103 protein-coding genes and 2 pseudogenes (1 of these 105 running past the window's edge) are annotated in these 115,343 nt (G+C 60.2%); 46 read left to right on the top strand and 59 right to left on the bottom strand.

The genetic code is table 11. From position 1 onward, the window contains the following. Positions 1–918, top strand: partial view of a malate dehydrogenase (quinone) gene (mqo, locus tag QRN10_RS04480; protein WP_285427910.1) — the 3' portion only. 591 nt of this gene lie to the left of the window's left edge; 918 of the gene's 1,509 nt are visible here — the last part of the coding sequence; the start codon falls outside the window, past its left edge; the stop codon is at positions 916–918. Between the two features lie 68 nt (positions 919–986). On the opposite strand, the gene QRN10_RS04475 is transcribed toward mqo, so the two are convergent. From QRN10_RS04475 to QRN10_RS04465, 3 genes are all read right to left on the bottom strand, one after another. Continuing rightward, positions 987–1,274 carry a PA4642 family protein gene (locus QRN10_RS04475; protein ID WP_181080647.1) on the bottom strand — a complete coding sequence of 96 codons (288 nt, stop codon included), beginning with the start codon at positions 1,272–1,274 and terminating at the stop codon, positions 987–989. Between the two features lie 109 nt (positions 1,275–1,383). After that, on the bottom strand, positions 1,384–1,851 hold the full coding sequence (locus tag QRN10_RS04470; RefSeq protein WP_253510491.1) for a WbuC family cupin fold metalloprotein: 468 nt from the start codon (positions 1,849–1,851) through the stop codon (positions 1,384–1,386). A gap of 3 nt (positions 1,852–1,854) precedes the next feature. Continuing rightward, positions 1,855–2,412, bottom strand: coding sequence for a hypoxanthine-guanine phosphoribosyltransferase (locus QRN10_RS04465; RefSeq protein WP_181080645.1), 558 nt, complete (start codon positions 2,410–2,412; stop codon positions 1,855–1,857). Positions 2,413–2,575: 163 nt separating this feature from the next. On the opposite strand from QRN10_RS04465, the gene upp reads away from it, so the two are divergent. After that, positions 2,576–3,214 carry a uracil phosphoribosyltransferase gene (gene upp, locus QRN10_RS04460; protein WP_181080644.1) on the top strand — a complete coding sequence of 213 codons (639 nt, stop codon included), beginning with the start codon at positions 2,576–2,578 and terminating at the stop codon, positions 3,212–3,214. Positions 3,215–3,216: 2 nt separating this feature from the next. After that, on the top strand, positions 3,217–4,491 hold the full coding sequence (locus QRN10_RS04455) for a uracil-xanthine permease family protein (RefSeq protein ID WP_034095928.1): 1,275 nt from the start codon (positions 3,217–3,219) through the stop codon (positions 4,489–4,491). Between the two features lie 63 nt (positions 4,492–4,554). Here the strand turns inward: QRN10_RS04455 and hisC are convergent, their stop codons facing one another. The 10 genes from hisC to QRN10_RS04405 all read right to left on the bottom strand — a co-directional run bounded on the left by hisC (position 4,555) and on the right by QRN10_RS04405 (position 12,661). After that, positions 4,555–5,607 (bottom strand): histidinol-phosphate transaminase, encoded by a 1,053-nt coding sequence (gene hisC / locus QRN10_RS04450; protein ID WP_253510489.1) that lies wholly within the window; start codon positions 5,605–5,607, stop codon positions 4,555–4,557. Positions 5,608–5,610: 3 nt separating this feature from the next. After that, on the bottom strand, positions 5,611–6,930 hold the full coding sequence (hisD, locus tag QRN10_RS04445; protein WP_285427909.1) for a histidinol dehydrogenase: 1,320 nt from the start codon (positions 6,928–6,930) through the stop codon (positions 5,611–5,613). A gap of 125 nt (positions 6,931–7,055) precedes the next feature. Further along, entirely contained in the window at positions 7,056–7,691 is a 636-nt protein-coding gene (gene hisG / locus QRN10_RS04440; protein WP_003188599.1) for an ATP phosphoribosyltransferase, read from the bottom strand. Positions 7,692–7,983: 292 nt separating this feature from the next. Further along, entirely contained in the window at positions 7,984–9,249 is a 1,266-nt protein-coding gene (murA, locus tag QRN10_RS04435; protein WP_181080641.1) for a UDP-N-acetylglucosamine 1-carboxyvinyltransferase, read from the bottom strand. Between the two features lie 23 nt (positions 9,250–9,272). Continuing rightward, complete coding sequence (locus QRN10_RS04430) at positions 9,273–9,512, bottom strand: BolA family protein (RefSeq protein WP_010567702.1); 240 nt, start codon at positions 9,510–9,512, stop codon at positions 9,273–9,275. Between the two features lie 114 nt (positions 9,513–9,626). After that, positions 9,627–9,932: an STAS domain-containing protein gene (locus tag QRN10_RS04425; protein ID WP_181080640.1), complete on the bottom strand. Its 306-nt coding sequence runs from the start codon at positions 9,930–9,932 to the stop codon at positions 9,627–9,629. Then, positions 9,929–10,576, bottom strand: a complete 648-nt coding sequence (locus QRN10_RS04420; protein WP_181080639.1) for an MlaC/ttg2D family ABC transporter substrate-binding protein — start codon at positions 10,574–10,576, stop codon at positions 9,929–9,931. Before QRN10_RS04420 ends, QRN10_RS04425 begins: the two co-directional genes overlap by 4 nt. A gap of 11 nt (positions 10,577–10,587) precedes the next feature. Beyond that, positions 10,588–11,055 carry an outer membrane lipid asymmetry maintenance protein MlaD gene (gene mlaD / locus QRN10_RS04415; protein ID WP_181080638.1) on the bottom strand — a complete coding sequence of 156 codons (468 nt, stop codon included), beginning with the start codon at positions 11,053–11,055 and terminating at the stop codon, positions 10,588–10,590. Next, entirely contained in the window at positions 11,055–11,852 is a 798-nt protein-coding gene (gene mlaE, locus QRN10_RS04410; protein ID WP_167417298.1) for a lipid asymmetry maintenance ABC transporter permease subunit MlaE, read from the bottom strand. Before mlaE ends, mlaD begins: the two co-directional genes overlap by 1 nt. Continuing rightward, positions 11,852–12,661 carry an ATP-binding cassette domain-containing protein gene (locus QRN10_RS04405; RefSeq protein ID WP_105520876.1) on the bottom strand — a complete coding sequence of 270 codons (810 nt, stop codon included), beginning with the start codon at positions 12,659–12,661 and terminating at the stop codon, positions 11,852–11,854. Before QRN10_RS04405 ends, mlaE begins: the two co-directional genes overlap by 1 nt. A gap of 300 nt (positions 12,662–12,961) precedes the next feature. Here QRN10_RS04405 and QRN10_RS04400 point away from each other — a divergent pair, with 300 nt between their 5' ends. From QRN10_RS04400 to QRN10_RS04355, 10 genes are all read left to right on the top strand, one after another. Further along, entirely contained in the window at positions 12,962–13,936 is a 975-nt protein-coding gene (locus QRN10_RS04400) for a KpsF/GutQ family sugar-phosphate isomerase (protein WP_285427907.1), read from the top strand. After that, positions 13,937–14,461 (top strand): KdsC family phosphatase, encoded by a 525-nt coding sequence (locus QRN10_RS04395; protein WP_181080635.1) that lies wholly within the window; start codon positions 13,937–13,939, stop codon positions 14,459–14,461. An 8-nt stretch (positions 14,462–14,469) separates the two neighbouring features. Continuing rightward, a complete protein-coding gene (gene lptC / locus QRN10_RS04390) occupies positions 14,470–15,042 on the top strand; it encodes an LPS export ABC transporter periplasmic protein LptC (RefSeq protein ID WP_181080634.1) in 573 nt (190 codons plus the stop codon). Next, complete coding sequence (gene lptA, locus QRN10_RS04385) at positions 15,029–15,562, top strand: lipopolysaccharide transport periplasmic protein LptA (protein ID WP_034095915.1); 534 nt, start codon at positions 15,029–15,031, stop codon at positions 15,560–15,562. Before lptC ends, lptA begins: the two co-directional genes overlap by 14 nt. After that, entirely contained in the window at positions 15,562–16,287 is a 726-nt protein-coding gene (lptB, locus tag QRN10_RS04380; protein WP_048723959.1) for an LPS export ABC transporter ATP-binding protein, read from the top strand. Before lptA ends, lptB begins: the two co-directional genes overlap by 1 nt. 184 nt (positions 16,288–16,471) lie before the next feature. Further along, complete coding sequence (locus tag QRN10_RS04375; RefSeq protein WP_285427906.1) at positions 16,472–17,965, top strand: RNA polymerase factor sigma-54; 1,494 nt, start codon at positions 16,472–16,474, stop codon at positions 17,963–17,965. A 75-nt stretch (positions 17,966–18,040) separates the two neighbouring features. Continuing rightward, positions 18,041–18,346, top strand: coding sequence for a ribosome hibernation-promoting factor, HPF/YfiA family (gene hpf, locus QRN10_RS04370; RefSeq protein ID WP_027604812.1), 306 nt, complete (start codon positions 18,041–18,043; stop codon positions 18,344–18,346). A gap of 10 nt (positions 18,347–18,356) precedes the next feature. Continuing rightward, on the top strand, positions 18,357–18,821 hold the full coding sequence (ptsN, locus tag QRN10_RS04365) for a PTS IIA-like nitrogen regulatory protein PtsN (protein ID WP_181080632.1): 465 nt from the start codon (positions 18,357–18,359) through the stop codon (positions 18,819–18,821). A 2-nt stretch (positions 18,822–18,823) separates the two neighbouring features. Next, positions 18,824–19,681 (top strand): RNase adapter RapZ, encoded by an 858-nt coding sequence (rapZ, locus tag QRN10_RS04360; protein ID WP_181080631.1) that lies wholly within the window; start codon positions 18,824–18,826, stop codon positions 19,679–19,681. Positions 19,682–19,697: 16 nt separating this feature from the next. Next, the gene (locus tag QRN10_RS04355) at positions 19,698–19,970 is read left to right on the top strand and encodes an HPr family phosphocarrier protein (protein ID WP_181080630.1); all 273 of its coding nucleotides are present in this window, start codon (positions 19,698–19,700) and stop codon (positions 19,968–19,970) included. Positions 19,971–19,982: 12 nt separating this feature from the next. Here QRN10_RS04355 and QRN10_RS04350 read toward each other — a convergent pair whose 3' ends face one another. From QRN10_RS04350 to pmbA, 6 genes are all read right to left on the bottom strand, one after another. Then, entirely contained in the window at positions 19,983–20,876 is an 894-nt protein-coding gene (locus tag QRN10_RS04350; RefSeq protein WP_181080629.1) for a ZIP family metal transporter, read from the bottom strand. A gap of 33 nt (positions 20,877–20,909) precedes the next feature. Next, complete coding sequence (locus tag QRN10_RS04345) at positions 20,910–21,521, bottom strand: superoxide dismutase (RefSeq protein WP_253510480.1); 612 nt, start codon at positions 21,519–21,521, stop codon at positions 20,910–20,912. A 1-nt stretch (position 21,522) separates the two neighbouring features. Further along, on the bottom strand, positions 21,523–21,951 hold the full coding sequence (locus QRN10_RS04340) for a DUF2753 family protein (protein WP_181080627.1): 429 nt from the start codon (positions 21,949–21,951) through the stop codon (positions 21,523–21,525). 26 nt (positions 21,952–21,977) lie between these two features. Beyond that, positions 21,978–23,354, bottom strand: a complete 1,377-nt coding sequence (locus QRN10_RS04335; RefSeq protein ID WP_181080626.1) for a class II fumarate hydratase — start codon at positions 23,352–23,354, stop codon at positions 21,978–21,980. Next, a complete protein-coding gene (locus QRN10_RS04330; protein ID WP_181080625.1) occupies positions 23,347–23,742 on the bottom strand; it encodes a FagA protein in 396 nt (131 codons plus the stop codon). The genes QRN10_RS04335 and QRN10_RS04330 overlap by 8 nt, the downstream gene beginning before the upstream one ends. Before the next feature lie 144 nt (positions 23,743–23,886). Beyond that, positions 23,887–25,233, bottom strand: a complete 1,347-nt coding sequence (gene pmbA, locus QRN10_RS04325; RefSeq protein ID WP_285427905.1) for a metalloprotease PmbA — start codon at positions 25,231–25,233, stop codon at positions 23,887–23,889. A gap of 108 nt (positions 25,234–25,341) precedes the next feature. Between pmbA and yjgA the strand changes: the two genes are divergently transcribed. Beyond that, positions 25,342–25,863, top strand: coding sequence for a ribosome biogenesis factor YjgA (gene yjgA / locus QRN10_RS04320; protein WP_181080623.1), 522 nt, complete (start codon positions 25,342–25,344; stop codon positions 25,861–25,863). Positions 25,864–25,907: 44 nt separating this feature from the next. On the opposite strand, the gene tldD is transcribed toward yjgA, so the two are convergent. The 8 genes from tldD to mreB all read right to left on the bottom strand — a co-directional run bounded on the left by tldD (position 25,908) and on the right by mreB (position 37,122). Then, positions 25,908–27,350, bottom strand: coding sequence for a metalloprotease TldD (tldD, locus tag QRN10_RS04315; RefSeq protein ID WP_253510477.1), 1,443 nt, complete (start codon positions 27,348–27,350; stop codon positions 25,908–25,910). A gap of 16 nt (positions 27,351–27,366) precedes the next feature. Beyond that, on the bottom strand, positions 27,367–28,215 hold the full coding sequence (locus tag QRN10_RS04310) for a carbon-nitrogen hydrolase family protein (RefSeq protein ID WP_285427904.1): 849 nt from the start codon (positions 28,213–28,215) through the stop codon (positions 27,367–27,369). Between the two features lie 63 nt (positions 28,216–28,278). After that, positions 28,279–32,094, bottom strand: a complete 3,816-nt coding sequence (locus tag QRN10_RS04305) for a YhdP family protein (RefSeq protein WP_285427903.1) — start codon at positions 32,092–32,094, stop codon at positions 28,279–28,281. Between the two features lie 76 nt (positions 32,095–32,170). After that, positions 32,171–33,628: a ribonuclease G gene (rng, locus tag QRN10_RS04300; RefSeq protein ID WP_285427902.1), complete on the bottom strand. Its 1,458-nt coding sequence runs from the start codon at positions 33,626–33,628 to the stop codon at positions 32,171–32,173. 70 nt (positions 33,629–33,698) lie between these two features. Next, positions 33,699–34,295, bottom strand: a complete 597-nt coding sequence (locus QRN10_RS04295; RefSeq protein WP_266245990.1) for a Maf family protein — start codon at positions 34,293–34,295, stop codon at positions 33,699–33,701. Positions 34,296–34,346: 51 nt separating this feature from the next. Next, entirely contained in the window at positions 34,347–34,835 is a 489-nt protein-coding gene (mreD, locus tag QRN10_RS04290; RefSeq protein ID WP_181080617.1) for a rod shape-determining protein MreD, read from the bottom strand. Next, on the bottom strand, positions 34,835–35,944 hold the full coding sequence (gene mreC, locus QRN10_RS04285; RefSeq protein ID WP_285427912.1) for a rod shape-determining protein MreC: 1,110 nt from the start codon (positions 35,942–35,944) through the stop codon (positions 34,835–34,837). The genes mreD and mreC overlap by 1 nt, the downstream gene beginning before the upstream one ends. Before the next feature lie 140 nt (positions 35,945–36,084). Further along, positions 36,085–37,122: a rod shape-determining protein MreB gene (gene mreB / locus QRN10_RS04280; RefSeq protein ID WP_002555108.1), complete on the bottom strand. Its 1,038-nt coding sequence runs from the start codon at positions 37,120–37,122 to the stop codon at positions 36,085–36,087. A 210-nt stretch (positions 37,123–37,332) separates the two neighbouring features. Here mreB and gatC point away from each other — a divergent pair, with 210 nt between their 5' ends. The 6 genes from gatC to QRN10_RS04250 all read left to right on the top strand — a co-directional run bounded on the left by gatC (position 37,333) and on the right by QRN10_RS04250 (position 42,562). Further along, positions 37,333–37,620 (top strand): Asp-tRNA(Asn)/Glu-tRNA(Gln) amidotransferase subunit GatC, encoded by a 288-nt coding sequence (gene gatC / locus QRN10_RS04275; RefSeq protein WP_005784804.1) that lies wholly within the window; start codon positions 37,333–37,335, stop codon positions 37,618–37,620. A gap of 16 nt (positions 37,621–37,636) precedes the next feature. Next, entirely contained in the window at positions 37,637–39,088 is a 1,452-nt protein-coding gene (gatA, locus tag QRN10_RS04270; RefSeq protein ID WP_285427901.1) for an Asp-tRNA(Asn)/Glu-tRNA(Gln) amidotransferase subunit GatA, read from the top strand. A gap of 10 nt (positions 39,089–39,098) precedes the next feature. Then, a complete protein-coding gene (gene gatB / locus QRN10_RS04265) occupies positions 39,099–40,544 on the top strand; it encodes an Asp-tRNA(Asn)/Glu-tRNA(Gln) amidotransferase subunit GatB (RefSeq protein ID WP_285427900.1) in 1,446 nt (481 codons plus the stop codon). Between the two features lie 155 nt (positions 40,545–40,699). Further along, positions 40,700–41,071 carry a septal ring lytic transglycosylase RlpA family protein gene (locus QRN10_RS04260; RefSeq protein WP_181080614.1) on the top strand — a complete coding sequence of 124 codons (372 nt, stop codon included), beginning with the start codon at positions 40,700–40,702 and terminating at the stop codon, positions 41,069–41,071. Positions 41,072–41,138: 67 nt separating this feature from the next. Further along, positions 41,139–42,185 (top strand): calcium/sodium antiporter, encoded by a 1,047-nt coding sequence (locus tag QRN10_RS04255; protein WP_285427911.1) that lies wholly within the window; start codon positions 41,139–41,141, stop codon positions 42,183–42,185. Continuing rightward, on the top strand, positions 42,182–42,562 hold the full coding sequence (locus QRN10_RS04250) for a carboxymuconolactone decarboxylase family protein (protein WP_285427899.1): 381 nt from the start codon (positions 42,182–42,184) through the stop codon (positions 42,560–42,562). Before QRN10_RS04255 ends, QRN10_RS04250 begins: the two co-directional genes overlap by 4 nt. Here QRN10_RS04250 and QRN10_RS04245 read toward each other — a convergent pair. From QRN10_RS04245 to kdgD, 5 genes are all read right to left on the bottom strand, one after another. After that, positions 42,559–43,500 carry an AEC family transporter gene (locus QRN10_RS04245; protein ID WP_181080612.1) on the bottom strand — a complete coding sequence of 314 codons (942 nt, stop codon included), beginning with the start codon at positions 43,498–43,500 and terminating at the stop codon, positions 42,559–42,561. The two genes, QRN10_RS04250 and QRN10_RS04245, sit on opposite strands and share 4 nt — an antisense overlap. A gap of 163 nt (positions 43,501–43,663) precedes the next feature. Continuing rightward, positions 43,664–45,217 (bottom strand): galactarate dehydratase, encoded by a 1,554-nt coding sequence (gene garD / locus QRN10_RS04240; protein ID WP_285427898.1) that lies wholly within the window; start codon positions 45,215–45,217, stop codon positions 43,664–43,666. A gap of 11 nt (positions 45,218–45,228) precedes the next feature. Further along, positions 45,229–46,593 carry an MFS transporter gene (locus QRN10_RS04235; RefSeq protein ID WP_285427897.1) on the bottom strand — a complete coding sequence of 455 codons (1,365 nt, stop codon included), beginning with the start codon at positions 46,591–46,593 and terminating at the stop codon, positions 45,229–45,231. Between the two features lie 98 nt (positions 46,594–46,691). Beyond that, positions 46,692–48,137, bottom strand: a complete 1,446-nt coding sequence (locus tag QRN10_RS04230) for an aldehyde dehydrogenase family protein (protein ID WP_285427896.1) — start codon at positions 48,135–48,137, stop codon at positions 46,692–46,694. A 54-nt stretch (positions 48,138–48,191) separates the two neighbouring features. Continuing rightward, the gene (gene kdgD, locus QRN10_RS04225; RefSeq protein WP_253510464.1) at positions 48,192–49,103 is read right to left on the bottom strand and encodes a 5-dehydro-4-deoxyglucarate dehydratase; all 912 of its coding nucleotides are present in this window, start codon (positions 49,101–49,103) and stop codon (positions 48,192–48,194) included. Positions 49,104–49,337: 234 nt separating this feature from the next. Here kdgD and QRN10_RS04220 point away from each other — a divergent pair, with 234 nt between their 5' ends. Together QRN10_RS04220 and QRN10_RS04215 are read left to right on the top strand one after the other, a co-directional pair. After that, on the top strand, positions 49,338–50,492 hold the full coding sequence (locus tag QRN10_RS04220) for a phospholipase (protein ID WP_181080608.1): 1,155 nt from the start codon (positions 49,338–49,340) through the stop codon (positions 50,490–50,492). A gap of 137 nt (positions 50,493–50,629) precedes the next feature. After that, on the top strand, positions 50,630–51,268 hold the full coding sequence (locus QRN10_RS04215; protein WP_181080607.1) for a hypothetical protein: 639 nt from the start codon (positions 50,630–50,632) through the stop codon (positions 51,266–51,268). On the opposite strand, the gene QRN10_RS04210 is transcribed toward QRN10_RS04215, so the two are convergent. The 8 genes from QRN10_RS04210 to rplM form a co-directional block, all read right to left on the bottom strand. Further along, positions 51,269–52,015, bottom strand: coding sequence for a FadR/GntR family transcriptional regulator (locus QRN10_RS04210; protein ID WP_181080606.1), 747 nt, complete (start codon positions 52,013–52,015; stop codon positions 51,269–51,271). A gap of 159 nt (positions 52,016–52,174) precedes the next feature. Then, positions 52,175–52,594 carry a ClpXP protease specificity-enhancing factor gene (locus tag QRN10_RS04205; RefSeq protein ID WP_181080605.1) on the bottom strand — a complete coding sequence of 140 codons (420 nt, stop codon included), beginning with the start codon at positions 52,592–52,594 and terminating at the stop codon, positions 52,175–52,177. 17 nt (positions 52,595–52,611) lie between these two features. Continuing rightward, the gene (locus QRN10_RS04200; RefSeq protein ID WP_032886246.1) at positions 52,612–53,229 is read right to left on the bottom strand and encodes a glutathione S-transferase N-terminal domain-containing protein; all 618 of its coding nucleotides are present in this window, start codon (positions 53,227–53,229) and stop codon (positions 52,612–52,614) included. 145 nt (positions 53,230–53,374) lie between these two features. Next, the gene (locus QRN10_RS04195; protein ID WP_181080604.1) at positions 53,375–54,157 is read right to left on the bottom strand and encodes a cytochrome c1; all 783 of its coding nucleotides are present in this window, start codon (positions 54,155–54,157) and stop codon (positions 53,375–53,377) included. Continuing rightward, the gene (locus QRN10_RS04190) at positions 54,157–55,368 is read right to left on the bottom strand and encodes a cytochrome b (RefSeq protein WP_034095878.1); all 1,212 of its coding nucleotides are present in this window, start codon (positions 55,366–55,368) and stop codon (positions 54,157–54,159) included. Before QRN10_RS04190 ends, QRN10_RS04195 begins: the two co-directional genes overlap by 1 nt. After that, positions 55,368–55,961 (bottom strand): ubiquinol-cytochrome c reductase iron-sulfur subunit, encoded by a 594-nt coding sequence (gene petA / locus QRN10_RS04185; protein WP_034095877.1) that lies wholly within the window; start codon positions 55,959–55,961, stop codon positions 55,368–55,370. The genes QRN10_RS04190 and petA overlap by 1 nt, the downstream gene beginning before the upstream one ends. A 266-nt stretch (positions 55,962–56,227) precedes the next feature. Continuing rightward, a complete protein-coding gene (gene rpsI, locus QRN10_RS04180) occupies positions 56,228–56,620 on the bottom strand; it encodes a 30S ribosomal protein S9 (protein ID WP_002555064.1) in 393 nt (130 codons plus the stop codon). A 14-nt stretch (positions 56,621–56,634) separates the two neighbouring features. Continuing rightward, positions 56,635–57,063 carry a 50S ribosomal protein L13 gene (rplM, locus tag QRN10_RS04175; protein WP_003171742.1) on the bottom strand — a complete coding sequence of 143 codons (429 nt, stop codon included), beginning with the start codon at positions 57,061–57,063 and terminating at the stop codon, positions 56,635–56,637. Between the two features lie 249 nt (positions 57,064–57,312). On the opposite strand from rplM, the gene QRN10_RS04170 reads away from it, so the two are divergent. Then, complete coding sequence (locus tag QRN10_RS04170) at positions 57,313–58,353, top strand: NADP(H)-dependent aldo-keto reductase (protein ID WP_181080603.1); 1,041 nt, start codon at positions 57,313–57,315, stop codon at positions 58,351–58,353. A gap of 120 nt (positions 58,354–58,473) precedes the next feature. Here the strand turns inward: QRN10_RS04170 and QRN10_RS04165 are convergent, their stop codons facing one another. After that, complete coding sequence (locus QRN10_RS04165) at positions 58,474–59,610, bottom strand: acyl-CoA dehydrogenase family protein (protein WP_285427895.1); 1,137 nt, start codon at positions 59,608–59,610, stop codon at positions 58,474–58,476. Between the two features lie 244 nt (positions 59,611–59,854). Here QRN10_RS04165 and QRN10_RS04160 point away from each other — a divergent pair, with 244 nt between their 5' ends. Then, the gene (locus QRN10_RS04160; protein ID WP_181080651.1) at positions 59,855–60,751 is read left to right on the top strand and encodes a GlxA family transcriptional regulator; all 897 of its coding nucleotides are present in this window, start codon (positions 59,855–59,857) and stop codon (positions 60,749–60,751) included. 33 nt (positions 60,752–60,784) lie between these two features. Here the strand turns inward: QRN10_RS04160 and zapE are convergent, their stop codons facing one another. The 3 genes from zapE to QRN10_RS04145 form a co-directional block, all read right to left on the bottom strand. Beyond that, positions 60,785–61,879 carry a cell division protein ZapE gene (zapE, locus tag QRN10_RS04155; RefSeq protein WP_181080601.1) on the bottom strand — a complete coding sequence of 365 codons (1,095 nt, stop codon included), beginning with the start codon at positions 61,877–61,879 and terminating at the stop codon, positions 60,785–60,787. Between the two features lie 79 nt (positions 61,880–61,958). Then, positions 61,959–63,314 (bottom strand): tryptophan--tRNA ligase, encoded by a 1,356-nt coding sequence (locus tag QRN10_RS04150; RefSeq protein WP_253510460.1) that lies wholly within the window; start codon positions 63,312–63,314, stop codon positions 61,959–61,961. A gap of 24 nt (positions 63,315–63,338) precedes the next feature. After that, positions 63,339–63,968, bottom strand: a complete 630-nt coding sequence (locus QRN10_RS04145) for an alpha/beta hydrolase (RefSeq protein ID WP_181080599.1) — start codon at positions 63,966–63,968, stop codon at positions 63,339–63,341. A 147-nt stretch (positions 63,969–64,115) separates the two neighbouring features. Between QRN10_RS04145 and QRN10_RS04140 the strand changes: the two genes are divergently transcribed. Beyond that, a complete protein-coding gene (locus QRN10_RS04140; RefSeq protein WP_034095870.1) occupies positions 64,116–64,553 on the top strand; it encodes a Z-ring associated ZapG family protein in 438 nt (145 codons plus the stop codon). A 75-nt stretch (positions 64,554–64,628) separates the two neighbouring features. Here the strand turns inward: QRN10_RS04140 and QRN10_RS04135 are convergent, their stop codons facing one another. The 3 genes from QRN10_RS04135 to QRN10_RS04125 all read right to left on the bottom strand — a co-directional run bounded on the left by QRN10_RS04135 (position 64,629) and on the right by QRN10_RS04125 (position 68,269). After that, positions 64,629–66,353, bottom strand: a complete 1,725-nt coding sequence (locus QRN10_RS04135; protein WP_181080598.1) for an ABC transporter ATP-binding protein/permease — start codon at positions 66,351–66,353, stop codon at positions 64,629–64,631. Between the two features lie 100 nt (positions 66,354–66,453). Continuing rightward, a complete protein-coding gene (locus QRN10_RS04130; RefSeq protein ID WP_003171731.1) occupies positions 66,454–67,014 on the bottom strand; it encodes a response regulator transcription factor in 561 nt (186 codons plus the stop codon). Beyond that, positions 67,007–68,269, bottom strand: a complete 1,263-nt coding sequence (locus QRN10_RS04125) for an ATP-binding protein (protein WP_181080597.1) — start codon at positions 68,267–68,269, stop codon at positions 67,007–67,009. Before QRN10_RS04125 ends, QRN10_RS04130 begins: the two co-directional genes overlap by 8 nt. Positions 68,270–68,513: 244 nt before the next feature. Here QRN10_RS04125 and QRN10_RS04120 point away from each other — a divergent pair, with 244 nt between their 5' ends. From QRN10_RS04120 to QRN10_RS04070, 11 genes are all read left to right on the top strand, one after another. Then, complete coding sequence (locus tag QRN10_RS04120; RefSeq protein ID WP_285427894.1) at positions 68,514–69,224, top strand: SIMPL domain-containing protein; 711 nt, start codon at positions 68,514–68,516, stop codon at positions 69,222–69,224. A gap of 350 nt (positions 69,225–69,574) precedes the next feature. Beyond that, positions 69,575–72,382: a dermonecrotic toxin domain-containing protein gene (locus QRN10_RS04115; protein WP_285427893.1), complete on the top strand. Its 2,808-nt coding sequence runs from the start codon at positions 69,575–69,577 to the stop codon at positions 72,380–72,382. A 105-nt stretch (positions 72,383–72,487) separates the two neighbouring features. Next, entirely contained in the window at positions 72,488–74,089 is a 1,602-nt protein-coding gene (locus QRN10_RS04110; RefSeq protein WP_285427891.1) for an ABC transporter substrate-binding protein, read from the top strand. A 258-nt stretch (positions 74,090–74,347) separates the two neighbouring features. Continuing rightward, on the top strand, positions 74,348–75,976 hold the full coding sequence (locus QRN10_RS04105; protein WP_181080593.1) for an ABC transporter substrate-binding protein: 1,629 nt from the start codon (positions 74,348–74,350) through the stop codon (positions 75,974–75,976). A 364-nt stretch (positions 75,977–76,340) separates the two neighbouring features. Next, positions 76,341–77,885, top strand: a complete 1,545-nt coding sequence (locus tag QRN10_RS04100; protein ID WP_409567531.1) for an ABC transporter substrate-binding protein — start codon at positions 76,341–76,343, stop codon at positions 77,883–77,885. 170 nt (positions 77,886–78,055) lie between these two features. After that, positions 78,056–79,450: an OprD family outer membrane porin gene (locus QRN10_RS04095; protein WP_181080591.1), complete on the top strand. Its 1,395-nt coding sequence runs from the start codon at positions 78,056–78,058 to the stop codon at positions 79,448–79,450. Between the two features lie 79 nt (positions 79,451–79,529). Next, positions 79,530–81,125 carry an ABC transporter substrate-binding protein gene (locus QRN10_RS04090; protein ID WP_285427890.1) on the top strand — a complete coding sequence of 532 codons (1,596 nt, stop codon included), beginning with the start codon at positions 79,530–79,532 and terminating at the stop codon, positions 81,123–81,125. A gap of 76 nt (positions 81,126–81,201) precedes the next feature. After that, positions 81,202–82,212 (top strand): ABC transporter permease subunit, encoded by a 1,011-nt coding sequence (locus QRN10_RS04085; protein ID WP_025856266.1) that lies wholly within the window; start codon positions 81,202–81,204, stop codon positions 82,210–82,212. 10 nt (positions 82,213–82,222) lie between these two features. Beyond that, positions 82,223–83,134 (top strand): ABC transporter permease subunit, encoded by a 912-nt coding sequence (locus tag QRN10_RS04080; protein WP_003188486.1) that lies wholly within the window; start codon positions 82,223–82,225, stop codon positions 83,132–83,134. Between the two features lie 10 nt (positions 83,135–83,144). Then, positions 83,145–84,113, top strand: coding sequence for an ABC transporter ATP-binding protein (locus tag QRN10_RS04075; RefSeq protein WP_181080589.1), 969 nt, complete (start codon positions 83,145–83,147; stop codon positions 84,111–84,113). Further along, a complete protein-coding gene (locus tag QRN10_RS04070) occupies positions 84,113–85,084 on the top strand; it encodes a peptide ABC transporter ATP-binding protein (RefSeq protein ID WP_285427889.1) in 972 nt (323 codons plus the stop codon). Before QRN10_RS04075 ends, QRN10_RS04070 begins: the two co-directional genes overlap by 1 nt. A gap of 90 nt (positions 85,085–85,174) precedes the next feature. Here the strand turns inward: QRN10_RS04070 and QRN10_RS04065 are convergent, their stop codons facing one another. Next, positions 85,175–85,420, bottom strand: coding sequence for a hypothetical protein (locus QRN10_RS04065; RefSeq protein WP_253510449.1), 246 nt, complete (start codon positions 85,418–85,420; stop codon positions 85,175–85,177). A 176-nt stretch (positions 85,421–85,596) separates the two neighbouring features. Further along, a pseudogene (prfC, locus tag QRN10_RS04060) lies at positions 85,597–85,911 on the bottom strand (peptide chain release factor 3); the annotation flags it as partial. 724 nt (positions 85,912–86,635) lie between these two features. Here prfC and QRN10_RS04055 point away from each other — a divergent pair. After that, positions 86,636–89,203 carry a tyrosine-protein kinase family protein gene (locus QRN10_RS04055; RefSeq protein ID WP_285427888.1) on the top strand — a complete coding sequence of 856 codons (2,568 nt, stop codon included), beginning with the start codon at positions 86,636–86,638 and terminating at the stop codon, positions 89,201–89,203. 51 nt (positions 89,204–89,254) lie between these two features. On the opposite strand, the gene QRN10_RS04050 is transcribed toward QRN10_RS04055, so the two are convergent. Continuing rightward, on the bottom strand, positions 89,255–90,838 hold the full coding sequence (locus QRN10_RS04050; protein WP_034111736.1) for a peptide chain release factor 3: 1,584 nt from the start codon (positions 90,836–90,838) through the stop codon (positions 89,255–89,257). A 296-nt stretch (positions 90,839–91,134) separates the two neighbouring features. Between QRN10_RS04050 and QRN10_RS04045 the strand changes: the two genes are divergently transcribed. The 5 genes from QRN10_RS04045 (at position 91,135) to QRN10_RS04025 (ending at position 96,181) form a co-directional block, all read left to right on the top strand. Further along, positions 91,135–91,887 carry an ABC transporter permease gene (locus QRN10_RS04045; protein WP_232925194.1) on the top strand — a complete coding sequence of 251 codons (753 nt, stop codon included), beginning with the start codon at positions 91,135–91,137 and terminating at the stop codon, positions 91,885–91,887. Between the two features lie 20 nt (positions 91,888–91,907). Then, positions 91,908–92,801 carry a glycine betaine ABC transporter substrate-binding protein gene (locus QRN10_RS04040; protein WP_266245965.1) on the top strand — a complete coding sequence of 298 codons (894 nt, stop codon included), beginning with the start codon at positions 91,908–91,910 and terminating at the stop codon, positions 92,799–92,801. Between the two features lie 12 nt (positions 92,802–92,813). Then, complete coding sequence (locus QRN10_RS04035; protein ID WP_115129013.1) at positions 92,814–93,467, top strand: ABC transporter permease; 654 nt, start codon at positions 92,814–92,816, stop codon at positions 93,465–93,467. Next, on the top strand, positions 93,464–94,621 hold the full coding sequence (locus QRN10_RS04030) for an osmoprotectant ABC transporter ATP-binding protein OsmV (RefSeq protein ID WP_181080583.1): 1,158 nt from the start codon (positions 93,464–93,466) through the stop codon (positions 94,619–94,621). Before QRN10_RS04035 ends, QRN10_RS04030 begins: the two co-directional genes overlap by 4 nt. 396 nt (positions 94,622–95,017) lie before the next feature. After that, on the top strand, positions 95,018–96,181 hold the full coding sequence (locus QRN10_RS04025; protein ID WP_014716890.1) for a type III PLP-dependent enzyme: 1,164 nt from the start codon (positions 95,018–95,020) through the stop codon (positions 96,179–96,181). A 35-nt stretch (positions 96,182–96,216) separates the two neighbouring features. On the opposite strand, the gene QRN10_RS04020 is transcribed toward QRN10_RS04025, so the two are convergent. Both QRN10_RS04020 and QRN10_RS04015 read right to left on the bottom strand, forming a co-directional pair. Continuing rightward, the gene (locus QRN10_RS04020) at positions 96,217–96,963 is read right to left on the bottom strand and encodes a tetratricopeptide repeat protein (protein ID WP_285427887.1); all 747 of its coding nucleotides are present in this window, start codon (positions 96,961–96,963) and stop codon (positions 96,217–96,219) included. Between the two features lies 1 nt (position 96,964). Further along, a complete protein-coding gene (locus tag QRN10_RS04015) occupies positions 96,965–97,645 on the bottom strand; it encodes a Fe2+-dependent dioxygenase (RefSeq protein WP_285427886.1) in 681 nt (226 codons plus the stop codon). A gap of 205 nt (positions 97,646–97,850) precedes the next feature. Here QRN10_RS04015 and QRN10_RS04010 point away from each other — a divergent pair, with 205 nt between their 5' ends. Together QRN10_RS04010 and QRN10_RS04005 are read left to right on the top strand one after the other, a co-directional pair. Further along, positions 97,851–100,151 (top strand): TonB-dependent receptor, encoded by a 2,301-nt coding sequence (locus QRN10_RS04010; RefSeq protein WP_181080580.1) that lies wholly within the window; start codon positions 97,851–97,853, stop codon positions 100,149–100,151. A gap of 128 nt (positions 100,152–100,279) precedes the next feature. Beyond that, positions 100,280–102,805, top strand: coding sequence for a PepSY domain-containing protein (locus QRN10_RS04005; protein ID WP_285427885.1), 2,526 nt, complete (start codon positions 100,280–100,282; stop codon positions 102,803–102,805). Between the two features lie 644 nt (positions 102,806–103,449). Here QRN10_RS04005 and QRN10_RS04000 read toward each other — a convergent pair. The 4 genes from QRN10_RS04000 to ptsP all read right to left on the bottom strand — a co-directional run bounded on the left by QRN10_RS04000 (position 103,450) and on the right by ptsP (position 110,662). Beyond that, complete coding sequence (locus QRN10_RS04000) at positions 103,450–104,991, bottom strand: alkaline phosphatase D family protein (protein WP_285427884.1); 1,542 nt, start codon at positions 104,989–104,991, stop codon at positions 103,450–103,452. Between the two features lie 140 nt (positions 104,992–105,131). Continuing rightward, entirely contained in the window at positions 105,132–106,850 is a 1,719-nt protein-coding gene (locus tag QRN10_RS03995) for a PTS fructose-like transporter subunit IIB (protein WP_266245963.1), read from the bottom strand. Between the two features lie 11 nt (positions 106,851–106,861). Next, complete coding sequence (gene pfkB, locus QRN10_RS03990; protein WP_285427883.1) at positions 106,862–107,803, bottom strand: 1-phosphofructokinase; 942 nt, start codon at positions 107,801–107,803, stop codon at positions 106,862–106,864. Next, positions 107,804–110,662 (bottom strand): phosphoenolpyruvate--protein phosphotransferase, encoded by a 2,859-nt coding sequence (ptsP, locus tag QRN10_RS03985; protein WP_285427882.1) that lies wholly within the window; start codon positions 110,660–110,662, stop codon positions 107,804–107,806. Between the two features lie 294 nt (positions 110,663–110,956). Between ptsP and cra the strand changes: the two genes are divergently transcribed. Then, positions 110,957–111,952 (top strand): catabolite repressor/activator, encoded by a 996-nt coding sequence (cra, locus tag QRN10_RS03980; protein ID WP_285427881.1) that lies wholly within the window; start codon positions 110,957–110,959, stop codon positions 111,950–111,952. Between the two features lie 2 nt (positions 111,953–111,954). Further along, positions 111,955–112,731, top strand: coding sequence for a TatD family hydrolase (locus QRN10_RS03975; protein WP_181079650.1), 777 nt, complete (start codon positions 111,955–111,957; stop codon positions 112,729–112,731). Here the strand turns inward: QRN10_RS03975 and QRN10_RS03970 are convergent. The 3 genes and pseudogenes from QRN10_RS03970 to QRN10_RS25235 all read right to left on the bottom strand — a co-directional run. Next, a complete protein-coding gene (locus tag QRN10_RS03970; RefSeq protein ID WP_181079649.1) occupies positions 112,678–113,109 on the bottom strand; it encodes a hypothetical protein in 432 nt (143 codons plus the stop codon). The two genes, QRN10_RS03975 and QRN10_RS03970, sit on opposite strands and share 54 nt — an antisense overlap. A 126-nt stretch (positions 113,110–113,235) precedes the next feature. Further along, positions 113,236–113,940, bottom strand: a complete 705-nt coding sequence (locus QRN10_RS25240; RefSeq protein ID WP_502941367.1) for a methyl-accepting chemotaxis protein — start codon at positions 113,938–113,940, stop codon at positions 113,236–113,238. A 153-nt stretch (positions 113,941–114,093) separates the two neighbouring features. Further along, positions 114,094–114,297, bottom strand: a pseudogene (locus tag QRN10_RS25235) (HAMP domain-containing protein); the annotation flags it as partial. Between the last annotated feature and the right edge of the window lie 1,046 nt (positions 114,298–115,343).

The raw sequence follows: 115,343 nt of genomic DNA, 5'->3' as shown, positions 1-115,343 counted from the left end.
GCCGATGCCCAGGTCAAGTACTGCAAGCGCGTCACCGGCCTCAAGCGCAACGGTGCCGGCTGGACCGTGAGCATCAAGGACGTCAACAGCGGCAACAGTCGTGAAGTGGGCGCCAAGTTCGTGTTCCTCGGCGCCGGCGGTGCGGCCCTGCCGCTGCTGCAGGCCTCGGGTATCGAAGAAAGCAAAGGTTTTGGCGGTTTCCCGGTCAGTGGCCAGTGGCTGCGTTGCGACAACCCCGAAGTGGTCAAGCATCACCAGGCCAAGGTCTACAGCCAGGCCGCCGTGGGTTCGCCGCCGATGTCGGTGCCGCACCTGGACACCCGCGTGGTGGATGGCAAGAAGTCGCTGCTGTTCGGGCCTTACGCCGGGTTTACCACCAAGTTCCTCAAGCACGGTTCATTCCTCGATCTGCCGCTGTCGGTGCGCGCCGGCAACATCGGCCCGATGCTGGCCGTAGCCCGCGACAATATGGACCTGACCAAGTACCTGGTCAGCGAAGTGATGCAGTCCATGGAGCAGCGCCTGGAATCCTTGCGCCGTTTCTACCCGGAGGCGAAAGCCGAGGACTGGCGCCTGGAAGTGGCCGGCCAGCGTGTGCAAATCATCAAGAAAGACCCGAAAAAAGGCGGCGTGCTGCAATTCGGCACCGAGCTGGTCGCGGCCAAGGACGGTACGCTGGCAGCGCTGCTGGGCGCCTCCCCAGGCGCGTCGGTGACTGTGTCGATCATGCTGGAACTGATCGAGCGCTGCTTCCCGGCCAAGGCCAGCGGCGAATGGGCAGCCAAGCTGCACGAGATCTTCCCGGCGCGCGAAAAAGTGCTGGAGACCGACGCCGAGCTGTATCGCAGGATCAACGCGCAGAACAACATCAGCCTGGAACTGGTTGAGCAGAGCAACGAGGCCGAGAGCTTCGCCTAAGGCATTGCTGCAATAAAAAACGCCCCGCTCTCACGATGAGAACGGGGCGTTTTTTTTGCGCGACGCAATCAGCCGCGGGCGTTATCGATCAATTCGATGTACTCGGCGGCATTGCGCTGGTCCTTGATCAGGTCGACGAAGGTCTGGCCGTGCTCGTCTTTGCCATCCAGATCCAGGCCGGCTTCCTTGAAGAACCCCAGGAACCGCTCGAAGTCGTCGATACGCAGGCCACGGTAAGCCTTGATCAGTTTGTGCAGGGACGGTGAAGTGGCGTCGACCGGTTCGAAGTTCAGGAACAACTTGATCTGATCGTCGCCGATCTCATCACCAATCACCTGTTTCTTATCTTTACGCATTACCGACTCCAGCCTGCAAACATTTACACGGGGTTTGAAGTCTACCTGCGCAACGCAGGCTTCGAAAGCGCTGCTGGCCCCATGTGACAGGGCGGCCCGGCACTGCCGTTCAATCGAACTGGGCAAGCATCCAGCGTTGATACTCGGCGACGCCGGCATCGCCCTCCCGGGGCGCCCAGTGCGCGAGCTCACCCTCGCCGACCGGTCGATAGGGCCCGGCCTTGCATTCGAACATCACGGTGTCGGGCTGCAGCACCACCAGACCATGGAACACCCCCGGCTGCAGATCGACGCCGGCGCATTCGCTGCCGGCCTGCATCACGCGCCTGGCGATCACTTCGCCGTTGTCGTTGAACACCAGCAGGCCCAGACGGCCCTGGAGCACAAGCAGGGTTTCCGCCTTGTCCGCGCTGAGATGGCGGTGAGGAGGCACGTAGGTGCAGGGTTGCAGGCCCACCGCCATGCGATGGCAAGGCTCATCCATGTCATGGAAGTTATGATGATGCCGCCCACGGGGGCTGGCGGCCGCTTTCTCGGCCAGTTCGGTGAACAGTGTCTGATCCAGAAAGCGGGCCATGCGTTACATCCCTTTGACGGCGTAAATACCATTGGCGTTGCGCCAGTAGCCTTTGTAATCCATACCGTAACCGAAAATATAGCGGTCGATGCACGGCAGGCCGACGAAATCGGCTTTCAACTCGGGACGGGCCTTGCGGTCGTGGTCCTTGTCGATCAGTACGGCGGTGTGCACTTTACGTGCGCCGGCGTGTTTGCAGAAGTCGATAATCGCACCCAGGGTGTGACCTTCATCGAGGATATCGTCGATGATCAGCACGTCACGATCGATGAACGAGACTTCCGGCTTGGCCTTCCAGAACAGGTCGCCGCCGCTGGTTTCATTGCGATAGCGGGTAGCGTGCAGGTAGGACGCTTCCAGTGGGAAGTGCAGGTGAGTCAGCAGCTTGCCGGCGAAGATCAGGCCGCCGTTCATCACACAGAACACCACCGGGTTGGTGTCGGCCATTTCGCGAGTGATGTGTGCGCCGACCTTGGCGATCGCTTCTTCGACTTGCGCTTCGGTGTACAGGCAGTCAGCCTCGCGCATGATTTGACGGATATGCTCGAGATCAGCGGACATGGCGCTCTCCAAGGGGTGCTGTGGCAAGAAAAGCGGGCGAAGGTACGCTTCTCATGCGCTGCGGGCAAGCCTTAATGGACTAACGTACTAGATGTCTATAGGACAACACCCTCGGATAGATTAATCTAGGCCGGTTTTTTTGCCCGCCGCCGGAGCCTTTCCCATGCCCACTCGCGAGATCCGCCACCCGCTGATCCGACACAAACTCGGCCTTATGCGCCGCGCCGACATCAGCACGAAGAATTTCCGTGAGCTTGCTCAGGAAGTCGGAGCGCTGCTCACTTACGAAGCCACCAAGGATTTGCCACTGGAGAGCTACGAGATCCCAGGTTGGGCCGGTCCCGTCCAGGTCGAGAAGATCGCCGGTAAGAAAATCACCGTGGTCCCGATCCTGCGCGCCGGTATCGGCATGCTTGAAGGCGTGCTCAGCCTGATTCCGGGCGCCAAGGTCAGCGCCGTGGGCGTGGCCCGCAATGAAGAGACGCTGCAGGCTCACACCTACCTGGAAAAACTCGTTCCGGAAATCAATGAGCGCCTGGCGATGATCATCGACCCGATGCTCGCCACCGGCAGTTCCATGGTCGCCACCATCGACCTGCTGAAAAAGGCCGGTTGCAAGGACATCCGCGCCATGGTGCTGGTGGCCGCGCCCGAAGGCATCGCCGCCGTCGAGAGTGCGCACCCGGACGTGCAGATCTATACCGCCTCCATCGATGAACGCTTGAACGAACACGGCTACATCATCCCCGGCCTGGGCGATGCGGGTGACAAGATCTTCGGCACCAAGCAGAAGGACGCGTGAGCATGCAGGATGAATTCAACGACCCGCTTTGGCGCCAGATCCTGTCTGGCGCACAAATGCTCTTCGTGGCATTTGGCGCGCTGGTGTTGATGCCACTGATCACAGGTCTTGATCCAAACGTCGCGCTGTTCACCGCCGGCCTGGGCACGTTGTTGTTCCAGGTGGTGACCGGGCGACAGGTGCCAGTGTTCCTGGCATCGAGTTTTGCCTTCATCACCCCGATCATCCTCGCCAAGGGCCAGTTCGGCCTCGCGGCGACCATGGGCGGCGTGATGGCGGCCGGCTTCGTGTATACGTTCCTGGGCCTGGCGGTGAAGATCAAAGGCACCGGCTTTATCGACCGGCTGCTGCCGCCGGTGGTAATCGGGCCGGTGATCATCTCCATCGGGCTGGCCATGGCACCGATCGCCGCAAACATGGCCATGGGCAAGTCCGGCGACGGTGCCGAGCTGATCCATTACCAGACGGCGATGATGATCTCGATGCCGGCGCTGCTGACCACGCTGATCGTGGCGGTATTCGGCAAGGGCATTTTTCGCCTGGTGCCGATTATCTCCGGCGTGCTGGTGGGGTTTGCCATGTCGTTCTACTTTGGCGTCGTCGATACCGCGAAGATCGCCGCCGCACCCTGGTTCGCTCTACCCCACTTCACCGCGCCGGAATTCAACTGGCAGGCGATCCTGTTTATCGTCCCGGTGGCCCTGGCCCCGGCGATCGAACATATCGGCGGTGTGATTGCAGTAGGCAGCGTGACCGGACGCGACTACCTGAAAAAACCTGGCCTGCATCGCACCTTGCTGGGTGACGGCATCGCCACCACGGCCGCCGGCCTGTTTGGCGGCCCGCCGAACACCACCTACGCCGAAGTGACCGGCGCGGTGATGCTGACCAAGAACTACAACCCGAAAATCATGACCTGGGCGGCTATCTTTGCCATCAGCCTGGCATTTATCGGCAAATTCGGCGCACTGCTGCAAAGCATCCCGGTGCCGGTGATGGGCGGGATTCTGTGCCTGTTGTTCGGTTCGATTGCCGCCGTGGGCATGAACACCCTGATCCGCCACAAGATCGACCTGGGTGAGGCGCGCAATCTGGTGATTGTGTCGGTAACCCTGGTGTTCGGGATTGGCGGCGTGTTGGTCGGTACCGGCACCGGCCCGGATGACTTCGGCTTGAAGGGCATTGCCCTGTGTGCCGTGGTAGCGATTGGCTTGAACCTGTTGCTGCCGGGCAATGATGGCTGGAAGAACAAGAAACCGGATGAGCCGTTGATCTAACTGCCGACGCACCCACCAATGTGGGAGGGGCTTGCCCCCTCCCACATTTGATTTCAGTGGATGTCAGAGCTCACCCAACCCATCGATCAACGCCTGGTTCTGCTCCGGTGTACCGATGCTGATCCGCAGGAACTGGGCAATCCGCGCCTGCTTGAAGTGGCGCACGATCACCCCTTGCTCGCGCAACTTGGCTGCCAGTCCGGCTGCATCGTGGCGTGGGTGGCGGGCAAAGATGAAATTGGCCGCTGACGGCAGCACCTCAAACCCCTTAGCTTCCAGCTGCACGACCAATTGGTGGCGGCTGTCGATCACCTGCTGACAGGTTTTCTCGAAGTATTCACGATCGTCGAACGCCGCCGCCGCGCCGACAATTGCCAGGCGATCCAGCGGATAGGAATTGAAGCTGTTCTTGACCCGCTCCAGCGCTTCGATCAGGTCCGGGTGGCCCACCGCCAGGCCTACGCGCAAACCGGCGAGTGAGCGCGATTTGGACAGGGTCTGGGTCACCAACAGGTTCGGGTAGCGGTCCACCAGGCTGATGGCGGTTTCGCCGCCAAAGTCGATATAGGCTTCATCCACCACTACCACCGAATCCGGGCTGGCCTTGAGGATCTGCTCCACCGCGTCCAGAGCCATTACACAACCGGTTGGCGCATTCGGGTTGGGGAAGATGATCCCGCCATTGGGTCTGGCGTAGTCCGCCGTGCGGATCTGAAACTGCTCGTCCAATGGCACCGGCGCCGACTGGATGCCGTAGAGGCCGCAGTACACCGGATAAAAGCTGTAGCTGATGTCCGGGAACAGCAGCGGCAGCTCGTGCTGGAACAGGCCGTGGAAGATGTGCGCCAGCACTTCGTCGGAGCCGTTGCCGAGGAACACTTTGCCAGCATCGATCGCGTAATACCTGGCCACGGCCTGTTTGAGCAGGTCGCTGTTGGGGTCCGGGTACAAACGCAGGTCATCGTTCAACTCGGCCTGCATGGCGGCCAACGCCTTGGGCGATGGGCCGTACGGGTTCTCGTTGGTGTTGAGCTTGACCAACTTGGTCAGCTTCGGTTGCTCGCCGGGTACGTAAGGCACCAGATCCTTGACGAAGGGACTCCAGAATTTGCTCATGTGTTATTTCCCCTCATCCAGGATTCGATACTCGGCGCTACGGGCGTGAGCGCTCAGGGACTCACCACGGGCCAGCACCGACGCGGTCTTGCCCAGCTCGGATGCGCCTTGTGGCGAGCAGAAGATGATTGACGAGCGCTTCTGGAAGTCATAAACCCCCAGCGGCGACGAAAATCGCGCGGTGCCGGAAGTCGGCAGCACGTGATTGGGGCCGGCACAGTAGTCACCCAAGGCTTCGCTGGTATGACGCCCCATGAAGATCGCACCGGCATGACGAATCGACGGCAGCCAGGCCTGGGGGTCGGCCACCGACAATTCCAGATGCTCCGGCGCGATGCGGTTGGCCACTTCAATGGCCTGTTCCATGTCCTGCACCAGAATCAGCACGCCACGACCATTGATTGATTTCTCGATGATTTCGGCACGTTCCATGGTCGGCAGCAACTTATCGATGCTGGCGGCGACCTTGTCGAGGAACTCGGCATCCGGGCTGACCAGGATCGCCTGGGCGTCTTCGTCATGCTCGGCCTGGGAGAACAGGTCCATGGCGATCCAATCCGGGTCGGTCTGGCCATCGCACACCACCAGGATCTCCGAAGGACCGGCAATCATATCGATACCGACCTGGCCAAATACATGGCGCTTGGCAGTGGCGACGTAGATGTTGCCGGGACCAACGACCTTGTCGACCTTCGGCACACTTTCGGTGCCATAAGCCAGCGCCGCAACCGCTTGGGCACCGCCGATGGTGAATACACGGTCGACACCGGCAATACAGGCAGCGGCCAGCACCAGCTCGTTGATTTCACCGCGCGGGGTGGGCACCACCATGACGACTTCAGTCACGCCCGCCACCTTGGCAGGAATCGCATTCATCAAAACGGACGACGGGTACGACGCCTTGCCACCCGGCACGTACAGGCCGGCACGATCCAGTGGCGTGACCTTCTGGCCCAGCACCGTGCCGTCGGCTTCGGTGTAGCTCCAGGAGTCCTGTTTTTGTTGCTCGTGGTAGCTGCGCACTCGCGCCGCCGCCACTTCGAGGGCTTCGCGCTGCGGCACGGTAATGCGGGTCAGCGCCAGCTCCAGGCGTTCACGCGGCAGGATCAGGTCGGCCATGGACTGCACGTCGAGACCGTCGAACTGACGGGTGAAATCCACCAGCGCCGCGTCACCGCGCTCGCGCACCGCCTTGATGATGTCGAGCACCCGCTGGTTGACCGAGTCGTCGGACACGCTTTCCCAACTCAGCAAATGATCCAGATGATGGGCGAAATCCGGGTCGGCAGCGTTGAGTCGGGCAATTGCAGTGGACGTGGTCATAGCGAGGGCCTCATAGGATTGGCAAAAACTCAGGCGCCCTAAACTACCGTTCGCTCCGCTTGGGCACCTGAGAATTCTGGCTATGAGGCGGATAGACGGGCGCAGCCTATGGCCGCGCGGGTGAGTCAACCGCGGTGTCGAGACTCCACTGCCTTGCGCAGGGTGTCGATCAACGCCTGGATTCGGGCGTGCTGCATCTTCATTGATGCCTTGTTGACGATCAGGCGGGAGCTGATGTCAGCGATGAAATCCTGTGGTTCGAGACCGTTGGCACGCAGGGTGTTGCCGGTATCGACCACGTCGATGATCTTGTCGGCCAGGCCGATCAGTGGCGCCAGCTCCATGGAGCCGTAGAGTTTGATGATGTCGACCTGACGGCCTTGCTCGGCGTAGTAGCGCTTGGCGACGTTGACGAACTTGGTGGCCACACGCAGGCGGCCCTTGGGTTCAACGTCACCGACGCGGCCGGCGGTCATCAACTTGCACAGGGCAATACGCAGGTCCAGCGGTTCGTACAAGCCCTGGCCACCATATTCCATCAGCACGTCCTTGCCGGCGACGCCAAGGTCGGCCGCGCCATGTTCAACATAGGTCGGCACGTCGGTGGCCCGCACGATCAACAGACGAACGTCGTCCTGGGTGGTGGGAATGATCAGCTTGCGGCTCTTGTCCGGATTCTCGGTCGGCACGATGCCCGCTTCAGCCAGAAGCGGCAAAGTGTCGTCAAGGATGCGGCCCTTGGACAGTGCGATGGTCAACATGGGAAACGTCAATCCTTCATCAGGCTATTGCTGCCTGGTCGCAAACGGCGCCAGACACAGATCGAGGCCATGACAGCCTCGATTTGGAACACATTCAGCATACCGCGAACTGACACCGTCTGTGGTGAGCGGGCTTGCGCGGTGCGGGGTTGAGTAGCGACCCCAAAGCGGGGACTGCTGCGCAGTCCAGCGCGGGGCAAGCCCGCTCACCACAACAAGCCCGCTCACCACAACAAGCTCGCTCACCACAGCAAGCCCGCTCACCACAGTGACGGTGTTTTCAGTTCCGGGACTAGCCCGGTACTCGGCGGATTTTCGCGCCGAGCATCTGCAGTTTTTCCTCGATGCACTCGTAACCACGGTCTATGTGGTAGATGCGATCGATCAAGGTGTCACCGTCCGCACACAACGCGGAGATCACCAGGCTGGCCGATGCGCGCAGGTCGGTGGCCATGACTGGCGCGCCCTTGAGCTTGTCGATACCGGTGACGATGGCAGTGTTACCTTCAACCTGGATCTTCGCGCCCATGCGGTGCAGCTCATAAACATGCATGAAACGGTTTTCGAAGATGGTCTCGATCACGGCACCGGTGCCTTCGGCAATCGCGTTCAAGGAAATGAACTGCGCCTGCATGTCGGTCGGGAACGCCGGGTACGGAGCGGTACGCACATTGACGGCTTTTGGCCGCTTGCCGTGCATGTCCAGCTCGATCCAGTCTTCGCCGCAGGTGATTTCGGCACCGGCTTCGCGGAGTTTTTCCAGGACCGCTTCCAGGATGGTCGGATCGGTATCCTTGACCTTGACGCGACCACCGGTGACGGCGGCGGCAACCAGGTAGGTGCCGGTCTCGATCCGGTCAGGCATGACCTTGTAGGTTGCGGTGTGCAGACGCTCTACGCCATCAATGGTGATGGTGTCGGTGCCGGCGCCGGAAACCTTCGCACCCATGGCGTTCAGGAAGTTGGCCAGGTCGACCACTTCCGGCTCGCGCGCGGCGTTTTGCAGGACGCTGCGACCGTTGGCCAGGGCAGCGGCCATCATGATGTTCTCGGTACCGGTCACGCTGACGGTATCGAAGAAGAAGCTCGCGCCACGCAGGCCGCCTTCCGGCGCCTTGGCCTTAATGTAGCCGCCTTCGACGTCGATGATCGCGCCCATGGCTTCCAGGCCACGAATGTGCAGGTCTACCGGACGCGAACCGATGGCGCAACCGCCAGGCAGTGCCACTTCGGCTTCGCCGAAACGGGCAACCATCGGGCCCAGTACCAGGATCGACGCACGCATGGTTTTCACCAGCTCGTACGGTGCGATCAGGGTCTTGATGGTACGCGGGTCGATTTCGACAGCGAGTTTCTCGTCGATCACCGGCTCGATGCCCATGCGACCGAACAGCTCGATCATGGTGGTGATGTCATGCAGGTGCGGCAGGTTGGCCACGGTGACCGGGCCATCGCACAGCAGGGTCGCTGCCAGGATCGGCAAGGCGGAGTTTTTCGCACCGGAAATGCGGATCTCGCCATCAAGGCGGGCACCGCCGGTAATAATCAATTTATCCATAAGAATCTCGACGCCTTGGGGGCTCAGGTGCGCTCGGCCCAGGCCGCGCGGCTGAAAAATTTCATAGTGACCGCATGGATGCTGCCATCGGTGATCCACGGGTTCAAATGGGCATAGATCTGCTGCTGACGCTTGACCGGGCTCAATGCCGCCAGTTCATCGCTAATCACGTTCAGCTGGAAATTGCAGCCTTCGCCTTCAACTGCAACCTCAGTATTCGGCAGCTTTCCTTCAAGGAAGCTCTTAACTTCTAGGGCCTGCATGCTCAACCTCTATCGGCGCCCAGTGCGCGCGGGTCGCACATCATACAAAAAAGCCCCGCGCCTGCGAACCCCGCATAGCAGGACTCTGACGGGGGGCTTGCTTGAAGACGTGTATTAAGGATGCGCCAACAGCTCGGTCAGACCGGAAACTTCGGCAATTTCGCGCATGTCTTCAGGTAACGCACGGATGCTGACGGTTTTTTGGGCCGCCTCGGCATCGCGCATGAAGCACAGCAGCAACGACAGGCCGACACTGCTGGATTTGGTCACCGCCGAACAGTCCAGTACCAGCGCGGGCGCGGTACTGGTCTTGATCAACGCCTGCCCCTGCTTGCGCAGGTCAGGCCCGGTGCGGTAATCCAGCACGCCGCTGAGGAATAACTCACCGGCGTCGCCAAGACGCACAGCCGACTCGGTCATTGCGCAGCCTTCCCGGCTTCTTTGTCGGACGTTTCCTTGGCCTTGGCGACTTCACCGGCCCAACCATTGATGGTCTTGTCCAGGTCGTTGCCATTGCGCTGCATGGCGTCGGCGAACTGATCACGGAACAGCTTGCCGATGTTGATGCCGTTGATGATCACGTTACGCAACTTCCATTCGCCCTTGACCTTCTCCAGGGTGTACTGGACAGGGTAGACGGCACCGTTGTTGCCCTTGACGCTCATGTTCACGCTGGTGCGATCACCCGACTCATCGCCGGCGGGTGCAACGGTAATGCCCTGGTTGTTGTACTCGAGCAACGCATTGCCATAGAACTGGAACAGGCCGCGCTTGAAGTTTTCCTGGAAGCGCTGCATCTGCTCAGGGGTCGCCTTGCGCGAATACTTGACCGTCATGATGCTGCGGGAAATGCCTTCGGCATCCACCACCGGTCCGACAATGCTGTTGAGCGCATCATAGAACTTACTCGGGTCTTGCTTGTACTGTTCTTTGTTGGCGGTCAGATCAGCCAACATTTTGTTGGTCGTGTCCTGCACCAGATCGTGCGCAGAACCCGCCGCGTTGGCCATCAATGGCAGCGCTGCAAGCAGTACCAGAAGGCCACGTCGCAAGGTAGAGATCATGTACAGAGTCCTCATTTGGCGTCTTTATTGACCGTATTGAGCAAAAATTTTCCGATCAGGTCTTCAAGCACCAGCGACGACTGCGTGTCGTGGATGGTCGAACCATCCTTGAGCAGGGCTGTTTCCCCGCCCACGCTGACACCGATGTATTTCTCGCCCAGCAGACCCGCAGTGAGGATAGACGCAGTGGAGTCGATCGGCAGGTTGTCGACCTTCTTGTCCAGTTGCATCGTCACTCGACCGGTGAAACTGTCGCGATCCAGATCGATTGCCGTGACCTTGCCGATCGTCACGCCGGCCATGGTCACTTTAGCTCTGACAGTCAAACCGGCGATATTGTCGAAGTAGGCGTAAAGTTTATAAGTGTCGGCGGTGGGGCTGGCCGACAGGCCACTGACCCGCAGGGCCAGCAACAGTAAAGCCAGGATGCCAGCCAGCAAGAAAAGGCCGACACCGATTTCCACAGTGCGGTTTTGCATCAGAAATCTCCAAACATCAAGGCGGTCAAAATGAAGTCAAGGCCCAGTACCGCCAGCGAGGCGTACACAACGGTCTTGGTGGTGGCGCGACTGATCCCTTCTGAAGTGGGCTCACAGTCGTAGCCTTGGAATACGGCAATCCACGTCACGACAAAGGCAAAGACGATGCTCTTTATAATGCCGTTGAGTACATCACCGTTGAAGGTGACGCTGTTCTGCATGTTGGCCCAGTAGGAACCGTCGTAGACGCCCAGCCAGTCCACCGCCACCCAGGAACCGCCCCAGATACCGACCACGCTGAAGATCATCGCCAGCAGTGGCAGGGATATGAAGCCGGCCCACAGGCGCGGGGCAACAATGTATTTGAGCGGGTCGACGCCGATCATTTCCAGGCTGGACAACTGCTCGGTGGACTTCATATTGCCGATTTCGGCGGTCAGCGCGGAACCCGCGCGCCCGGCGAACAGCAACGCGGTGACCACCGGCCCCAGCTCGCGCAGCAGCGTCAGGGCAACCATCTGCCCCACCGCCTGCTCCGAGCCGTAGCTGGACAGGATATTGAAGCCCTGCAATGCCAGCACCATGCCGATGAACACCCCGGAGACCACAATGATCACCAGGGACATCACGCCGACGGCATGCAGTTGCTTGATCAACAGGCCAAAACCGCCGCCAATGCCGCCGCGGCCGAGCAAGGCGTGAAACAGAAAAATCGTCGAGCGGCCCAGCACTTCGACGATGTCGATGCCCGAGCGACCGAAAAGGCGAACCTTTTCGATAAGAGATGTTTTGCGCATCAGCGCTTCCCCAGAAGATCTGCGCGGTAATCCGCTGCCGGAAAGTGAAAAGGCACCGGGCCATCCGGATCGCCGGTCATGAATTGACGAATGCGCGGGTTGTCGGCATTCATCAGCTCTTCAGGCGTACCCTGCCCCAGTACCTGACCATCGCCCACGACGTAGAGGTAGTCGGCAATGCTCGCGGTTTCCGCCAGGTCGTGGGAGACCACGATACTGGTGATGCCCAGCGCATCATTGAGCAGCCGGATCAGGCGTACCAGCACGCCCATGGCGATAGGGTCCTGGCCGACAAAAGGCTCGTCGTACATGAGGATCTGCGGGTCGAGCGCAATAGCACGGGCCAGGGCGACACGACGCTTCATGCCCCCGGACAGCTCGTCGGGCATCAGGTCAATGGCGCCGCGAAGGCCCACGGCCTGCAGCTTGAGCAGCACAATGTCGCGAATCATTTCGTCCGAAAGCTGGGTGTGCACCCGCAGTGGAAATGCCACGTTCTCGAAAACATCAAGGTCAGTGAACAGTGCCCCACTCTGAAACAGCACGCCCATGTGCTTGCGCGCATCGAACAGATCACTGCGCGACAGGGTCGGCAGGTTCTGGCCGTTGACCCACACTTCACCGGCACTGGGGCGCAATTGCATGCCCATCAAGCGCAGCAGGGTGGTCTTGCCGCAACCGGAAGGCCCCATGATGCCCGTGACCTTGCCGCGTGGAATGCGAATATCGACGTTATTGAAGATGCTGCGCGTCCCGCGCTTGAAGGTCAGTCCCTTCAGCTCGACCGCGTAGGCGTTATCGGCACTCATCTAAACTCCTTGGGATGCAGCTTCTCACTCAGACACCACCTCTGCGACAAACGTTTGCAACGGTTGCGCAATATATATAGCCACGTGGGCTGAGCGGACCGAACTGGCGGCGAACTATAGCACTGCTGGTACAACGCCCCCAAGGCCGGAACTGCGCCAGTTCAGATAAGAGACAGGGAAAAAACGTTGCCGGGCGTGAATCTCAGGCATCGGCAGAATAAAGCCTGACGAACTTGCGTGAGGGAATTGATCATTACCGCTATAATCGCCGACTTTTCGTCAGGCTATACGATTTCAGACATGAGCCAATCCAGCGACCTTATTCAATCCGCACAGCGCACTATTCGCCTCGAGCTTGAAGCCGTGGAAGGCTTGCTGGCCCATATCGACGCGGATTTTGTACGCGCCTGCGAGATGATTCTGGCCAGCAAGGGCCGCGTGGTGGTGGTTGGCATGGGCAAGTCGGGCCATGTCGGCAACAAGATTGCCGCCACCCTGGCCAGCACCGGCACCACCGCGTTTTTCGTGCACCCGGCCGAAGCCAGCCACGGCGACATGGGCATGATCACCAAGGATGACATCATCCTGGCGCTGTCCAACTCGGGGACCACCAACGAAATCGTCACCCTGTTGCCGCTGATCAAACGCCTGGGCATCCAGATGATCAGCATCACCGGCAACCCGGAGTCGACCCTGGCCAAGGCTGCCGAAGTGAACCTGAATGTGCATGTGGCCCACGAGGCCTGCCCGCTGAACCTGGCACCGACCTCCTCCACCACCGCCGCGCTGGTGATGGGGGATGCACTGGCCGTGGCATTGCTGGAAGCCCGCGGGTTCACCGCCGAAGATTTCGCGTTTTCCCACCCGGGCGGCGCGCTCGGCCGACGCCTGTTGCTGAAAGTCGAAAACGTCATGCATTCGGGCGATGAGTTACCCCATGTACCGCGTGGCACCCTGCTCAAGGATGCGCTGATGGAAATGACCCGCAAGGGTCTGGGCATGACCGTGATCCTCGAAACCGATGGGCGCCTGGCCGGGGTATTCACGGACGGTGACCTGCGGCGCACGCTGGACCGCACCATTGATATCCATACCGCAACCATCGACGCGGTGATGACGCCCCACGGCAGGACGGCGCGTCCCGAGATGCTGGCCGCAGAAGCCTTGAAGATCATGGAAGACCACAAGATCGGCGCACTGGTGGTGGTCGATAGCGACAACCACCCGATCGGCGCCCTGAACATGCACGACTTGCTGCGTGCGGGAGTGATGTAAATGAGCAGCGACCTGTTGCAACGCGGCAAGCACATCAAGCTGGCCATTTTTGACGTCGACGGCGTACTGACCGACGGTCGCCTGTACTTTCTCGAAGACGGCAGCGAGTTCAAGACCTTCAACACCCTCGATGGCCAGGGCATCAAGATGTTGATAGCGGCAGGGGTGCAAACCGCAATTATCAGCGGTCGAAAAACCCCGGTTGTGGAACGTCGCGCACAAAACCTGGGGATTGCTCACCTGTATCAGGGCCGCGAGGATAAACTGGTGGTTCTGGACGAGCTCCTGGGCCAACTCAATCTAAGCTATGAGCAGGTCGCTTACCTCGGTGATGACCTGCCCGACCTGCCGGTCATTCGTCGGGTCGGTCTGGGCATGGCAGTGGCCAATGCCGCGACATTCGTTCGCGAACATGCCCACGGCATAACCACGGCCCGTGGCGGCGAAGGTGCCGCACGCGAGTTCTGCGAATTGATCCTGCGCGCCCAGGGCCGCCTTGAAGCGGCTCACGCCGCCTACCTATAGAGCGTTATATGCTGAGCAAAAAGATTCGCAACTTCCTGTTATTCGGGGTGATCGCCGCGCTGTTCCTGGCGGTGGGCTACTGGAATATCAGCCCGGAGCGCTTTCTCGACCAGCCTGCCGCGCAGGTCGATGAGGGCGCTATCGACTATTACGCCACCAACGCCTACAGCGTGCAGTTCCTGCCGGACGGCAAGGTGCAGTACGAGATGACCTCGGACAAAGTCGAGCACCTGAAGGCCTCCGAAGTCACCCTGCTGACCAACCCGGACTTGAACCTGTACCGCGGCACGGAGTTTCCGTGGCATGTGACCAGCAAGCATGGCGAGGTCAACCCGGACGGTACCCAGGTCGAACTGATCGACTCGGTGCGCGTCGCACGCACTGACGCCCAGAACCGCGACACGATTATTACCAGCAGTCGCATGACCGTATTCCCACAACAGCAATATGCGCAGACCGAGCAAGACGTTAGAATCGACGGCGCTGGCGGTGTATCGACTGGCAAGGGAATGAAAGCGTATTTGAAAGAAAGCAGGATACACCTGCTATCGAACGTAAGAGGACAGTATGAGGCTCGTTAAAACTCTCCCGATTTTGCTCGGTCTTGGCGCAGCACTGGGAAGCGTGAGCGCCTGGGCTCTGCCGAACGATAGCGAGCAGCCTATCCGTATCCAGGCTGACGATGCGCAGCTGGATGACAAGCAAGGCGTCGCCACCTATAAAGGTGACGTAATCATTATCCAGGGCTCGATGAAGATCACCGGTAACACGGTAACCCTGACGCGCACCCCGGCAGGCGACATCGACGTGGTGACGTCGGTGGGCAACCTTGCCTACTTCGAACAGAAGCAAAAGGCAGAAGATCCAGGCCCGATGAAGGGCTATGGCAAGACCATCCAGTATCATGCGCAGCAGAACCGCATTGTGCTGATCGATCAGGCCAAGGTGCTGAGCGCCGACGGTAACTCCACCGAAGGCGAGAAGATCGTCTACAACACCAAGACCCAGGTCGCCCAGGCGGGTCGTGCCAACGGCACCAAGGTCAGCGCGCCGCGCCCACGCATCGACATGGTTATCCAGCCGAAGAAGAAGGCCGAGTAATGGCAACCCTGAAAGCCCAGCATCTGGCCAAGGCCTATAAAAGCCGTCAGGTCGTGCGCGATGTCAGCCTGTCGATCGACAGCGGCCAAATCGTCGGTTTGCTCGGCCCCAACGGCGCCGGCAAGACGACCTGCTTCTATATGATCGTCGGCCTCGTCCAGGCCGACCAAGGGCGCGTACTGATCGACGACCTGGATGTCAGCCATCAACCGATGCACGGCCGTGCCCGTGCCGGTATCGGCTATCTTCCCCAGGAAGCTTCGATCTTCCGCAAACTCTCGGTAGCCGACAACATCATGGCGATCCTTGAGACCCGCAAGGAACTCGACCGCGACGGCCGTCGCGCAGAACTGGAAAGCCTGCTGCAGGAATTCCATATCAACCATATTCGCGACAACCTGGGCATGAGCCTGTCCGGTGGCGAGCGCCGCCGCGTGGAAATCGCTCGGGCATTGGCCACTGCGCCCAAGTTCATCCTGCTGGACGAGCCGTTTGCCGGCGTCGACCCGATTTCGGTCGGCGACATCAAGCAGATCATCCACCACCTCAAGGCCAAGGGCATTGGCGTGTTGATCACCGACCACAACGTCCGTGAAACACTCGATATCTGCGAAACGGCTTATATCGTCAACGATGGACAGCTGATTGCCGAAGGCGATTCAGCCACCATCCTGGCCAACGAGCTGGTCAAGGAAGTGTACCTGGGTCACGAATTCCGCCTGTAAACACCGTGGTGTCACGGCCGTTTGCCAAGGTGCGCGGGAGTCAATGAAAACCCCGGTTTTTTATTGTTACCGCGCTCTAGGCAAAGCCCCCGATATCAGGCATATAATTTGCTTATGTTTGGCGCTCACGCGCCCTGTCGTGGATGGCGCATTGCGCCGGCGAATAAGGTGTTAAGCCCCTGCCATGAAACCATCGCTAGTCCTGAGAATGGGCCAGCAGCTGACGATGACACCGCAGCTGCAACAGGCCATCCGCCTGCTCCAATTGTCGACCTTGGATCTGCAACAGGAAATCCAGGAGGCCCTGGAGTCCAATCCGATGCTCGAACGCCAGGAAGAAGGCGACGACTTCGACAATGCAGACCCATTGGCCGACAACATCGAGCAAAAACCCAATTCCGACGTGCAGGAACCTTCCTATCAGGAAACCGCCCCCACGGTGGACAACCTGGAGGAAGGCGAATGGAACGAACGCATTCCCAACGAGCTTCCCGTGGACACCGCCTGGGAGGACGTCTATCAGACCAGCGCCAGCAGCCTGCCCAGCAGTGACGACGACGAGTGGGATTTCACCACCCGCACATCCGCCGGAGAGAGCCTGCAAAGCCATCTGTTGTGGCAGTTGAACCTGGCACCGATGTCGGACACCGATCGCCTGATCGCCGTAACCCTGATCGACTGCATCAACAACCAGGGCTACCTGGACGAGAGTCTCGAGGAGATTCTCGAGGCGTTCGACCCGGAACTGGATATCGAGCTGGACGAAATCGAAGCCGTCCTGCACCGCATCCAGCAGTTCGAGCCTGCCGGTATTGGCGCGCGCACGCTCAGCGAATGCCTGCTGCTGCAATTGCGTCAACTGCCGGCCAAAACACCCTGGCTGGTCGAAGCCCAGCGCCTGGTCACCGACTACATCGACCTGCTTGGCAGCCGCGACTACAGCCAGTTGATGCGCCGCATGAAGCTCAAGGAAGACGAACTGCGCCAGGTCATCGAGCTGGTGCAAAGCCTCAACCCTCGTCCCGGCTCGCAGATCGAGTCGAGCGAAGCCGAATACGTGGTCCCCGATGTCATCGTGCGCAAGGACAACGAGCGCTGGTTGGTGGAGCTGAACCAGGAATCGGTGCCGCGTCTGCGGGTCAACCCGCAATATGCCGGGTTCGTGCGCCGCGCCGACACCAGCGCCGACAACACCTTCATGCGCAACCAGTTGCAGGAAGCGCGCTGGTTCATCAAGAGCCTGCAGAGCCGCAACGAAACCCTGATGAAAGTCGCGACCCAGATCGTCGAACATCAGCGCGGCTTCCTGGAGTATGGCGACGAAGCGATGAAGCCGCTGGTACTGCATGACATCGCCGAGGCGGTAGGCATGCACGAGTCAACGATTTCCCGGGTGACCACGCAGAAATTCATGCATACCCCACGGGGTATCTACGAGCTGAAATACTTTTTCTCCAGCCACGTGAGTACCTCTGAAGGCGGCGAATGCTCGTCCACGGCGATCCGCGCGATCATCAAAAAACTGGTTGCCGCGGAAAATCAGAAAAAGCCGTTGAGTGACAGCAAGATCGCTGGTTTACTGGAGGCACAAGGCATTCAGGTCGCCCGTCGAACCGTCGCCAAGTACCGCGAGTCCCTTGGGATCGCGCCTTCCAGCGAGCGTAAGCGTTTGATGTGACGGGCGGGCCATAGCGTTCCAGTGACGGGTATTTTTGCCCGTCGCTTTATGCACTGGCAACGAAGGAGAAGCTGTATGCAAGTCAATATCAGTGGACACCATGTAGAAGTCACCCCGCCACTGCGCGACTACGTCGAGCAGAAGCTGAGGAAGCTTGAAGGACATTTCGACAAGATCACCAACGTGCAGGTCATCATGAAGGTCGACAAGCTTCAGCAGAAAATCGAAGCGACCCTCCAGATACCCGGTGGCGAAGTGGTTGCCAACGCAGAGCATGAAGACATGTACGCCTCGATAGACTTGCTCACCGACAAGCTGGACCGCCAACTTAAAAAGCATAAGGAAAAGAATCTGAGCCTGCTCCAAGGCACAGGTCGCTAACTCTCCCCCCATGATCCGACTTGAATCCATCCTGACCCCCGGCCGTTCCCTTGTGAACGCGCCGGGCGGCAGCAAGAAAAAAGCCCTCGAACAAATTGCCAACCTGATCGCTCGCGAAGTGCCGGGCCTCGAAATGCAAGATGTCTTCGAGGCTCTCATCGCTCGTGAAAAGCTCGGTTCCACCGGCTTTGGTAACGGCATCGCGATACCCCACTGTCGCCTCAAAGGGTGCACGGATCCCATCAGTGCCCTGCTGCACCTGGAAGCCCCCATCGATTTCGACGCCATCGACGGCGCCCCGGTCGACCTGCTGTTTGTGCTGCTGGTCCCGGAAGCCGCTACCGATGCGCACCTGGAACTGCTTCGGCAGATCGCCAGCATGCTCGATCGCAAGGAAGTGCGTAACAAACTCCGCAGCGCCAGCAGCAATGACGCGCTGTATCAGGTTGTCCTGGATGAGCAAAACGGGCAGTAATCATGCGTTTGATCATCGTCAGCGGCCGCTCCGGCTCGGGTAAGAGCACCGCCCTCAATGTGCTTGAGGACAGCGGTTTCTACTGCATTGATAACCTGCCTGCGGGCCTGCTGCCCGAATTGGCGGAGCGCGCGCTGATTCACACCGAGCTGGCGCAGCCGCTGGTGGCCGTATCGATTGATGCCCGCAATCTGCCCAGCCACCTTTCACGGTTCCCGGAACTGTTGGAAGAAGTGCGGGCCAAGCATATACATTGCGATGTGCTGTATCTGGATGCGGATGAGGAAACCCTGCTCAAGCGTTTCTCCGAAACCCGCCGTCGCCACCCGCTCAGCAGCCCGCATCGTTCCCTGGCCGAGGCCATTGAGGACGAAACGAAGCTGTTGGGGCCGATCATCGATCTGGCCGACCTCAAGATCAATACCACCAGCCTCAACCTGTACCAGCTACGCGACGCTATCAAGCTGCGCCTGCTGAACCAGCCTGAGCCCGGCACGGCGTTTCTCGTCGAGTCCTTTGGATTCAAGCGTGGCATGCCGGTAGACGCCGACCTGGTGTTCGATGTGCGTTGCCTGCCCAATCCTTATTGGAAGCCTGAACTGCGTGACCAATCAGGCCTGGATCAGCCGGTGATCGATTATCTGGCGGCGCAGCCGGATGTGCAGGATATGTTTCAGGACATCTCCAGCTACCTGCTCAAGTGGCTGCCGCGCTTCGCTGCAAGCAACCGCGCCTATGTCACCATCGCCATCGGCTGCACCGGAGGCCATCACCGTTCCGTCTACCTGACCGAACGCCTGGGCCAGGTGCTGCAACAAACCCTCAAGAATGTCCAGGTACGCCACCGCGACCTCAGCTGAAAGGAACACCCCCGCGATGCCCGCACGTGAAATTGAAATCATCAACAAATTGGGCCTTCACGCCCGGGCCTCGGCCAAGTTCGTCGGTGTGGCCGGACAATTCCCTTGCAAGATCCGCGCAGGGCGTACCCGCGAGTCCATGGTCGACGGTAAAAGCATCATGGCCATGATGATGCTGGCAGCCGGCAAGGGCACCAAGATTCACCTTGAGACCGAAGGCGAGCAGGAAGAAGAGGCAATGAAGGCCTTGGAGGCGTTGATCAACAACTTCTTCGACGAAGGGGAATAATTCGCTGACGCTTCATCCCAACGCCGTATCCATCACCATCATCAAGCAAAACCCGATACACAGCCCCAGGCTCGCGAGCTTTTCGTGGCCATTGCGGCGCGACTCCGGGATAACTTCGTGAGTCACCACCAGCAGCATGGCCCCAGCCGCCAAGGCCAGGCCCAAGGGCAGCAGCACCTCGGCCAGGCTTACCAGCCAGGCGCAGAGCACGGCGAACACTGGCTCGACCAAGCCTGAGGCGGCACCCACCATGAACGCCTTGACCCGCGACATCCCGGCGCCGGCCAGCACCAACGCTATCACCAGGCCTTCGGGTACATCCTGCAAGGCGATGCCCATGGCCAGACTGTCGGCATCCGGCATGCCGCCCCCGGCGGAAACGCCCACGGCCATGCCCTCCGGAATGTTATGGGCAATGATCGCGAACACGAACAGCCAGATGCGCGGCGGGATCACCGGTTGCTCCGGCGTACCCACCAGCATTTCCGGGCTGGCGCTTGAGACCTTTCGGTCAACCAGATAAAGGCCGAAGGCGCCCAGGATGATGCCAGAACTGACCAGGCCACTGGCGGCCCAGGGGGACAGCCCCAGCCCTTCAGCTGCCGCAATCCCCGGTACGATCAACGAAAACGCAGTGGCTGCCAGCATCACGCCAGCGCCAAAGCCCAGCAAGGTATCGCTCAAGGCCATCGGCATGCGCCGAATCACTAATACCGGCACCGCGCCCAGCGCCGTGCCCAATGCGCAAATGGAACCACCCTGTAAGGCACGCAGGATGCGCGGCTCAAGATCGAGCCAAGCCAGCCCGTGGGCCACCAGCAAGGCAGTGCCTGCCAACAGCAGCAGCGAGCCAAACGCATAGCGAAACAATCGCACGCTGCCAATCGCCAGTGTTTCAGTGCCCATAATCGGCCTTAGTGCTTGTTATGAAGAAGGGTGTCAGGCCAGAGCAGCCTGATAGCGGGCGGCGACTTCCGGCCAGTTGATAACGCTGTAGAAAGCATTGATGTATTCCGGGCGGCGGTTCTGGTAACGCAGGTAATAGGCGTGCTCCCAGACATCCAGGCCAAGGATCGGGGTGTTACCGCTCATCAACGGGCTGTCCTGGTTGCCGCTGCTTTCCACCACCAGGGTCTTTTGCGCAGTGACGCTCAGCCAGGCCCAGCCGCTGCCGAAACGCGTCAGCGCAGCTTTGGTGAACGCCTCCTTGAAGTTGTCGAAGCCGCCCAGCTGCTCATCAATCGCTTTGCTCAGTGCGCCCTCGGGCTTGCCACCACCTTGAGGCGACATTACCGCCCAGAACAATGAGTGGTTGGCGTGGCCGCCGCCTTGGTTGATCACCGCCGCGCGCATTTTTTCCGGCAATTGCTGCACACTCGACACCAGTTTCTCTATTGGCCAAGCGGCGAACTCCGTGCCCTCTACCGCCGCGTTCAAGTTATTGATGTAGGTCTGGTGATGCTTGGTGTAGTGAATCTCCATGGTTTGCGCATCGATATGCGGTTCCAGGGCATCGTAGGCATAGGGCAAGGCAGGCAAGGTGTAGGTCATATCAATGTGCTCCGTATTGAGAAGGCGTGGGGTGCGCTGCAGTACCTCCCAGCAAGCGATGGGTACGCGGGTACTCGCCGTGGTCGCTGATGAAGTTCAACAGCTCAACGTAGGTTTTACTGCTCTGGCGCAGCGCCGCTTCACGCAGCTGCGGCGTAAGACGCGAGTCCTGCATGGCCTGCAGCAGGCGCTGGTGGATGGCGCACAAGTATTCCGCGCTTTCCTCCGGCTGGTTGAGGCGCAGGTGCAGGTCCGCCAGGTTGTGATGTGAAATAACGCAGGCCGCGACGGCCTCTTCGGCATCGGCCCAGCGCTCGAACAGCACTAGGGCCAGGGCCAGGGCTTGCAGATAGGCCTCGCGCGCGTCCACCCAATCACCCTGCATAAAGCAGCGGTTGGCCCGTTCGATCGTGCGTTTCCAGTGCTCCATGGTGAGTCTCCAAAGCAGGTTGGCGATTACACGCCGCCGGCGGTGAGTTTTTCCGGATCCAACAGGACTTCCAATTGGCTGCGCGGCAGGTCGGTGTGCTCAACAGCCACGTCAATCACCGGACGCCCCTGCTGATAAGCCTTTTTGGCAATTTCAGCGGCCTTCTGGTAGCCGATGATGGGGTTGAGCGCCGTCACCAGGATCGGATTGCGCGACAGCGCCTCTTTGAGTTTGTCCTCGTTCACCTTGAAGCTGGCGATGGCCTTGTCAGCCAGCAGGCGGCTGGAATTGGCCAGCAATTCCAGGCTGCTGAGCAGGTTCTGAGCGATGATCGGCAGCATCACGTTCAGCTCGAAATTGCCTGACTGCCCAGCGACGGTGATCACCGTGTCATTGCCGATCACCTGCGCAGCCACCATCGCTGTCGCCTCAGGGATCACCGGATTGACCTTGCCCGGCATGATCGACGAGCCCGGCTGCAACCCCTCCAACTCAATCTCGCCCAGGCCTGCCAGCGGGCCGGAGTTCATCCAACGCAGGTCGTTGGCGATTTTCATCAGCGACACTGCAGTGGCTTTCAACTGGCCGGACACGGCGACGGCGGTGTCCTGGGAACCGATCAACGCGAACAGATGTTTGCCGGGCGTGAACTGGACGCCGGTCAGGCTGCTGAGCTGCTGGCTGAAGCGCGCCGCGAATTGCGGGTGCGCGTTGATGCCCGTGCCCACCGCAGTCCCCCCTTGGGCCAAGGCTTGGAGACTCGGCAGCAAGTCCTGCAAGTGGCCGATATTGGCCTTGAGTTGTTGCGCCCAGCCAGTGAGCACCTGACTCATGCGTACCGGCATGGCGTCCATCAGGTGGGTACGGCCGGTCTTGATGAACGGATGAACCTGCTCGGCCTTGCGCTCGATCACTTGCACCAGATGCAGCAGGGCCGGCAGCGTTTGCTCATGCAGAACAAGCGCCGCACTCACGTGGATCGTGGTAGGAATGACGTCGTTGCTGCTCTGGCCGCAGTTCACATGGTCATTGGGGTTGACCACTTCCCCCAGCAAACGGCTGGCCAGCGTGGCGATCACTTCATTGGCATTCATGTTGGAGCTGGTGCCGGAGCCCGTCTGGAAGATATCCACCGGGAAGTGGCGCATGTATTCGCCTTCCAACAAGCCTTGAGCGGCATCGACGATGGCTTTGCCCTGCCCCTCGCCGATTTGCTTGAGGTCTACGTTGACCTTGGCGGCCGCGGCCTTGACCAGGATCAGCGCGCGAATGAACTGGGCGGGCATGGGACGGTGGCTGATCGGGAAGTTGTTCACCGCGCGCTGGGTTTGCGCACCATACAGGGCATCGGCGGGCACATGCAGTTCGCCCATGCTGTCGCGTTCGATACGGGTGTTACTCATCGGAGGATCCTTGCGCCAGGTCAGAAACGGGTATGGACGGCAGCAACTGGCAAGTCGCCAACTGCCAGGCAAAGGCCTGCCAGCGCTTGAGGCGGCAGGCACAATGAGAAAGCTTTTCCAGGTCGCGCAGTGGGCGCCAGGCCTGATCAAGGCACTGGGAACGCCAATGCCAGGGCAAGGCAATATCGTTGGCGGTGTCGATCAGCAGACGAAATGAAGTTTCGGCGACCGTCCACGGGTGGGTCGCGGTGCAGCACGCCAGGTACCGCCCTTCGCTCAGGTAATGCTCGATCAGGCGCGGCTCATCAGGGTCCAGCCCGCAGCGAATCTGGCGACTCATCCAACGCCAGCTCTCCAGATAAGGATCTTCATGCAGGACAGAACTCATGATCTCACTCGCTCGGTAATGAGATTTATTATTAGATGATATTGAGAATCAAAACAAGCACTGCACCGGAATCGACTTTTCAAACGCCAAAAAAAAGCGCGCCATCACTGGGATGGCGCGCCTTTCCATAAATCGCTCGGAGCGTCAGCTACCCGCGACAGTCATCCGCTCGATCAAGACCGAACCGGTGCGAATGTTGCTGCGCAGTTCCAAGTCATTCCCTACCGCGACGATCTGCTTGAACATATCGCGCATATTGCCGGCGATGGTGACCTCCTGGACGGCAAACTGAATTTCGCCGTTTTCCACCCAGAAACCCGCCGCGCCACGGGAGTAATCACCGGTAACCATGTTCAGGCCATGGCCCATCAATTCGGTTACCAGCAGGCCGCGCCCCATCCGCCGCAACAGCGCCGCCTGGTCTTCGTCGCCGTGGGTCACGAACAGGTTGTGTACGCCGCCCGCATTGGCGGTGCTGGGCAAGCCGAGTTTGCGCCCGGCATACGTGCCCAGCACATAGGACACCAACTCGCCTTTCTCGACAAAGGGCTTGGCATAGGTCGCCAGGCCATCACCGTCGAAGGAAGTACTGCCCATGGCACGCATCAAGTGTGGGCGTTCATCGATGGTCAGCCATTCTGGAAACAACGTCTGGCCGATCGCCCCTTCCAGGAACGAGGATTTTCGATACAAATTGCCACCGGAAATCGCCCCGAGAAAACTGCCGAACAAACCGCCGGCCAGCTCCGCCGAAAACAGCACCGGCACTTCACAGGTCGGCACCGGACGCGCGCCCAGGCGGCTCGCGGCACGCTGCGCGGCCTTCTGCCCAATGCTGGCTGGATCGGCGAGCAAATCGCCCTGACGGTTCACGTCATACCAGTAATCACGCTGCATCTGGCCATTGGCTTCGGCGATCATCACGCAGCTCAAACTATGGCGAGTGGACGCGTAACCACCGATAAAACCATGGCTGTTCCCATACACGCGGCACCCCTGGTGGGTGTTCAAGGTGGTGCCATCGGCATTTTTGATCCTGGGGTCGGCGTCAAAGGCCGCGGCCTCGCAGACCAGCGCCTGTTCGATGGCCTGCTCCGGGCTGATATCCCAGGCATGGAACAGATCGAAGTCCTTCACGTCCTTGGCCATCAGCGCCTGGTCGGCCAAGCCCGAACTTTCATCCTCGGAGGTATGCTTGGCGATTGCCAACGCTGCGGCAACCGTTTCGCGAATCGCCTCCGTACCACTGGCGGACGTACTGGCCGACCCCTTGCGCTGCCCCACGTACAGCGTGATGCCAAACCCCTGGTCGCGATTGAACTCAACGGTTTCCACTTCCCGCTGACGCACCGACGTCGACAGCCCCTGCTCCAGCGAAACAGCTACTTCACAGGCGCTGGCCCCCTGGCGCCTGGCCTCGGCAAGAATCTGCTCGACTTGTTCCTGCAGTGCCGGTAACGCTTGCGGACCGACGCTTTGGGCTGCACTCATGGTTTTCTCCACTCAAATTCTGCTTTCGGTTAAGGCCATCGAGCGACCGGGCCGGACAAGCGGCCCCCGACTGGTTATCATGGCGGCGTTTCTTTGCGGACTGCCACCATGGTTGATTCTTACGACGACTCCCTCGATGGGGAGAAAAGCAAAACCCAGGTCAAACGTGAGCTGCATGCTCTGGTTGACCTTGGCGAGCGCCTTACGACGCTCAAAAAAGACTTGATTGCCAAACTGCCACTGACCGACGAAATGCGTCGGGCGCTTGCGGATGCGCCCAAGCACACCGCGAACATCGCGCGTAAGCGGCACATTTCGTTTATCGGCAAGCTGATGCGCGATCAGGACATTGACGCCATTCTGGCCTTGCTCGATCAAACCGATGCCTCCACTCGCCAGTACAACGAACGCTTCCATAACCTGGAGCGCTGGCGTGACCGCCTGATCTCGGGCGATGACGCGGTGCTGGAGAAATTCGTGCTGGACTACCCGGATGCGGATCGCCAACAACTGCGCTCCCTGATCCGTCAGGCCCAGCACGAACTGGCGCATAACAAGGCGCCGGCCACCAGCCGTAAAATTTTCAAGTACATCCGTGAGCTGGACGAGACTCAACGCGGCCTGCGCTGATCCTCTTCCCCGGGTGGCGGCCTTCGCCACCCGAAGCTCCCTGCTTACGACCCCGTGCCACCCACGGTAATCGCATCAATCTTCAGCGTTGGCTGGCCGACACCCACCGGCACTGACTGCCCATCTTTTCCGCACGTACCCACGCCGCTGTCCAGGGACAGATCGTTACCCACCATGGACACCTTGCTCATGGCCTCCGGCCCGTTGCCGATCAATGTTGCGCCTTTGACCGGCGCGGTGATCTTGCCGTCCTCGATCAAGTACGCTTCGCTGGTGGAGAACACGAACTTGCCGCTGGTGATATCCACCTGGCCGCCGCCAAGGTTGGCGCAGTAGATACCGCGCTTGACCGAGGCGATGATTTCCGCCGGGTCGCTTTCACCGGCAAGCATGTAGGTATTGGTCATGCGCGGCATCGGCAGGTGCGCGTAGGATTCGCGACGACCGTTGCCGGTGCGCGCCACGCCCATCAGCCGCGCATTGAGTTTGTCCTGCATGTAGCCCTTGAGTACCCCGTTTTCGATCAGGGTGGTGCATTCGGTCGGGGTGCCTTCATCGTCCACGCTCAGCGACCCACGCCGGCCGGCCAGTGTGCCGTCATCAACGATGGTGCACAGCTTGGAGGCGACGCTCTCGCCCATGCGCCCGCTGTAGGCGGAACTGCCCTTGCGGTTGAAGTCGCCTTCCAGGCCATGGCCCACCGCTTCGTGGAGCAACACTCCGGACCAGCCCGAACCCAGCACCACCGGCAAGGTGCCCGCCGGCGCCGGAATGGCTTCCAGGTTCACCAGTGCCTGACGCAGCGCTTCCCGGGCATAGCCCATGGCGCGATCCTCGCTGAGGAAATAACGGTAGTCGGTTCGCCCGCCGCCGCCATGGCCGCCGCGCTCGCGACGGCCGTTCTGCTCGACGATCACACTGACATTGAAGCGCACCAGCGGCCGCACATCCGCCGCCAGGCTGCCATCGGTGGACGCCACCAGGATGCGCTCCCATACACCGGCGAGGCTGACGCTGACCTGCTGGATACGCGGGTCCAGGGCGCGGGTGGCGGCGTCGACACGCTTGAGCAGCTCGACCTTCTCGGCGCGGCTGATCACTTCCAGGGGGTTATCCGGAGCGTACAACTGGGCCACGTCCTGGCTGCTGAACGCCTGAACCGTGCCATGCTGGCCCGCACGGGAGATCGAGCGCGCCGCGCGAGCCGCCAGGCCCAGGGCCTCCAGCGTGATGGCATTGCTGTAGGCAAACCCGGTTTTTTCACCGGACTGCGCACGCACGCCCACGCCTTGGTCAAGGTTGAAACTGCCTTCCTTGACGATGCCGTCTTCGAGGGACCAGGACTCGGAAATCTGCCCCTGGAAATACAGGTCGGCCGCGTCGATGCCCGGCCCGGCCAGATCGCCCAACACCGTTTGCAAGTTTTCGATGGTCACGCCACCGGGTGCCAGGAGGTGTTCACTGACTGAGGACAACAACTCGCTCATAGATTTGGCCTTAAATTCATCGTTCCGAAGCAGGCCGCTGCGCGCCCTGCGAGAAAAAGCGCCGATGGCAGACCACCGGCATGCGCGCCCGTATCGACGCTTGTTCACTGCTGTCGCGCGCGGCCAACAGCACCGCCTCGCCCTTATCCTGTTGCGCCAGCACCTGCCCCCATGGGTCGACAATCGCTGCGTGACCGTAGGTTTCCCGTGGTCCCGGGTGCACGCCGCCCTGCGCCGCTGCGAGCAGGTAGCACTGGGTCTCGATGGCCCGCGCGCGAATCAGTACATCCCAATGCGCGGCGCCGGTCACCGCCGTAAACGCCGACGACGCGGTAATCAGTTCGGCCCCTGCGGCGCGCAGCTCGCTGTACAGCTCCGGGAAGCGCAGGTCGTAACATACGGTGAGTCCCAGACGCCCAACCGGGGTATCCGCCACCACCACGTGGTTGCCGAAAGCATAGTCGTCAGACTCGCGATAGCGACCTCGCGCATCGGCGACGTCGACATCGAACAAATGCAGCTTGTCGTAGCGGGCGACGATTTCGCCGCGATCATCGATCAACAACGAGCAAGCGTTGGGCTTGGCATACGGTTGACCTTCAGGCGGCAACGGCAACGTGCCTGCCACTATCCATAAGGTGAGGTCGCGGGCGGTCTGTTTCAACCATGGCAGGATCGGGCCTTCGCCCAGCGCCTCGGCGCGGCCGATATCCGCCACGTCGCGCCGCCCCATCGCAGCGAAGTTTTCCGGCAATACCGCCAACTTGGCTCCGCCCGCAGCGGCGCGTTCCAGCAAGCGTCGGGCCTGGGCCAAGTTGGCTGGCACGTCGCTCTGGCTGACCATCTGAATTACCGCAAAGGACATGGGGCGACACTCCGTAATGGGCATGCACCAAACATAGAGGACACCATGCTACTGCACGCTCACTCAGTTTGGCTTTTCAAATGGCTTGTCAAAGGTGATCTTCGGATCTTTCCAAGGCCCTTCGACCTTGTATTGCACGCTGGCGAAACGCGAGACACGATCGCCAATCAGCTTGTCGATCAGGAACAACGCACCACCGACCGCCGGCGCCCCCACGATCAACGCAGCAATCGGCAGGTTGTTGGTCACCGGCAGCGTCACCAGTAACTTGGCGTCAACGCGATCGGCCACCAGGTCGAGCGTACCGTTGAGCTCCAGGTTACTCGAAGGTCCGGTCATGGTAATCGGCTCACGGGTCACGAACACGCCGTTACTCGCCGCCAGCAGGCCTTTGACCCGGTCATAGCTCAACCCTTTACCGAGCAGATCCGAGAAATCCAGGCGCAGTCGACGCCCGATGGAGTTGAAGTTGAGCAGGCCAAATACCCGCAGGGCCTGGGCCCCGCCCTCGACTTCGACGAACTGGCCCTTGCGGAACGCTGCATCCAGGCTGCCGGAGAAACGCTTCGGCCCGACCCAGGCCGGCGAGCCCGGCCAACGCCCATCCACATCGAGATGGAAATCCTCGCTGGTCACAGTGGGCGCAAAGCCCCAGCCCTTGAGCACATCGGCGATATTCCTGCCGTCCAGCCGGCCCTTGTACCAACTGCTACTGTCGCCCGGTGCTCCCTCCCAACCCCCGGCGCCCTTGAGCTGCATGCCCTTCAGGCCCAGGTCCAGGCTGTTGAAGGCCAGGCCCTTGGCGGTAGGCCGGATCTTCAATGACCAGGCCCCGATCAGGTCCGGCCCCTGGAACAGCTGATCAATGGCGATATCCAGCGCGGGTATATCCTTGGGGTCAATACTGGCCAATGGGTCCGGTGCGTTCTCGTCAGCCTGTACGGTCGGGTCCACCGCCGGCAGCTTGACGTATTGCAGGTTGATCGCAATCGGAGCGCCCTTGGCGTCCGGAAGGCTGACGCTGCCCTTGGCCTGCCGGCTATCGAGCTGCACGGCCCACGCGGCGGGTTTGCGGTCCAACTGCAGGCTGACCTGATCGAACTGAGTGCCCAGCCCCGTAAGCTTGCCGATTTTGAAATCGGCACTGCTGAGCAGTTGCTTGGCGCTGCCGCCGGGATCGTTGCCGGCGTATTGATTCAGCAGCTTTTTCCAAGGGTCGATATCCAGCTCCGAGAGCACACCACGAATGCGCAAGCCTTTGCCACCGGGCAACACCGCATCGCCATCACCGAGGAACAACTCACCGCGGCCCTCGTTGAACTTGTCCGGGGGGGCGGCAAAGGTGAAGTTCGCCAGCTCACCGTAGTCGAACCAGTAGCGCCGCTCGGCGCCTTGCAGGGTCATGCGAAACGTACTGTCGCGGCCCTGGCTGGCCGGCATGCCGAACGGTGCCGGCAGGTCCACCGCTACGCCTTTGAGATTGGAACTGACCATCAACTGACTGTCGGCCCCGTCCAGATCGAGCTGCAACTGGTAGGGAATATCACCGGACACCGGCAACGGCTGGGTAATTTTCAACCAGTCTGTCAGTCGCTTGACCGTGACCTGGCCTTTGGCGACGACCCGGGTACTGATATTGCCCGGCTTGCCATCGGCGAAGATCTGCGCAGTGATCGGTCGTTCAAACGCTTGGGCGGATATGTTCTGGCCACTGAGGCCCTTGGCGCTGTCGAAACGGAATTCACCCTTGAGCTGCGTCAGATCCAGGGTCGGCTCGGCCAGTTGCAGGCGTGCCTTGTCGGTCTGGAAGTCCACCACGATCTTGGGTTCGGTGCCCTTGGCCAGGGGGATATCCAGGTCCAGCTTGCCTTGCAGGTCGCCTTCGCCTTTCCAGCCGGCGAAGGTCGACGCCGTGCCGATCGGCGCTTCCTGCAAGATCTTCAGGCCATCGCCCAGGCCGCCGGCGAAACCACCGGTAAGCAGCAAATGACTGTCCTTGCCCGCCGGAGCATGGGGAATATTGACGTAGATATCCTTGACCTGGGTATCGAGCAATTGGCCCTTGCTCGCCAGGATGCGCACGCCACTCTCCTCGACAAACACCTCGCCATCGACGTTGCTCACATGGGGCCAGCCCGGCTGGAACGCCAGCTCGGCGTCATGCACCTTGAAAAACAGGCTGATATTACGCGCCGCGCGCACCGCATCATGGTTCAGCGAGCCCTGATACTGGAAGAAGCCTTCGTCCACCGCGCCCTTGACGATCGCCGTGCGCAGCCATTCATCCAGGGCCGGGCTCAGCACCGCCGGCAGGTACTTGTGCGTGAAGCGCCCGTCGCCGTCGACCAGGCCGACACGCAGGTCCATGTAGTCTTCCTGGCTGTGGTCGAAATGCAGGCGGATCAGGAAATCGGCGGCGATCTTGCCCTCCTCTCCCAGCACCTTGATATACGGTGCGATCAGGGTGAACCCTTGTTTGTCCAGGGTCCAGGTGAGGCGCGCGTTGGCCTGAATGTACTGCCAGGGCTTGGCGAAGATGGGGTCCAGGTGCAGGGAAAAATCCTTGCTGTCCATGCGCAGCTCGCCATGCCCCAGGTCGCCGCTGATGCTGCCGGATACGTTACGCGCGGCCGGCGCGCCGAAATAGGCATCAAAGCCCACACGTTCGAGATTGGCGGCAAAACTGACTTTCTGATCGGAGCTGTCCTGGGGACGGAAATCCACCAGAACATTGCGCAGCAGCCCCGTGGCCTTGATGTGTTCAACCGCCTTGGCAAAGCCTTCCGGCAACGGAGCCAGTGCGTTGAGCAGCGGTGTGATGGGCGTCAAGTCCAGCCGGTCGGCCTGCAACTTCCAGACTTCAAGCGCCTTTTCGGTAGCCAGCGTCTGCTGCAACTGCATGCGCGATTCCCAGCGGGTTTCCCCCAGGCTCATCGCCAGCGAATCGACCAGGACGTTAAGGCCGGTATCACTGCGTTGCAGATAAGCGGTGAGAGCGAGGTTCTCGATATGCACCGGCTTGCGCTCGGCATAGCTGCCTTTGGCCTGAGGCGAGTTGAGACGCACCGCCGCGCTTTGCACGGCGCCATTGCCCCAGTTCAGCCACAGCTCGCCACCGGCCTTGAATTGCGTGAGCTTCCATTGCCCGGTCAGCCGAGCCGGAATCCATTTGGCCCAGTCGCTCTGAGGCAGGCTCGCATAGGCCTGGATCTCGGCGTCCTTCCATTGGCTGGCGCGGATGCGGCTGCGCAGGCTCAAGGCCAGCGGCTGGCCATCGGGCAGGGTCAGGCGCGCATCTAGGCGCTGGCGGGTCATGCCGGTGTGCAGGCTCAAGCCGACGTAGGTGAGGGTCGACGGCGGCTGGTCAAACGGCTGCAGGGTCACTTGGCTGTCGAGCAGCGATACACGCTTGACCTGCTGCATGCGTGTCAGCACCTGCTGCGGGTCCAGCGGCTGGTCGTCCTGCACCGGCAGGCCCTGCAAAGCCCAATGGCCGTCCTTGTCTTCCTTGACGCTCAACTGCAGGCCGCTGAGTTGCAGGTGAGCGATGCGCACTTCGCGCGCGGTCAGGCTGGCCCAGATATCCGGCACCACTTCGACCTGGTCCAGGCGCAGGGCGCTGCTGCCCTCGCCCACCATCACGTCATGGGCACGCAGCACGGGCGCAAAGCCACTCCAGCGCCCTTCAAGACTCCCGATATGCATGGGCATGCCCAACGCAGCCTCGGCCTTGGCTTCGACTTCAGCCCGGTACTCGGCCACCAGCGGGGTCAACTGGCGCCCCAGGCTCACATACACGGCCGCCAACACCAGCAGCAAAGCGCACAGGCCGAGGCCCCAACGGGTCAAAGCGGCAAAAAAGCGTATCAGACGCTCCATGTCGGGCGACCCTCAAGGCAGTAGTCGGACGGCGGCACAAAGGCCGCCGCTCGCGTAAAAGGAAAGCGAATGGGGATCAGAGCAGCACCACGTCGTATTGTTCCTGGGAATACATGGTTTCGACCTGGAAGCGAATCGTACGGCCGATAAACACCTCCAGCTCGGCGACGTTACCGGACTCTTCATCCAGCAATCGGTCAACCACTTTCTGGTTGGCAAGCACTCTATATCCTTCGGCCTGATACGCCCGCGCCTCTCGTAAGATTTCCCGGAAAATCTCATAGCAAACCGTTTCCGGAGTTTTCAATTTCCCCCGGCCCTGACAGCTGCTGCACGGCTCGCACAGCACTTGCTCCAGGCTTTCACGGGTACGCTTGCGGGTCATCTGCACCAGCCCCAGCTCGGTGATGCCGATGATATTGGTCTTGGCGTGATCGCGTTCCAGCTGCTTTTCGAGCGTGCGCAAGACCTGACGCTGATGCTCTTCATCTTCCATGTCGATGAAATCAATGATGATGATCCCGCCAAGGTTGCGCAGGCGCAGCTGGCGGGCAATCGCCGTGGCCGCTTCGAGGTTGGTCTTGAAGATGGTTTCCTCAAGGTTGCGATGGCCGACGAACGCTCCGGTGTTGACATCGATGGTGGTCATGGCTTCCGCCGGGTCCACCACCAGGTAGCCACCGGACTTGAGCGGCACTTTGCGCTCCAAGGCTTTCTGAATTTCGTCCTCGACGCCGTACAAATCGAAGATCGGCCGCTCGCCGGGGTAGTGTTCCAGGCGGTCGGCAATTTCCGGCATCAACTCGGCGACAAACTGCGTGGTGCGCTGGAACGTTTCCCGCGAGTCGATGCGAATTTTCTCTATCTTGGGGCTGACCAGATCGCGCAGGGTACGCAGCGCCAGGCCCAGGTCTTCATAGATCACGCTGGGGGCGCCGATGGTCTTGATCTGTGCGCCGATCTGGTCCCATAAACGCCGCAGGTAGCGGATGTCCATAAGGATCTCATCGGCGCCGGCACCTTCGGCGGCAGTGCGCAGGATGAACCCGCCCGCCTCCTTGATACCTTCGGCGGCCACACAATCGCTGACCACTTTCTTAAGACGATCGCGCTCGGCTTCGTCTTCGATCTTCAGGGAAATGCCGACATGGGCCGTACGCGGCATATACACAAGGTAACGCGACGGAATCGACAGTTGAGTGGTCAGGCGTGCGCCCTTTGAGCCGATGGGGTCCTTGGTGACTTGCACCACCAGGCTCTGCCCTTCGTGCACCAGTGCGCTGATGCTCTCGACGGACGGACCTTCACGCAGGGAAATCTCCGACGCATGGATGAACGCCGCGCGGTCCAGGCCGATGTCGACGAACGCCGCCTGCATGCCCGGCAATACCCGCACCACTTTGCCTTTGTAGATATTGCCTACGATCCCGCGTTTCTGGGTTCGCTCGACGTGCACTTCCTGCAGAACACCGTTCTCTACCACCGCCACGCGCGATTCCATCGGCGTGATATTGATCAGAATCTCTTCACTCATGGCTGGGTCTCGTTCAGGCGTTTTCACAATAGTGACCGATCGCTTAAGGCTGGGCGCTGGAGTAACGCATTCAGCGCACGGTAAGGTTTTGCCAACAGGGTATGTCGAATCGAGCGAGCAGTTGCGCGGTTTCGCACACCGGCAGGCCGACCACCGCGGAATAGCTGCCGTTGAGCCCTGTCACAAACACCGACCCCAGCCCTTGAATAGCATAGCCGCCGGCCTTATCCCGCGGTTCGCCGCTGCGCCAGTAGGCTGTCGCCTCCTCCAACGAGATGGCGCGAAAACGTACAAGGCTGCTGACACATAGGGCTTCACAACGCGTGCCATCCGTCAGGGCGACGGCAGTCAGGACTTCGTGTTCGCGCCCCGCCAACGCCATCAACATAGCCAGGGCATCGGCCTGATCCACGGGCTTGCCGAGGATCTTTGCATCCACCACCACGGCCGTATCGGCGCCCAGCACACAACCGCCCAAGCTTTGCCCAAGCGCGGCAAAACCAGCCGCCGCCTTGCCGCGCGCCAGACGCTCGACATAGGCAACAGCGGATTCATTTGCGAGGGGAGTTTCATCAATTGCGGCGCTGACCACGGTGAAGGGCACACCGATCTGGGTCAGCAGTTCACGCCGCCGGGGGGAGCCGGAGGCCAGATACAGCGTATTCATTGCAGACTCTCCCTGTAGGGTTCGATAACCAGGCAGAGCCTCGCAATCCATTCAATTGATCTTATAGCGGCGACGTAACCCGCGCAGGCCGAAACTGATCCACGGCCACAGCAAAGCACTGACCAGTGCCGGTAATACCAGCGCCAGGGTCGGTTGACGATTGCCGGTCAGGGCACTGAGCCACAACTGTACCAACTGCGCCAGGCCGAAGATCACCAGGATCACCAGGCACTGCTGCCACATCGGAAACATGCGCAGACGCTGCTGCAACGACAACACCAGGAACGTAATCAGGGTCAGAATCAGCGCGTTCTGGCCCAGCAAGGTGCCATAGAGTACGTCTTGCGCCAAGCCCAGGAACATGGCGGTGACCATGCCGACTTTATGCGGCAGGTTCAACGACCAGAAGGCCAGCAGCAGCGCCAGCCACAGCGGGCGCAGGATTTCCATGAACTGGGGCAGTGGCGACACGCTGAGCAATAAACCGATGGCAAACGTCAGCCAGACGATCCAGCCATTTCGCGAATGGGTACTGGCCATTATTCCTCCTGCCGCGTAGCTGCCGGGGCCGCAGCCGCGGGCGGCTTGGTGGCTGGCGCGGTGGTTGCAGGCGGCTTAGTGGCGGCGGGCTTGACCGGATGGGCGCCATGAGCCGCAGGCTTGGCCGGCGTGGCCACAGGCGCGGTCGCTGCCGGCGCTGTTGCCGGCGCCGCAGGAGTTGCCGGCGCGGGCTTGGGCACCGTCGCGGGGATGATCGGTGAGGTGCCGTTCTTTTTGTCTTCCGCTTCCTGGGCCTGGGCGGCTTCGTTGGCGCGCTCTTCCGGGGTGCGGTTGTCGCTGAATACCAGCAGCAGGTAACGGCTGCGGTTCAAGGCAGCAGTGGGCACGGCGCGCACAATAGCGAACGGCTGGCCGGAATCGTGGATCACTTCCTTGACCGTCGCCACCGGGTAACCAGCGGGGAAGCGCTGCCCCAGCCCGGAACTGACCAGCAGGTCGCCTTCCTTGATGTCGGCGGTATCGGCCACGTGGCGCAGCTCCAGACGCTCGGGATTGCCGGTACCGCTGGCAATCGCGCGCAGCCCGTTACGGTTGACCTGCACAGGGATGCTGTGGGTGGTATCCGTCAGCAACAATACCCGCGAGGTGTAGGGCATCAGCTCGACCACCTGGCCCATCAGGCCACGCGCATCCAGCACCGGCTGGCCCAGGACTACGCCGTCGCGCTCACCCTTGTTGATGATGATGCGATGGGTAAAGGGGTTGGGGTCCATGCCGATCAACTCGGCCACTTCGACCTTTTCGTTGACCAGTGCAGACGAATTGAGCAACTCGCGCAGCCGAACGTTCTGCTCGGTCAGGGCCGCGAGCTTTTGCATGCGCCCCTGCAGCAGCAGGTTTTCAGTCTTGAGTTTTTCGTTCTCGGCGACCAGCTCAGTGCGGCTGCCGAATTGGCTGGCCACGCCCTGATAGAGACGTTGCGGCAGGTCGGTGATCCAGTAAGTCTGCATCAACACCAGCGACATCTGGCTGCGCACCGGCTTGAGCAGTGCGAAGCGCGCGTCGACCACCATCAACGCGACCGAAAGCACGACCAGCACCAATAAGCGCACGCCCAATGAGGGGCCTTTGGCGAAAAGCGGTTTAATAGGCCGCTCCTCCCAGGCAAATGTTCTCTTTATTCATACGGCATCAAACCGGCCTGGATGCAGATTGAAGAAGATAAACGCCCACAGGCAGCACTGCAAAGTGCTGCCTGTGGGCGACGCATGGGCAAACCAGCAATGTCTTATTCGCTGGAGAGCAGGTCCATGGTGTGCTTATCCATCATTTCCAGTGCACGACCACCGCCACGGGCAACACAGGTCAACGGGTCTTCGGCGACGATCACCGGCAGGCCGGTTTCCTGGGCCAGCAACTTGTCGAGGTCGCGCAGCAAGGCGCCACCACCGGTCAGGACCAGGCCGCGCTCGGCGATGTCGGACGCCAATTCCGGCGGCGATTGCTCCAGGGCGCTTTTCACCGCCTGAACGATAGTGGCCAGCGACTCTTGCAGAGCTTCCAGCACTTCATTGGAGTTCAGGGTGAAGGCACGAGGGACGCCTTCGGCCAGGTTGCGACCGCGAACATCGACTTCGCGTACTTCGCCGCCCGGATAGGCCGTACCGATTTCCTGCTTGATGCGCTCGGCGGTGGATTCGCCGATCAGGCTGCCGTAGTTACGGCGCACGTAGGTAATGATCGCTTCGTCGAAACGGTCGCCGCCCACGCGGACGGATTCGGCATACACCACACCATTCAGGGAAATCAGGGCGATTTCGGTAGTACCACCACCGATATCCACCACCATCGAACCGCGCGCTTCCTCAACCGGCAGGCCGGCACCGATGGCGGCAGCCATTGGCTCTTCGATCAGGAACACTTCGCGAGCACCGGCGCCGAGGGCCGATTCACGGATGGCGCGACGCTCCACCTGGGTGGACTTGCAGGGAACGCAGATCAGCACACGAGGGCTGGGCTGCAGGAAACTGTTTTCGTGAACCTTGTTGATGAAATACTGCAGCATCTTTTCGCAGACGCTGAAGTCGGCGATCACGCCGTCCTTCATCGGACGAATGGCAGCAATATTGCCGGGTGTTCGGCCGAGCATGCGCTTGGCCTCGGTGCCGACGGCAACGACACTTTTCTGATTACCATGGGTCCGAATGGCCACAACCGATGGCTCATTCAGAACGATACCGCGCTCGCGCACGTAAATAAGGGTGTTGGCAGTGCCCAGGTCAATGGAAAGATCGCTGGAAAACATGCCACGCAGTTTCTTGAACATGGGAAAGGGACCCTAGGCAACGCGTGGGTAAAAAAGTGCGGCAAACTCTAACAACGACAGGGATTTTGGGCAAGGCGCCAATGTGCTAAATTGGCCGACTTTCTGTGCACCAACCCCCACAATCGCGGCCGTAAGACCGTAGAAATGCGGTAGTGTTCCGACAATCTAACACACGGACAGCCTCCGTTCTGTTTTCCACTGGAGATTCCCATGGCGCTTGAACGCTCCGACGTGGAAAAAATCGCGCATCTGGCCTCGCTTGGCCTTAATGATGCCGATCTTCCACAGACCACCGCAGCCCTGAACAGCATTCTCGGGCTGGTTGACCAAATGCAGGCCGTAGACACCGACGGCATCGAGCCCCTGGCTCACCCGCTGGAAGCCAGCCAGCGCCTGCGCGCAGACGTGGTGACCGAACGCAATAATCGCGAGGCCTACCAGTCCATCGCGCCAGCGGTCGAAAACGGCCTGTACCTGGTTCCGAAAGTCATCGACTAAAGGGAAAGAGCCTTTCATGCATCACATGACTCTGGCCGAGATCGCCCGCGGTCTCGCCGATAAAAAGTTTTCCTCCGAAGAGCTGACCAAAACCCTGCTGGCGCGCATCGCCGAGCTGGACCCCAAGGTCAACAGCTTCATCAGCCTCACCGAAGAACTGGCCCTGAGCCAGGCCAAGGCCGCCGACGCCCGTCGCGCCAACGGTGAGAACGGCGCACTGCTGGGCGCCCCGATCGCCCACAAAGACCTGTTCTGCACCCAGGGCATTCGCACCAGTTGCGGCTCGAAGATGCTCGACAACTTCAAGGCACCCTACGACGCCACCGTGGTGTCCAGGCTCGCGACGGCGGGGGCCGTGACTCTGGGCAAGACCAACATGGACGAATTCGCCATGGGTTCGGCCAACGAGTCGAGCTACTACGGCGCGGTAAAAAACCCATGGAACCTGGAACACGTGCCGGGTGGTTCGTCCGGGGGTTCGGCAGCCGCCGTTGCCGCGCGTTTCCTGCCGGCGGCCACCGCCACCGACACCGGCGGTTCGATCCGCCAGCCGGCGGCGTTCACTAACCTCACCGGTTTGAAGCCGACCTACGGTCGCGTCTCCCGTTGGGGCATGATCGCCTACGCCTCCAGCCTCGATCAGGGCGGCCCGCTGGCCCGCAGCGCCGAAGACTGCGCGCTGCTGCTGCAGGGCATGGTCGGCTTCGACCCGCAGGATTCCACCAGCATCGATGAACCGGTGCCGGACTACAGCGCCAGCCTCAACGCCTCGATCAAGGGCCTGCGCATCGGCGTGCCGAAGGAATACTTCAGCGCCGGCCTCGACCCGCGCATCGCCGAGTTGGTGCATAACAGCATCAAAGAGCTGGAAAAGCTCGGCGCCGTCATCAAGGAAATCAGCCTGCCGAACAACCAGCACGCGATTCCTGCCTACTACGTGATCGCGCCAGCGGAAGCCTCCTCCAACCTGTCGCGTTTCGACGGCGTGCGCTTCGGCTACCGCTGCGAGAACCCGAAGGACCTCACCGACCTGTACAAGCGCTCCCGTGGCGAAGGCTTCGGTGCCGAAGTGCAGCGCCGCATCATGGTCGGTGCGTATGCCCTGTCGGCCGGCTATTACGACGCTTACTACCTCAAGGCGCAGAAAATCCGACGCCTGATCAAGAACGACTTCATGGCCGCCTTCGAAGAAGTCGACGTGATCCTCGGCCCGACCACGCCGAACCCGGCCTGGAAGATCGGCGCCAAGACCGGCGACCCGATCGCCGAGTACCTGGAAGACCTCTACACCATCACCGCCAACCTCGCGGGCTTGCCAGGCTTGTCCATGCCGGCCGGTTTCGTCGATGGCCTGCCGGTGGGCGTGCAGTTGCTGGCCCCGTATTTCCAGGAAGGCCGCCTGCTCAATGTGGCGCACCAGTACCAGTTGCACACTGACTGGCACACCCGCACCCCTACCGGCTTCTGAGGAGAACACTATGCAATGGGAAGTCGTGATCGGGCTGGAGATTCATACCCAGCTCGCCACCCAATCGAAGATTTTCTCCGGTAGCGCCACCACGTTCGGCTCCGAGCCCAACACCCAGGCCAGCCTGGTCGACCTGGGCATGCCCGGCGTACTGCCGGTGCTGAACCAGGAAGCGGTACGCATGGCGGTGATGTTCGGCCTGGCGATTGACGCCCAAATCGGCCAGCACAACGTGTTTGCACGCAAGAACTACTTTTACCCGGATCTGCCCAAGGGCTATCAGATCAGCCAGATGGAACTGCCGATCGTCGGCAAGGGCCACCTGGACATCCCGCTGGAAGACGGCACGATCAAACGTGTCGGCGTAACCCGCGCCCACCTGGAAGAGGATGCCGGTAAAAGCCTGCACGAAGAATTCCCGGGCGCTACCGGTATCGACCTGAACCGCGCCGGCACGCCACTGCTGGAGATCGTCTCCGAGCCGGACATGCGCAGCGCCAAGGAAGCCGTGGCCTACGTCAAAACCATCCACGCGCTGGTGCGCTACCTGGGTATCTGCGACGGCAACATGGCCGAAGGCTCGCTGCGTTGCGACTGCAACGTATCGATCCGTCCAAAGGGCCAGGTCGAATTCGGCACCCGCTGCGAGATCAAGAACGTCAACTCGTTCCGCTTTATCGAGAAAGCGATCAACAGCGAAGTGCGCCGCCAGATCGAACTGATTGAAGATGGCGGCAAGGTTATCCAGCAAACGCGCCTGTACGACCCGAACAAGGACGAAACCCGCGCCATGCGCAGTAAAGAGGAAGCCAACGACTACCGTTACTTCCCCGATCCGGACCTGTTGCCGGTGGTGCTGGAGGATTCGTTCCTCAATGACATCCGCGCCACCCTGCCGGAATTGCCACAGCAGAAACGCGAGCGCTTCCAGGCGCAGTTCGGCCTGTCGGTCTACGATGCCAGCGTTTTGGCCTCCAGCCGCGAACAAGCCAACTACTTCGAAAAAGTCGTAAGCATTGCCGGTGACGCCAAACTGGCGGCCAACTGGGTGATGGTCGAGCTGGGCAGCCTGTTGAACAAACAGGGCCTGGAAATCGACGAAGCACCGGTCACCGCCGAGCAACTGGGCGGCATGCTGCTGCGCATCAAGGACAACACCATCTCCGGCAAGATCGCCAAGACCGTGTTCGAAGCCATGGCCAGCGGCGAAGGCAGTGCCGACGAGATCATCGAAAAGCGCGGCCTCAAGCAAGTCACCGACAGTGGCGCGATTTCGGCCGTACTCGATGAAATGCTCGCGGCCAACGCCGAGCAGGTCGAGCAGTACCGTGCGGCAGACGAGGCCAAGCGCGGCAAGATGTTCGGCTTCTTTGTGGGCCAGGCCATGAAAGCCTCCAAGGGCAAGGCCAACCCGCAACAGGTGAACGAGCTGCTCAAAAGCAAGCTTGAAGGCTGACAGCGATGAATGGTCCGAGTGAGACTTCACGCTTAACTCGGACTCCCTGTGCGAGGGGGCTTGCCCCCGATAGCGGTGATTCAGTCAACCCAGTGGCGGCTGACACTGCTATCGGGGCAAGCCCCTTCCCACATTTGTAACGGGGTAACCTTGGAATGAAGCGTCTACTCGGCCTCCTGGCCCTGTTCTCTCTTTTAGGCGGTTGCGCCAGCGGCATCATCGACCCCAATGGCTACGACGAAACCGGCACCGCTTCCTATTACGGCGCCAGACACCATGGCAAGAAGACTGCCAGCGGTGAACCCTTCAACCAGAACGCCCTGACCGCCGCCCATCGGCGCCTGCCCTTCGGCACTCAGGTCAGGGTCACCAACCTGAACAACGATCGAGCCGTGGTGGTGCGCATCAACGATCGCGGCCCACATGCCCGTGGGCGCTTGATTGATCTTTCCCGCAAGGCGGCCGAGCAACTGGGTATGCTCGGCAGCGGCACCGCCCGCGTTCGCGTGCAAGCCCTGAGCAACTGAACCACAGCGCAAAGGAGCCCTGGCCATTTTCGGATTAACCGCCCTCTCCCCCTGGAGCCTGCTCGAACTGACCAGCGGCCTCGTGTTGCTGATCCTTGGCGCCGAAATCCTGGTGCGCGCCGCCGTGCGCCTGGCGGCGAGCCTCAAGGTACGGCCATTGATCATCGGCTTGACCATCGTGGCCTTCGGCAGCAGCGCGCCGCAGATGACGGTCAGCCTGCAGGCCACCCTGGCCGGCAATACCGACATTGCCGTGGGCAGTGTGATCGGCAGCAGCATCTTCAACATCCTGGTGACCCTGGGCCTTTCTGCGCTGATCATCCCCCTGCGGGTGTCGCGCCAACTGGTACGCCTGGATATTCCGGTGATGATCCTCGCCGGGCTGCTGGTGTTCACCCTGGCCGCCAATGAAGAACTCACGCCGCTCGATGGCGTGTTGCTGCTGGTGGCCCTGAGCGCCTATCTCGGCGTGCTGCATTATCAGACCCGACACTCACGGCGCCCGCGCACGCTCGACACCGTGGCACGGGCGCCGTGGCCGAGCAGTGTGCTGCTGATGCTCGGCGGGCTGCTGATCCTGGTACTGGCCGGCCACCTGCTGCTGGGTGCGGCAGTGGATGTGGCGGGCGACCTGGGCCTGTCGGAACGCATTATCGGCCTGACACTGATCGGCGTCGGCACCTCGCTGCCGTGCATGGCCACCTCCCTGATCGCCGCCCTGCGCGGCCAGCGGGAAATCGCCGTAGGCAACGTGATCGGCAGCAACCTGTTCAACCTGCTGGGCGTGCTGGGCCTTACCGCCGTGCTCGCGCCATCGCCGCTGTCGGTGTCGCCCAATGCGCTGGATTTCGATTTGCCGGTGATGCTGGGCGTGGTGGTGCTGTGCCTGCCGGTGTTCTATACCGGCTACCGCGTGACCCGTGCCGAAGGTTTGGTGCTGCTGGGCTTGTACCTGGCGTATGGGCTGCATGTGATGTCGTTCACCACCGGCATGCCCCTGGCCAACAAACTTGAACACTTGATGGTGTATTACATCCTGCCAGTGCTGGTGGCTTTCCTGTTGTTCAGCACGCTGCGAGCCTGGCGCCGCCAACACAAGAGGGAATCGTCATGACCGAGCAGAAAACACCCGGGGTTGAGATGCGTCGCCAGGTGATGGGCGACGCATTCGTCGACCGCGCACTGGGCAACGCCACGGCGTTCACCCAGCCGCTGCAGGACTTCGTCAACGAGCACGCCTGGGGCGCCGTGTGGAACCGCGACGGGCTGCCGCTCAAGACCCGCAGCCTGATCACTCTCGCCGCCCTGACCGCGCTCAAGTGCCCGCAGGAACTCAAGGGCCATGTGCGCGGCGCGCTGAACAATGGCTGTACCGTGGAAGAGATTCGCGAGGCGCTGCTGCATTGTGCGGTGTACGCCGGGGTACCGGCCGCCATCGATGCGTTTCGGGCAGCGCAGGAAGTGATCGACAGCTACCAGCAGGACGCCTAGATCCAGCCCCCGGCCTGCAACACAAAGATCCCGATATTCGTGGTCACCGCCGCCATCAGCGTGGTGATCACAATAATCGCCGCCGCCAGTTCATGATTGCCCTCGGCCGCGCGAGCCATCACAAAACTGGCAGCCGCCGTCGGCGCACCGAAGTACAAGAACAGAATCCCCAGTTCCGCCCCGCGAAAGCCCAGCAGCCAAGCGCCCAGGGTGGCGAGCAGCGGCAGCCAGATCATCTTCATCAGGCTCGCACTCAAGGCCATGCTGCCGCTTTTGCGCAGCGCCGCCAGGGACAAGGTACCGCCGATGCAGATCAGCGCCAGCGGCAAGGTCGTGTCGGCCAGATACTGGGCGGATTTTTCCAGCCAGCCCGGCAGACCGATCTGAAAGTACGCGAACGGCGCGGCGGCAATCACGCTGATGATCAGCGGGTTGGCGATCACGCTTTTGAAGATGCTCCACGGGTCGGACTTGATCACCGGGCTGTACACCGCCAGCACAATGGTCGACAGGGTGTTGTAGAACAGGATCACCAGCGCCGCGAGGATCGCACCGAGGGAGATGCCGTAGTCGCCATACATGCTGGCGGCCAACGCCAGACCGATCACCCCGTTATTGCCGCGAAACGCGCCTTGGGTATAGATGCCACGGTCTTCTTTGCGGCAACGAAAGATGGCCCAGGCCCAGGCCAGCGCAAAGCTCACCAGCGTGGCCACGGAAAAGTAGATCAGCAGGCCCGGCTTGAGCGCCGAATGCAGGTCGGCGTGCAGGATGCCGAGGAACAGCAACGCCGGCATGGTGACGTTGAACACCAGGGACGATGCGGTGTGGATAAAGTTGTCGTTGATCCAGTTGATGCGCTTGAGCAGCACACCCAGAAACAGCATGGCAAACACCGGCGCGGTGATCGTGAGGGTAGTGAGAAAGATAGCCAGCATGCCGGGGAGAACCTTGGTGAGCGTCGTTAGGTGGCTAATGATAAGCCATGCAGCTCAGCGGTGCCTGTTAGACCGCAATCGGGGGCAAGCCCCCTCCCACAGTTTGAATTGTGAATACCTTCAAGTGTGGGAGGGGGCTTGCCCCGATGCAGACGACTCGATCTCAGGTGATCGGCGCCGGGTTGAACAAGGTAATGTCGTTGTGCAGCTTGTGATGCTCCGCCCACGTTTTCTTCTTGCCGCTGGCCACGTCCAGGTAGAAGTGAAACAACTCCCAGCCCAACTCCTCGATACTCGCGCGCCCGGTGGCGATGCGCCCGGCGTCGATGTCGATGAGGTCCGGCCAGCGTTGCGCCAGTTCCGTACGGGTCGATACCTTCACCACCGGCGCCATCGCCAGCCCATAAGGCGTGCCACGACCGGTGGTAAATACATGCAGGTTCATCCCCGCCGCCAGTTGCAACGTACCGCACACAAAATCGCTGGCCGGGGTGGCGCAGAAAATCAGGCCCTTGCCCTTGAAGCGCTCGCCAGGGCCCAGCACGCCGTTGATCGCGCTGCTGCCGGACTTGACGATGGAGCCCAACGACTTCTCGACAATGTTCGACAACCCGCCCTTCTTGTTGCCCGGCGTGGTGTTGGCACTGCGGTCCGCTTCGCCCTTGGCCAGGTAACGGTCGTACCAGTCCATTTCTCTGACCAACTCTTCGGCCACTTCCTTCGTCTGTGCGCGAGAGGTCAGCAGGTAGATGGCATCACGTACTTCGGTGACTTCGGAAAACATTACCGTCGCGCCCGCCCGCAGCAGCAAATCCGAGGCGTAGCCCAGTGCCGGGTTGGCGGTGATGCCGGAAAACGCATCGCTGCCGCCGCATTGCATGCCCAGGATCAGCTCGGACGCCGGCACGGTTTCCCGGCGGCGCTGGTCGAGCTTCTTCAAGCGCACTTCGGCCAGTTCCATGATCTGCTCGATCATCTCGGTGAAGCCGTGGCTGGAGTCCTGCAGCCGATACAGCCACGGCTCGCTCAAATCGACGGAACTGTCGTTGTCGTGCATCACCTGGCCGGCCTGCAGTTTCTCGCAGCCCAGGCTGATCACCAGGGCTTCGCCGCCCAGGTTCGGGTTGCGCGCCAAGTTGCGCACAGTACGGATCGGAATGTAGGCATCCGTCGCGGTGATCGCCACCCCGCAGCCATAACTGTGAGTCAGCGCCACCACGTCATCGACGTTGGGGTACTTGGGCAGCAACTCCTCCTTGATGCGCTTGACCGCGTGGTCCAGCACCCCGGTCACGCACTGCACCGTGGTGGTGATGCCCAGGATATTGCGCGTGCCGACAGTGCCGTCGGTATTGCGGTAGCCCTCGAACGTGTAGCCCTCCAGCGGCGCCTGGCCCTCGGGCACCTCGGTGGACAGCGGCAAGCTGTCCAGCGGTGGCGCGGTAGGCATGCGCAGTTGATCTTCCTGGACCCAACTGCCACGCGGAATCGGCGCCAGGGCGTAACCGATGGTCTGTCCGTAGCGAATAATCTGACCGCCTTCGGGGATATCCTCCAGGGTCACTTTGTGGCTCTGGGGGATGAAATCCACGGTCACCAGGCCGTCCGGGAACTCGGTCCCGGCCGGTACACCCTGGTCGTTGACCACGATCACTACGTTGTCGCGCTCGTGCAGGCGAATGGAGCGCGGCGAGTCGGCATGTTCAATCAACTGCATCACAGGGCCTCTCAGGAATGCGCTTCGGTTAGGTTGGTCAACTCAGGCCCTTTGCTTGGCGGCTCTTTGAGTACGACACGCTTGATCGGGCCGACGATCACCAGGTAGCTGAACACCGCCACCAGCGCGTTGGCGCCGACAAACACCAGGGCCCACTTGAACGAACCGGTGGTACTGATGATGTAGCCGATGACAATCGGTGTGGTGATCGACGCCAGGTTACCGAAGGTGTTGAACAGGCCGCCACTGAGACCGGCGATTTGTTTCGGCGAGGTGTCAGACACCACCGCCCAGCCCAGTGCGCCAACACCCTTGCCGAAGAAGGCCAAGGCCATGAAGCCCACCACCATCCATTCAACGTCAACATAGTTGCACGCGATGATGCTGCTGGAGACCAGCAGGCCGGCAATGATCGGCGCCTTGCGGGCGAAGGTCAGCGAGTGGCCTTTGCGCAGCAGGTAATCGGAAATCACCCCGCCGAGCACGCCGCCGATAAAGCCGCAGATCGCCGGCAACGAGGCGATGAAACCGGCCTTGAGGATGGTCATGCCACGGTCCTGCACCAGGTACACGGGGAACCAGGTCAGGAAGAAGTAGGTGATGCCATTGATGCAGTACTGGCCGAGGTACACGCCAAGCATCATGCGGTTGGTGAGCAACTGACGGATGTAATCCCACTTCGGCCCGTCGGTTTTCTTACCCTTGGCTTTGTCCTGGTCCATATCGACCATCGCGCCATTGGCGGCGATGTGATTGAGCTCGGCCTCATTGATCATCGGGTGCTGACGCGGGCTGTGGATCACTTTCAGCCAGATCAGCGAGAACACGATACCGATCGCGCCCATTACGATGAACACGTGCTGCCAGCCGAAGCGGTAGACGATCCATCCCATCAGCGGCGCGAACAGCACCGTGGCGAAGTACTGCGCCGAGTTGAAGATCGCCGAAGCCGTGCCGCGCTCTGCGGTCGGGAACCAGGCGGCCACGATCCGCGCATTCCCCGGAAAGGACGGCGCTTCGGCCAGGCCTACCAGGAAGCGCAGCATAAACAGCGCGACCACGGCGGTGGAGAGACCGAACTCACCGACATAGCCTTGCAGCACGGTGAACAGAGACCAGGTGAAGATGCTCAGGGCATAGACTTTTTTCGAGCCGAACCGGTCCAGCAGCCAGCCACCGGGGATTTGCCCGGCCACATAGGCCCAACCGAATGCGGAGAAGATATAACCGAGGGTGACCGCGTCGATGCCGAGGTCTTTTTGCAGGCTGGAGCCCGCGATGGCGATGGTGGCCCGGTCGGCGTAGTTGATCGTGGTCACCACAAACAGCATGAGCAGGATCAAATAGCGGACGTGGGTCGGCTTGGTCGCTTGCATGTAGAAGTACTCCCACTAATTATTTTTTTTGCGGGTAATGGTTTTCTGTTTTTGTCGTGGGGTCCGGCACGCATCCGGCCCCCACTGGGTGTTGCGTATTACGAACCGATGTAGCTGGTTTTCACCACGGTGTAGAACTCTTGCGCATAGCGACCCTGCTCACGCGAACCATAGGATGAGCCCTTACGGCCACCGAACGGCACGTGGTAATCCACGCCGGCGGTCGGCAGGTTGACCATCACCATCCCGGCCTGGGAGTGACGCTTGAAGTGGTTGGCATACTTGAGCGACGTGGTGGCGATACCGGCCGACAAGCCGAACTCGGTGTCGTTGGCCATGGCCAGCGCCGCCTCGTAGTCGGCTACGCGCACCACGTTGGCCACCGGGCCGAAGATTTCTTCGCGGCTGATGCGCATGGACGCTTCGCTGTCGGCAAACAACGTCGGCGCCAGGAAGTAGCCCTCGGTGTCGCACGTCACCAGGGCGCCACCGCTGACCAGCCGCGCGCCTTCGCTCTGGCCGATATCGATGTACTTCATGTCCTGGTCCAGTTGGGCCTGGGACACGACGGGGCCGATATCGGTGCCGCTCTTGAGGGCGTGGCCGACCTTGATCGACTTCATGCGCTCGGCCATGGCCGCGACAAACTGGTCGTGGATGCCGGCGGTCACGATCAAACGGCTGGACGCCGTGCAACGCTGGCCCGTGGAATAGAACGCGCTCTGCACCGCCAGCTCCACCGCTTGCTTGAGGTCGGCGTCGTCGAGAATGATCTGCGGGTTCTTGCCGCCCATTTCCAGCTGCACTTTGGCCTGGCGCGACACACAGCTGACCGCGATCTGGCGACCCACACCGACGGAACCGGTGAAGCTGATACCGTCGACTTTCGGGCTGTTGACCAGCACATCACCGACCACACGGCCGCTGCCCATCACCAGGTTGAACACACCGTCCGGGAAACCGGCGCGAGAGATGATTTCCGCCAATGCCCAGGCACAACCCGGCACCAGCTCGGCGGGCTTGATCACCACGCAATTGCCGTAGGCCAGGGCCGGCGCGATTTTCCACGCAGGAATGGCAATCGGGAAGTTCCACGGCGTAATCAGGCCAACCACACCGAGGGCTTCGCGGGTGACTTCGACGTTGACGCCCGGACGCACCGACGGCACGTAGTCGCCTGACAAGCGCAGGCATTCGCCAGCGAAAAACTTGAAGATATTACCGGCGCGGGTCACTTCACCGATGGCTTCGGGCAAGGTCTTGCCTTCTTCACGGGCCAGCAACGTGCCGAGCTCTTCACGGCGAGCGAGGATTTCGCTGCCGACTTTATCCAGTGCATCGTGACGTGCCTGGATACCCGAGGTGGACCAGGCCGGGAACGCGGCGCGGGCGGCGTCGATAGCAGCGTTGACTTGAGCGACATCAGCCTTGGCGTATTCGCCGATGACATCGGACAACTCCGACGGGTTGATGTTGGTGCAGTAGTCAGCACCGGCCACCCACTGACCATTGATGTAGTGTTCAAAACGCTTGGATTGGGACACGAATCTTCTCCTGACGCAAAAGGCCGCTGATTGCTCAGCGGCCTTGTAAATGTCTTATTGCGGGCCTTGCTTATCGATCAGCGCGGCCAGGGCTTCGTATTCTTCCGGCAACAGATCGGTCAGCGGCGTGCGCACCGGGCCTGCGTCGTAACCGGCGATTTTTGCACCGGCCTTGACGATGCTCACGGCATAACCGGCTTTGCGGTTACGAATGTCCAGGTAAGGCAGGAAGAAGTTGTCGATGATCTTGCCGACGGTGGCGTGATCATCCCTGGCAATCGCGTGGTAGAAGTCCATCGCGGTTTTCGGGATGAAGTTGAACACCGCCGAGGAGTACACCGGCACGCCCAGGGCCTTGTAGGCCGCGGCGTAGACTTCTGCAGTCGGCAGGCCGCCAAGGTAGCTGAAACGATCACCGAGGCGGCGACGGATCGACACCATCAGCTCGATGTCGCCCAGACCGTCCTTGTAGCCAATGAGGTTCGGGCAGCGCTCAGCCAGGCGTTCCAGCAGCGGCGCCGTCAGGCGGCAGACGTTGCGGTTATAGACCACCACGCCGATCTTGACCGATTTGCACACTGCTTCAACGTGGGCGGCAACCCCGTCCTGGCTGGCTTCGGTGAGGTAGTGCGGCAGCAGCAGCAGGCCTTTGGCGCCCAGACGTTCGGCTTCCTGCGCATATTCGATAGCCTGGCGCGTCGAACCGCCGACACCCGCGAGGATCGGCACGCTGGTGGCGCAGGTATCAACGGCAGTCTTGATCACTTGAGAATATTCGCTGGCGGCCAGGGAGAAAAACTCACCGGTGCCGCCTGCGGCGAACAAGGCTGTAGCGCCGTAAGGGGCCAGCCATTCCAGGCGCTTGATGTAACCCGCCTGGTGGAAATCGCCCTGGGCGTTGAAATCGGTCACGGGGAAAGACAGCAGACCGTGAGAGAGGATGGACTTCAGTTCTTGTGGATTCATTATTCGAACACCCTGGGTAAAGACTTTCTGTCGAAAGATTGTTGTTGGTTTTGATGATGTCGTACGTCATCGTACAACTATAAAAGTATTCGTCAACTGCAATTCATCGACCGTGGCGTTGCGCCATGTTTATACGAGGCTTCTTGACGTAGGACATTTATCCTCTAAGCTCGCAATTGCTGTATATTCATACAGCATAAAGGGAAGATTCCTACGACATAGCAAGGAGCTAACATGTCCGGTTCTACACTCGCGGCACCCGAAAAAAAATCACCCCTGCTGCGCTTCGAAGGTGGGGAACACACCGCCATCGGCGATGACACACTGTTGCGCTTCGCCAAAGACGCGGCGGCAATTCCCGCACGCCAAGTCCTGCTGCACCTGCCCAACGGGCTCGCCCTGACCTACGGCCAAGTGATCGCCCTGGGTGGCGATTTCTATGGCATCCCCGGCCATCCCATCAGCGATGGCGCCTCCCCCGCCGAACGGGTGCAACGATTTACGGCCGCCTTCAATTCCCTGGCAGTGCTGCCGGCCTCACGGGAAGAAGCCGGCAAGATCCTCGCGGTGATGCAAAAGGAGATCAACGCGGTCAACCAGGCGATCAAGGACGGCAAACAGCCCCATGACGCGTATGACGCCCTGGGGGATAGCTTGTCCGAGGAATGGAACCGCATCACCGGTGGCGGCAGCGCGGTGTCGGCGCTGATTCCGCTGGGTCGCTACCTCAAGCTGGCGGCGGACAATGCCGACCATTTCGGCGAATGGGCACTGTCGGCCTACCTCGCCGGGCATACCGCAGCGCTGCAACAAGCCGTGGTGGCCCATCAAACCGGCACCGATCAGGCGCTGGAACTGGCCTACGCCATGAACAGTTTTGCCGATCACTTTTTGACCGATCTGTTTTCCGCCGGCCACCTGCGCGTCCCGCGCAAGCAACTGGCCGCCGTGGTCACACCTGGCGATCTCGGTTCGCTGATCAGCCGTTTCATGCATGACGAAGACAGTAAATTCGGACTCAAGGTGCGCAACGCCATGGGCGACGAATGGCACGCCTACGGGGACAAACGCTACTTCGATGACATCGACGCGGCCAATCGGGTCCAGGTCAAACGCGCGGTGCAAGCCTCGGCGGACGAGATCTTCGAGACGTTTATCAGCGGCACCGCGCCCTCCCCGGCCACTTTCAAGGCGCCGCTGTACGTGCCGGACCTGAACGCCGCGCAGAACCCGGCGAACAACTTTTCACCGTTGTTCAAGATGGAAGGCGACAAGGTGGCGAGGCGCAAGGACGTGAATGACCTGAACGACAAGCATTGGACGAATGACTGGTGGGGATGGAGTACGTATTTGTTGCTCAAGGACTACACGCCGAATGCTCCGGCTTGAAGAATGCCGTTTGTCGAAACTGTGATTTTTAACAGTTACGTGGGATCAAGACGAGGGGGATAACACGCCTCAAGGGCAGTGCAAGCAGCTCTTGAGGCAAATTTTTACAACCACCCCGATACCAAGGAGAACCCAACATGACTCTAGCCCCTCCTATCCTCAAGCCACAAGCCGACAAAGGTAGAATCAGGCTGGCAGAGCTTCCAGAGGCATTGAGCCTGAGCATCACTGATAAGTTAGCGCTTAATTCGCAGGTTTACGCGTTCATCCTGACCGACCCAATACAAGACCCTGAATTTCCAACGTGGTCCGGTTATGACATGCGTCGGCTCAACACCAGTGAATGGCGCGTTTCGCCCGATGATCCGGAAGATGGGGACTTCTTCCCTCTCAGCGATCTTAAAGTAACCATTCCCAAGGAGACACTCGCGAACTACCTTGGCAAAACCATTCACGTGGGTTACTCGACCCGAGGTGAATCCGGCGTAGAGAGCTCATCGACTATTCCACTGACTATCACATCGCGCAGGACCGGAATGCGCACGATATGTCACATCAACTCCATGACTAAGCTGCCGGGCAATGTCGACAATCCCCAGTATTTTGAGCTCGAAGCAGCCGCGAATGTCGGAGATTTCATTTATTTCAGCCTGGCAAACCTATGGGTTCTCGTCAAAGGCAGGTATTTTTTCATGGGAGAGGACATCGACGACCAGACGCTGATACTAGAGACCTTGGTCACCGAGCCCCCCACTGATATTCGGCCACCGGCGTGATCAGACAGCCCTTTCAGCCTCTTCATGAGCATGGCGCAGCCGCTCGCGACTGTTGGTCAGGTGCAAACGCATGGCCGCTCGTGCCGCGTCCGAATCCTGGCGGGCAATCGCCTCGTAGATTTCTTCGTGTTCGCGGCTCAGGCGGTCCATGTAGTGTTGCTGATCATCATGGGCCAGGCGCGCGGAGTTCAGGCGGGTACGCGGAATGATGCTGGTGCCCAGGTGGGTCATGATATCGGTGAAGTAGCGGTTGCCGGTGGACAAGGCAATTTCCAGGTGAAAAGCAAAGTCCGATGCAACCGCATCGCCCGCGTGCGCGGCGCTCTCGTTCAGCGCATCGAGTGCCGCGCGCATGGCCGCCAGTTGCTCATCGTTGCGACGTAACGCGGCGAGGCCGGCGGATTCCACTTCCAGGCTGATACGCAACTCCAGAATGGCCAGTACATCGCGCAACGTCACCACGGTGGCAGGATCAATGCGAAAACCACTGGGGCTGGGCGTATCGAGTACAAAGGTGCCGATGCCATGGCGCGTCTCGACCTGCCCTGCCGCCTGCAGGCGCGAGATGGCTTCGCGCACCACCGTGCGACTGACCCCATGGGCTTCCATGATGGCCGACTCGGTAGGCAGTTTATCGCCACGCTTGAGTTGGCCATCGCGGATTTGCTCGGACAACACCGTGACCAATTCCTGGGCAAGGCTGCGGCGCTTGCGGGGAAGACGAGGGGCGGTGTTGGCATTTTCCATGATGGATCATCTTTCTCGGCGAACTTGAGCACGCATCATAGCCCATGGCGGTTGTACGATCACCGTCCAGTCACGACTTTCATCCCTATCCAGCGCGCAAAAAAATGCCCCGACACAGATCGAGGCATTTTCTTCAGACACGTCCCGGGACGTAACGGCTTACTTGACCACCTTCAGGCTTGGCCGGCCGCTGGGACGCGGTGGCTCGGTACCCGGCGGTGGCAGATCATCACCGTCTTCACTGTCGATCGTTTCGTCATCCTCGAAAGGCGACTCCAGATCGAACACCATGCCTTGCCCATTCTCACGGGCATAGATCCCGAGAATGGCGCCAATCGGCACATAGAGCGTGTGCGGCACACCACCGAAACGCCCTTCGAAACTAACGGCTTCGTTGTCCATATGCAGATGACGCACCGCACTGGGCGACACGTTCAGCACAATCTGTCCGTCACTGGCAAAACCCTGCGGTACCTGAACCGCAGGAAATTCGGAATTGACCAGCATGTGCGGGGTGCAATCGTTGTCCACAATCCACTCATAGAGCGCGCGGACCAGGTAGGGTCGACTGGAGTTCATCAGCGGCTCCTTAAGCCTTAGCGCATATCGCGTTCGACACCAGACAGACTCGCCTGGAAAGCCTCACGCGCAAACTGGCGCTCCATGTAATCAAGCAACGGCTTGGCCGGCCGTGGCAGTTCAATGCCCAGAATCGGCAAGCGCCAGAGTATGGGTAATAGGCAGCAATCGACCAGGCTTTGTTCCTCGCTGAGGAAAAAAGGCTTGTCGGCGAACAGTGGCGAAACGCCGGTCAGGCTTTCGCGCAATTCCTTGCGCGCCACAACACGGGCCGCCTCTTTGCTGCGCGAATCCAGGATCACATCCACCAGCCCGCACCAGTCACGTTGGATCCGATGGATCAGCAGGCGGCTGTTGGCACGCGCCACCGGGTACACCGGCAACAAAGGCGGATGAGGGTAACGCTCATCCAGATATTCCATCACCACGGTTGACTCCCACAACGCCAGGTCACGATCGACCAGGGTGGGCAAGCTGCCGTAAGGGTTCACTTCGATCAGTTTCGGTGGATGGCGTCCTGCCTCCACACTGATGATCTCGGCGCTGACACCCTTCTCTGCGAGCACGATGCGTACTCGGTGGGAATAGTGGTCGGCGGGGTCGGAGTAACAGGCCAACCGATTGGTCACGCCCATGGCGGTCCTCCTCGCTTGTTGAAATTATCGAAAGCTCAAAAACGAGCGCGCCCAGAGAGCCTCTCTGCAGGACCTGATGACAGATCGCTACGGTTCAGAGAGGCCGCTGGGCGCGCAAGATTAACAGTAATTGCTTACGGTTGGATCAATGCACATCCTTCCAGTATTCGCGTTTGAGCAGATAGGCGAATACAAAGAAGAAAGCCAGGTACAACAATACATAGGTACCGATGCGCTGATGCTGCAGTTTAACCGGGTTGGCCGAGTAAGCCAGGAAGGTCACGAGGTTCTTGACCTTCTCGTCAAACTGCTCCTCGTTAAGCGCGCCGGTCTTCGGCACGATGGTCAGTTGATCGCAGGCCTCATGGGTCAGAGGCGTTCCGGTCAACGGATCATATTGCTTCTTGCCGTTCTCAACGACCTGAACCTGCTTGCATCCTACCACTTGGCGACCCTGCAGGCCGACCAGAACGTTAGGCATGCCCACGTTCGGGAAGACTTTGTTGTTCACACCCCAGGGGCGCGTCGGATCTTCGTAGAATGATTTGAGGTAGCCGTAGAGCCAATCGGTACCGCGCACACGAGCGACCAGTGTCAGGTCGGGCGGTGCGGCGCCGAACCAGGCCTTGGCATCGGCGGGTTTCATCCCGATATTCATGTGGTCGCCGATCTTGGCCCCTGTGAACACCAATTTCTCCAGCATCATCTCGTGAGGGATGCCCAGGTCATCGGCGACTCGCTCATAGCGCTGGAACTTGGCGCTGTGGCAGCCCATGCAGTAGTTGGCGAACGTCCGCGCACCGTCCTGCATGGCGGCTTTGTCGGACACGTCAATGTCGACCTTTTCCAGTTCCGGGCCGCCATGTTCGGCAGCGAAGGACAGCAGCGGCAGTGCCGCAAGCATTAATGCAACGAATAATTTTTTCATCAGCCAGTCACCCTTTCCGGAACCGGTTTGGTCTTCTCGAGCCGGGTATAGAACGGCATCAGAATGAAGTAGGCGAAGTACAGGAAGGTGCAGACCTGCGACAGCAACGTCCGTTCAGGCGTTGGCGCCAGCACACCCAGGACACCCAGGATCACGAAGGCGATACAGAACACCCACAGCCAGATCTTGCTCAGCCAACCCTTGTAGCGCATGGACTTGACCGGGCTTCGGTCGAGCCACGGCAGCACGAACAGCACCGCGATGGCCGCACCCATGGCGATTACGCCCATGAGTTTGTCGGGGATCGCCCGCAGGATCGCGTAGAACGGCGTGAAGTACCAGACAGGCGCGATATGCTCAGGTGTCTTGAAGGCGTTCGCCTGTTCGAAGTTAGGCTTCTCCAGGAAATAACCGCCCATCTCCGGGAAAAAGAACACGATCGAGCAGAATACGAACAGGAACACGACCACGCCGACAATGTCTTTGACGGTGTAGTAAGGGTGGAACGGAATGCCATCCAGCGGGATGCCGTTCTCGTCCTTGTGCTTCTTGATATCCACGCCATCGGGGTTGTTGGACCCCACTTCGTGCAGCGCCAGGATGTGCAGCACCACCAGGCCCAGGATCACAATCGGGAGGGCCACTACGTGCAAGGCGAAGAAGCGGTTCAGGGTGATGCCGGAGATCAGGTAGTCACCGCGGATCCACTGGGTCAGGTCGTTGCCGATCACAGGGATCGCGCCAAACAGCGAGATGATCACCTGAGCGCCCCAGTACGACATCTGACCCCATGGCAGCAGGTATCCCATGAAGGCTTCGGCCATCAGCGCCAGGTAAATCAGCATGCCGAAGACCCATACCAGCTCGCGGGGCTTCTGGTAGGAACCGTAGAGCAGGCCACGGAACATGTGCAGGTAGACCACGATGAAAAACGCCGAAGCGCCGGTGGAGTGCAGCAGACGCAGGATCGAGCCGTACTCGACGTCGCGCATGATGTATTCGACCGAGGCAAACGCCTCTTCCGCCGACGGGTTATAGCTCATCGTCAACCACACGCCGGTGACGATCTGGTTGACCAGCACCAGCAGTGCCAGGGACCCGAAGAAGTAGAAGAAATTGAAGTTTTTTGGGGCGTAGTATTTGCTGAGATGGTCTTCCCACATTTTAGTGGCGGGGAAACGCGCATCCACCCAATCCATGAACTTGCTCATCACGCGTTCTCCTTATCGAGGCCAATGACAATAAGGTCGTCAGTTTCGTAGGTGTGCGGTGGCACGGGCAGGTTCAATGGAGCAGGCTGAGACTTGTAGACACGACCGGCAAGGTCATAGTGAGAACCGTGGCACGGGCAGAAATACCCGCCGACCCAGTCCTTGCCCAGATCGACAGGGGCTACTTCCGGGCGGAAAGTAGGTGAGCAACCCAAATGGGTACACAGTCCGACCAGCAGCAGAATCTCTGGCTTGATCGAACGGGCTTCGTTTTTGGCGTAGGCGGGTTGGTCGGATTTCTCGGATTTCGGGTCAGACAGCTGGCCTTCGATCTTTTTCAGATTTCCCAGGATTTCCTCGGTACGACGAACAATGAATACCGGCTGGCCGCGCCATTCAGCAATCATCTGCTGGCCTGGCTCGATCTTGCTAACATTCACTTTCACCGGTGCACCTGCGGCTTTCGCCTTGGCACTGGGAAACCATGACCCCACGAACGGGACCGCAGCCCCCACCGCTCCTGCAGCACCCACCACGGATGTGGCTGCTACCAAGAAGCGACGCCGGCCTGCATTCACGCCGTCATTGCTCATTCAGTCCTCTCCCATCAGCTTTTTGGCCTGTTAAATCAGGCGTCTACTAAGTATTAAATCTGAACTTATAAAAATTTTGCCGAATGGTAATGAAAAGCCCCACCTCTGACAAGGGAATTACCCGGAGCTCCGGCTCCAGGCCTTGTAGTATAGGGGGTCTACGGATGTGGCAAGTTGTCACGGCGATTTTTATGCACAAATCGCGGGCAATAAAAAACGCCCAGCTCCGTAAGGAGGCTGGGCGTTCTTGTGGAACGTAAAGCGAATTAACGCTTCGAGTACTGCGGACGCTTACGCGCTTTACGCAGACCGACTTTCTTACGTTCTACTTCACGGGCATCACGAGTCACGAAGCCAGCTTTGCGCAGAGCGCCACGCAGGGTTTCGTCGTACTGCATCAGAGCGCGAGTGATACCGTGGCGGATTGCGCCAGCTTGACCACTTACACCGCCACCGATAACGGTGACGTAGATGTCGAACTTTTCAACGGTCTCGGTCAGTTCCAGCGGCTGACGAACTACCATGCGGGCAGTTTCGCGGCCGAAGAAATTGTCCAGGGAGCGGTTGTTGATCGAGATGTTACCAGTGCCCGGACGCAGGAAAACGCGTGCGGTTGCGGTTTTGCGACGGCCAGTGCCGTAATTTTGAGTCGCCGACATAATGAACTATTCCGTTAAAACTTCAGTTCTTGGGGCTGCTGAGCAGCATGAGGGTGGACAGCGCCCGCATAGACTTTCAGCTTGCGAAACATATCGCGACCCAGTGGGCCCTTCGGCAGCATGCCTTTGACCGCGATTTCGATCGGGGCTTCAGGCTTCTTGGAAATCAGGCCTTCAAAGTTGGAAGACTTGATACCGCCTGGGAAACCGGAGTGACGGTAGTACATTTTGTCTTGCGCTTTGTTGCCGGTAACACGTACCTGCTCAGCGTTGATGATCACGATGTAGTCACCGGTGTCAACGTGAGGGGTGTACTCAGGCTTGTGCTTGCCACGCAGACGGCTGGCGACTTCAGTGGCCAGACGACCCAGGGTCTGACCAGCGGCGTCGACGACAAACCAGTCGCGCTGAACTGTTTCCGGTTTTGCAGTAAAAGTTGTCATTCTTTAATAGCCTCAGGGGCCGCCCTGTAAATTAGACGGCGGATCTTACTGAATAGTGCGTACTTTGACAAGTCAAAGGCAGCCGGATACAGACGCTATCGGGGGCTCGGGTCAGCGCGTCCGTTCAACGGCAAGATTCTTCGGCAGGCGGCGCATCACTTCCACTGCAGAAAGAGGTGGGCAATTATGCAGATTGCGAAAAAAAATTCAACCTGCTTTTATGATTGTTTTCCCCGACAGGAGTACCCGATGGATTATCGACAGCTGGGCCGTACGGATCTGAACGTGAGCGCGATAGCCTTGGGCACCATGACCTGGGGCGAGCAGAACAGCGAGGCAGAGGCCTTCGCGCAGATTGAGCGAGCCAAGGCCGCGGGGATCAACTTCCTCGACACCGCGGAAATGTACCCGGTGCCGCCCAAGGCCGATACCTATGCCACCACCGAACGCTACATCGGTCGTTACTTCAAGAGCCGTGGCGACCGCGCCGACTGGATCCTGGCCAGCAAGATCGCCGGCCCCGGCAACACCATCGACTACATCCGCGACGGCCACCTGCGCCATAACCGCAAACACATCGTCGACGCACTGGACGCCAGCCTCAAACGCCTGCAGACCGACTGGATCGACCTGTACCAGTTGCACTGGCCGGAGCGCAGCACCAACTTCTTCGGCCAATTGAGCTACAAGCACAAGGACGAAGACGACCTCACGCCGCTTGAGGAAACCCTCGAAGCGCTGGACGAACAGGTCAAGGCCGGCAAGATCCGTCACATCGGTCTGTCCAATGAAACCCCCTGGGGCACCATGAAATTCCTGGCCCTGGCCGAAGCCCGGGGCTGGACGCGCGCGGTGTCGATCCAGAACCCGTACAACCTGCTCAACCGCAGCTTTGAAGTGGGCCTGGCGGAAGTCGCGATTCGCGAACAATGCGGCCTGCTGGCCTACTCGCCCCTGGCGTTCGGCATGCTCAGCGGCAAATATGAAAACGGTGCTCGCCCGGCTAAGGCGCGCCTGACCGAATACAGCCGTTTCAGCCGCTACTTCAACCCGCAGTCGGAGGCGGCGTGCAGCCGTTATGTGGCACTGGCGCGCGAGCATGGCCTGGACCCGGCGCAGATGGCATTGGCATTTGTGACCCAGCAACCGTTCGTGACCAGCAACATTATTGGCGCAACGTCGCTGGAGCAACTGGACAGCAACATCGCCAGTGCAGATCTGAAGCTGTCGAAGGAAGTACTGGAAGGGATTGAGGCGATTCAGAAGGATCATCCGAATCCGGCGCCTTGATCGATCTGTAGACCGCTATCGGGGGCAAGTCGAATCGTCGCACCGCCCCTCCCACACTTGGAATGCATTCCAATGTGGGAGGGGGCTTGCCCCCGATGACGCATTCAAGACCAGCAAAAATCAAAGCGACCGCGCAATGATCTCCTTCATGATCTCGTTGGTCCCCGCATAAATCCGCTGCACCCGCGCATCCGCCCAGGCGCGGGCAATCGGGTACTCCCACATGAACCCGTAGCCGCCGTGCAACTGCACGCACTCGTCGAGCACCTTGCATTGCAGGTCCGTGGCCCAGTACTTGGCCATCGCTGCCGTAGGCACATCCAGCTTGCCTTCCAGGTGTAACGCCATGCACTGGTCGACGAATACACGGCCGATCTGAATCTCCGTAGCCATTTCGGCCAGTTTGAAACGGGTGTTCTGGAAGTCGGCGATCGCCTTGCCGAATGCCTTGCGCTCACGGGTGTATTGCAGGGTCCACGCCAACGCCGCCTCGGCGGACGACAACGCGCCAATCGCCACGGTCAGGCGCTCCTGGGGCAATTCCTGCATCAAGTAGGCGAAGCCCATGCCGGCCTGGCCCAACAGGTTTTCCTTGGGCACCCGCAGATCCTGGAAAAACAGCTCCGAGGTGTCCTGGGCCTTCATGCCCACCTTCTCCAGGCGCTTGCCCTTGGCGAAGCCCGGCGTATCGGCCTCTACCAGAAACAGGCTGGTGCCCTTGGCGCCGGCCTTGGGGTCGGTCTTGGCCACCACGATCACCAGGTCGGCGAGATAGCCGTTGGTAATAAACGTCTTGGAGCCGTTAATCACATACTCATCGCCATCAAGCACGGCGCTGGTCTTGACCCCTTGCAGGTCGGACCCGGCGCCGGGTTCGGTCATCGCAATGGCGGTGACCATCTCGCCGCTGATCAATTTGGGCAGGTATTTATGCTTCAGCGCCTCACTGCCGTAATGCAGGATGTACGGCGCAACAATGTCCGAATGCAGGGAAAACCCGATCCCGGTCAGGCCCAGCCGGCCGATCTCCTCGATCACCACGGCACTGTAGAGAAAGTCAGCGTCGAGGCCGCCGTAGGCTTGCGGCAGATGAGAGCACAGCAAGCCCGCCTCCCCCGCCTTTCTCCACAGGCTGCGGTCGATATAGCCCTGCTTTTCCCATTGGCCATGGAAAGGCACGGCGTCTTTTTCGAGAAAAGTGCGCACGCTCTCGCGAAACAGTTCGTGGTCTGGACTGAACAAGGTTCTCGGGATCATGGGGCACCTGTGTGGATTGTCGGACAAGAACGAACCCACAGAGCCTATGCCGCCCAAGCGTCACGGGACACTGGACACATGCGACAAAAAATAAGACGATCCAGCCGTCTGGTGACCACTTTCCCCTATAAGAATAAATGAAATTATGTCTAACCAAATCTCCACGCCGTTGCGGCGCGTCAGCATTCTGGCCATTGATCGGGTATTCGCGTCCACCCTCATGCAAGCCAAGGATTTCTTTCACCTGGCCAGCCTGCGCTATGGCAAGCAGCAAGGCCTGGGTCTGACCCCGGCGTTCGAAACGCGTCTTGTCAGCCCCGATGCAAAATCGGTGTGCAGCTTCAGTGATGTGATCATGCCGGTGGATGGCGGCCTGGAAGACGCCGACATCATCGTTCTACCGGCCTTCTGGGATGACTTCGACGCCCTGTGCGCCCGCTACCCCCAAGTGTTGCCCTGGCTGCGCGAACAACACGCACGCGGTGCCGTGTTGTGCGGCGAAGCCACCGGGGTGTTCTGGCTCGCCGAAGCCGGCCTGCTCGATGGCAAGGAGGCGACCACCTACTGGCGCTTCTTCAACGCCTTCAGCGAACGCTTCCCCAAGGTCCAGCTCAATCAGGACAAACATCTCACCGACGCCGACAACCTCTACTGCGCCGGCGGCACAACCTCGGCCTGCGATCTCTATATTTATCTGATCGAACGCTTCTGCGGCGCCAATATCGCCCAGGCCGTGGCACGCGACATTCTCTACGAAGTGCAGCGCAGCTATTCACCCGGCCGCATTGGCTTTGGTGGGCAGAAACTGCACCAGGATGTGATCATCCTGCAGATCCAGCACTGGCTGGAAGAGCACTTCGCCGACAAATTCCGCTTCGAAGATGTCGCCCGGGAACACGGCATGAGCATCCGCAACTTCATGCGCCGCTTCCAGACCGCCACCGGGGACAAGCCGCTGCATTACCTGCAGCGTCTGCGCATCGAAACGGCCAAGGGCCTGCTCTCTGGCAGTCGCAAGAGCATCAAGACCATCAGCTATGAGGTGGGTTACGACGATGCGAGTTTCTTTGCGCGGTTGTTTCGCCAACACACCGAGTTATCGCCGAACCAATACCGCCAGCAATTCCAGCAAGCTGCGTAAGCCAATGTGGGAGGGGCTTGCCCCCTCTCACACTTAGGGTTTGTGCCCGCGCGAGAGGAACTCGTGGGACTGCATCTCCAGCAAACGGCTGAGGGTGCGCTGGAATTCAAAGTTCAAGCGACCGCCGGTGTAGAGGTCCTTGAGTTCCACTTCCGCCGAGATGATCAGCTTGACGTTGCGGTCGTAGAACTCGTCGACCATGTTGATAAACCGGCGCGCGATGTCGTCGGTGGTCACGCTCATCTGCTCCACGCCGCTGAGGATCACCGCGTGGAAGATCTTGCCCAGTTCGATGTAGTCGTTCTGGCTGCGCGGGCCGTCGCAGAGTTGGCGGAACTCGAACCAGGCCACGTCATCGCAGGTGCGCAGGGCGATGATTTCGCGATTTTCGATCACCAACTTATCGTTTTCCACCGCCTGGGTGCATTCCGGCGTCAGGGCACGGAAGCTCTTGCGCAAGCTTTCGTGAGCCGCTTCGTTCAGCGGAAAATGGTACAGCTCCGCCTGCTCGAGGTGACGCAGGCGATAGTCGACGCCGCTGTCCACATTGACGATTTCAGTGTGCTGCTTGATCAGCGCGATCGCGGGCAGGAAGCGCGCGCGCTGCAGACCATCCTTGTACAGACCGTCAGGCACGATGTTCGAGGTGGCGACCAGGGTTACACCGTTCTTGAACAGCTCTTCCATCAAGGTGCCAAGAATCATGGCATCGGTAATGTCGGAGACGAAGAACTCATCGAAACAGATCACCCGGGCTTCCTGGGCAAAGCGCTTGGCGATGATAGTCAGCGGGTTTTTCTCGCCCGGCAGCGTCTTCATCTCTTCGTGCACGCGTTTCATGAAGCGGTGGAAGTGGGTGCGGACTTTTTCCTTGAACGGCAGCGCTTCAAAGAAGGTGTCGACCAGATAAGTCTTGCCACGGCCCACGCCGCCCCAGAAATACAGGCCTTTGACCGGCGTATGGTCTTTCTTGCCGAACAGCTTGCTGAGCATCCCGGGCTTGCTTTGCGAAGCTGCAAGCAGGTCCTCGTACAGGCGCTGCAAATGACGCACCGCATTTTCCTGAGCCGCGTCGTGGAAGAACTCAGGGCGTTTCAGATCAGCTTGATATCGTTCTAGGGGCGTCATAATTTCGTTAGCAAGGCAACAAAAACGGGCCGTCACTGTAACGACGGCCCTGGATAATGGCAATCAACCCTTGGTCGGGTTAATCCTCGAGGGGGGCCAACGCGATGCGCAGGGCCTCAATGGCCGCGTCAAGCGACGTAGGGTCGGCAAACTCGGCACTGTCGGCTACCGCGGCGCCGTCCAGCCATACGCTGAAGCGCAGGCCATCGGTGCGCACGTCAAGGGCGTCACCGCTTTGCAGTTGTTTGGTCACCGCACCTGCCGCCTTGCCGTCGGCAAAATGGCGCGACAACAGCAGCTGTTCGCCATCGGCGGCCAGCAGGCGGAAACGGAAACTGCCGTCATCTTCGCGAAAGCTCACGAAACGCGCAGTTTTGGTGGTTTTCTTTTTGGCGCTGACCGGCGCCGCAGCCTGGTTCACGAACGAACGCAGGCCCACCGCCTCACGCAGCTCGGCAAGAAACGGTGCCGCGACGGCGCGGGCTTTCTTCGCCCCGACCAGCAACAGATCTTCCATGTCCGACGGGCGCGACATCAGTTGGTGATAGCGCTCGCGGGCCTCGCCCAACTGGCCGTCCAGCAATTGGAACAGACGGTTCTTCGCCTCGCCCCAACCCAGGCCTTGCAGCAGTTCGTCGCGGAACGCCTGCTCCTGGGCCTGCGTGGCAAAGGCCTGGTACAGGGTGAACAGGTGCGAATTGTCCGGGTCCTTGGCTTCGCCCGGCGCGCGGGAGTCGGTGACGATGCGCGAGATCGCGTCCTTCATATCCTTGGCGCTGGTGAACAACGGGATGGTGTTGTCGTAGCTCTTGGACATCTTGCGGCCATCCAGGCCCGGCAAAGTGGCAACGCTTTCTTCGATCAACGCCTCGGGCATCGTGAAGAATTCCTTACCGTTGCCGAACAGGTGGTTGAAACGCTGGCCGATGTCGCGGGCCATCTCCACATGTTGGATCTGGTCGCGACCCACCGGCACCTTGTGCGCGTTGAACATCAGGATGTCCGCCGCCATCAGCACCGGGTAGCTGTACAGGCCCATGGTGATACCCGCATCCGGGTCCTCGCCGGTCTCCACGTTCTTATCCACCGAGGCCTTGTAGGCATGGGCGCGGTTGAGCAGGCCCTTGGCGGCGACGCAGGTCAGCAGCCAGGTCAGCTCGGGGATTTCCGGGATGTCAGACTGGCGATAGAAGGTCACCCGGTTCACATCCAGGCCACCGGCCAGCCAGGTCGCGGCGATTTCCATGCGCGAGCGCTGGATGCGCTGCGGGTCATCGCATTTGATCAGGGCGTGGTAGTCGGCCAGGAAGTAGAAGGAATCGGCATTGGCGTCCTGGCTGGCAAGGATGGCCGGGCGAATCGCACCGGCGTAGTTGCCCAGGTGCGGCGTGCCGGTGGTGGTGATGCCGGTGAGGATACGGGTACGAGTCGTCATGGGTAATCGCTTATCAGACTGCTATCAATTCGAGAGACGCGGCAGCACCAGATCCTTGAGATCGGTGAGCTTGCCGTGAAAAAAGTGCCCGCATTCTGCCACTTTCAGCAGCTCATGGGGACGTTTCAAGGCGGCGGACCAGTCGTAGACCAACTGTGGGTCGACCACTTCGTCGGTTTCCGGTTGGATCAAGGTCAACGGGCAGTCCTGGGGCAGCACATCGTTATCGCTCAGGCGCATCACAGCAGCGGCGACCATGAACAGGTGCGCGAGTTTTTCGCCTTTGGCCTCCAGGCGCCCGCCCAGGCTCGCCGCCACGTAGCCGCCAAAGGAAAACCCGAGCAAGGTGATCGGCAGGCCAGGATGCTTTTCCCGCAGCCAGGTGACGGCCGCTTCGGCATCGTCCACTTCGCCGCTGCTCATGTCGTGGCTGCCGGCACTGGCGCCGACGCCGCGGTAATTGAAACGCAGCGTGATCAAACCGGCATCGCGCGCGGTGCGTTGCAGGGTCGACACGACTTTATTGAGCATGGTCCCGCCCTGCACCGGGTTAGGGTGGCAGATCAGCGCGAGGCCACGTGGTTCGGGCTGATCCAGGTACAGGGCTTCCAATTGGCCTACCGGGCCATCGATCAAAACGGGGGTTTCGCGCATGAGCAAGGAATGAACTCCGTGACCTCTCAATGGGTCGACTCGTCTAGCTAAAAATCTGTGCATGACATCATTGCGAGCTTAATCGCGGTATACAGCGCAGGTCCGAGCCGTTAACGTAAAGCAAAGCCGTTTATAGAGGAAGGACTCGTGGAACACTCGCTCTTAGTTTGGTTGTTGCCGACTCTTGCCCTGGTTGCCGGTGTCGCCATTGGATTCCTGGTTGCTCGCCTGCTGCCGAATGCCGCGCCTAACCGCACGCAGCGTCAGCTCGATGACATCCAGGAACGTTTTGACAGTTATCAGAACGAGGTTGTTACCCACTTCAATAGCACCGCGACCCTGGTCAAGAAGCTCACCCAGAGCTACCAGGAAGTACAGGATCATCTCGCCGATGGCGCTAACCGCCTGGCCCTCGACGACATCACTCGCCAGCGCCTGCTGGCCGCGCTGCACTCCGATGCACCGCAGACACCACGGGAACGCCTGACCCCACCCCGGGAAAACCAGGAACCGCCACGGGACTACGCGCCGAAAACGGCGGATGCTCCAGGCATGCTGGATGAGCATTACGGTTTGAAGAAGTAAGTCATTTTCAAGCAATAGAAAAGCCCGGCTGATCGATGATCGGCCGGGCTTTTTTGTTGGCCCCCACATTAGGTCTCAGGAGATGGATTGCTCTTGAAGCCACCCGCCTTCGATGCGCACATGCCGACCATGAAAGCGTTTGAGGCTGCTGCGATGGCCGACGCTGACGATACTCAGCCCCGGCAACGCATCGATCAGCGCCTGGTACAACGTCGCCTCATCTTCCTCATCCATTGCCGAGGTGGCTTCGTCCATGTACAGCCATTGCGGCGCGAACAGCAAGGCGCGGGCAAACGCCAGGCGCTGTTGTTCGCCCGGCGAGAGCACGCGTTGCCAGTGGTTGGCCTCATCCAGCTGCCCTACCAGATGCGGCAGGCGGCACGTTTCAAGGACCTGTGCATAACGTTGCGCCGAGTAGACGCCGGCGTCCTGTGGATAACTCAACACCGCCTTCAGCGTGCCGATCGGCAGGTAAGGCTTCTGCGGCAGGAACAGGTAACGCCTGGCCGGCAAACGAATGCTGCCGTGACCTGCGGGCCAGAGCTGCCCCATGGCACGCAGCAGGGTACTTTTGCCACTGCCGGAACGGCCACTGAGCATGACGCGCTGACCCGGCTCAACGATCAGGTTGGCATCGGTGAGCAGGTGGCGACCATCCATAAGATTCATGCCCAGCCCCTGCACGACAAGACGCTCGCCCTGCGCGCTCACATCAATGGCCGCCGGGCGTTGTTCGTTTTCCGTCATCGCCTGTTGAAAGCTCAATAGACGGTCGCTGGTGGCGCGCCAGCTGGCCAGGTCGGCGTACGCACTGATAAACCAGCTGAAATTGCCTTGTACGTTGCCGAAGGCCGAGTTGATTTGCATCAGCTCACCCAGTTCGATCTTGCCGGAAAAATAGCGCGGGGCAGCCACGATAAACGCAAAGACGGTAGCAATCTGTTCGTAGCCGGCGGTAAAGAACGTCAGGCGTTTGGACACCTTCATGATGTCCCAGTAGTTATGCCAGACCTTGCCGAACCGTGCGCTCAAGCGTTGGTTTTCGTTGGGCTCGCCGTTGTACAGGGCAATGCTTTCAGCATTCTCGCGCACCCGCACCATGGAGAAACGCAGGTCCGCTTCGAAGCGCTGCTGCTGGTTGCTCAAGCCGATCAGACGACGACCGATCAGGTGGGTCAGCCAACTGCCGACACCGGCGTAGACCAACGCACACCAGAACATGTAGCCGGGGATGGTGATGCCGAACACTTCGATGCTGCCCGACACGCCCCACAGAATGACCGAGAACGACACGAGGCTGACGACATTGCGCAGCAACCCAAGGCCAAGGCTCAGGGTGTTCTGGGTAAAACTATTGAGGTCTTCGGAAATCCGCTGGTCCGGGTTATCGGTATAACCCCCCTGCTCCAGCTGGTAGTAGTTTTTGTGGCCAAGCCAGCGGGCGAAGTGCTTTTCGGTCAGCCATGCACGCCAGCGAATCGTCAGCATCTGAGTGAGGTAAAGACGGTAGACCGCGCCGAGAATCGCCACGGCGGCGATCCCGCAGAAATACAGGATTTGTTGCCAGAAGGCCGCGGTGTCCTTGTTTTCCAGAGCGTTATAGAAGTCTTTGTACCAGTGGTTGAGCCACACGGAAATTGCCACGCTGAACAGCGACAGGCCAATCACCACTGCCAGCAACAACCAGGCCTTGCCCTTCTCTTCGCTGCGCCAATAAGGCGTGATCATCGCCCACGTTCGGCGAAAGAAATGCCCACGCAGCGCATCGTTGACCGCGGAATATTCAGCGTTCTGATTCATCGTTCAGGCTCGGTAGGAAAGATATGACAGGCGTTCGAACCGATCTTAGGTGATCGGTTCGGGGCTCCGTGCGGCCTGAAGCGGGTTGTTCAGCTTAGGTTCAGCGTCGGACCGGCCGCTTCTGCAGCTTGCGTTGCAGGGTGCGACGGTGCATGCCCAGGGCACGGGCGGTGGCGGAGATATTGCCTTCGTGCTCGGTCAGCACGCGCTGGATGTGTTCCCACTGCAGGCGGTCCACCGACATCGGGTTTTCCGGAACCAGGGTATCGAGGTCGGCGTGCTCGGACAGCAACGCGGCCAGCACGTCGTCGGCATCCGCCGGTTTGCACAGGTAGTTGCAGGCGCCGCGCTTGATGGCTTCGACAGCGGTGGCAATGCTGGAGTAGCCGGTGAGGATCACCACGCGCATTTCCGGGTCCAGCTCCAGCAGCTTGGGCAGCAGCACCAGGCCGGAGTCACCGTCCATTTTCAGGTCGAGCGCGGCGTAGTCCGGCAGGTCGGCCTGGGCGATGGTCAGGCCCTCTTCGGCGGACCCGGCGGTGCTCACGCGAAATCCGCGACGACTCATGGCACGTGCCATCACGCGGGTAAACGTAGCGTCGTCATCTACCAGCAGCAGGTGCGGCAGTTCTTCGCCTTCGACTTGGATCTCATCACTCATCGATATCTCCTCGTGCGACACGGGGCAGGCGCAGCTCGGTGAGCGTGCCACCTTCCTCATGACTATAGAGCTTCACTGAGCCGCCGGCGCGGGTCACGCTGGCCTTGCTCAAAAACAGGCCGAGGCCGAAGCCCTTGCCCTTGGTGGTAAAAAATGGTTTTCCGATCTGCTCGGCAATCGCCAGCGGCACGCCCGCGCCGTGGTCGCGAATGCTGATGGTGAGATCTTCGGTGTTCCAGTCCAACTGCACTTCAAGCCCTTCGGGGCAGGCGTCGGCGGCATTGTTCAACAGGTTGAGCAACGCCTGGGTCAGGTCCGGTGGCGGCGCCATGCGCGGTACCGTGCCCTGCCCCAGCAGGTGGAAGCGATAGCTGGCCTCGGGGCGCATCAGGTGCCAGCGGTTCAGGGCTTCATCGAGCCACTGCGTCACGTCCTGCATCTCCACGGCCAGGCGGCGATTGGCTTCGGCGGCGCGCACCAGTTGCTGCAGGGTCAGCTTGCACTGCTTGACCTGTTCCTGCAGCACGCTCAAATCGTCCTGCAGGGCCGGGTCGTGGTGGTCCTGGGTCATTTCCTTGAGCAGTACGCTCATGGTCGCCAGCGGCGTGCCCAATTCATGGGCCGCGCCGGCGGCCTGGGTGGCGACGGCGAGCAATTGTTGATCGCGCAGGCCCTCTTCACGGCGAATGGCGCGCAGTTCTTCCTGGCGACGCAATTCCTCGGCCATGCGCGCGGCAAAAAAGGTGATGACGGCGGCGGACAGCGCAAAGCTCAGCCACATCCCATAGATCTGCAGGTTTTCCCGGGCGATGGGGAAGGTCTGCAGCGGGTAGAACTGGGCCAGCAGCAGGGTATAAAGGGTCAGGGCGATCCCCGACAGCACCACGGAATAGCGCCATGGCAACGTCACTGCCGCGATCGTCAGGGGCACCAGATAATAAGAAACGAAGGGGTTGGTAGAGCCACCCGAGAAATACAGCAACACACTGTGGATAAACAGGTCGCAGGCCAGTTGCAGGGCATATTCCAGCTCGGTCACCGGCCAGGTGGTGCGCAGCCGGATCGCGGTAAACACGCAGAGCACCGTGGAAAACCCAAGGGTCACGCCCAGTGGCAGCCAGGGCAGCGGCAGCAGGTCGAACCAATAGGCAAGCCCCACCGAACCGGCCTGGGCGGCCAGTACCAGAGTACGGATGAACGTCAGGCGCCAAAGGTTCTGGCGGGTGGCGGAAGTCAGTTTTACGGCGGCGAGCATGAGCTCTCCCGGTGAGCGCTGCAGGCGGATCGGCAGGAGTATAAACGAAGCGTCGCCTCGGGCATTGGGTGTGTGGCTCTTTGACGCACCGGGCGCCGTAGCTGCAAGCCGCGAGGTAAAAGCGGCAAGAACTCGCCTCGCCCTTCGCTTGCTTGCGGCTTTAAACTTTTTCCAATTCATAAACCCGAAGAACCCGTTACTACCGTCTACAGTCATACCGATACGACCCCCCTAAGGAGCTTCCATGTCTCGTTTCACTCGCAGCGCAGCCATCCTCACCCTCAGCGCCGGCGCCCTGGCCAGCTTTTCGGCCATGGCAGCCGATGAACTGCACTACAACCAGATCTCCCTGCGCGCCGAGGCCAGCCAGGAAGTGGCCCGCGACAAGATGATCGTCACGCTCTATACCGAATCCCAGAACACCGATCCGGCCAAGCTCGCCGCCGACATCACCACCACCGTGAATCAGGCGCTGGGCCAGGCCCGCGAAGTCAAAGCCGTGACCCTGCGCCAGGGCAGCCGCAACAGTTACCCGATCTACGACAACAAAACCCAGAAGATCACCGGCTGGCGCGAACGCGCCGAACTGCGCCTGGAAAGCGCAGACTTCCCGGCGCTCTCCAAACTGACAGGTGAATTGCTGAGCACCCTGAAAATGGGCGGCATGGATTTCGCCATCGCCGACGCCACCCGCAAAGCCAGCGAAGATGCGCTGCTCAAGGACGCGGTCGCTGCGTTCAAGGCCCGCGCTCAACTGGCCACCGACGCACTGGGGGGCAAGGGTTACAAGATCGTCAACCTGAATTTCAACACCAACGGTTATCCACAGCCGTATGAGCGCGGCGCGATGATGATGAAGGGGGCCTTGATGGATTCGGCGCCGACCCCGGAAGTGGAAGCCGGCACCAGCAAGGTCAGCATGAGCGCCGACGGAACCATCGAAGTACTGCAGTAAGCGCACGGCTGAGGCGAACGGGCTTGTTACCGCGCAATGCGTGCCCGTTTCGCCGCTTTATGCACTCGTTCATGGCTGCGCCCCCTTGGAGTAAATGTAACCGCCTTGATCAGGGCACATCGCATGTTACACACCTCCACGCCCCGCCGACGCCCGGCGGCACGGTTGGCACGCGCCCTCAGTCACGGCGGCCGCGCACTCCCGCCATTTGATCTATGTCCATAGATGTCCCTTGCAACATTCCTGTGAACACGCACAACGCCCACGCCGGAACGTCCGCGCGCTCATTTCCCACGCACCTATCGAACACCTGAACGCCAGGGAGGCTCATTTACGGAGATCGATACAGAATGATTACCCCTGTCACCACCACTATTCCGACAACCGTATCCGATTCGTCGCACATGTCAGCGACCCCACACCTGCAGGCGGACACGGTGGGCGCTGAACATCAACCTCGCCGCAAAAGTGCCAAACGGCGCAATCATCACCAAACACTGATACCGGGCCTGCCGTATAACCCGGGGGTAGAGAAATACATCTGGAAAGCCAAAGACGGGTTCAAAACCCCCAGTCAGAGTACCGCCGAGATTATCAGGTCAGAGCTGAAGACCCGCTGGGGCAAGGACATCGATCCCGACAATACGTTTATCGTGACCTTGAACTACGACCCCAAGCAGCCACAGCCCAGGGGCGGCAAAGTTCTGAATAAGATTTCCCTGACCCAGGCCGCACTGCATAACGTACAGCGCGCCAATAAAAACGATGAACACCAGACACCGCTCGAAAAGCAGCGGTCCACCCTGCACACCTGGCTTGGTCGGCTGGCGCCTTTGCTGCCTCTCCCGGCGGTCGTGGATGAAATTGACACGCTGGCGCGGCGACAGAGGACTTATGAAGGCATATTTGTCGGGGCAGAACCTGGCGGCAGGGAGGTCTATAACAGTCGCAACCTGCTGAGGCAGACGCCAGCGGCGTTTCGAGACATCGTGTGGAACACCGAACTGAGCAAACCGTACACCCAATTCCTGAACGAGTTCTGGCCCGCCCATGAGGGCAAATACGCACAACTGAGCAAGGCATCCCTGGTGGGCGCGGCCCTCAGTCAATTTGAAAACGACAGCTTGAGCGCCAGTGACACCAACCTGGTGATGCGCGCCGCCGGCCTGCCGCCGAATACGACCTGGGAAAACCTCAAGCTGGACGACCTGGCCCCGGCCACCACCCAGGACCCAAGCGTGGAAGTCGGGCTGCTGAGCATCAATGGCTTCAAGTCCACGGACCTGCTCTGCATCACCGACAAAACCCCTCGATTCGATGCCGACGGCAAACCCGCTACCCGTACCTTGCTGTACATCCCCGGTAATTCTTCGCCGCTGCATACCTTCGACAGCCAGGCGCAGATGAAGCGCTGGCTGGCTGAACAGGCCGCTGACCCGGTCAAGCGCGAAGCCCTGTCGATGCATTTCCCCTTGCGTGACCAGGCTGATCGACATTTCTCCGACGGGGTCAATCAAACACTGGTCGGGCTCGGCGGCTGGTCGAAAAAAGACGCTCCCGATGCCGGGTTTCTCGAACGCCTGAACGAATTCGACCCGCAAACGTTTATCACCATCGAAACGCTGTCCGATGACCCGTTCGATGTCATGACCCAGCGTCAGAAAGCGCGCTCCTACGCCGATGCCGAAACCGAAATCACCACCGACGGCGATGTCACCAAAGCCACGATCCTGGAAGTGTTGGAGACCACCACTAAAGTCGCCTTAATGATGACCCCGCTCGCCATGGTCATGCCCGAAGTGGCGGTGGGCCTGGAGCTGTACTACGTCGCCGCCGGCGCGGTGGAAGTCGGGGTGGGCGCCGATGACCTCAGGCATGGCAAGCCAGGTGGGGCCGACCATATCGTGTTCGGTGTGCTGAATGCGCTGCCCGTCATCGCCGGCGGTGCCACCCGCCTGGCCAAGGGCGAGGTCGCTGCGGGAAAAACCCTGGGAGAAGCGCTGCCACCCCGCGAGCCGACTGTGACCGAGCGCGGCATCGAACAGAGCCCGGCCAATCGCTTGCGCCCGTCCCAGGCCGCCGATATCAGCGCATATGCCGTACCAGATGGCGAAGGGCTTATTGAAGGCATGCAGCCAAATTCCAAAGGCATGTATCAAGTCAAAGACAGCGCCGGAGCAGACCATTGGTATATCCGTTATACCGACGCAACAAGAACGCCCAAGGTGTACGAGATTAAAGGCAACTTCAAACTCAGCAACGACTACGCGCAGATCATTGATTCTGCCAACGGCAAGCCTGTGATGATAGTGCACTCAGACGGCAAGGGCGGATGGGCTCGCGCTGCCGCCGATGGCGGCGTTGTGTGGCCATGGCAACGCCGGGCTTCGCCAACGCCCAGTGATGATCCAAAGACTCCTGCCACCTTCGCCGATGAATTCCTCGAAATTGATGGTAAAAAAATGGCCGGAGCCGAAAAACTCGATGAAGTCTTGAGAGCAAGAGCGGGAACCAACTTCGAACTCTCCAGCAGGAACTTCGAGGAAAACGGGCTCGTTAAAAGAAGGTTTAACACCTCTTGGAACATCGACGAAACCGGGTTCGCTGTCGAGCCTGGAGAGAAAACACAAATGACGGAACTCAGTTCCAGCGAGTACTCACCCAACTTTGTCCTCGATATCAATCGTTGTCCTTACACCGTTACCACTACAGAAAACGGTCTGTCAGTGACCACGAAACTGGACGCCGTAGCCGGCACGTCAGAGGGTATCCAGCGAGCAAGGTTGGCGCAGTTCGAGGCGGTGATTCCCGATGCTCAATTGCGGGCCCGCATCTCCGAGGTGGCCCATCAAGGCTCTACCTTCCCTGCCATCGCTGATTTGCATGGGGGGGCGGGACTGCAGGAAGGCTACTACTACGGTGCTGACAATACCCATTTTCAGATTGATTATGACTCCTCCCGCAACCTGGCGAAGGTCCATGTCACCTCTGAAGGGCACCTCTCTATGCCGGAGCAAGACATCAACCGCGTTCCCGGCGTACAGGTAACCATCAAGAGAAGCTTCACGATTGGCGAGGGTAATCAGTCGAACAGCTTATATGAGATCGGCAAAGCGGCCCCCACCACAATCGATGTCAGCGTCACAGCCAATCCATAAAACCGGCGAATAACTTCTTACTTGACTCCCCTGAACGGCGGTAACCTCGGTGACCGCCGTTTTCGTTCGGGCAGCTTTTATACGCCTGCCACTTCAGGAGTCTCCATGGAAAGAACCGTCTTGAAACCGCTGATCCTGGCTGCAAGCCTTCTGGCTTTCATGCCTCTCGCCCACGCTGCCAGCACCCTGGTCTATTGCTCCGAAGCCAGCCCCGCCGGCTTCGACCCCAGCCAGTACACCAGCGGCACCGATTTCGATGCCTCCGCCGAAACCGTATTTAACCGCCTGACCCAGTTCAAGCGCGGCGGTACCGAAGTCGAACCTGGCCTGGCGACAAGCTGGGAGGTGTCCAGCGACGGCCTGACCTACACCTTTCATCTGCGCGAAGGGGTGAAATTCCACACCACCGACTTCTTTACGCCGACCCGCGACTTCAATGCCGACGACGTGCTGTTTACCTTCAATCGCCTGTTGGATGCGCAAAGCCCGTTCCGCAAGGCTTACCCGTCCGAGTCGCCGTATTTCACCGATATGGGCCTGAACACCACGATCAAGCACATCGACAAACTCGACGATCACACCGTGCGTTTCAGCCTGAACAACGTCGACGCCTCGTTCGTGCAAAACCTGGCCATGAGCTTCGCCTCGGTGCAGTCCGCCGAATACGCCACGCAGCTGTTGAAGGAAGGCAAGGCGGCCGACATCAACCAGAAACCTGTGGGCACCGGGCCGTTCGTATTCAAGCGTTATCAGAAAGACTCGCAGATTCGCTACGTCGCCAATAAACAGTATTGGAAACCCGAGGACGTAAAACTCGACAACCTGGTGTTCGCTATCACCCCCGACGCCGCCTCGCGCCTGCAAAAACTCAAGGCCGGCGAATGCCAGGTCAGCGGGTACCCGCGCCCGGCCGACATCGAAATAATGAAACAGGACCCCAACCTGCGCGTACTGCAACAGGCCGGTTTCAACCTGGGGTTCCTGGCCTACAACGTGACGCACCCGCCGCTGGACCAGCTCAAGGTGCGCCAGGCGCTGGACATGGCCATCGACAAACCCGCCATCATCAAGGCGGTGTATCAGGGCGCCGGACAATTGGCGCAGAACGCGCTGCCACCGGCCCAGTGGTCTTATGACCCATCGGTGAAGGACGCGCCCTACGACCCGACCAAGGCCAAGGCGCTACTAAAAGAAGCAGGGGTTGCACCAGGTACCACCATCGATTTGTGGGCGATGACCGTGCAACGCGCTTCCAATCCAAACGCGCGCATGTCGGCGCAAATGATCCAACAGGATTGGGCCAAAGTAGGCATCAAGGCCAACATCGTCAGCTATGAGTGGGGCGAATACATCAAGCGCGCCAAAAATGGCGAGCATGACGCGATGATTTATGGCTGGACTGGCGACAACGGCGACCCGGATAACTGGCTGGGCGTGCTCTACAGTTGTGCCGCAGTCAAGGGCAGCAACTACGCCAAATGGTGTAACCCGACATACGACAAACTGGTGCAGCAGGCCAAAGTCAGCAACGACCGCGAGCAGCGCATCAAGTGGTATCAACAGGCGCAAAAAATCCTTAAGGAACAAGTACCTATAACGCCTATTGCGAACTCGACGGTTTTCCAACCCCTGCGCAAGGAGGTCCAGGACTTCAAGATCAGCCCGTTTGGGCTGACGCCGTTCTACGGGGTGAGTCTGGAGAAGTAACAACCGCGCCCCAACCGAGTGCGCTAGACGCCTCGGTGGGGCTTTTTTGGTGCGGCCGCTGCACCGAAAAAACCCTCAAAAGACGTGCAATTATGTCGAAACTTTCATAATTGCGACATTCCTGTACGTTCGTACCACTCTTTCCGCCTTGCAACTGTTCAACATCTTGCAATGGGTATGGCGCCTGCATAAGTATCCGCAGGCCGACTCACGAGGTCGCCCTCACCACCAAAAATGACAACAAATCATGAGGCCAACATGCTTAAACACGCAGTCCTTCCGCTATTAGTCAGCGCTGGCCTTATGGCCGCGGCCCCTTTCGCCCACGCGGCGGCTAACCTGGTGTTCTGCTCCGAGGGGAGCCCGGCCGGTTTCGATCCAGGCCAGTACACCACCGGAACAGACTTCGATGCTTCGGCCGAAACCATGTTCAACCGCCTCAGTCAGTTCGAGCGCGGCGGCACCGCCGTGGTGCCTGGCCTGGCCACCAGCTGGGATGTGTCCCCGGATGGCCTGACCTACACCTTCCACCTGCGTGAAGGCGTCAAGTTCCATACCACCCCGTACTTCAAGCCCACTCGTGAATTCTCGGCCGACGACGTACTGTTCACCTTTAACCGGATGATCAATAAAGACGATCCATTCCGTAAGGCCTACCCTACCGAGTTCCCGTACTTCACGGACATGGGGATGGACACCAATATCAAGAACATCGAGAAAATCGATGACCACACCGTCAAGTTCACCCTTGGCACCGTGGATGCGGCATTTATCCAGAACCTGGCCATGAGCTTCGCGTCGATCCAATCGGCCGAATACGCAGCCCAGCTGTTGAAAGAAGGCAAGCCTGCGGACATCAACCAGAAGCCTGTCGGCACTGGCCCGTTCGTGTTCAAGAGCTACCAGAAAGACTCCAACATTCGTTACACCGGCAACAAGGATTACTGGAAGCCCGAAGACGTGAAGATCGACAACCTGATCTTCGCCATCACCACCGACCCGTCGGTGCGCATCCAGAAGCTCAAGAAAAACGAATGCCAGATCACCCTTTTCCCGCGTCCGGCCGACCTCAAGGCACTGGGCGAAGACAAGGACCTGAAACTGCCGCACCAGGCCGGTTTCAACCTGGGCTACGTGGCCTACAACGTCATGGACAAGGTCAAGGGCAGCGACCAGCCCAACCCGCTGGCTGACCTGCGCGTGCGCCAGGCGCTGGACATGGCGGTGAACAAGCAGCAGATCATCGACTCCGTCTACCAGGGCGCGGGGCAACTGGCCGTCAACGCCATGCCGCCGACCCAGTGGTCCTATGACACCACCATCAAAGATGCCAAGTACGACCCTGAGAAAGCCAAGGCGCTGCTCAAGGAAGCCGGGGTCAAGGAAGGCACCGAGATCGTGCTGTGGGCCATGCCGGTTCAGCGTCCGTACAACCCGAACGCCAAGCTGATGGCAGAGATGCTGCAAAACGACTGGTCCAAGATCGGCCTGAAGGTCAAGATCACCAGCTACGAGTGGGGCGAGTACATCAAGCGCTCCAAAGGCGGCGAGAACCAGGCCATGATCATTGGCTGGAGCGGCGACAATGGTGACCCGGACAACTGGCTGAACGTGCTGTTCGGCTGCGACTCGCTGTCCGGCAACAACTTCTCCAAGTGGTGTGACAAGAAATTCGACGGCATCGTGAAAGAGGCCAAGGCCACTTCCGACGTCGCTAAACGCACCGAGCTGTACAAGCAGGCGCAACATATCCTCAAAGATGCAGTCCCGATGACACCTATCGCGCACTCGACGGTGTATCAACCCATGCGTAACACCGTGCAGGACTTCAAGATCAGCCCATTCGGCCTGAACTCGTTCTATGGCGTTAGCGTAAGCGGCAAGTAAGGATCAATAACGGCGACGCTTCATAACGTCGCCGTTATTGCATCTGCCAGGCCGGTAGGAAACAGACCACGTTCACATCCGTTGCGTCCTACAGCAACGAACTGCGATGCGCGACTCCGTTGCCTACAAGGTCAATCCGATTTGGCGCATTTACTGCGAAGTCCGCGACCCATAACGTCGTAGGACAGCAGAGATACCCATTTGGGAAAGTCACTTGCTGTGCGTGGGATCAGTGATGTTTCCCTGCCCGAAAGGCAGGGCGATTGCTCGCTGATGACAACTACAAACAAGGATCGGGATCGTCATGCGCCATACCACCGTTCTATCCGCAATTTTTGGCACCAGCCTGCTGGCCGTGGCCACGATGGGCCAAGCCGCCGACAGAAAGAGCCTGGTGTTCTGCTCCGAAGGCAGCCCGGCAGGGTTCGACACCGCGCAATACACCACCGCCACCGATAACGACGTGGCCGAGCCGCTGTATAACCGCCTGGTCGAGTTTGAAAAAGGCGAGACCAACGTGGTGCCCGGTCTGGCGACCAAATGGGATATTTCCGACGACGGCCTGACCTACACCTTCCACCTGCGTGAAGGGGTGAAGTTCCACAGCAACAAGGAATTCAAGCCGACGCGCGACTTCAATGCCGACGACGTGCTGTTCACCTTCAACCGCATGCTTGACCCTGAACATCCCTTCCGCAAGGCCTACCCCACTGAGTTTCCGTACTTCAACGGGATGAGCCTGAACAAGAACATCGCCAAGGTCGAGAAAACCGACCCGTACACCGTGGTGATGACCCTGAACACGGTGGACGCCGCGTTCGTGCAAAACATCGCCATGAGCTTCGCCGCAATCCTGTCGGCCGAATACGCCGAGCAACTGCTCAAAGAAGGCAAGCCCAGCGACATCAACCAGAAGCCGATCGGTACCGGGCCGTTTGTATTCCAGCGCTACCAGAAAGACTCGCAGATCCGTTACGTGGCCAACAAACAGTACTGGGACCCGAGCCGCGTGAAGCTCGACCAACTGATTTTCGCCATCAACACCGACGCATCGGTGCGTGTGCAAAAGCTCAAGGCCGGCGAATGCCAGGTGACCCTGCATCCGCGTCCCGCCGACGTCGATGCGCTCAAGGCCGACCCGAACCTGCAATTGCTGACCAAACCCGGCTTCAACCTGGGCTACATCGCTTACAACGTGCGCCACAAGCCCTTCGACCAGCTTGAAGTGCGCCAGGCGCTGGACATGGCGGTGAACAAGCCGAGCATTCTGAACGCCGTGTACCAGGGCGCCGGGCAATTGGCGGTCAATGCCATGCCGCCGACCCAGTGGTCCTACGACGACACTATCAAAGACGCCGCCTACAACCCGGAAAAAGCCAAGGAACTGCTCAAGGCCGCCGGCGTGAAGGAAGGCACCGAGATCACCCTGTGGGCGATGCCGGTGCAGCGTCCGTACAACCCCAACGCCAAGCTGATGGCCGAGATGCTGCAAAGCGACTGGGCCAAGATCGGCCTCAAGGTCAAGATCGTCAGCTACGAGTGGGGTGAATACATCAAGCGCACCAAGAACGGTGAGCACGATGTCAGCCTGATCGGCTGGACCGGCGACAACGGTGACCCGGACAACTGGCTGGGCACTCTGTACAGCTGCGACGCCATCGGCGGGAACAACTACTCGATGTGGTGTGACCCGGCGTACGACAAGCTGATCAAGCAAGCCAAGGTCGTAACCGACCGTGAACAAAGGACTGTTCTATACAAACAGGCGCAGCAACTGCTCAAGCAGCAGGTGCCGATCACGCCAGTCGCCCACTCGACGGTCAACCAGCCGTTAAGCGTCAAAGTCGAAGGGTTCAAAGTCAGCCCCTTCGGCCGCAACGTGTTCTCGGGCGTCAGTATTACCCCATAACAAAATAACCGGATTGCGCAGGGCGAATGCCGCCCTGCTGCAAACGTGCAGCCTTTGATTGGGATTTTTCCTACGGCAAACGTTTGCAATGGCTTGAACGAGTTACACACCAATAGCCGGTTCACCTAAAAAGACCGGCATAAAAAAAGAGAACCAAAGGAGCTTCACCCATGAAACTGAGCAGCAAAGCGCTTCTGGCCCTGGCCATCAGCAGCATCACGGCCACCGCCTACGCAGAACCGGCCAGCCAGGACTTCGTTCCGACGACATTGGCAGGCACCAGTGCGCAAAGCGAAGCCAAGGGTTTTATCGAAGATTTCACTCTGGGCGGCACCACGCGTAACTGGTATTCCCACGAAAGCAAATACCGTGGCGGCACCTTTTCCTACCAGAAGCACGGCGAAACCCGCACCGACCGTAACCGTACCAACTGGGTGCAGGGCACTATCCTTAACGCCAGCTCGGGGTTCACCCAGGGCACTGTCGGTGTCAAGACTGAAGTAGCGGTTTACAACGCGCTGGTCCTGGACCGCAGCAAGCGTGACATCAAAGGCGGCTCCAACCGCACCCTGGCCGACTCCAACGGCGACGCCGTCGACCAATGGAGCAAACTGGGCCTGGCCAACGTGCAGTTCCGCGTATCCAACACCACGTTGACCGCCGGTCGCCAGAATTTCAGCAGCGGCATCGTCGACACCATCGGCAACCGTGCACTGCCGTCAAGCTTTGAAGGTGTGAGCTTCAACAGCGAAGAATTCAGCAACCTGTCGTTCCAGGGCGGCGTGTTTGACCGCGTTTCGCCACGTACCGAGCAGAGCCTGTCGAAATTCCGCAGCGAATACGGCAATGGCGTTGAGACCGACAAAGTCTCCACTCTGGGCGTGAACTATCAGCCGCTGAAAAGCCTGAAAACCAGCTTCTTTGCCGCCAACGTGAAGGACTTCTGGAACCAGTACTACTTCGGCGCTACCCACGAACTGGGCGACGCTCAACAACTGGGGCTGACCACCGGTTTCAACTACTACAAGACGGTCGATGAAGGCAAAAAAGAGATGGGGGAAATCGACAACGATACCTTCTCCCTGTCCCTGGGACTGACTCACCAGGCACACAGCCTGACCTTCGCTTACCAGCAAGTGAACGGTAACGAGTACTTCGACTACCTGCACGAAACCAACGGCATCTACCTGGCCAACTCCCTGACCTCGGACTTCAACGGCCCGAACGAGAAGTCCTTCCAGATCGCCTACGCCATCAACATGGCCGAATACGGTGTGCCAGGCTTGAAGTTCAACGCCTACTCGGCCCGCGGCTGGGACATCGACGGCACCCACTACACCGGCAACAATGGCCGGGCCAAGTTCGCCTACGACGGCATCCAGTCTCAAGACGGCGAGAAGCATCAGGAATACGGTGTAGGCGCCTCTTACGCCCTGCAAAGCGGTCCGCTCAAAGCCACGACCGTGCGCGCGACGTATGTTGAGCACCGTGGCAGCGAGTTCCAGTCCGACGGCAGCATCAAAGAATTCCGTCTGGTCACCACCATCCCATTCAACATTCTTTAATCAGCACCAGGTAGACGGCAGGCTCAGGACGAGCCTGCCGTCCACGTTGTCTGGTCCCATCGATTGCAGAGGGCTCTTAATGAAAATGCTCCCGCTACAAGCTGCCGTTGCCGCCGCGCTGTTAAGCGTGGCCATCGGTGTATCGGCCAAACCCCTGGTGGTCTGCACCGAAGCCAGCCCGGAGGGTTTTGACCCGGTCCTGTACACCACCGCCGTCACCGCTGACGCTGCGGCCGAAACCATGTTCAACCGTCTGGTGGACTTCAAGCCCGGTACTACCGAAGTGGTGCCTGCACTGGCCAAATCCTGGGAAATCAGTGACGACGGCCTGACCTACACCTTCCACTTGCGCGACGACATCAAGTTCCATACCACCGACTACTTCAAACCCACGCGCAACCTGAATGCCGACGACGTACTGTGGAGCTTCCATCGCCAGATGGACCCGAAACACCCTTGGCATAACAAGTCCGCCACCGGGTTCCCCTATTTTGAAAGCATGGGCTTCAAGGAACTGCTCAAAAGCGTCGAGAAGACGGACGACCACACTGTGGTCTTCACGCTGACTCGTCCTGAAGCGCCGTTCCTGGCCGATGTCGCAATGCCCTTTACCGCTATCCACTCCGCCGAATACGCCGACAAACTGCTGGCCGCCGGCAAGACCGATGAGCTGAACAGCAAGCCGATCGGCACCGGCCCGTTCATCTTCAACCGCTACGCCAAGGACGCCCAGGTGCGCTTCAAGGCCAACCCGGAATACTTCCGTGGCAAACCACCGGCCGATCCGCTGATCCTGGCGATTACCACCGACAACAACGTGCGCCTGCAAAAACTCAAGGCCAATGAGTGTCAGATCGCGCTGTATCCCAAGCCCGATGACGTGCCGAGCGTGAAGGCCGACCCGAACCTGAAAGTGGCGGAACTGGCGGCGATGACCACCGCGTACACCGCCCTGAACACCACCCACAAGTACATGAGCGACGCGCGGGTGCGCCACGCGATCAACATCGCGTTCGATAAGAAAGGCTACAACGAATCCCTGTATGGCAAAGGCAACGCCATCGACGCAACCGGCCCGTACCCGCCGACCCTGCTGGGCTTCAACGATAAGCTGAAGAACCCTGAGCGCGACCTGGACAAGGCCCGCGCCCTGCTCAAGGAAGCCGGCGTGCCGGAAGGCACCGAGTTCACCTTGTTCACCCGTAACGGCGGCGGCCCGACCAACCCCAACCCGATGCTCGGCGCCCAGCGCATGCAGGCGGACCTGGCGCAGATCGGCCTGAAAGTGAACATTAAAGTCATGGAATGGGGCGAGATGCTCAAGCGCGCCAAGGCCGGCGAGCACGATATGGTGTCCGCGGGCTGGGCCGGCGATAACGGTGACCCGGATAACTTCCTCACGCCAAACCTGAGTTGCGATGCAGCGAAAAACGGCGAAAACTACGCCCGCTGGTGTAACAAAGAGTTTCAGGCTTTGATCGACAAGGCCCGCGCTGACGCTGAACCCACTGAGCGCGCCGCACTCTATGAACAAGCCCTGGATGTTTTCGAGAAAGACCAGCCGTGGATTCCAATGGCCTATCCGAAAATGTTTACCGCCATGCGTAAAAACGTCGAAGGCTTTACCCAAAGCCCTCTGACCACTAATAACTTCGCCACCACCCAGGTGAAGTAAATAAGAAAAACGCTCGGCACCGTCGACATGGGCGGTGCCGAACCTGCCTAACCGGCTGATTGAGGTACACAACAAGATGTTTAGTTTTATTGCCCGCCGACTGGGGTTATTGATCCCCACGTTCTTCGGCATCACGTTGCTGACGTTTGCGTTGATACGCATGATTCCCGGCGACCCCGTAGAAGTCATGATGGGCGAACGCCGCGTCGACCCCGAGATGCACGCACAGGCAATGGAACGCCTTGGTCTTAACAAGCCGTTGTATGCGCAATACCTGGACTATGTCGGCAAGCTCGCCCAGGGCGACCTTGGCGAATCCCTGCGCACCCGTACCAGCGTGTGGACCGAGTTCACCGCCCTCTTCCCCGCGACCCTGGAACTGTCCATGGCCGCCCTGTTGTTCGCCGGTATCCTGGGCCTGTTGGCCGGGGTGATCGCGGCACTCAAGCGAGGATCCCTGTTCGACCATGGGGTGATGGGCATCTCCCTGGCGGGGTATTCGATGCCGATCTTCTGGTGGGGCCTGATCCTGATCATGTTCTTCTCGGTGAGCCTGGGCTGGACCCCGGTTTCCGGGCGCATCGACCTGCTCTACGACATCGAGCCGCGCACCGGCTTCATGCTGATCGACACCCTGCTGGCCGACGAGCCGGACGCGTTCTTCGACGCCCTGCACCACCTGATCCTGCCGGCCATCGTGCTCGGCACCATTCCGCTGGCGGTGATCGCGCGGATGACCCGTTCGTCGATGCTCGAAGTGCTGCGCGAAGACTACATCCGCACCGCCAAGGCCAAGGGCCTGTCGCCGACGCGCGTGGTGTTCGTACACGGCCTGCGCAACGCGCTGATCCCGGTATTGACCGTGGTCGGCCTGCAAGTCGGCACCCTGCTGGCCGGCGCGGTCCTGACCGAAACCATCTTCTCGTGGCCCGGCATCGGCAAATGGCTGATCGAAGCCATTGGCGCGCGGGACTACCCGGTGGTGCAGAACGGCATCCTGCTGATCGCCTGCCTGGTGATCCTGGTGAACTTCGTGGTGGATATCCTCTACGGCTTCGCCAACCCACGCATCCGTCACCAGCGCTGAGATCATGACCATGACCACACCTACTCAAGTGTCAGCAGTCGATCAAAGCCTGCTGTACCCGTCCCCGTACAAAGAATTCTGGCAAGCCTTTTCCAAGAACAAAGGCGCGGTGGCCGGCCTGCTGTTCATGTTGCTGATTGTGTTCTGCGCGATCTTCGCCCCGTGGGTTGCGCCGCATAACCCCAGCGAGCAATACCGCGACTTCCTGCTCACCCCGCCGGCGTGGCTGGAAGGCGGGCAGATGCAGTTTCTGCTGGGCACCGACGAACTGGGCCGTGACCTGCTCTCGCGTCTGATCCAGGGTTCGCGCCTGTCGTTGCTGATCGGTTTGTCGTCGGTGGTGATGTCGCTGATCCCGGGCATCCTCCTGGGTCTGTTTGCCGGGTTCTTCCCGCGCCTGCTGGGCCCGACCATCATGCGCCTGATGGACATCATGCTGGCGCTGCCGTCGCTGCTGCTGGCGGTTGCCATTGTCGCCATCCTCGGCCCTGGCCTGATCAACACCGTGATCGCTATCGCCATCGTGTCGCTGCCGTCCTACGTGCGTCTGACCCGCGCTGCCGTGATGGGCGAACTGAACCGTGACTACGTGACCGCCGCGCGCCTGGCCGGTGCCGGCCTGCCGCGCCTGATGTTCATCACCGTGCTGCCCAACTGCATGGCGCCGCTGATCGTACAGGCCACCCTGAGTTTCTCCTCGGCGATCCTCGATGCCGCGGCCCTGGGCTTCCTCGGCCTTGGCGTACAACCGCCGACCCCGGAGTGGGGCACCATGCTGGCTTCGGCCCGTGACTACATCGAACGCGCCTGGTGGGTGGTGAGCCTGCCTGGTTTGACCATTTTGCTCAGCGTGCTGGCAATCAACTTGATGGGCGACGGCCTGCGCGATGCGCTGGACCCGAAACTCAAGAACGCCGCCTGAGGAGATTCCCATGTCACTGTTAGAAATCAAGAATCTCAACGTACGCTTCGGCGACGCAACCGCCGTGCCGGTGGTCGACGGCCTCGACCTGTCCGTGGACAAAGGCGAAGTACTGGCCATCGTGGGCGAGTCGGGTTCGGGTAAATCCGTGACCATGATGGCGCTGATGGGCCTGATCGAGCACCCCGGTATCGTCACCGCCGATGCGCTGACCTTCGACGGCAAGGACATGCTCAAGCTGAGCAACCGTCAACGTCGCCAGATCGTCGGCAAAGACCTGGCGATGGTGTTCCAGGACCCGATGACCGCGCTGAACCCCAGCTACACCGTGGGTTTCCAGATCGAAGAAGTGCTGCGCCTGCACCTGAAAATGTCCGGCAAACAGGCACGCAAACGCGCCATCGAGCTGCTGGAAAAAGTCGAAATCCCAGGCGCCGCCAGCCGTATGGATGCCTACCCGCACCAGTTGTCCGGCGGTATGAGCCAGCGCGTGGCGATTGCCATGGCGATTGCCGGCGAGCCGAAACTGCTGATCGCCGACGAACCGACCACGGCGCTGGACGTCACCATTCAAGCGCAGATCATGGACCTGCTGCTGGCCCTGCAAAAAGAGCAGAACATGGGCCTGGTACTGATCACCCATGACCTGGCAGTGGTGGCCGAAACCGCCCAGCGCGTATGCGTGATGTATGCCGGCCAGGCCGTGGAAGTCGGCCAGGTGCCGCAACTGTTCGATATTCCCGCGCACCCTTACAGCGAAGCGCTGCTCAAGGCGATCCCCGAGCACAGCCTGGGCGCCACGCGCCTGGCAACACTGCCCGGCATCGTGCCTGGCCGCTACGACCGTCCGCAGGGTTGCCTGCTGTCGCCGCGCTGCCCATACGTGCAGGAAACCTGCCGCGCCCAGCGCCCGGGCCTCGATCCAAAAACCAACAGCCTCGCGCGTTGCTTCTACCCCTTGAACCAGGAGGTGGCGTAATGGCCGTCGTTCTTACTGCCCGCGACCTGACCCGTCACTACGAAGTGTCCCGTGGCCTGTTCAAGGGCCACGCCACCGTGCGGGCCCTCAATGGTGTGTCGTTCGAACTGGAAGCCGGCAAGACCCTCGCCGTGGTCGGCGAGTCGGGTTGCGGCAAGTCCACCCTCGCCCGCGCACTCACGCTGATTGAAGAGCCGTCGTCGGGCTCGCTGAAAATCGCCGGCCAGGAAGTCGCCGGTGCCGACAAGGCCCAGCGCAAGCAATTGCGCAAAGACGTGCAGATGGTGTTCCAGAGCCCTTACGCCTCGCTGAACCCTCGACAGAAAGTCGGCGATCAACTGGCCGAGCCATTGCTGATCAACACCAACCTGTCCGCCGCCGAACGCCGCGAGAAAGTGCAGGCGATGATGAAGCAAGTGGGCCTGCGCCCCGAGCATTATCAGCGCTACCCGCACATGTTCTCCGGTGGCCAGCGCCAGCGCATCGCCCTGGCCCGCGCCATGATGCTGCAACCCAAAGTGCTGGTGGCGGATGAACCTACCTCCGCACTGGACGTATCGATCCAGGCCCAGGTGCTCAACCTGTTCATGGACCTGCAGCAGGAGTTCAACACCGCCTACGTGTTCATCTCCCACAACCTGGCGGTGGTGCAGCACGTCGCCGATGACGTGATGGTGATGTACCTCGGTCGCCCGGTGGAAGTCGGCCCCAAGGCAGACATCTACGCGCGCCCGCTGCACCCGTACACTCAGGCGCTGCTGTCGGCCACGCCGACCATTCATCCGGATCCGAACAAACCGAAGATCAAAATCGTCGGCGAGTTGCCCAACCCCTTGAACCCGCCGCCGGGTTGCGCGTTCCACAAGCGCTGCCCGTACGCCACCGAGCGCTGCAGCACCGAGGAGCCGCAATTGCGGCCGTTGGATAACCGTCAGGTGGCTTGCCACTATGCGGAACAGTTCGTCGCCTGAGCGCGCCGGACCGATCAGTAGCAGAGTTTCACAGCCCTTCCCATCAGGTTGCGCATCAGCCTGGCGGGAGGGGCTTTCTTTTGGGCAACGCTAACTGTCGCCATCGTCGTAGGTTTCGCTGTCTTCCCCCTCGTTATAGGGGTTTTCTGCGTCCTCTTTGGGAGCGGGTTGGGCCTGGGGTTGCCAGCCGCCGGAATTGACCTCTTTCTGTTTTTTCTTGGTGACAGGGCCGGTGTCTTTCCACTGGGGCGTGCCTGCGTCAGCCAGTGCCGGGAGGGTCGTCAGCCACAGGGCGGCCAGCAACAGCAGGGATAGGGCGCGTTGAGCCTTTGGCACGGTGGTCTCCTTGACAGTCGATGGGTAAACGCTAGACCCGATGCCGGATTCTCGCCAATCCCATGCCTGGTGGAGAAGTAAATGTGGAGGGGGCTTGCCCCCGATGGCAGTGTGTCAGCCAGTACATTCAGAGCTGACACTACGCTATCGGGGGCAAGCCCCCTCCCACATGTTGTTTAGTGGTGCTCGCGGGTCGCGCGGAATTTCACGTCCGGCCAGCGTTCTTCCATCAGCGCCAGGTTGACGCGGGTCGGGGCCAGGTAGGTCAGGTGCCCACCGCCGTCGAGCGCGAGGTTTTCCACGGCCTTGTTGGAGAACTCTTCCAGCTTCTTCTTATCGGCGCATTCGATCCAGCGCGCGGAGTACACGGTGATCGGCTCGTACGAGCACTCCACCTTGTATTCCTCTTTCAAGCGGCTGGCGACCACATCGAACTGCAGCACACCGACGGCGAAGAGTATGATGTTGTTGCTGCGCTCGAAAAACATCTGAAAATCTGTCTATTAGAGAGTCTCCAATAGTTAAACCCTATTACACAAACTAAGACTTTTCGCAAAAAAAGTACCTTCCCTTTACAAACACCACCCCTAAACAAAGCCAAACACGTTGTAAAAAACACAAGTCCAAAACCTTCACATAAAACCAGCACAATACAAACACACATTATCCAGACACAAACGAATAACTTAAGGCACCAAAGCATAAAACCACAAACACTCCTCCTATGAGTATCTTGGCAAACCTAGTACAAGCCTGTAACATAAATACCCTAACGCTCAAAAATGCCGGACAGGAGTCATTCGTGGCACATATCCAAAACATTACAGAATTCAAGAAGGCGTTTTCATGTGGCAGCGATCTAGTCGAAAGCTACTGCCGGCTAATCGCCATCGAATTAAGACTTTCTGACATAAAGCCATTAAAGTCTCATGACATAATAAACAAATTACAAAATTTGTCCAAGAGTGCTGCTGGAGGCCCACACTCAGGTGCTCTAAGCTCAAGAATTTCAGAGTTGACCACTGCATTCAATAACATATATGTCGAATCGATAAAAGGGACTGGAACACTCTCGCTAGGGTCATACCCAAATATCAGATACATTCGTTTCGTTAACGACTGGCCTTCCCTCATTACTGACCACTCCAAGGTTGCCGAATTAAACAATGTTGCGAAAAGCACATTACAGACACTTAAAGCTTTAGGGAAATCCATATGAAAACCCTATCAGAACTTTTCAAAAAGATCCGCGAAACTTATCCAAGCGCCAGCATAAGCTTTAATTATCCGACAATCTACATAATAGTTTCGCATGCAGACTTCAGTGGCATAGAGGAAAACCGACGCCTTCCATTGCTTATGGAAAAATGCTTCATTTCAGAAACTGAACTACTAAGAATTATACACAGCAGTGCTTCACAAATACTTTTACTTACAGATGAAGAGCTAGAAAGCGATTACAGCTTTCTACTAAATAACAAATTAAACAACCACTGGCTTTCACAACACAATAGCTGTTTCAAAGAAAATATAAAACATGAGAACACTAAAAACACCAATACAATACATTTTTACGGACAAAAAGGCGGACAAGCACGTTCGTCTGTTGTAGGTGCTCTTGCGAGGGATCTCGCTGATAATGGACATAAAGTTCTTATTATAGACGCTGACATTGAAGCACCAACCCTACACACAATTTTCGGCATAGAACAAATCGAAATTGAAAACTCCTTAATGGGGTATGCAGGATGGGCAGCGGAACCAAGCTACACCTCCAACCCTACAATACCAGGTGTATACTTTATTGGGTGCCGGCCTACCAATGAAGACTGGGAGATGGATTATGAAGCTTTTTCCTTACGTTGTAGCTTAGATCCAAAATCTCTTGCTGATATTTTTACAAAAATCTTTCAGATTGATAATGTGCAAAACGGTGAGTTTGACACAATTTTAGTTGATCACCGTACAGGGGCTACTACATCTGTCATTCCAATCATTAGTACCATCCCCGGCCCTTGCGTAATTTTCAGTCGCCCCGACAATCAAACAAACTGGATGCAAGGGATTAGAACACTACTATCTTTCAATCCCAAAAATCCTGGCGCGTACGTTTCCTTTTCGTTAGACAATCTAAAAAAGAAAGGCAATACAACTGAGGCCGAAGCTGAGTTCAAGGAGAAATTGCTTGAAATATTATCAGAGGCTTTAGTCATAGATGCAGAAGATCCTGAACCGCTTCCTACTGATGAACTCGAACGCTATTATATTCCTTGGATTTATGACCGTGCCTTCTTCAACAGCTCGCTTCCAAAAATATCCCAGCTCCAGACAGAAAACATATACGCCATTAGTCAACTAAAGGAAATTCTTGGAATAAACAAACCGACGGCGAAAACGCCCGCGCCCGACATTGCCACACAAAGCAAGACATCATCCTCAGGCATCATAGATGAAACTTGGTTTGTAGAGTCTGACATGACCAGGTCGATTCTTCAGCAGGATTCGAATCTTAATTATATATTCGGGCGAAAAGGCACAGGCAAAAGTCGGCTTTTCAAAGAGTCTGTAGAGCGCGGGATTGGCCTACCTCTATTATCGCCAAGTGAGTACGGCGAAATAGATGCCAACATACCAAATAGCTCGGACACTTATATAAAGGCGATCCTAAGCAATACAAATGAAGACTACGAGGTTTTCTGGTGGGCATTAATTGCTGCTCGACTAGAGGCTGAGCGATCTAACTCTCAATATAAAACCATACTTCAAGGATATGCCAGACTTGGATTCCAAGAGCTATCACAAATTGCCTCGCCTTTACAGGTAGTAGACAAACTTAGAAATCGAAAAATAAACCTGCTCGTAGACGGGCTGGAAACGGCCGTACCGTCAACAAAACTGAAGAGATTTGTTGAAGGCATTCTATTATGTATGAATACGGTACAAAACAGCAGTGATTTTCGCCAAAGATTGAGCATCAGGTTATTTATACGTGTCGACTTAGCGATTGGAAGTCAAAATATTGAGCAGCAGACCTCAGGCAGAAAAATCGATTTGTACTGGGACGAACAAGCTCAGATGAACTATGCACTGGCATGCATAGCGTCAAACTCATGGGTTCAGAAAAAATTCCCAGATACAATAAAGAAAATCGAACTACACAAACAAGAAATTTGCTTAGGCAAACTACTAACGGAAGACTGTGAAACATTTTTACTTCAAATATTCCCTGACAACTTGCGCAGAAGCAACATTAAAACAATCACATTTATAAAAACATATTTTCGCGATGCATCCTCACAGGACAATGAACATCTAGCAACATTCTACCCAAGGCTTTTTTTAAATTTTATTACATCGCTATTCTCTCACCTTGAGAAACTAACGAACCCTATTGATGAAAATGGAAAAATAGTCCAGTCATCTATTTTCGAGTCATATGATACGGCAGCAACAAACTTTATAAATGATGCCAAACAAGAGTTAGCTCATGCAATCACGTTAGATCCTGAGCTTTCAGAAAACCTTAGACAGGTCAATCTTCTACTAGATGCACTGAAGGGTAAGGCGACACCGTTTACACTTGACTCGCTCGCACAGAAAATTTGCAGCGACATCGGGTCATCCATAACTGAAGAGGCCATTAAAAGTGCACTTAGAACAATGAAAGACATGGGCTTCTTCGAACAAACACCAAAAGACGTTTCAAAATGGCGAGCTGGCCGAGTCTATAAGTCCGCATTAAAAATGAAATTTGTTCGAGGGATTAAGGCGAAAGAAAGTTAAGTAAAGAGGGTGAAGCCATGACAGCTTCGCCCTTTATCCACCTCTCAGGCCTTAATGATGCTCGCGGGTCGCGCGGAATTTCACGTCCGGCCAGCGTTCTTCCATCAACGCCAGGTTGACGCGGGTCGGGGCCAGGTAGGTCAGGTGCCCACCGCCGTCGAGCGCGAGGTTTTCCACGGCCTTGTTGGAGAACTCTTCCAGCTTCTTCTTATCGGCGCATTCGATCCAGCGCGCGGAGTACACGGTGATCGGCTCGTACGAGCACTCCACCTTGTATTCCTCTTTCAAGCGGCTGGCGACCACATCGAACTGCAGCACACCTACGGCGCCGAGGATGATGTCGTTGCTGCGCTCGGGGAAGAACACCTGGGTGGCGCCCTCTTCCGCCAGTTGCTGCAAGCCTTGGCGCAGTTGCTTGGATTTGAGCGGGTCGCGCAGGCGCACGCGGCGGAACAGTTCCGGGGCGAAGTGCGGGATACCGGTAAAGCCCAGCGCTTCGCCTTCGGTGAAGGTGTCGCCGATCTGGATGGTGCCGTGGTTATGCAGGCCGATGATGTCGCCGGCGTAGGCTTCTTCGAGCTGTTCACGCTCGGAGGAGAAGAACGTCAGGGCGTCGCCGATGCGCACGTCCTTGCCGGTGCGCACGTGGCGCATCTTCATGCCTTTTTCGTATTTGCCGGAGCAGATGCGCATGAACGCGATACGGTCGCGGTGCTTGGGGTCCATGTTCGCCTGGATCTTGAACACGAAGCCGGTGAATTTCTCTTCCACCGGTTCCACGGTACGTTCGTTGGCCACCCGTGGCAGCGGGCGCGGGGCCCAGTCCACCACGGCGTCGAGCACATGGTCGACGCCGAAGTTGCCCAGGGCGGTCCCGAAGAACACTGGGGTCAGCTGGCCGTCGAGGAATTCCTGTTGGTTGAATTCATGGCAGGCGCCCTGCACCAGCTCCAACTGATCGACGAAGCGGTCGTACTCGTCACCCAGGTGGGCGCGGGCTTCGTCGGAGTCGAGTTTTTCGATGATCTTGGTTTCGGTGCGTTCATGCCCGTGGCCGGCGGTGTAGACGATGATGTAATCGTCGGCCAGGTGATACACGCCTTTGAAGTCGCGGTAGCAACCAATCGGCCAGGTGATCGGCGCGGCCTTGATCTTCAATACGGCTTCGATTTCGTCGAGCAGCTCGATCGGGTCGCGGATATCGCGGTCGAGTTTGTTGATAAAGCTGACGATCGGCGTATCGCGCAGCCGGCACACGTCCATCAGCGCGATGGTGCGCGGCTCGACGCCCTTACCGCCGTCCAGCACCATCAGCGCCGAGTCCACCGCGGTGAGGGTGCGGTAGGTGTCTTCGGAGAAGTCTTCGTGGCCCGGGGTGTCGAGCAGGTTGACCATGTGGTCGCGATACGGGAATTGCATGACCGACGTGGTAATGGAGATACCCCGTTGCTTTTCCATTTCCATCCAGTCGGAGGTGGCATGGCGGTCGGATTTGCGCGATTTCACCGTGCCGGCCACTGCGATTGCCTTGCCCATCAGCAAGAGCTTCTCGGTGATGGTGGTTTTACCGGCATCGGGGTGGGAAATAATGGCGAAAGTGCGGCGTTTCGCGACTTCGGCGGCCTGGTGGGTCATGGGAAATCGCCTGGCAGGTGAGTCAAAAAAGGGCGGCGAGTATAGCGCAAACCCAAGGTGACGGACCACCGTTCACCCGATCAGGGGTGGCTAAATGGTGCCAAGTGTGGAACCTTTTAAAAGGTGCAGACGTCCACTCCCCTGCTATCGCACTCGTAACAGGGGCTGAAAAATCAGCAAGTTAGCCTGACGAGGCTGCGCTTATGGCTCGAACTCATACCGCTTTTGACGGTATTGGCGAGCTGCATTTCGCGTTCACTTTCCGCTGACAGCCAGCCATGGCATGCCACGCAGGAATGTGTTCGTCGACAGAAGAAAAAAGGAGTCCGCCTGTGGCTATTCGCTATGGCAAAGGGCTGATAGGAGGTGCGGTTGTCGTCGCGCTCCTGGCCCTGCTGATCCACTGGATCGGCATCAACACGATCGAGTTGTACCGCGACGATTTGTTGTTTTACCTGCAAGCTCACTTAGTTCTCGTTCTAGTCTCCATGCTGGCGGCCCTCGTTGTGGGCATCCCCGCCGGTATCCTGCTCAGTCGACCGCATATGGTCGGGCGCGCAGAACGCTTCATGCAGATCTTCAACATCGGCAACACCGTCCCTCCCCTGGCCGTACTGGCCATCGCCCTCGGCGTCCTCGGCATCGGCAGCGGCCCGGCTATCTTCGCGCTGTTCCTCGCCTCCCTCCTGCCCATCGTGCGCAACACTTACGAAGGCCTGAAAAACGTTCAAGGCTCGCTCAAGGAAGCCGCCACCGGCATCGGCATGACCCCGCGCCAGGTGTTGTTTCGCGTGGAGTTGCCCAACGCCGTGCCGATCATCATCGGCGGCGTGCGCGTCGCGCTGGCGATCAATGTGGGCACCGCGCCCCTGGCGTTTCTGATCGGCGCCAACAGCCTGGGCAGCCTGATCTTTCCCGGCATCGCCCTGAACAACCAGCCGCAACTGCTGCTCGGCGCTGCGTGCACCGCGTTGCTGGCCTTGTTGCTGGACGGTCTGGTGACCATGGCCAGCCGCCTCTGGCTGGAACGCGGGTTGCGTCCGTCTTAAGGCTTGGCAAAGGAATTCTCATGAAAAAGCTGACACTGATACTGAGCTGCATCCTGCTGTGCGCAGGGTTTGCGCAAGCCGCCGAAAAACCGGTGATCCGTATCGGCGCGCGGGTGTTCACCGAACAGACCCTGCTCGCCGAAATCACCTCCCAATACCTCAACACCAAAGGCTATGACGCCCGCGTCACCGGCGGCCTGGGCAGCAATCTGGCGCGCAGTGCCCAGGAAAGCGGGCAGTTGGACCTGATCTGGGAATACACCGGTGTGTCGCTGGTGGCCTACAACCATATCGACGAGAAACTCGACAGCGAACAGTCCTACGCTCGGGTCAAGGAACTCGACGCGAAAAAAGGCCTGGTCTGGCTGTCGCCTTCGCGCTTCAGCAATACCTACGCCCTGGCGCTGCCGCAGAAGGTCGCGCAGGAACATCCCGAGATCAACAGCATCAGCGACCTCACCAAGGCGATGGCGGAAAACACCCGGGAACATCGCCTGGTCGCGCTGGACACCGAGTTCGCCAACCGCTCCGACGGTCTGGCCGGCATGGTCAAGCTGTATGAGATGAACCTGACCCGCAAGAACACCCGGCAGATGGACGCTGGCCTGGTCTACACCGCGCTGCGTAATGGCCAGGTGTTCGCCGGCCTGGTCTACACCACCGACGGGCGCCTGAACGCCTTCAAATTAAAACTGCTGGCGGACGACAAGCACTACTTCCCGGACTACACCGCCGCACCGGTGGTACGCCAGGCCTACCTGGACGCGCACCCGCAACTGGCCGCCGACCTCAAGCCGCTGGCCGCGCTGTTCGACGACGAAACCATGCGTCAACTCAATGCTCGCGTCGACGTCGACCACGAAAGCCCGTCCGCCGTGGCCGCCGACTTCCTGCGCCAGCATCCGATCAACTAACGAGGAGAAGACATGGAATTCCTGAACGCCTTTTCCCATCTTGATTGGGCCCAAGTCCTGCACCTGACCTGGCAGCACATCACCCTGGTTGGCATCGCAGTCGTTCTGGCAATCGTCGTCGGCGTGCCCCTGGGCGTGCTGATGACGCGCTTCCCGACGCTTGCCGGCCCGCTGCAGGCCAGCGCCACGGTGTTGCTGACCGTGCCGTCCATCGCCCTGTTCGGCCTGCTGCTGCCGTTCTACTCCAAGTTCGGTCAGGGCCTGGGGCCGATGCCGGCAATCACCGCCGTGTTCCTCTACTCCTTGTTGCCGATCATGCGTAACACCTACCTGGCCCTGACCGGCGTGGAACCGGGCATTCGCGAAGCCGCCAAAGGCATCGGCATGACCTTCGGCCAGCGCCTGCGCATGGTCGAGTTGCCGATCGCGGTGCCGGTGATTCTGGCCGGGGTGCGCACCGCGGTGGTGATGAACATCGGTGTGATGACCATCGCCGCCACCATCGGCGCCGGTGGCCTGGGTGTACTGATTCTGGCCTCCATCAGCCGCAGCGACATGTCGATGCTGATCGTCGGCGCCGTGCTGGTCAGCCTGCTGGCCATCTTCGCCGACCTGCTTCTGCAATGGCTGCAACGCTCGCTGACTCCAAAAGGACTACTCAAATGATCGAACTTCAAAACCTGACCAAGACTTTTCAAAGCAACGGCAAAACTGTTTCGGCCGTGAACGACGTGAGCCTGACCGTCAACGAAGGTGAGATTTGCGTATTCCTCGGCCCTTCGGGCTGCGGCAAAAGCACCACGCTGAAGATGATCAATCGCCTGATCAAACCCACCTCGGGCAAGATCCTGATCAACGGCGAAGACACCACCGACCTGGACGAAGTGACCCTGCGCCGTAACATCGGCTACGTGATCCAGCAGATCGGCCTGTTCCCCAACATGACCATCGAAGAAAACATCGTGGTCGTGCCCAAGTTGCTCGGCTGGGACAAGCAGAAATGCCACGACCGCGCCCGCGAGTTGATGAGCATGATCAAGCTCGAACCCAAGCAGTACCTGCACCGCTACCCGCGTGAACTGTCCGGCGGCCAGCAGCAGCGCATCGGGGTGATCCGCGCGCTGGCGGCGGATGCGCCGTTGCTGCTGATGGACGAGCCCTTCGGCGCGGTCGACCCGATCAACCGCGAGATGATCCAGAACGAGTTTTTCGAGATGCAACGGGCGCTGAACAAGACGGTGATCATGGTCAGCCACGACATCGACGAAGCCATCAAGCTGGGCGACAAGATTGCGATTTTCCGCGCCGGCAAGCTGTTGCAGATCGACCACCCGGACACGTTGCTGGCACATCCGGCCGACGAGTTCGTCAGCAACTTCGTGGGCCAGGACAGCACCCTCAAGCGCCTGCTGCTGGTCAAGGCCGAAGACGCGGCGGACAACGCTCCGTCGGTAAGCCCGGAAACCCCGGTGGCCGAAGCCCTGGAGTTGATGGACGAACTGGACCGTCGCTATGTGGTGGTGACCTGCGCCGAGAACAAGGCACTGGGCTATGTGCGCCGTCGCGACCTGCATCGTCAGACCGGCACCTGCGGCCAATACCTGCGCGAGTTCAACGCTACCGCAGCGTACGACGAGCACTTGCGCATCCTGTTGTCGCGCATGTACGAGTTCAACCGCTCGTGGTTGCCGGTGATGGATGCCGAGCGGGTGTTCCTGGGTGAAGTGACCCAGGAGTCGATTGCCGAGTACCTGAGTTCCGGTAAGTCCCGTGGGGGCAAGACCAGCATCGTCTCCCCCGCCGAGACCGCCCTGGCCTGATCTTATGTGGGAGGGGGCTTGCTCCCTCCCACATTGGGTCCGTGATCTGTCAGGGAAATACCTTCAATTACTCCCATCCGGGGAACATCAATCCGTCACACCGGTCGGTTACATAAGTAGCTGCACAACGCAGCGCGACGAACGCGTGCAGAAACGCGACATTTTTAGTTGATCTATGGCCCCTCACGCCCTAAAGTTCGCGCCGAACGTCCATGCTGGAAACGATCCATCCGGCTCAAGTACTGACGACGAGACAGCAAGGCCAAGGGCAGCTTATCCCATGGCCTTTTTGCTTTCGGCGACATGCCTTGGGAAGTAGGCGAACCAAAGTGGGGATACGGAGGACGTTCAGTTGTACCCATTGATCAATACAGTTTGCCCTTAGGAGTTCCCAGCATGTCGATCAACGTCGAAGATTATTTCGCGCGCGCCACTTTTGACAAAATGAAGGCGTTCGCCGACAAGCAAGAAACCCCGTTCGTGGTGATCGACACCGCGATGATCAGCCAGGCCTACGATGACCTGCGCGCCGGTTTCGAATTCGCCAAGGTTTATTACGCGGTCAAGGCCAACCCGGCCGTCGAGATCATCGACCTGTTGAAAGACAAAGGCTCGAGCTTCGATATCGCGTCGATCTACGAGTTGGACAAGGTCATGGACCGCGGCGTCAGCGCCGACCGCATCAGCTACGGCAACACCATCAAGAAATCCAAGGACATCCGCTACTTCTATGAGAAGGGCGTGCGTCTGTTCTCCACCGACTCCGAAGCCGACCTGCGCAACATCGCCAAGGCCGCGCCGGGTTCGAAAGTGTATGTGCGCATTCTCACCGAAGGCTCGACCACCGCCGACTGGCCGCTGTCGCGCAAATTCGGTTGCCAGACCGACATGGCCATGGACCTGCTGATCCTGGCCCGCGACCTGGGCCTGGTGCCTTACGGCATCTCGTTCCACGTCGGCTCGCAGCAACGCGATATCAGCGTGTGGGACGCGGCCATCGCCAAGGTCAAAGTGATCTTCGAGCGCCTGAAGGAAGAAGACGGCATCCACCTCAAGCTGATCAACATGGGCGGCGGCTTCCCGGCCAACTACATCACCCGCACCAACAGCCTGGAAACCTACGCCGAGGAAATCATCCGCTTCCTCAAGGAAGATTTCGGTGATGACCTGCCGGAAATCATCCTGGAACCCGGCCGTTCGTTGATCGCCAACGCCGGCATCCTGGTCAGCGAAGTGGTGCTGGTGGCGCGTAAATCCCGCACCGCCGTCGAGCGTTGGGTATACACGGACGTGGGCAAGTTCTCCGGCCTGATCGAAACCATGGACGAAGCCATCAAGTTCCCGATCTGGACCGAAAAGAAAGGCGAGATGGAAGAAGTGGTCATCGCCGGCCCGACCTGCGACAGCGCCGATATCATGTATGAAAACTACAAGTACGGCCTGCCGCTGAACCTGGCGATCGGTGATCGTTTGTACTGGTTGTCCACCGGTGCGTACACCACCAGCTACAGCGCGGTTGAGTTCAATGGGTTTCCGCCGTTGAAGTCGTTCTACGTCTGACCCGCCCCTTCTGATCGTTCCCAAGGCGGGAACGATCAGAGCGTCGCGGCATGCTGTCGATACGCCTCGGCCATCGCTCGAACCTGCGGATCACTCGCCGCAGCCAAGGCCTTATGGGCCGTCCGCAGGAACTTGAGATTTCCGCCCGCCAACGCCTTGCGCAACCACTGCAGCGCTGTCTCGACCTGGCCCCTGTCGGCCAGCACCGCCGCATAACTGAACTGCCCGCGAAAATCCCCACCTTCGGCCGAGCGCCGATACCAGTCGACGGCGGCCTCCAAATCCGTCGCACAATACTGACCGTCTTCCAGATAGCGCCCCAGCAGGTTCATCGACTTGGCGTGGCCTTGCTCCGCCGCCCGACGATAAAAGGCCAGTGCCTGCGCCTGATCCTCAACCACACCGCGGCCGGTCGCCAGCAGATTCGCGTAGTTGTATTGCCCCCAATCCAGCCCCGCCTCGGCGGCCAGACGGTAGTGCTGCGCCGCTGCCACCGCATCGGCCGCGCAACCCCAGCCGTGCTCCAGGCAACGGCCGACCATATTGCGCGCCATGCGGTGACCGCCCTGCGCCGCGATGCGGAACCAGCGCAGCGCCAGCGCTTCATCGCGGGCAATGCCACGGCCTTCCAGCAGGATCTGCCCGAGCAAGGCCTGGGCATCGACCACGCCCTCCTTCGCCGCGATCAGAATCGCCTGGGCAGCCCGCACCGGGGAGCCGTCGAGCATGTTCTGCAATTGCTCGACCGTGAGCACTTCCTGGCGACGCAACAGGAAACTCATCTCAGACCTCGACCCACCGGCGCAACAGGTTGTGGTAGGTGCCGGTGAGCTGAATCAGCGCCGGATGATCGGGCACATTGCGGGTCAGTTGCTGGATCGCGCCGTCCATCTCGAACAGCAGCGTGCGCTGGCTGTCTTCACGCACCAGGCTCTGGGTCCAGAAGAATGAGGCGTATCGCGCGCCCCGGGTCACAGGGTTGACTTTGTGCAGGCTGGAACCGGGGTACAGCACCATATCGCCGGCCGGCAACTTGACTCGCTGCAGGCCGAAGGTGTCCTGGATCTCCAGTTCACCGCCGTCGTAGTCGTCGGGGTCGCTGAAAAACACGGTGGACGACAAATCGGTGCGCACGCGCTCAGGGCTGCCCTTGGGTTGGCGCACGGCGTTATCGATATGAAAGTCGAAACTGCCGCCGGCGGTGTAGCAGTTGAGCAACGGTGGAAAGACTTTGTGCGGTAACGCCGCCGACATGAACAACGGGTTTTGCCACAGACGTTCGAGCATCGCCGCGCCGATTTCCTTGGCTAAGGGATGGCCTTCGGGCAATTGCAGGTTGTGCTTGGCCTTGGCGGACTGGTGCCCGGCGGTGATTTTACCGTCGGCCCAATCGGCGTTTTCCAGAGCCAGGCGAATGCGTTGCACCTCCTCGCGGGAGAACAGGCCGGGAATGTGCAGCAGCATGGGGTGGTACCTGGGTGCGGAGGGGCGCCAATGATATTGATTCTTATCAACGCTGTAAAACCCGGAGACGGATGAACGCGTAAAAACCGTAAGGTAAAAGTGTAAAGAATGTAAATTCAATGCAATTAGCAATGTATCGCAATTGATAGAAAGTCGTGTTCACCCTATATTCCGCCGCCTTACATCCTTGGGGAAAGGACACGACATGTCGCGCACTGCACAAAAAATTCCGGCCAGTTCACCACGTTTGCTGGCCTCGGCCATCGGCGTTGCCCTTGGCGCAACGACGGTGACCCACTTGGCACAGGCGGCCGAGGACACTGAGCAAAAAAGCCAGCGCAACAGCATCTCCCTGGGCGCCACCAGCATCACCGGCGAAGAGCAGGACACTACCTCGTATCAGGTAGAAAAAGCCGCGTCACAGAAATACACCGCGCCGCTGGTGGATACGCCGCGCTCGGTCACGGTAGTGCCGCAACAAGTGCTCAAGGACACCGCCGCCACCTCGTTGCAGGATGCCTTGCGCACCGTACCCGGCATCACTTTCGGCGCCGGTGAAGGCGGCAACCCTCAGGGCGATCGTCCCTTCATCCGCGGTTTCGATGCACAGGGCGACACCTACCTGGACGGCGTGCGCGACACCGGCGGCCAGAGCCGTGAGATTTTCGACATCGAGTCCATCGAAGTCAGCAAAGGCCCGAACTCTTCCTTCGGCGGACGCGGCTCGGCCGGTGGCAGCCTCAACCTGGTGAGCAAAACCCCACAGGCACGGGACTTCACCAACGGCGGTTTCACCTACGGTTCCGACCAGACCCGCCGCTACGTGCTCGACGTGAACCGCCAGTTCCTCGACGACAGCGCCGCATTCCGCCTGAACCTGATGAGCCACGAACAGAACGTGGCCGGGCGCGACGCGGTCAATTACGACCGCTGGGGCGTGGCGCCCTCGCTGACCTTCGGCCTGGGCACCCCCACCCGCGTCAACCTCAGCTACTACCACCTGGAAAGCGACGACCTGCCGGACTCGGGGATTCCCTACGGCTACGGTTCGGCCACCGCCACCGCCCACGTCCACGACAAACCCAACGACGGCGGCGACAGCAATAACTTCTACGGCCTCAAAGACCGCGATTTCCGCAAGACCCGCGCCGACATCAGCACGTTCTCCATCGAGCACGACCTGAACGACAACATGACGCTGAAAAACACCCTGCGCCACGGCAGTACCGGCCAGGACTACGTGCTGACCCAGCCCGACGACAGCAAACTCAACGTGAACAAGTTCGGCACCGTATGGCGCCGGGCCAATTCGCGTGTATCCACCACCACCACGACCACCAACCAGACCGACCTGTTCGGCAGCTTCCAGGCCCTGGGCTTCAAAAACACCTACTCCACCGGCCTGGAATTCACCGGTGAAGAAACCCGCGTCAGCAGCTACACCGTGAGCCCGAACGCGAATCCGGTGTGCACGCCGGCCAAAGGCGGCCTGGGCGGCCAATGCACCTCATTGAGCAACCCGAACCCGGACGACGCCTGGACCGGTTCCGTCGCGCGCAACTACAACGGCACCAACACCAAAGCCACCAGCCGCGCCGCGTACGTGTTCGACACTATCGAACTGGACCCGAAATGGCTGCTTAACGTCGGCCTGCGCTACGACACTTTCGACACCGAAGCCAACACCAATGCGGTGCCTAGTGCGACGGTCAAGGCACGCAGCAAAATCAAGGACGACAGCCAATTCTTCAACTGGCAGGCCGGTCTGGTCTGGAAACCGCTGGAAAACGGCAGCATCTATGCCTCCTACGCCACCTCGGCCACCCCGCCCGGCGGCCTGGTCGGCGAAGGCTCGGACGGCAACCCGCTGTCTGCCGGCGCGGCCACCAGCGATCTGCAACCGGAGGAAACCGTCAACTATGAGCTGGGCACCAAGTGGGACCTGTTCCACGACCGCCTTTCGCTGACCGCCGCCGTATTCCGCACCGAGAAGAAAAACACCCGCATTCTGGTGGACGCCCTCACCTACCAGAACGCCGGCGAGTCGCGGGTCGACGGCGTGGAATTGTCCGCCAGCGGCAAAATCACCGAGCAATGGCAAGTGTTCGCCGGCTACAGCTACCTGGACAGCGAACTGGTCAAGGCTGGCCGTAACGGTCGCAACGGGGTAATCAGCGCCGGCTCCAACGAAGGCAACCAGATGCCCAACACGCCGAAGAACACCTTCAGCCTGTGGACCACCTATGCCCTTACACCCAAGTTCACCGTTGGCGGCGGCGCGTTCTATGTCGACCAGGTTTACGGCGACGTGGGCAACACCGTGTATGTGCCGTCCTATACCCGCTACGACGCCATGGCCAGCTACAAGCTGACCAAGAACGTCGACTTGCAACTGAACGTGCAGAACCTGACCGATAAGGTCTACTACGATAAGGCTTACTCCGCGCACTTCGCCAACCAGGCCGCCGGTCGCACGGCGCTGCTGACCACCAGCTTCCATTTCTAAACGCTCGGCCCTGAGCCCCACGCATCGGATGCGTGGGGCTTTTGCGTGTTAAACAACAAAGTTTCTCGACAACCCACGGCATAATGCGCGCCGTGGCACTTATATCCCGATGAACGAGGCGGTCCGACGTGTTGAAGAAAACCCTGTTTCAGTTGCACTGGTTTTTCGGCATTACTGCCGGGCTGGTGCTGGCCTTGATGGGGATCACCGGAGCGGCCGTGTCGTTCCAGGATGAAATACTGCGGGCTCTCAACCCCAGCGTCCTGCACGTACAAAAACGCGAAGCCGGCGTGCTGCCGCCGGCCGAACTGGTGCGCAAGCTCGAAGCCGTCGAAGGCAAGACCGTCGCCATGCTGTGGGTAGAGCGCGACAGCGGCAATGCCGCGCGCGTGGCCTTCACCCCGCCGCCGGGTGAACGGCGTGGCCCGATGCGCTACTTCGACCCGTACACCGGCGAGTACCTGGGCGACGCCGTCGGCCAGGATGTGTTGGGTTTTATCCTGCAACTGCACCGCTTCCTCGCCATCGGCGAAACCGGCCGGCAGATCACCGGCGCCTGCACCCTGATCCTGGTGTTCTTCTGCCTCTCCGGCCTGTACCTGCGCTGGCCGCGCCAGGTCGCGAACTGGCGCGCCTGGCTGACCCTGGACTGGCGCAAAAAGGGCCGCAGCTTCAATTGGGACCTGCACTCAGTGTTCGGCACCTGGTGCCTGCTGTTTTATCTGTTGGCGGCGCTCACCGGGTTGTTCTGGTCCTACGACTGGTACAGCCGAGGGCTGACCCAACTGCTGTCCGACGCCCCGCAGAACGAACGGGTACGCACGCGCGGCCCAGCGCCCGCAGGTCCGGCACCGGTGGCCAACTACGACGCAATCTGGAGCAGCCTCTACAGCAACGCCGGTCCTGACCTGAGCGCCTACAACATCCGCATGCCTGGCGCTGCCGGGCAACCGGCTACCGTGTATTACCTGCTGAGCGACTCGCCCCATGACCGCGCGCTCAACCAGATCAACCTGGACCCGGCCACCGGCGAGGTCCAATCCCATGATCGCTACGCCGGCAAGAGCCTCAAGGCTCAGTTACTGACCAGCATTTATGCACTGCACACCGGCAGCTACTTTGGCTTGATCGGGCGGATCGTGCTGACCGTCAGTTCACTGTTGATGCCGTTGTTCTTTATCACGGGCTGGTTGCTGTACCTGGATCGCCGTCGCAAAAAACGCCAGGTGCGCGACGCTCGCCAGCGCCTCGGCGCCAACCCCAGCGATGCCTCGGCGTGGCTGATCGGCTTTGCCAGCCAGAGCGGTTTCGCCGAACAACTGGCCTGGCAGACCGCCGGGCAACTGCAGGCTGCCGGCCTGCCGGTGAAAGTGCAGGCGCTGGGCAGCGTCAGCGCGGATGAGCTGCGCCAGGCGCACAACGCGCTGTTCGTGGTCAGCACCTTCGGCGACGGTGAAGCGCCCGACAATGCCCGTGGCTTCGAGCGCAGCGTGCTCGGCCAGGGCCTGTCGCTCAAGGGCTTGAACTACTCAGTGCTGGCCCTCGGCGATCGCCAATACCCGCACTTTTGCGGCTTCGCCCGGCGTCTGCATTTCTGGCTGACCAACCAGGGCGGCACAGCGTTATTCGCCCCGGTGGAAGTGGACAGCGGCGACACCCACGCATTGCTGCACTGGCAGCAACAGTTGGGCGAACTGACCGGTCACGCCCCGGCCGCCGCCTGGCCAAGCACCCAGTACGAACACTGGACACTGAGCCAGCGCACCCTGCTCAACCCCGGCAGCGTCGGCGCGGGCGTGTACCTGCTGGGCCTCACGTCGACGTCGTCGCAGCAGTGGGACGCCGGCGACCTGGTGGAAATCCTGCCGCGCAACGCCCCGTCGGCAGTCGAGCACTTTCTAGCGGGCCTGGGCCTGCAAGGCAGCGACGGCGTACTGATCGAAGGGCTGGCACAAACCCTCGACCAGGCCCTGGCCACTCGCCAGTTGCCGGACAACCGCGCGCACCTGGTCGGCCTGCACGCCCAGGCGCTGGTGGACGCCCTGGTGCCGCTGGGCATGCGCGAATATTCCATCGCCTCGATTGCCGGCGACGGTGTGCTCGAATTGATCGTACGTCAGGAACGCCACGCCGACGGCCGCCTGGGCCTGGGCTCGGGCTGGCTCACCGAACACGCGCCCCTCGGCGGCGCGATCAGCCTGCGTCTGCGACGCAACAGTGGCTTCCACCTGCCGGACGCGCCGGTGCCGCTGATCCTGCTGGGCAACGGCACCGGGCTGGCCGGCCTGCGCAGCTTGCTTAAAGCGCGCATTGCCCAAGGCCAGCAGCGCAACTGGCTGGTGTTCGGCGAACGCAATATCGCCCACGACTACCTGTGCCGGGACGAGCTGCAAGGCTGGCTGGCCAGCGGCGATCTGGCGCTGTTGGACCTGGCGTTCTCCCGCGATCAGGCAGAGAAAATCTACGTGCAGGATCGCCTGCGCGAGTCGGCGGATGTACTGCGCCGATGGCTGGCCGATGGCGCGGCGATTTATGTGTGCGGCAGCTTGCAGGGGATGGCTGCCGGGGTGGATCAGGCGCTGGTGGATATCCTCGGCCGTGAGGCGATGGAGCGCTTGATCGAACAAGGCCGCTATCGCCGCGACGTCTACTGAGGTCACCCAATGTGGGATTGCATCTCAAGTCAGTGTTCTGTGCCAGTGGCGCTTTTTCAAACACCACTTCAGGCCCGGCGACAAACTCCCAGAACGGCTCGAAATCCTGGAGCGCCGCGCGATCCACTGTGGGAGGGGGCTTGCCCCCGATAGCGGTGGATCGCTCGTCTGATAAATGACTGTCACACCGTCATCGGGGGCAAGCCCCCTCCCACATTGGGATTGCATTTCAAGTCAGTGTTCTGTGCCGGTGGCGCTTTTTCGAACACCACTTCAGGCCCGGCGACAAACTCCCGGAACGGCTCGAAATCCTGGAACGCCGCGCGATCCACTGTGGGAGGGGGCTTGCCCCCGATAGCGGTGGATCGCTCGTCTGATAAATGACTGTCACACCGTCATCGGGGGCAAGCCCCCTCCCACATTGGGATTGCATTTCAAGTCAGTGTTCTGCGCCGGTGGCGCTTTTTCGAATACCACTTCAGGCCCGGCGACAAACTCCCGGAACGGCTCGAAATCCTGGAACGCCGCGCGATCCACTGTGGGAGGGGGCTTGCCCCCGATAGCGGTGGATCGCTCGTCTGATAAACGACTGTCACACCGTCATCGGGGGCAAGCCCCCTCTCACATTGGAATTGCATTTCAAGTCAGGTGGGTTGCAACTTCTGTTCGAATACCGAGACTCCATCCAAGTCGCGCAGGATCACCGTCAACTCCCCCGTCTGGCCATCGATATTCACCTCGCCAAAAAACTGAAACCCTGCAAACGGCGAGGTGTTCTGCGCCGGTGGCGCTTTTTCGAACACCACTTCAGGCCCAAACGTTTTATCCAGCGGATTGGGCCCGAAGCTGCCGGCGTTCAACGGCCCGGCGACGAACTCCCAGAACGGTTCAAAATCCTGGAACGCGGCGCGATCGGGATGGTAGTGGTGCGCGGCGCAGTAGTGCACATCGGCTGTCAGCCACACATGGTTACGTACCTGCTGTGCGCGCAGAAAACCCAGTAACTCAGCGATTTCCAGCTCGCGCCCCTGGGCCGGGCCTGGATCATTGTTGGCAATGGCCTCCCAGCGCGGCACGCCGGGGCTGACTTCGCCGTCGGGCACGCCCAGGCCGATAGGCATGTCGGCGGCGATGACTTTCCATTGCGCCGTTGAACCCTTGAGTTCGCCCTTGAGCCAGTCCAATTGTTCACGACCGAGAAACGGTTTGGCCGCCCCCAGGTTGTCATCATTCGGGCCACGGTAGCTGCGCATGTCGAGCACAAATACATCCAGCAGCGGGCCATAACTGAGCTTGCGATAGATGCGCCCGCCGCCGTCGGCGCTTTGGCGGCGCATCGGCGAATACTCCAGCCAGGCCTGGCGTGCACGGCCTACGAGCGTGTTGATATCGCGGGTCTGGTAGCGCTCGTCCAACTGCTTGCTCGACGACCAGTTGTTGATCACCTCGTGGTCGTCCCACTGCCAGATCTGCGGCACCTCGGCGTTGAAACGGCGCACGTTTTCATCCATGAGGTTGTAGCGATAGTTGCCGCGGTATTCGTCCAGGGTTTCGGCGACTTTGCTCTTGGCTTGGGTGGTGATATTGCGCCAGATGCGCCCGCTTTCGGTCGCCAGTTGTGCCGGCACCGGGCCGTCGGCGTAGATGGTGTCGCCGCTGTGGATAAAGAAGTCCGGCAGACGCAGGCGCATGGCTTCGTAGATGCGCATGCCGCCGATATCCGGGTTGATGCCGAAGCCCTGGCCGACGGTGTCGCCACTCCACACGAAGCGAATATCGCGGCGCTGTTGCGGCACGCTGCGCAGATGGCCGAACCACGGTTCGCTGGAAACGCCGCTCTGGGCGTCTTCGAAGTGCACGCGGTAGAAAATCGCCTGGTCGGCGGGCAACCCGGTGAGTTCTACGCGGGCGGTGAAGTCCGTGCGGCTGTCGGCCAGCGGCGAGACGAAACGGCGCGGGTTGCTGAACACACTGCGGGTGTCCCATTCCACCACCATCCGCGCCGGGCGGTCGCTGCGGCTCCAGATCATCGCGCGGTCGCCCAGCAGATCGCCGGACTGCACGCCATCGGTGAGTTGCGGCCGGTCCTTGACCGACGCAATCACCGCCGGCGCCAGGCCCGGCAGTAACAGACCGGCGCCGACGGCTTGCATCACGCGGCGACGGCCCAGATCGAAGTGGCTCATGCAGGTGCCCTCTTGAGTCTCAAAAGAGGCACTTAACCATACGGGAATGAAGCGGATGTGACACTCACCCTGCGCTGAGCCGAGATCCAAATGTGGAGGGGCTTGCCCCCTTCCACATGTTCAGGCCCTGCCGGACCGTGTCAGGCGTTGGCCGGCGCGACGCTCAGCTCCACCACTTCCGCCCGCTTGATCAGCGCATACACCACCCCGGTCAGCAGGCTGCCCGCAACGATCGCCAGCAGATACAGCAACGCATGGTTGATCGCATTCGGGATCACCAGCACAAACAAACCACCGTGGGGCGCAGCCAGTACGCAGCCGAAGTACATCGACAGCGCGCCGGTCAACGCACCGCCGGCGATGCTCGCCGGGATCACGCGCAGCGGGTCCTTGGCGGCGAAAGGGATCGCACCTTCGGAGATAAAGCACATACCGAGGATCATCGCGGCCTTGCCGGCTTCGCGTTCGGTCTGGGCGAATTTGCGCCGCGCCAGCAGCGTGGCGATGCCCATGCCGATGGGCGGCACCATGCCGGCGGCCATGGTCGCGGCCATCGGCGCGCCGCTATGGGCGGCGAGCAGGCCGACCGAAAATGCATACGCAGCCTTGTTGATCGGCCCCCCCAGGTCCACGCACATCATGCCGCCCAGCAGAATACCCAGCAGCACGGCATTGGTGGTGCCCATGGTGCTGAGGAACTCAGTCAGGCCGCTGAGCATGCGCGCCACCGGCGGGCCCACCAGGTAGATCATCGCCAGGCCGGTGAACAGGCTCGCCAGCAACGGGATGATCAGAATCGGCTTGAGGGCTTCCATGCTCTGCGGCAGGCGCACCACGCGCGTGACCCCTTTGACGCAGTAACCGGCCAGGAAACCGGCAAAAATGCCGCCGATAAAGCCCGCGCCCAAAGTACCGGCGAGCAGGCCGCCAATCATGCCCGGCGCGATCCCCGGACGGTCGGCAATCGAATAGGCGATATAACCGGCCAGCAGCGGCACCATCAAGGTAAACGCGCTGTTGCCGACGGTTTTCAACGCCGCCGCCAGGGTGCCTTCCTGTTCGAACGCATGGATGCCGAACGCAAACGACAGGGCGATCAGCAAGCCGCCCGCCACCACCATCGGCAACATGAACGACACACCAGTAAGCAGGTGCTTATAGACCCCGGTTTTTTCCGGCTTGGCTACCGCTGCACCGGCCGCGCTCTCCACCGTGCCTTCGGCCAGGGCTTTGTTCAGGGTCGCTTCCGATTGTTTGAGGGCAATACCGGTGCCGCAACGGTAAATCTTCTTGCCGGCAAAGCGTTCGGTGGCCACTTCGATATCCGCCGCCAGCAGCACTACGTCGGCCTTGGCAATGGCTTCGGCGCTCAGCGGCGTACGCGCGCCCACCGAGCCCTGGGTCTCGACCTGCAAGTCGTAACCCAGGCGCTTGGCCGTCTGCTGCAAGGCTTCGGCGGCCATAAAGGTATGGGCCACGCCGGTCGGGCACGCGGTGATGGCGACGATGCGCGGGGCGTTTTTCGCCGCCACGGGCGCCTGGCTGGCGACATACACCTGGGCCTCTTCAGCGCCGCGACGCAACACCGCCTCCACATCCGCCAACGCCTGGGCCGGTGTGCTCTGGAACACGCGCTTGCCGACGAAGCGCTGCATATCCACCGGCGTGCTGCTGACCAGCAACACCCACTCGGCGGCGGCCAGGGTCGCTTCGGATAACGCACGCTCGGGGTGTTGCACATCCACTACTTCGACACTGGTGCTCCAGCCCTGGCGTTGCGCGGCGGCGTCCAGCAAGCGGGCGCACAGCACACTGGTGACCATGCCGTTGGGGCAGGCAGTAACAATGGCTAACTTCATGACTAACCCTCTTATTGTTCTGTGAGCGGGCGTACATCGACGCCGCTTTGCAGATGCGCCAACTGCGCGTCATCGCTGATGCCGAAACCGATCTGCGTCACGGCCATGGCGGCAATCGCCGTGGCGCGACGCAGGGTCTGCTCGGGCGCCTCGTCACTGAGCAGACCGTGGAGCATGCCGGCCAGCAACGAGTCCCCGGCACCCACGGTGCTGGCCACGCTGACCTTGGGCGGCGTGGCATGCAGCGCCACCGTCGGGCTGAACCAGTTCACACCGTCGGCGCCATGGGACACCACGACATGCTCCACGCCCTGAGCGTGCAGGCGCTGCGCGGCCTGGCGTTGCTGTTCGAGGGAATCGGTGGAGCAGTCGAGGGCATCGGCCAGTTCTTCGGTGTTCGGCTTGACCAACCACGGTCCGGCACGCAGGCCGGCACGCAGCGCCTCGCCGCTGGTGTCCAGGGCGACTTTCAAACCGAGGCCCTTCAACTGCACCAACACATCGTGCAACCACTGCGCACTGACGCCACGCGGCAAGCTGCCGGCGACCACCACCGCATCGTGACCGGGAGCGATCAGAGTGAGCTGGTTGAGCAAGGCCTGTTGCGCCTGCTCGCTCACCAGCGGCCCCGGTGCATTGATGTCGGTGACGCGACCGTCCTGCTCGGCGATCTTGATATTGCTGCGGGTTTCCCCCGGCACGCGGATAAACGCGTCGGCAAAACCACGACGGGCGATCAGCGCTTCAAAGGCCTGCGGGTTGTCCGCACCGAGAAAACCGCCCACGGTCAGCTGATGCCCCAGGTCGGCCAGCACCTGCGCCACATTCACGCCCTTGCCGGCAGCGTGGGTCAGCAGGGTTTCGCTGCGGTTGACTTCACCCGGTTCCAGGCGGGCCAGGCGCACCGTGAGATCCAACGCCGGGTTCAGCGTCAGGGTCAGAATCCTTGCCATTTACACCGCCTCCACGAGGGCTCGCACATCGGCGGGGGAATCTGCCGCCAGTGCTTGTTGTGCCAGGCGCTGGGCCTGGCTCAGACTGAATTCGCGCACACGCGCCTTCACTTCGGGAATGCTGCGCGCCGACACGCTCAGCTCGTCCACCCCCAGGCCCACCAGCACCGGCACCGCCAACGGGTCCGCCGCCAGTTCGCCGCACACGCCAACCCATTTGCCATGGGCATGGGCGGCGCGCACGGTGATATCGATCAATTGCAACACCGCCGGGTGCAAGCCATCGGCCTGGGCCGACAAGGTCGGGTGGCCACGGTCGATGGCCAGGGTGTATTGGGTCAGGTCGTTGGTGCCGACACTGAAAAAGTCCACTTCCTTGGCCAGCACCGGCGCCAGCAAGGCCGCCGACGGCACTTCGATCATGATCCCCAGTTGCAGGTCGGCCACCGGGATTTCCAGGCGCAGGCGCTCGGTCATATCACGGGCGGCGCGCCACTCGTCGACGCTGCCGACCATGGGAAACATGATGCGCAGCGGGCGGTTGTCCGCCGAGCGCAACAGCGCGCGCAATTGCGCTTCCATGATCTGCGGGCGCTGCAAGGTCAGGCGGATGCCGCGCACACCCAGGAAAGGGTTTTCTTCCTCGGCAATCGGCCAGTAAGGCAAGGGCTTGTCGCCACCCACATCAAGGGTGCGCACCACCAGTGGGCGTCCGCCGAGGCCGTCGAGCACGCGGCGGTATTCGGCCTCCTGGGTGGCTTCATCCGGGGCTTGCGGATGGGCCATGAAAATCAGCTCGGTGCGCAACAGGCCGATGCCTTCGGCGCCCTGCTCCACCGCAGCAGCAACGCCGGCGCTCTCGCCGATGTTGGCGAACACTTCCACCGCATGCCCGTCACGGGTCAGCGCCGGTTCGTGGCGCTGGGCCGAGGCCGCCTGCAAGCGTTGTTCACGGGTATCGCGCTCGACGGTGGCGCGTTGCAGGGTGGCTGTGTCGGGGTCCACATGCAGGCGCCCGCGCTGGCCATCCAGCAGCAGCGGCGTACCGGCGGCAAGCAGCAGCACCGCCGAGCCGGCGCCGACCAGCGCGGGGATGCCGAGCGCGCGGGCGACGATGGCGCTGTGGGCCGTGGCGCCGCCGCGAGCGGTGAGGATACCGGCGACGCGGGCCGGGTCCAGGCGCGCCACGTCGGAGGGGCCGACCTCGTCCATTACCAGGATGTAAGGTTCGTTCGGTTCCTGCGCGGTTTCGACGCCGCACAGTTGCGCCAGCACTCGGCGGCCGACATCGCGCAGGTCGGCGGCACGCTCGGCGAGCAGCGCATCCTGCAACGATTCCTGCTGTTTGGCGGCGGCCTCAATTACGCTCATCCACGCGGCTTCGGCGCTTTCGCCTTGCTTGAGGCGCGTGTCGACTTCGTCGGTGAGTTCCGGGTCGTCGAGCATTTCCTGGTGGGTGATGAAAATCTCGCGGATCGCCTTGGACGGGCTGCGCTCGATCAGGCCGTGGATATCACCGCGCACGTCGGCAAGGGCGGCCTGCAAACGCTGACGCTCAATCGCGCACGACTCGCCGCGCAGCGGGTAGTCGAACACCTGCTGGGCCTGGACATGGGCCGGGCCGATAGCAATTCCCGGCGCAGCGGCGATCGCCTGGATCTGGCTGCCTGACGCTGGCGCGCTGATCACCGGTTCTATGTCCACGGTTGCGGGTTGCGCGCTGACGGTCGGCAGCGGCTCGATCGCCTCACCGAGCCCCTCTTCTACCGCCGCCAACAGTGCCGGCAACGCATCACCGGCGATGCCGGGTTCGGCGACAAACTCCAACACCTGACCGCGGCGAGCGCCGAGGCTGAGCAGCTTGCTCAGGCTCTTGACCGACACCGCGGTGGCCGGGCCGTCGATGACGCGCACGCGGATATCGCCGTCAAAACTTTTGGCCAACTGCGCGAGGATCTTCGCCGGCCGCGCATGCAGGCCGTGGGCGTTGGCCAGGGTGATGCGCGCGCTCGGCCAGTCCGCCGGCAGTTCGCCGCCCAGTACTTCAAGCACCGCGCGACTGCTGGTGGCGCGGCCCAGTTCCTGGCCACGGCCTTCGATCAGCAGCGCACACAAACGCTCAAGCAGGGCCTGGTGCGCTTCGCCCAGGCTGGCCAGGCAAAACAGGCCGTTGAGCGGCTGGCCAAGGTAACGCATGGGTTTGTCCGGGGTGACGAACGCCAGGCCCGGACGTTTGACGGTTTGCTCGCTGTGCAGCCACCACAGGCCATCGCCCAATGGCAGTGCATCGACCTGTTGCAATACGGCGGCGAAGCCGTTGCTGACGCAATCGGCCTGGCGCAGCAGGCGTGCCCCTCTCCAGACCAGCTCTTCGAAATCATCGGCGGACACGCCCAGGCTGATCATCTGCGCATCCAGCGCCAGCTCCTGCGGTGCACCCTGCAGCAATTTCAGCAGAGCTTGCGCGGAGGCGGCGCGACGCAGCGCCTCACCCAGGTCGGTCTCGCCGAGGGCGCGGGTGAGCAGTTGCAGCAGGCGCAGGTGTTCGTCGGACTGGGCGGCGATGCCGATGGCCAGGTACACGACCTGGCCGTCGCCCCAGTCCACCCCTTCGGGGAACTGCAGCAGGCGCACGCCGGTGGAGAACACCTGATCGCGGGTTTCGGGGGTGCCGTGGGGGATCGCAATACCTTGGCCGAGAAACGTCGAGCCCTGGGCTTCACGGGCTTGCAGGCCGCTTAAATAGCCTTCGGCGACCAGGCCGTCGGCCACCAGTGTGTCAGCGAGCAGGTGCAAGGCAGCAGATTTATCCACAGCCACCTGGCCCATGGATATCTGCTCTACAGTGAGCTCAAGCATGCCGTTCTCCTAGTGAGTGCGCTGGGCGCACTAGGTATTGTTTTGAATAAAACAGTGTAGGGGTGTTTGAAAATCACTGACTGAGCGGTCAGTTGGCAGGAGCCGCTCGGTCGCGAACGTCGTAAAAATACGCTGGCTGAAACGTTTAATCTAGAATTTAAGGCAGATTACGCGTTAATTGTGCATCCTTGAAGGACCACTCGGCGATTGAGCTGGGACATTGGTCGTGCGCCGGAATCGGTTACGATTGGACAAAATGTCGGGGCGAGCTCCAAAAAACAAGGAAATCCCGGTTTGAAACTCAGTGATATCGCACGTCTGGCCGGTGTGTCCGTGACCACCGCCAGTTATGTCATCAACGGCAAAGCCGCCCAGCAACGCATCAGCCACGCGACCGTCGAGCGGGTGCGAGCGGTCGTCGACGCCCACGGCTTTACGCCGAACCCCCAGGCCGCCGGGCTACGCAGCCGGCACACGCGCACGCTGGGCTTTATTCTGCCTGACCTGGAAAACCCCAGTTACGCACGCATCGCCAAATTGCTGGAGCAAGGCGCGCGCGCGCGGGGCTATCAGCTGCTGATCGCCAGCTCCGACGACGACGCCGACAGCGAGCGCCAATTACTGCAGTTGTTCCGCGCCCGACGTTGCGATGCGTTATTCGTGGCCAGTTGCCTGCCCACCAGCGATGACAGTTACCGTGAATTGCAAGCCAAGGGCCTGCCGGTGATCGCGATTGACCGGGTGATGGAGTCGACACAGTTCTGCTCGGTGGTCAGCGACGACCGTCAGGCCTGCCATCAGTTAACCAGCAGCCTGCTGCAACCGCTGCCCAAGCAAATCGTACTGATCGGCGCACGCCCCGAGCTGAGCATCAGCCAGGAGCGCGCCGCCGGTTTTCAGCAAGCCCTGCAGGGTTTTACCGGTGAGATGCTCATCGAGCACTGTGAAGCGTTCAGTCGCGACTGTGGCCGACAATTGATGGAGCAATTGCTACAGCGGCTGGGCCACTTGCCTGACGCGCTGGTGACCACGTCCTATGTCCTGCTGCAAGGCGTGTTCGATGCACTGCACGACTATCCGCTCAAATCGCGCCCCCTGCGCCTGGGCACGTTCGGCGACACTCAACTGCTGGACTTCCTGCCGCTGCCGGTCAACGCCATGGCCCAGCAGCATCAGTTGATCGCCGACACCGCGCTGCGCCTGGCCTTGGCCGCCATTGAAGAAGAGCAGTACCAACCGGGCGTGCACGCCATCGGCCGCACCTTCAAGCAGCGTATTCACGAGGCGTGAACGTGACGCTGATCGACACCCACACCCACCTGGACTTCCCGGAGTTCGACAGCGACCGCCGGGAAGTCCTCGCCCATAGCCGCGAGCTGGGCGTACAGCGCATGGTGGTGCTGGGGGTGTATCGGCAGAATTGGCAGCGGCTGTGGGACTTGGTGCAGACCGATGACGGCCTGTTCGCTGCGTTCGGCCTTCACCCGGTGTATCTGGACGATCACCGCCCCGCCGACCTGTCCGAACTGGGTGACTGGCTGACTCGCCTGCGCGGCCATCGGCAGCTGTGTGCGGTGGGCGAGATCGGCCTGGATTATTTCCTCGAAGACCTGGACCGCGAGCGTCAGCAACACCTGTTCGAGGCGCAACTGCGGCTGGCCGTGGATTTTCAGCTGCCCGCCTTGCTGCACGTGCGTCGCAGCCATGCGGCGGTGATTGCCACCCTCAAGCGCCTACGCGTGCCACGTGGCGGCATCATCCATGCGTTTGCCGGTAGCCGTGAGGAAGCCCGCGAATACATCAAGCTCGGTTTCAAACTGGGCCTGGGCGGTGCCGCGACCTGGCCCCAGGCGCTGCGTATGCACAAGGTGCTGGCGCACCTGCCGCTGGACGCGGTGGTGCTGGAAACCGACTCGCCCGACATGCCGCCCGCCATGTATCCCGGCCAGCGCAACAGCCCCGAGCACCTGCCGGACATCTGCCGCGCCCTGGCCGAACGCATGGGCCTCAGCCCGCTAGCGCTGGCTGAGGCGAGCACCCGCAATGCGCGCGAGCTGTTCAATTGGTAGCGCGGGGCTGACAACGTGCAGGTCCAGGGTCATGCGCTGGCGGTGACGCGCATAGCGCAGTACCAGGCAATGCAGCAGCACCACCATCAGTGAAATGTTGAACTGCCCGATCACGCTGATCAGCCCAAGCCACTCAGCCACCAGCGCCACGATCAGCACCATGCAGGTTAATGCCACCATGCTCGGCCGCACCAGCGCCCAACGGTCAAGCGCCTTGAAATGACGCAACTGCACAGGGCAGTTCAACTGCAGGATTCGCTGGCAATACGGGCAATCGAACGGCTCCTCGATGGCGATGGCATTCAACTGCCAAGGCTTGAGTTCAAACGTGATGTCGCAATGGGCGCAATGCCCTTTGATGCCGAGTGCAGCGGTCATCGTGGTGCCTCCTCGGTTCCCGGTTTGAGTGAAATAAATTTTCACTCATTTACGTGAACAGAAAAGGCGCTCGCGAAAATTCAGACCCGCACCACAGCTCTAAACGGCTAGTCCTACACCTGCGCCCTACACGCGAAACGCGCCGATCAATTGCTTCAACTCGACTACCTGCAGCGATAACTGTCGACTGGCCGCCGCCGTCTGTTGTGCGCCGTCGGCGGCATGCTCGCCGGCACGATTGATTTCGACGATGTTCTGGTCGATATCGTGGGCCACGGCGGTCTGCTGCTCCACGGCAGCGGCGATCTGCTGGTTCTGGTCCACGATCAGGCCGACGGCGCCGAGAATATTGTCCAGGGCTTGCTGGACCTTTTCCGATTGCCCGACCGTGCCATTGGCCATTTCATGGCTGCTGCCCATGGCCGTGACGGCCGCCTCCACGCCTTGGTGCAGGCGGCTGATCATCTGCTCGATCTCTTCGGTGGACTGCTGTGTGCGGCGCGCCAGGGTGCGCACTTCGTCGGCCACCACCGCGAAACCACGGCCCTGCTCACCAGCGCGCGCCGCCTCGATCGCCGCGTTGAGCGCCAGCAGGTTGGTTTGCTCGGCGATGCTTTTGATCACATCCAATACGCGACTGATGGCCTGGCTGTCGGTGGCCAATTGATGGATGGCCCGCACCGATTGGTCGATCTCCGTCGCCAGACACGCAATGCTGCTCTGCTGGGAGTGCACCAGGCCCCGGCCGTTGACGGTTTCCTCGTTGACACGCTGGGCGCTGCCCACTGCGGCGGCGGCGTTGCGCGCCACTTCCTGGGCCGTTGAAGACATCTGGTTCATCGCTGTCGCGACCTGTTCGATCTGCGTGCGCTGGCCACGGACCGCCTGGTTGCTGGAGTCGGAGACTACTTCCACTTGGCCGGCCTGCCGCTCGACCTGGCTGACGGTGTGGCCGACACGCTCGATCAAGTCATGGATTTTTGCCACGGTGCCGTTGAATACCTGGCCGAGTTCGCCCAGCTCATCGCGGCTGCGCGCCACAAAGGTGACAGTCATGTCGCCGGCCGCCACGTCGTCCATCATCTGGCCCAAGTGCCGCAACGTGGTGCGCGTCGAGGCGTAGAAACCGGCGTACAAGTAAAAGATCAGCAAAAACACCGCCGTCAGCGCCGACACCAGCACCACCATATGCAGGCGCTTCTGCGCCAGGCGTTGCTGCAACTGCTGATCGAGAAATCCCAGGGTGGCCTCATCGAGTTCATAGGTTTTGGCCATCAGTTGGCTGACATCGTCATAAAAACCCTGCCAGGACGCGTCGAGGGTTTCAGCCATGACCACCCGTTCTTCGAACAACTCGCTGCCCTGCTTGAGGCTGGCATTGCTGGCCTTGGCCAGGCCGTCGAGCGCCGTGTGCGCGGCACTGCTGGAGCCCAGCGCATCCTGCAGTTTCAAGGCGTACTCGGCGTGGAGTTTTTCCAGCTGCTGCAGCAGTTCATCAAAGCGAGTGCTGGATGATGAGTTGAGAAAACCTTGCCCCAGGGAAAAGGCTCCCATCGCGCGCCCCTCCCCCAGCGTCTGGCTTACCTGCGGCGTGACGCTGGTGATCAAGTCGCTGAGTTGGCGCAAATCGCTTTGGGGATCGCGGCTCAGCCCGGCTTGACTGGCGATGATCTGGCCGAGCATCTGCGCTTTGTTCAGCAGTTTGCCGATCAGCGCGCTTTTACTCAGTAGCGAGGTTTCCTGTTGCTGGGCCTTGAAGGCATCGAGCAATTCAGCGCGCTTGGCTGCAAACACCGCGACGTGCTCCGGGTCGACGCTTATGGGCGCCAGGCCCTGCAAACGGCTCAGCACGCTCTGTTCCAGGGCGCTGATCGTGCTTTCAAGATCCCCAACCTTGGCGGACTGGCCGAGCGTGGCATTGATCTGCACCTGGTTGTTGAGGGTTTCCAGGTCGCGGCGCAGGGCCAGGCTGCTGCCGAGTACATCCAGGCTTTGCAGTTCGACGCGAGTGCCCTGGAATTCGCGCCAGGCGTCACGCACCAGGAACGCGTTGGTCGCCAGCATCGGCAACAGGAACAACACGCTGATCAGGCTGAACTTCATACCGAAACTCAGGCGATTCATCAGCGCGACGGCGGGATAGAGCAAGCTCTTCACAGGTGAACTCCCTTTTCTTTTATTTTTATTAAGGGCGCAGGAGCGCGGCAGAAGGCCACTAGTGGCGCTCTGTCTAT

The sequence above is a fragment of the Pseudomonas sp. lyk4-R2A-8 genome (assembly GCF_030209095.1).
GTDB classification, from domain to species: Bacteria; Pseudomonadota; Gammaproteobacteria; order Pseudomonadales; family Pseudomonadaceae; genus Aquipseudomonas; species Aquipseudomonas quebecensis.
This window is presented reverse-complemented; position numbering and strand designations above follow the sequence as displayed.

Excerpts from the sequence above, each read along its gene's own strand:
- QRN10_RS04475 (WP_181080647.1), bottom strand. The coding sequence starts at position 1,274 with ATGCGTAAAGATAAGAAACAGGTGATTGGTGATGAGATCGGCGACGAT.
- QRN10_RS04470 (WP_253510491.1), bottom strand. The coding sequence starts at position 1,851 with ATGGCCCGCTTTCTGGATCAGACACTGTTCACCGAACTGGCCGAGAAA.
- QRN10_RS04465 (WP_181080645.1), bottom strand. The coding sequence starts at position 2,412 with ATGTCCGCTGATCTCGAGCATATCCGTCAAATCATGCGCGAGGCTGAC.
- upp (WP_181080644.1), top strand. The coding sequence starts at position 2,576 with ATGCCCACTCGCGAGATCCGCCACCCGCTGATCCGACACAAACTCGGC.
- QRN10_RS04455 (WP_034095928.1), top strand. The coding sequence starts at position 3,217 with ATGCAGGATGAATTCAACGACCCGCTTTGGCGCCAGATCCTGTCTGGC.
- hisC (WP_253510489.1), bottom strand. The coding sequence starts at position 5,607 with ATGAGCAAATTCTGGAGTCCCTTCGTCAAGGATCTGGTGCCTTACGTA.
- hisD (WP_285427909.1), bottom strand. The coding sequence starts at position 6,930 with ATGACCACGTCCACTGCAATTGCCCGACTCAACGCTGCCGACCCGGAT.
- hisG (WP_003188599.1), bottom strand. The coding sequence starts at position 7,691 with ATGTTGACCATCGCACTGTCCAAGGGCCGCATCCTTGACGACACTTTG.
- murA (WP_181080641.1), bottom strand. The coding sequence starts at position 9,249 with ATGGATAAATTGATTATTACCGGCGGTGCCCGCCTTGATGGCGAGATC.
- QRN10_RS04430 (WP_010567702.1), bottom strand. The coding sequence starts at position 9,512 with ATGCAGGCCCTAGAAGTTAAGAGCTTCCTTGAAGGAAAGCTGCCGAAT.
- QRN10_RS04425 (WP_181080640.1), bottom strand. The coding sequence starts at position 9,932 with ATGACCGAGTCGGCTGTGCGTCTTGGCGACGCCGGTGAGTTATTCCTC.
- QRN10_RS04420 (WP_181080639.1), bottom strand. The coding sequence starts at position 10,576 with ATGATCTCTACCTTGCGACGTGGCCTTCTGGTACTGCTTGCAGCGCTG.
- mlaD (WP_181080638.1), bottom strand. The coding sequence starts at position 11,055 with ATGCAAAACCGCACTGTGGAAATCGGTGTCGGCCTTTTCTTGCTGGCT.
- mlaE (WP_167417298.1), bottom strand. The coding sequence starts at position 11,852 with ATGCGCAAAACATCTCTTATCGAAAAGGTTCGCCTTTTCGGTCGCTCG.
- QRN10_RS04405 (WP_105520876.1), bottom strand. The coding sequence starts at position 12,661 with ATGAGTGCCGATAACGCCTACGCGGTCGAGCTGAAGGGACTGACCTTC.
- QRN10_RS04400 (WP_285427907.1), top strand. The coding sequence starts at position 12,962 with ATGAGCCAATCCAGCGACCTTATTCAATCCGCACAGCGCACTATTCGC.
- QRN10_RS04395 (WP_181080635.1), top strand. The coding sequence starts at position 13,937 with ATGAGCAGCGACCTGTTGCAACGCGGCAAGCACATCAAGCTGGCCATT.
- lptC (WP_181080634.1), top strand. The coding sequence starts at position 14,470 with ATGCTGAGCAAAAAGATTCGCAACTTCCTGTTATTCGGGGTGATCGCC.
- lptA (WP_034095915.1), top strand. The coding sequence starts at position 15,029 with ATGAGGCTCGTTAAAACTCTCCCGATTTTGCTCGGTCTTGGCGCAGCA.
- lptB (WP_048723959.1), top strand. The coding sequence starts at position 15,562 with ATGGCAACCCTGAAAGCCCAGCATCTGGCCAAGGCCTATAAAAGCCGT.
- QRN10_RS04375 (WP_285427906.1), top strand. The coding sequence starts at position 16,472 with ATGAAACCATCGCTAGTCCTGAGAATGGGCCAGCAGCTGACGATGACA.
- hpf (WP_027604812.1), top strand. The coding sequence starts at position 18,041 with ATGCAAGTCAATATCAGTGGACACCATGTAGAAGTCACCCCGCCACTG.
- ptsN (WP_181080632.1), top strand. The coding sequence starts at position 18,357 with ATGATCCGACTTGAATCCATCCTGACCCCCGGCCGTTCCCTTGTGAAC.
- rapZ (WP_181080631.1), top strand. The coding sequence starts at position 18,824 with ATGCGTTTGATCATCGTCAGCGGCCGCTCCGGCTCGGGTAAGAGCACC.
- QRN10_RS04355 (WP_181080630.1), top strand. The coding sequence starts at position 19,698 with ATGCCCGCACGTGAAATTGAAATCATCAACAAATTGGGCCTTCACGCC.
- QRN10_RS04350 (WP_181080629.1), bottom strand. The coding sequence starts at position 20,876 with ATGGGCACTGAAACACTGGCGATTGGCAGCGTGCGATTGTTTCGCTAT.
- QRN10_RS04345 (WP_253510480.1), bottom strand. The coding sequence starts at position 21,521 with ATGACCTACACCTTGCCTGCCTTGCCCTATGCCTACGATGCCCTGGAA.
- QRN10_RS04340 (WP_181080627.1), bottom strand. The coding sequence starts at position 21,951 with ATGGAGCACTGGAAACGCACGATCGAACGGGCCAACCGCTGCTTTATG.
- QRN10_RS04335 (WP_181080626.1), bottom strand. The coding sequence starts at position 23,354 with ATGAGTAACACCCGTATCGAACGCGACAGCATGGGCGAACTGCATGTG.
- QRN10_RS04330 (WP_181080625.1), bottom strand. The coding sequence starts at position 23,742 with ATGAGTTCTGTCCTGCATGAAGATCCTTATCTGGAGAGCTGGCGTTGG.
- pmbA (WP_285427905.1), bottom strand. The coding sequence starts at position 25,233 with ATGAGTGCAGCCCAAAGCGTCGGTCCGCAAGCGTTACCGGCACTGCAG.
- yjgA (WP_181080623.1), top strand. The coding sequence starts at position 25,342 with ATGGTTGATTCTTACGACGACTCCCTCGATGGGGAGAAAAGCAAAACC.
- tldD (WP_253510477.1), bottom strand. The coding sequence starts at position 27,350 with ATGAGCGAGTTGTTGTCCTCAGTCAGTGAACACCTCCTGGCACCCGGT.
- QRN10_RS04310 (WP_285427904.1), bottom strand. The coding sequence starts at position 28,215 with ATGTCCTTTGCGGTAATTCAGATGGTCAGCCAGAGCGACGTGCCAGCC.
- QRN10_RS04305 (WP_285427903.1), bottom strand. The coding sequence starts at position 32,094 with ATGGAGCGTCTGATACGCTTTTTTGCCGCTTTGACCCGTTGGGGCCTC.
- rng (WP_285427902.1), bottom strand. The coding sequence starts at position 33,628 with ATGAGTGAAGAGATTCTGATCAATATCACGCCGATGGAATCGCGCGTG.
- QRN10_RS04295 (WP_266245990.1), bottom strand. The coding sequence starts at position 34,295 with ATGAATACGCTGTATCTGGCCTCCGGCTCCCCCCGGCGGCGTGAACTG.
- mreD (WP_181080617.1), bottom strand. The coding sequence starts at position 34,835 with ATGGCCAGTACCCATTCGCGAAATGGCTGGATCGTCTGGCTGACGTTT.
- mreB (WP_002555108.1), bottom strand. The coding sequence starts at position 37,122 with ATGTTCAAGAAACTGCGTGGCATGTTTTCCAGCGATCTTTCCATTGAC.
- gatC (WP_005784804.1), top strand. The coding sequence starts at position 37,333 with ATGGCGCTTGAACGCTCCGACGTGGAAAAAATCGCGCATCTGGCCTCG.
- gatA (WP_285427901.1), top strand. The coding sequence starts at position 37,637 with ATGCATCACATGACTCTGGCCGAGATCGCCCGCGGTCTCGCCGATAAA.
- gatB (WP_285427900.1), top strand. The coding sequence starts at position 39,099 with ATGCAATGGGAAGTCGTGATCGGGCTGGAGATTCATACCCAGCTCGCC.
- QRN10_RS04260 (WP_181080614.1), top strand. The coding sequence starts at position 40,700 with ATGAAGCGTCTACTCGGCCTCCTGGCCCTGTTCTCTCTTTTAGGCGGT.
- QRN10_RS04250 (WP_285427899.1), top strand. The coding sequence starts at position 42,182 with ATGACCGAGCAGAAAACACCCGGGGTTGAGATGCGTCGCCAGGTGATG.
- QRN10_RS04245 (WP_181080612.1), bottom strand. The coding sequence starts at position 43,500 with ATGCTGGCTATCTTTCTCACTACCCTCACGATCACCGCGCCGGTGTTT.
- garD (WP_285427898.1), bottom strand. The coding sequence starts at position 45,217 with ATGCAGTTGATTGAACATGCCGACTCGCCGCGCTCCATTCGCCTGCAC.
- QRN10_RS04235 (WP_285427897.1), bottom strand. The coding sequence starts at position 46,593 with ATGCAAGCGACCAAGCCGACCCACGTCCGCTATTTGATCCTGCTCATG.
- kdgD (WP_253510464.1), bottom strand. The coding sequence starts at position 49,103 with ATGAATCCACAAGAACTGAAGTCCATCCTCTCTCACGGTCTGCTGTCT.
- QRN10_RS04220 (WP_181080608.1), top strand. The coding sequence starts at position 49,338 with ATGTCCGGTTCTACACTCGCGGCACCCGAAAAAAAATCACCCCTGCTG.
- QRN10_RS04215 (WP_181080607.1), top strand. The coding sequence starts at position 50,630 with ATGACTCTAGCCCCTCCTATCCTCAAGCCACAAGCCGACAAAGGTAGA.
- QRN10_RS04210 (WP_181080606.1), bottom strand. The coding sequence starts at position 52,015 with ATGGAAAATGCCAACACCGCCCCTCGTCTTCCCCGCAAGCGCCGCAGC.
- QRN10_RS04205 (WP_181080605.1), bottom strand. The coding sequence starts at position 52,594 with ATGAACTCCAGTCGACCCTACCTGGTCCGCGCGCTCTATGAGTGGATT.
- QRN10_RS04200 (WP_032886246.1), bottom strand. The coding sequence starts at position 53,229 with ATGGGCGTGACCAATCGGTTGGCCTGTTACTCCGACCCCGCCGACCAC.
- QRN10_RS04195 (WP_181080604.1), bottom strand. The coding sequence starts at position 54,157 with ATGAAAAAATTATTCGTTGCATTAATGCTTGCGGCACTGCCGCTGCTG.
- QRN10_RS04190 (WP_034095878.1), bottom strand. The coding sequence starts at position 55,368 with ATGAGCAAGTTCATGGATTGGGTGGATGCGCGTTTCCCCGCCACTAAA.
- petA (WP_034095877.1), bottom strand. The coding sequence starts at position 55,961 with ATGAGCAATGACGGCGTGAATGCAGGCCGGCGTCGCTTCTTGGTAGCA.
- rpsI (WP_002555064.1), bottom strand. The coding sequence starts at position 56,620 with ATGTCGGCGACTCAAAATTACGGCACTGGCCGTCGCAAAACCGCAACC.
- rplM (WP_003171742.1), bottom strand. The coding sequence starts at position 57,063 with ATGACAACTTTTACTGCAAAACCGGAAACAGTTCAGCGCGACTGGTTT.
- QRN10_RS04170 (WP_181080603.1), top strand. The coding sequence starts at position 57,313 with ATGGATTATCGACAGCTGGGCCGTACGGATCTGAACGTGAGCGCGATA.
- QRN10_RS04165 (WP_285427895.1), bottom strand. The coding sequence starts at position 59,610 with ATGATCCCGAGAACCTTGTTCAGTCCAGACCACGAACTGTTTCGCGAG.
- zapE (WP_181080601.1), bottom strand. The coding sequence starts at position 61,879 with ATGACGCCCCTAGAACGATATCAAGCTGATCTGAAACGCCCTGAGTTC.
- QRN10_RS04150 (WP_253510460.1), bottom strand. The coding sequence starts at position 63,314 with ATGACGACTCGTACCCGTATCCTCACCGGCATCACCACCACCGGCACG.
- QRN10_RS04145 (WP_181080599.1), bottom strand. The coding sequence starts at position 63,968 with ATGCGCGAAACCCCCGTTTTGATCGATGGCCCGGTAGGCCAATTGGAA.
- QRN10_RS04135 (WP_181080598.1), bottom strand. The coding sequence starts at position 66,353 with ATGAATCAGAACGCTGAATATTCCGCGGTCAACGATGCGCTGCGTGGG.
- QRN10_RS04130 (WP_003171731.1), bottom strand. The coding sequence starts at position 67,014 with ATGAGTGATGAGATCCAAGTCGAAGGCGAAGAACTGCCGCACCTGCTG.
- QRN10_RS04125 (WP_181080597.1), bottom strand. The coding sequence starts at position 68,269 with ATGCTCGCCGCCGTAAAACTGACTTCCGCCACCCGCCAGAACCTTTGG.
- QRN10_RS04120 (WP_285427894.1), top strand. The coding sequence starts at position 68,514 with ATGTCTCGTTTCACTCGCAGCGCAGCCATCCTCACCCTCAGCGCCGGC.
- QRN10_RS04115 (WP_285427893.1), top strand. The coding sequence starts at position 69,575 with ATGATTACCCCTGTCACCACCACTATTCCGACAACCGTATCCGATTCG.
- QRN10_RS04110 (WP_285427891.1), top strand. The coding sequence starts at position 72,488 with ATGGAAAGAACCGTCTTGAAACCGCTGATCCTGGCTGCAAGCCTTCTG.
- QRN10_RS04105 (WP_181080593.1), top strand. The coding sequence starts at position 74,348 with ATGCTTAAACACGCAGTCCTTCCGCTATTAGTCAGCGCTGGCCTTATG.
- QRN10_RS04100 (WP_409567531.1), top strand. The coding sequence starts at position 76,341 with ATGGGCCAAGCCGCCGACAGAAAGAGCCTGGTGTTCTGCTCCGAAGGC.
- QRN10_RS04095 (WP_181080591.1), top strand. The coding sequence starts at position 78,056 with ATGAAACTGAGCAGCAAAGCGCTTCTGGCCCTGGCCATCAGCAGCATC.
- QRN10_RS04090 (WP_285427890.1), top strand. The coding sequence starts at position 79,530 with ATGAAAATGCTCCCGCTACAAGCTGCCGTTGCCGCCGCGCTGTTAAGC.
- QRN10_RS04085 (WP_025856266.1), top strand. The coding sequence starts at position 81,202 with ATGTTTAGTTTTATTGCCCGCCGACTGGGGTTATTGATCCCCACGTTC.
- QRN10_RS04080 (WP_003188486.1), top strand. The coding sequence starts at position 82,223 with ATGACCACACCTACTCAAGTGTCAGCAGTCGATCAAAGCCTGCTGTAC.
- QRN10_RS04075 (WP_181080589.1), top strand. The coding sequence starts at position 83,145 with ATGTCACTGTTAGAAATCAAGAATCTCAACGTACGCTTCGGCGACGCA.
- QRN10_RS04070 (WP_285427889.1), top strand. The coding sequence starts at position 84,113 with ATGGCCGTCGTTCTTACTGCCCGCGACCTGACCCGTCACTACGAAGTG.
- QRN10_RS04055 (WP_285427888.1), top strand. The coding sequence starts at position 86,636 with ATGAAAACCCTATCAGAACTTTTCAAAAAGATCCGCGAAACTTATCCA.
- QRN10_RS04050 (WP_034111736.1), bottom strand. The coding sequence starts at position 90,838 with ATGACCCACCAGGCCGCCGAAGTCGCGAAACGCCGCACTTTCGCCATT.
- QRN10_RS04045 (WP_232925194.1), top strand. The coding sequence starts at position 91,135 with ATGTGTTCGTCGACAGAAGAAAAAAGGAGTCCGCCTGTGGCTATTCGC.
- QRN10_RS04040 (WP_266245965.1), top strand. The coding sequence starts at position 91,908 with ATGAAAAAGCTGACACTGATACTGAGCTGCATCCTGCTGTGCGCAGGG.
- QRN10_RS04035 (WP_115129013.1), top strand. The coding sequence starts at position 92,814 with ATGGAATTCCTGAACGCCTTTTCCCATCTTGATTGGGCCCAAGTCCTG.
- QRN10_RS04030 (WP_181080583.1), top strand. The coding sequence starts at position 93,464 with ATGATCGAACTTCAAAACCTGACCAAGACTTTTCAAAGCAACGGCAAA.
- QRN10_RS04025 (WP_014716890.1), top strand. The coding sequence starts at position 95,018 with ATGTCGATCAACGTCGAAGATTATTTCGCGCGCGCCACTTTTGACAAA.
- QRN10_RS04020 (WP_285427887.1), bottom strand. The coding sequence starts at position 96,963 with ATGAGTTTCCTGTTGCGTCGCCAGGAAGTGCTCACGGTCGAGCAATTG.
- QRN10_RS04015 (WP_285427886.1), bottom strand. The coding sequence starts at position 97,645 with ATGCTGCTGCACATTCCCGGCCTGTTCTCCCGCGAGGAGGTGCAACGC.
- QRN10_RS04010 (WP_181080580.1), top strand. The coding sequence starts at position 97,851 with ATGTCGCGCACTGCACAAAAAATTCCGGCCAGTTCACCACGTTTGCTG.
- QRN10_RS04000 (WP_285427884.1), bottom strand. The coding sequence starts at position 104,991 with ATGAGCCACTTCGATCTGGGCCGTCGCCGCGTGATGCAAGCCGTCGGC.
- QRN10_RS03995 (WP_266245963.1), bottom strand. The coding sequence starts at position 106,850 with ATGAAGTTAGCCATTGTTACTGCCTGCCCCAACGGCATGGTCACCAGT.
- pfkB (WP_285427883.1), bottom strand. The coding sequence starts at position 107,803 with ATGGCAAGGATTCTGACCCTGACGCTGAACCCGGCGTTGGATCTCACG.
- ptsP (WP_285427882.1), bottom strand. The coding sequence starts at position 110,662 with ATGCTTGAGCTCACTGTAGAGCAGATATCCATGGGCCAGGTGGCTGTG.
- QRN10_RS03970 (WP_181079649.1), bottom strand. The coding sequence starts at position 113,109 with ATGACCGCTGCACTCGGCATCAAAGGGCATTGCGCCCATTGCGACATC.
- QRN10_RS25240 (WP_502941367.1), bottom strand. The coding sequence starts at position 113,940 with ATGTCTTCAACGGCCCAGGAAGTGGCGCGCAACGCCGCCGCCGCAGTG.